The following is a 102,150-nucleotide window of genomic DNA, read 5'->3' on the forward strand; positions in this document are numbered from 1 at the left end:
GTAGCGGGACGGGTCGTCCGCCGATTCCACGGCCATCTCGGCGGTCATCTTGGCGCTGCCGAGGTCGTAGAGGACGACTACGCCGGTGCCCGAGTCGGCGTCCGCCAAGGCCTCCACCACCGAGCCGTAGTCGGTGCCGAGGCCGCCCTCCTCCGTGCCGCCGACGGGCAGCACGGACACGTCCGGCGCCATCTGGCCGGCCAGTTCGGCCACGCCGTTGGCCAGCATGTCGCTGTGGGAGACGATCACCAGTCCCACTCGGGACGCCGCCGCCGTCATGCCTTGGCCGCCGCGTCCGCGAAAGCCCGCAGCAGCAACGACGTCGACCGCGCGCCCGGATCCAGGTGGCCCGCGCTGCGCTCGCCCAGGTACGACGCGCGGCCCTTGCGCGCCACCATCGGCACCGTCGACTCCGCGCCCTCCGCGGCCGCGTCGGCCGCCGCCGACAGGACCGCGGCGACCTCGCCGTCGACCGACGCCGCCGCGGCCACGGCCGGGGTCAGGGCGTCGACCATCGTCTTGTCGCCCACCACTGCCTTGCCGCGCGCCACCACGCCGTCCAGCGCGGCCCGCAGCGCGCTTGCCACGGCGTCGCTGTCGAGCTCCTCCAGGTCGCCCACCGCGGCCGACGCGCGCAGGAAAGCAGTGCCGTACAAGGGGCCCGCCGCGCCGCCCACCGTCGAGATCAACGTGGTGGCGACCAGCTTCAGCACCTTGCCGGGAGAAGAGGGCTCTTCAGTGTCCAAACGGGACAGCAACGCGGTGAAGCCGCGCCTCAGGTTCTCGCCGTGGTCGCCGTCGCCGATCGCCTGGTCGAGGCGCACCAGCTCGTCGCGGTGCTCCTTCACCACCTCGGCGGCCGCCCTCAGCGCCGCCACGACGTCCGCCGCCGTGCACCCCACCTCAGACTCCCCACCGCAGTGCGGGCGTGTGCACCGGCGCGTCCCACAGCTCGATCATCTCGTCGTCCAGCTTCAGCAACGTGAGACTCATGCCCTGCATCTCCAGACTGGTGATGTACGGGCCGACGAGCCTGCGTTCCACCGTGATCCCCCGATCGGCCAGCAGCTGTTCCGCGATGCCGTGCGCCAAGTACAGCTCGATCAACGGCGTTCCGCCCATCGAGTTCGTGAAGAGCAGCACCCGGTCCCCTGAGGCGAAAGGCAGGTCTTCGAGAACAGGTTCGAGCAGCGCCGAAACCATCTCGGACGCGGACCCCGCCCGCACCCGCTGACGGCCCGGCTCGCCGTGGATGCCGATGCCGATCTCCATCTCGTCGTCGGCCAGCTCGAAGCTCGGTGTACCCGCGTGCGGGACCGTGCACGCGGTCAGCGCGAGCCCCATCGATCGCACCGAGCCGATCACCCGTGACGCCAGCGCCTCGCACGCCGCCAGATCGTCGCCGCGTTCGGCCGCCGCGCCCACGATCTTCTCCAGCAGCACGGTGCCGCCGACGCCGCGCCGCCCGGCCGTGTACAGCGAGTCCTTCACCGCCACGTCGTCGTCGATCACCACGCTGCGCACCTCGGACTCCGCCATCTCGCCCGCGGTCTCGAAGTTCAGCACGTCGCCCGTGTAGTTCTTCACGATCAGCAGCGCGCCCGCGCCGCCGTCGGTGCGCGCGACCGCGTCCAGCACCTGGTCGGGTGTCGGCGACGTGAACACCGCACCGGGACAGGCCGCGTCGAGCATCCCGCGCCCGACGAAGCCGCCGTGCAACGGTTCGTGGCCGGACCCGCCACCCGAGATGATCGCGACCTTGCCCCGCACCGGGGCGTCCGCGCGCACGACCACGGCCGGGTCGTAGTGCACGGTCAGCAGATCGGAATGGGCGGCCTGCATGCCCCGCAGCGCGTCCCGCACCACGGTTTCCGGATCATTGATGATCTTCTTCATCGAAGCGCCCTTTCGATCGGCGGTGACCGTGTTCCTTCTTACTCCGGGGGTCTGACACTCGGTACGGGCAAACGACCCCGGTACCGTTAGCCTGCCCTAAGAAGTGCAGGTCAACATCACTGCCAGTAGCGGAGGAACCACGTCGTGTCGAAGAGAGCAGCGCTGCTCGCCGCAGTCGCCCTGGTGCTCGCAGCCTGCGGTCAGAGCACCCCCGACAAGCCGACTGTCGCCCAGGGCGGCCAGGACTTCGGCAAGGCGTACGAGCTGAGCAACGGGTTCGGCACGACCGCGAAGCCCGGCGAGTTCCCCCGCACGATCAAGCACGCGATGGGCGAGACCAAGCTCGAGAAGAAACCCGAACGGGTGATCGTGCTCGACACCGGCGAGCTCGACAACGTCGTCGCCCTCGGCATCAAGCCCGTCGGCATCGCGTTCACCGACGGCTCGCCGACCATGCCGTCCTACATCGGCGACAAGGGCGGCAAGCCGGAGAACGTCGGCACGATCAACAACCTCAACCTCGAGGCGATCACCAAGCTCAACCCCGACCTGATCCTGGGCTCGCAGCTGCGCGCGGAAGCCCAGTACCCGAAGCTGAGCGCGATCGCCCCGACGGTCTTCTCGGTGCGCCCCGGCTACGTGTGGAAGGAGAACTTCCTCCTCAACGCCGCCGCGCTCGACCGCCAGGCCGACGCCGCGAAGATGCTCGAGGACTACACGAAGAAGGCCACCGACGTCGGCAACGCCGTCGAGAAGAAGCTCGGCGTCCGCCCGACCGTCACGGCGCTGCGCTTCATGCCGGGCAAGATCCGCCTCTACGCCAAGAAGTCGTTCATCGGCACGATCCTGATCGACGCCAAGATCCCGCAGCCGACCCCGTCCCAGGTCGACGACCTGGCTGCCGAGGTCAGCGCGGAGCAGATCGGCAAGGCCGACGGCGACTTCATCATCTACTCCACCTACGGCGACCCGGCCAAGACCGCGCAGGGCTCGGTGACCGGTGGTCCGCTGTGGAGCGGCCTGAACGCGGTCAAGTCAGGCAAGGCCAAGCCGGTCCTCGACGAGACCTACTTCCTCGGCCTCGGCGTGCTCGCCGCGAACGTGGTGCTGGACGACCTGCAGAACCAGCTCGGCGCATAGACGTCAGCCTCGCGCGGGTGCTCAGCGTCCGAAGAGCATCCGCGCGAGCCGCAGCATCTGCTTGCCCGCCATCGAGGACCGGTCGAACGTCGCCATGTTGAGCAGCGACTTGAACCGCTCCTTCGTCACGGCCTTGGCGTAGACGAACTCGCGCAGCCCGTCCTCGCCGTGGATGCGCCCGAACCCGGAGTCGCCGACGCCGCCGAACGGCAGCCCGGGAATCGCCGCGTAGGTCAGCACCGAGTTGATCGACACCATGCCGACCCGCAGCTCCGCCGCCAGCTCCTCGCCCCGCGCCTTCGAGAACACCGCGGCACCCAGCCCGTACTTGGACTGGTTCGCGAGCCGCACGCCTTCCAGCGCGTTCGGCACCCGGTTGATCACCACGACCGGCCCGAAGGTCTCCTCGGTGATCGCCAGCGAGTCCTCCGGCACGTCGGTGAGCACCACGGGCTCGACGTACGGCGGCCTGATCGACTCCGCACCACCCACCAGCGCCTTGCCGCCGCGGTCCAGCGCGTCCCGCACGTGCTCGCGGATGATCTCCACCTGGGCCGGCATCGTGATCGGCCCGAGGTTCGCGGTCGGTTCCCCGCCCGGCTTGAGCTTCTCGGCCCGCTTCACCACGACCGCGATGAACTCGTCCGCGACGTCCTCTGCCACGTAGACGCGCTCCACGCCCGCGCACGTCTGGCCGGCGTTCGACACCGCGCCCCAGATCGCGGCCTCGGCGGCGGCGGTCAGGTCGGCGTCCGAGTCGACGATCAACGCGTCCTTGCCGCCGCACTCGACCAGCACGGGCGTCAGCGTCGAGGCGCACGCGGCCATGACCTTCTTGCCGGTTCGCGTGGAACCGGTGAACGCGATCTTGTCGACACCGGACGCGCACAGCGCCGCGCCCGTCTCACCGAAGCCGGTGACGACCTGGAACACCGGGTACTCCGGCACCGCCTCGGCGAACGTCGACGCGAGGAACGTGCCGACGCCGGGTGTGAACTCCGAGGGCTTGAACACCACGGCGTTGCCAGCGGCGAGCGCGTACGAGATCGAGCCCATCGGGGTGTGCGCGGGGTAGTTCCACGGCCCGATGACGCCGATGACGCCCAACGGCCGGTACTCGAGCGTCGCGGTGTGGTTGAACATCAGCATGCCCGAGGACACCCGGCGCCTGCCCAGCACGCGGCCCGCGTGCCGCGCCGCCCAGTGCAGGTGGTCCATCACGAGCGCGATCTCGACGCGGGAGTCGTCGGCGGGTTTGCCGGTCTCCGCGCTGATCAGCGAGATGAACTCGTCGGCGCGCTGCGACAGCACTCTGCGCCACGCGTCGAGCTTGGTCTTGCGACCCTCGAAACCGAGACCGGACCACCACGCGGCGGCCTCGCGCGCCGAGGACACGGCCTCCTCGACCTCGGCGGCCGTGTGGATCGGGTGATGCGCGACGACCTCGCCCGTGCGCGGGTCCAGTGAGGCGAACCGCCGCTGCTCGCCATCGGCCGACAGCACGCTGTCCGAAGCGGTCTGCGTCATTGGGACCCTCCCGGGGTACTCGCCAGTAACCTCGACACTAACGCGTACTTGAAGAACTTTCAGCCCCCGCCTGGTCCCGTCACGCGCTGGGCAGGCCGGGAAGCACCGCCTTGACGAACGCCTGCGCCGCCTGGCAACGATCCAGTTCCTTGTCCTTCGAGGCTCCCACACTGAACTCCGCGATCTCACCCGCGTCGCTGGAGTCCTTCGTGCGGACCAGGACCAACTCGCACGTGGGGAACGCGCCGTCCTTCAGCGCCTGGTAGCCCTTCACCCCGCCGCCGAGATCGACCTCGGTGGACTTGGGGTCGAACTTGCCGTCCTTCGGGACGCGCGCGGTCTTGAACTCGAGCTGCATCTGCGCGCTCTGCCCCGTCCACGAGCACTGGTGCAGACCGAAGGCGAACATCCGCGGCGAGGCGCCGACGACCGGCGCGAGCGTGGCCTTGTCGACGACCGTGCACGGGTCGAGCTCGACCGGCGACCCCTTCGGCGGGTTGTACTTCTGCGGGTTGCCGCGCAGCTTGCGGACGACTCCCTCGAGCACCTTGCGGCCCGGCTCGCACGGGTCTGCCACCCCCTGGTCACCCGAGCCCGTGCTCACCTGGACCCGCACGGCCTGCGCCGGGTTCTCCTGCGTCACGGCGCTGACGAAGCACGACGAGGTCAGCTTCTGCTCGCCGCTCTTGAGCCCCGCGACCTGCCTGGTGGCGTTCTTGACCTCCGTGGAGGTCAGCGAGTAGCCGATCTCCACCGTGAGGTTGAGGGTCTTGCCCGCCTTGTCCTTCATGTAGTTCGAGCAGCGCGTGTAGTTGCTGCTCGTGTACTTCGACGGCGTGCCGAGCGACTGCAGCAGTTCCTTCTCCATCAGCGCGCAGGGGAAGACCAGCCGCAACCGTTCCGCGGCGAACGCGGGATCGACCGGCTTGCCCGGCTGCGCGGACGGCTTGACGGACGGATCGGTCGAGCTCGCGTCCGCTACCGCCTGCACGGTGCGGCGCGGCGAGTTGGTCTTGGCGAGACCGGGACCGCTCGAGCAGCCGGCCATCAGCAGAGCAGCGGCGGCGACCACGGCCGTGGCACGAAAACGGAGCACGACGTGCACGGTAGCGACCTTCGCGGGCGCCCGTGGGCAGTACCCCGAGTTACTCCGTGGCACATGTCACGCAGCGCTACGGGAACGATTCAGAAGATCAACGCGATGTACCTGGTGAAGACCCCGAGAGAAGGAGAGACGTGCGTAACCGAATTCGCCGCGCATTCAACTGGCTCGACGCGTGGACGATCGAGGCCTTCAACCCTGTTTTCCCCGGCCGTCCCCAGTCGTAGTCAGCTCTTGTCCGTTTTCGCGAACTGAGGCCGCAGCGTCGCCCACGCGGCGAACACCGCCGCCAGCACCACCATGGCGACGCCGGCCCACAGGTTGATGTTGACTCCTTCGGCCTTCCTCAGGTCGTCCTCGGACGTGAAGCCGAGACCGACGACGACCAGTACAACGCCGTACAGGCCGAAGAGGAAAGCGATGATCAGTCGCAGGTCGAACAACCTCATGACGGCCTCCCTCAGCCGAAGATGACGTAGAGCACGGTCGTCAGCGCCAGCACTCCGCCGCCGAGCAGGGCGGGCGAGCGGTACCAGCCCGCGTCCTCGCCGGTGGTGGCGTGCGAACGGTCCTCCTTCGGCGTCAGGCTGTAGACCAGCCCGACCAGCTCACTGTCCGGCTTCGGCCGCGTGACGAGACTGACCGCGACGCTGACGACGACGTCCACCGCGAACGCGAGACCCGCGCCGAGGAAGCTCGCGCCCTGCCCCGGCAGCTCCAGCCACTTGACGCCGAACGACGGCTCCGAGATCGCGTAGACGAACATCGCGGTGAACGTGCCCGCGATCAGCCCCACCCAGCCCGCGGTCGGCGTCATCCGCTTCCAGAACATGCCGACGATGAACGTCGCGAACAGCGGCGCGTTGAAGAACGAGAACAGCGCCTGGATGTAGTCCATGATGTTGGACCCGCCGAGCGCCGCCGCGATGAACGCCGTGCCGATCGCGAGCACACATGCACCGACCGTGGCCAGCCGTCCGACGCGCAGGTAGTACTCGTCCGGCCGGTCCTTCTTGATGTAGTCCTGCCACAGGTCGTAGGTGAAGACCGTGTTGAACGAGCTTACGTTCGCCGCCACACCGGCCATGAAGCTCGCGAGCAGACCCGTGATCGCGATGCCGAGGATGCCGTTGGGCAGCAGGTCTCGCATCAGCAACGGCAGCACGTTGTTGTACGCCACGCCGCTGCTCGTGTCGCCGGCCTTGAGCTGCGCCATCTCCGGCACGATCACCGCGGCGATGATGCCGGGAATGATGATGACCGCGGGGATGAGCGCCTTCGGGTACGCGCCGATGATGGGCGTGCGCTTGGCCGCCGACATCGACTTGGCGCTCATCGCGCGCTGCACCTCGGCGAAGTTCGTCGTCCAGTAGCCGAACGACAACACGAACCCGAGACCGAACACGAGCCCGATGACGCTCCACACGGGATTGTCGATGCCGGTGAGTTCCGTGGCGGGCCACGCGCTGAGCTGTTCCTGATCGGTGACCTTCTGCACCAGCCCCTGCCAGCCACCGACCTTGATCAGGCCGATGATGGTGATCGGCGCCAGCGCGGCCACGATGACGAAGAACTGCAGGACCTCGTTGTAGATGGCGGCACTCAGCCCACCCAGCGTCGTGTAGGCGAGCACGACCAGCGCCGCGACGACGATCGACACCGGCAACGGCCACCCGAGCAGCGCGTCGATGATCACCGCGAGCGCGAACAGGTTGATGCCCGCGATGAGGATCTGCGCGACAGCGAAGCTGATGGCGTTGACGAGGTGGGCGGGCTTGCCGAACCGCCTGCGCATGAACTCGGGAACGCTGCGCACCTTGGAGCCGTAGTAGAACGGCATCATCACCAGACCGAGGAACACCATCGCGGGGATGGCACCGATCCAGTAGTAGTGCACGGTCGCCATGCCGTACTGCGCGCCGTTGGCCGTCATGCCCATCAGCTCGAGCGCGCCGAGGTTCGCACTGATGAACGCGAGACCGGTGACCCACGCGGGCAACGACCGGCCGGACAGCAGGAAGTCGAGGCTCGAGTTCACGGATCGTCGCGCCATCACGCCGATGCCGAGCACCACCGCGAAGTAGATGACGAGCAACGCGTAGTCGATCGGTCCCGCGTCAAGCCGCAGGTCCGCCTCGGCCAACACTCGCACGGCCCACCTCCCAAAACTTCCAACAAAGTCGAACACAACCGACCAGGAGGGGACATTACTCCAGGTGCGCGACTTCTTACCCCGTGTGCGTGATCACGAAACCACGAGCCGTAATGGGGTGCTCACTGAAGTGGGAATACCGGGAAACTCAGGTGCGCGTGCAAATCCGGCAGGCGAGACTGATCACGTGACCGAACAGCAATGGCTGTGCCCCGGCTGCGGGCAGATCGTCCACAGCAAGATGGGCAAAGCCGGCGACCCGTGCATCGGATGCGAGACGGAACTCTTCTTCACGGCACAGTCACCCGAGACGCGCGCCGAGATCGACAACGCCGTCGCGAGCCTGCCGAACATCTGGGCGATCAAGCGGATCCGCGAGCTCACCGGTTGCGACCTGTCCATGGCGATCTTCGTCCATTCCGATCGCCAGCGGGCAGGACAGGACGCAACCTCCGGCTGATCAGAACAGCCGGAACTGATCGGACCGAAATCCCAGGTCGGCAGCTACCTGCGGCGGTACACGCAAAACCCGCTCTCACCTGCACAGATGACTCATCAGCGTTAATCGTCGTTATGCATCCCTAAGCGGTGCCATGTGCCCCCACTGTGCCCCCGCCGTAACTCTGGCATCGCTTAGGGCTTGCTTTCCAGCATCACTAGGCGCATGCTTTGCAGCATGACCGATGAGGACAAGGTGCGAGCGAACCGGCTGCGACGGGCCGCCGCACGGCAGGGACTCCAGCTCATCAAGTCGAGGCGACGCGACCCCCGTGCGCTCGACTACGGCGGCTGGATGATCACCGAAATCAGCACGAACACGGTCGTTGCTGGCGCCACCCCTCGTGAGTTCTCGATGAGCCTGGATGACGTCGAGGCGTACCTAACGAGGGAGTAACTCTCCCCAAAAAGCAAAGCGGCCCCCGGCGGTGCTACCAACACCAACCGAGGGCCTTGATCGGACGCTGGAGGTCCGACCCATGCAAAACCGTACCGCCGCCAACGCATCTCTCGCTGCTGTTCGCAACCGTCCCTGCCCTTCGTTCTGCGCCAGGCCTGGTCACCGCTACAAGGCGGACCGGCGCGTGCCGTGGGATCTCGACCGCACCCATTCCATCGCGTTCCCCCTCAACGGGCGCAGGCCGCTCATCCAGGTGACGTCGTACGACGAGTACGCCGTGGGGTCCATGCGCGGGCCGGACGTCCCTGACGAGGACTACGTGGGCACACCGTCCATCTTCTGTGACCAGAGGTTCTACCTCGATGGTGCCGGGGCGAAAGAGGCGCGACGCGTCGCCGACAGGGCTCAGGCCCTCGCCGACCAGCTCCGCGCTGCTGCCGATCGCCTCGACGAGATCAAGGGCGGTGGCCGGTGAACTACCTCAAGCCCGTCCAGGTGTCACCGTCTGGCTGCAAGCCCGCTGACGAGCAGGCGCAGGACCTCCTACAAGCCCTTCGCGGTGTCGAGCTCGGAGACTATGACCGGCGCATCGTGCAGTGGCTCGCCGGTTGGGACGCTGCAGTGGTGGAGACCGTCGTCAGCCTGATCTACCGGGCGCGGCAGGCTGGTCCGATCCCTGAGGGCTGAGCAAAATGGCCGAAGGGGCGAGCCGAGTAGTCGTCGGCTCGCCCCTTCGTGTGTTCTGACCAGAACTGGCCCCCTTCAAGGGGGGCAGTACGACTGAACCCCTTAAGGGGATTCAGTCAGGTTCAGGCGTCGAACTGGCCCGCCTTCACCGCAGTCATGAACGCGACGGCAGCGCCCCCTTCAAGCATGAGGACACCCCCGTCCGGGTTCTTGCTGTCGCGGACAGCGCGGACGCCAGAGACGACCTCCACACACTGTCCGCCGTTACCACCTGAGCGGCTGGCCTTGCGCCACACCGCTCCAGTCAGGTCCGGGATCATGGCCCGTCCCCTCCTCCTGTTGCTGTCACAGTTCCGACGCCAGCGTATCCACGAGGTCTGCGGACTGCTTCGGGGATAGCGCGCTGGTCAGAAGCGTCCGGAACACCAGTTCGTAGCTCGCCACACGACCGGCGTCGTCCACGAATAGCGCGTCCGTCACGTTCTCCAGATAGACGAGGTTCCCGTTCGGTCGGGTGAGGACCGTGAACGGGAATCCGGTGGCCGCGTGTGCTCCGGCGGAGAACGGCACGACCTGGATGGTCACGTGCGGCATTGTGGACAGTCGGCGCAGGTGGGCGAGCTGCTCCCGCATGACATCGGGACCACCGACAACCCTGCGGATGGCGCCCTCGTTCAGGACCAGCCACAGCCGAGGCGGGTTCTCACGAGTCAGCCGCTCCTGTCGTGCCATGCGAGCTTGGACAAGGCGGTCGACGTCGCCTGGACGATGCAGCGGGTTAGCCACGGTGACAGCCCGTGCGTACGCGGGTGTCTGTGCCAGGCCGTGGATCAGCTCAGGGTCGTACGACTGCAGCTCGGTGGCGGTCTCTTCCATGTGGAAGAACTTCCGGAAGCGGTCCGGGATCACCGACCCGTAGGGCGTCCGCGGCCGACGTCGCTGCGCTTCTCTGCCGAGTTGTTCGAGTTCGGCGCGCTCATCTCCGGTGACCTCAAGCCGATCGAGCAGCAACCGAAGCTCGGGAAGCCGGACGCCGACGTCTCCGCGCTCAATCCGGCCGATCTTCGACTCGGAGCATTCGAGCACTTCCGCCAGGTCTGCTTTGGACAGCTTGGCGTCATCCCGAAGCTTCGCCAGTGCTTGCCCGAGCTGCTCCTTGTAGGTCGTCGGACTCTGCTCACCCATGCGCGCCTCTCCATTCGTGACGCGCTCAGTGTGCCTGACGAACCAGCTTGTGCAGTTCGCCCGATCAGTCGACTGTGAAACCTGCACGTGCAGGTTTATGGTCTAAGTGCCCGTGCGGCTCTGCCAACCGGGCGGCCTGGCTCCGTGCCGCTGTCACAGTTCCCGAGACACGCACGGAGTCAGGTCGGAGGAAGGCGAGCTCCACGCCGAAGGGGGTGACGATGACCAGCGGCATACAAGGCCTTCGCAGGCTCGAGGTGCGAGACGAGCACGGCGTGCCTTGCGGCCTCCTGATTGGCTACACCGAGAGTCACCAACTGGTCATCAGCATTGCCCCCGGCTCCGGTGCCCCGCCCACGGTGGCGATCGTCCCTCATGACGAGTCGGTGAAGGTCTTCGAGTTGATGCGCGGCGCCCTACGGGGTGAGCTGCCATGACCGCAGTCAACATCGCCTGCCTGCTCGTCGGACTCGGCTTCCTCGCCTGGGCTTCCACCTTCGGCGTGTGGGGTCTGCTCAACGACCACTCCACGCCCACCAAGACCCCGGTCGGCGGATTTCCCTCGCCTCGCATCGAGCCGCCGACCGGGTCCCAAGCAGCCGGACACTCCCCTGACCCCCGACCAGGGAGCGTCCGGCGTCGCCCCACGGTGCCGCTCAGTGATCCGAGCGACCTGAGCGGCACCGTGGCCCAAGGGTGGAGGCTGAGATGAACGGAAGCGCCAGGACTCTCGTCCGATCCGTTCAGTGCGACAACCCAGAGTGCCGCAAGGTCATCATGCGGATCTGGATGTACCAGGGTCGGCGGCAGTGCGAGAACGTGTCGTGTCCGTGCGACAACGCCCACGAGGAAGCACTCAAGAAGCTCTACGTCGGCAGGCGTGTCAGGTAACAACCGACATGATCAAGGCGAGGCAGGGGACATGAACGCAGTCGACACACGACGGATGCTCGCCATCATCGCGCCTCTGCTGATCCTGGCCGGCATCGTCGTCCTGAACATCGAGAGTGTGCCCCCAGCGTTCGGCTGGCCCTTCGCCCTAATGTTCTTCGCGATCGGCATCGGCCTGGGCGCTGGCGTGATCGTCAGCAAGGCCCGGGAGACCAGCGAGCAGATCCACCACGACCAAGCCAAGTAAGCGTTCCCGTGTTCCTCACACCCAGGGTGCGGAACGAGGAACACCCTGGCGGTATCCCCGTCCCCCCGCTCCGTGGCCGACCCACCCCAGGCAAAGCGGAATTGCGCCCGGACAGGTTTTCCACTTTGCCGTCCCGGTTGCTCAGCATCAAGCGTCCACTAGCGACGTTTCGCAGCCGTTTGCAACGGTGGCTGGTACGGGGGTTTGGGAGTTTTGTCAGCGCGCAAACGCGCCTTGCCCGGGGCGCCCACGTCAGAGGGCGGGCCCCGGGGTCACCCCCTACCCCTCACCGCCGTGAACACGGGCGCCGACGTGAGCAGCCTTTTTGGGGACGCCCCCAAGAAGGTCACCCCTCTATAGAAGTTGTGAACCCCTCGCACCCCCGACAGGCCTTGCTCGGGGCGGCTAAAGGGTGGCGCCGAGGAGGGACACCCCGTGGTGGCCTAGTGCGGTGGCACCTCAGGTCTCCCGGCTCCTGTGGTGCCACCGCGGTTAGGCGCTGGTGGGTCATCGCGTCGCGAGTGAGACTCAGCTCGCCACCATCACCCCCGGCTTGCTTCAGCCCCCGACATCTCGAGTACGGGCTGACTCGGGTGGTGTTGACGCCATGCTCTATGCGCCGACTGCCAGCACGGACGAGACGGGCACGGTCCAGACGACCGGGCCGGCTGCCGTGACGGTCCACGTCCGACCAGCGGCGGCGGTCATGGTGCCTTGCAGGTCAGTGCCGTTGCTGAGCTTGAGCGTCACGCTCTGGCCCACGCGTGATGCAGCGCGGTTGATCAGTTCTCGGTCTTCTTCGAGTTCGAACTGCGAACGCATCTCAACTACTCCTGTCGGTCGGTCTCGGTCGTGTGGCGGTCACGCCACTTCGGGTCCGTCGCTGCTCTGCTGAGCGGTCGCGTGGCGGTTCAGCCAGGACTGTGCGGCCGTCCGGGCCGCGGGGTCGCCGAAGCGCTTGAGGGCCATGACACGGCCTCGGTTCGACGGCGTCGGGGGAAGCTGTTCGATCTCGTCGGGGGTGTACTGGCGGTCCATGTCGTGCCCTCTCGGTCAGTTGTCGTAGGTGGTGGCCATGAAGTTCTGGCGGGGCCGTGTTGCGGTGTCGACCTGGTGGGCGCGGATCATGCGACTGTCGGGCTCGGGTGAGGCGTAGTTGCCGACGCCGTGCTTCTCAACGCGGGCCTGTCGCTGCTCGACGACCTCCATGCGCGCATTCACGTAGGCCTCTGTGGCCTGCCTGAGAGTGGGCATCCAGATCTTGAGGCCGGAGTCGAGCAGCATGACCAAACGCTCTCGACTGTCCGGCCACGTGAAGGCGCGGCTGACCTCACCGTTTGAACGAACCTCGTCCATCCAGTCGGGGTTGATACGGTTGTAGTCGTCGATCTCGCCGCCGCGCTCCAGAATCTCGTCCAGATGGACGCGGCGCAGCTGTGGCATCGAGAGGTCTCCCAGTTCGACACTGGGCTTTCTGTTCTGCTCTCCGCCGCAGATGTTCACGCAGAGTTGACGCTGTGCCCTGCGAAGCGCGGCGTACTGCTCGCCGTACTCCCCGAGGCGCGCCCAGGCCTCCATCGGCGATTGGCCGCCATCGAGGACATCTTGAGCGGTCCTTGCCCCCTTGAGCCAGGGCAGGGATTGGCGGGCCCCTTCGATCAGTTCCTCGAGTGGCGCGACGAGGTAGCTGAGCGCTTTTGCGCTGCCGGTCATGATCGCGCTGTCCCTCTCCCCCTTCAGTTGCTCCAGGGCAGATTCGGTGATCGCCTTCTCGGCCTGCTGCATCTCCACAAGCCGAGTCGCGTTGTAGGCCCTTTCGGCGAGGTCTCGCGGCCAGGGATCACCGGAGGTGGCGAGGGCCTTGATCTCTGCCGTCAGCGCGTTCCGGCCAGCGATTACGCCGTCGTGGGGTGCGATGGCGAGGTGCCGGACTCGGTCGACCAGGCGATCGATCGCCTTGTCGAGCTCCGTGATTCCGGGGATGGTCGCGAGTGCTTCACTCAAGTAGTCGCGCATGGGTTGTCCTGTCGTTGTTGTGTTGGGTTATGCCCTGCCGCCGCGGTACCGCACTTCGCGGGCTTCGGCGTCCATCGCGGAACTGATCCGTGCGTCGATCAACGTGCCGAACCCGTCGCTGTCCACGCGGAGTCGTCCCGTGATGGCGAGTCCGTCCAGGGTCATGGACTGGACACTGGGCGTAGGTGCAGCGGCAAAGCCGCCCTGTGCGTACCGGCGGATTAGCGCGAAGCCCATCCGCTGCGCCGTCTCGTCCAGCAAGGCCACCGAGCGAGACGACCGGTTGATCGGGATATACGCCTCGTCGTCTATGAGCCGGTCACCCGTGATCCTGAGCATCCGGGGAGGGAAGATCTGCGGGACACCCGCCTGGAACAGCTTCGCAGCGGCGAGTCCGCCCTGTGCGAACCTCTGCGCCGGGATGATGTTTCCCAGGGCGTTCAGTGCGGCGCCGTACTGGCCCCGCACCGAAATCGGGGCGCCGACCGCGTCGACGCGAACGATGATCCTCCGGTTGGAGTTGTCGGCGATGTAGCTGTCCAGCTGAGACTGTGCGGTGGCCGTGTTGGCCCTGATTTCGACCTTGCCATCGGGCAGGGTCCGGACAGTGAAACCGAGGTCCTCCAGCTTCTTCTTCGCCTCGTCACTCAACGACCTCACAGTGATCGGCTTGTCCGCGGGAACCTTGTCCGCCAAGGCCTTTACCGCGATCAGCTCGGTCTTGGTCGTGTCCGATCCGGGAGTCGATACGATCATCTTGACGTTCTTGGGGATGAGACCTGCTTTGTCCGCCAAGACCTCGGCTTCCTTGGCGCTGATGCCCATCGCGCCTGCGGCGCCGATGAACGCGTCCCGCGCTTCCTGCATGGCCGCACGTGCCTTCGCGGTCGCGGCGGGAACATCGTCGCCCTGTGCGATTGCCATGTCGAACGTGCGTGCCGCGACTTCAGCCGTGTTGTCACTGAGGTCGCGCAGCATGTCCCGCAGGCGGCGCCCGTTCTCTGTGGTCAAGTTCAGGCCACCCTGGGCGTTGAGCAATTCCTTGCCCCAGCCCTTCGCCTTAACGGCAGCGTCCTGTGTCTCATCTCCGGTCAGCTTGAACGTCTCGTTGATGCGGGACAGTGACTCCTGGACACGTGACTGCGCTGCCTCCAGGCTGATCTCTCCGCCCGACAGTGCGTCCAGTGCGGACTTCAGGCTGCGAACCCGATCCTCCGCGCTTGCGGTGTTGCTCCCAAACTCCTTGATCGCCTGACTGAGCGCGCGCCCAGACGAGGTCGCGTCTGTGAAGTGTGCCGTCCCGTTCTTGATCGCAGCGTCCAGTTCCTTGCTGTCACGTTCCGCCTCACCGAATCCACGGGCAAGGCGGTTGATCTCGTCCAGAAGGTCCTTGGCGGCCTGGCCCTGCCCCGTGAGAACAGGAACAGTCGCCCCCTTGCCTGTGGCGACAAAGGAAGTGCTGGCCTTGATCACACCCTCAAGCTGTGCCCGCAACCCGTCCAAGGCGGATCCCTGATTCAGGGTCGCGTCGGTGATGTCGTCCAGGGTGATTCCGAACTGCCGGGCGCTGTCAACCACCTTCGTCTCGGTGTCGGCGATCTTCTCGTCCTGGAGGGCCTTCGCCTGTGATGCCCGGACGTTGGCATCGATCACACCGTTCGACTCCCGCAGAGCCTGGGCGAGGTTGTCGACGAACGACGCGTGACGGCGTGCAGCCTCCGCCGCTTTCTCTTGGGTTCCAGCAAGGAGCGAGAGACCGACGGACACAGCGCCGATCGCGAGACCGAACGGACCACCCAGTGCGGAAACGAGACCGCCCGCCGCCGACTTCAACCCTGTCCCGGCAGCGGATGCGATTCCTGCGGCAGTGCCGAACCGCTCCGCGCCTGCAGAGGCCTCCTGGAACGCTGAGCGCATCGCGCTGAGCGCGGGAGTCCGCTCGACCAGGGTCCCCATTGCTGCGCTCATGGTGCTGATGGGCTGGCCAGCGGCAGCTGCACCAGCGCGGACCGCCCCAACCTGATCGGTGAAGGACCGTGCTGCCGCCACGGCCGGAACGGTGGAGGTCCGGTAGGCGGCCATCGCTGCGGAAAGCTTGCCGACGTCCTGACCGCTCGCCGCCGCAAGTCCCTGCTGGACTCGCATCTCTCCGGCGAACTGGCGGAGACCGCTCAGCGCCGTCGTGTCACCGAGTGCTCGCTGCGCCACCCGGAAGGCCACCAACGCCACCACGGCGGACTGCACCGGTCCGGGAAGTTCCCCGAAGCCCCTAACCAGACCGCCGATCAGAGATCCGACCGGAACCAGGATTGTGGACGCCAAGCGCAGCGCGTCGGTAGCGACACCGATTCCGGCACCAAGCGCCGACACGGCTCCATCGCCTTCGGCCGACGCCTCAGCAACGGCGCCGATCCCGACCGCAACGGGCTTCGCAGCGTCCACCACATTGCCGAGCGCGGCCGTGAAGTCCTGCGACGCCTTGATGCCCGTGTTGAACAACTCGTTGAGCGGTCCAGCCGCGCCCTTGGCGAGCGGCGACACGAGGTCTGTCACGGCACTCTGGACGACCTTCGCTCGATCACCGATGGCGTCGGCAAGCTTCGGGCCGAACAGTTCGCCGGTCGCCACAGCAGTCTCGATGCCCTGGACGATTTCATCGTTCCAGCCCTCGATGTGCTCCGCCGCGGACCGGACCGCATCCTCAAGAGGGCCGTCGATCGCCTCGAAGATGCCGATTCCAGTGGTCTCGAGCTGACTCTTCAGACCCTCCCACGCACCACCAAGACCCTTGGTCTGTGCCGCCGCCACATCCGCCGCACCACCCGCTCGAGTGACCGACGTGGCCATGTCGTCGAATGCCTTCGCGCCCGTGGACGCAAGGGCGGACGCGACAGTCATGCCTTCGTTGCCGAACGCGGTGGCTGCTGCTTCGGTGAAGGTGGCCTCAGTCAGGCGCCCCTTCGCCGCCGCCAATTGTTCGGTGATCGCACGGAGGCCGACGAACTTGCCGGAGGCATCAAAGGCCTTGATTCCCAGGGTGTTCAGGGCTTCAGCGGCAGGCTTTGACGGCGCCGCCAGGGAGGCGATCATGCCTCGCAGCGACGTACCCGCCTGCTCACCCCGAATGCCCTGGGTGGCGATGAGGCCGATCGCCGTGGCCACGGAATCGATGTCCGCGCCCACGGTCTTCGCGACCGGACCGACGAACTTCAAGGCCGCAGCAATATCGACGACCTCGCCGGACGCGGCGTTGGCCGTGTTGGCGAGAACATCCGCGACATGCCCAGCCTCGGACGCGGCCAAACCGAACTGGTTGAGCGCATCCGACTGGATCTCAGCCGCTCGAGCAGCGTCGATCTGGGCAGCCGCCGCCAACTGCAGGGTGCCCTTGGCCGCGGTCATCGCCTGGTCGACCGACAAGCCACCCTTGGCGAGCTCGGTCATCGCCGCGGCAGCATCAGCCGCGGACGTGGCCGGCAGGGTCATGTCCGCGCCCAGCTGCTTGGCCAGGTTGCCCACCTGAGTCATCTGCAGACCCGTGGCCTGGGTGACAGACTGCAGCGTGTTAAGTTGGCTTGAGTAGTCGACGCCAAGGCGGAGGACTTCCTTCAGGCCAACTGCCGCGACTGCTGTACCACCAGCGATCGCTACGCCCAGTCCCTTGCCGAACGCGGATGCGATGCCCGTAGCAGGCTTCAGGCCCGCCATGAGCTTGCTAGGGAACTCCCGTGTATTCGGGACAACATCGATCTCGATCTTCCCCCCCGGCACTACGACCGACCTCCTGCGGTCGAAGCGGGGGCTTCAGCGTGATTCGTTCGCATCCCTGCCTTTCCTGGGTGCCTTGTCCAACAAGGAAACGTGCAACTGCCGGGCATCGCTTCGTCCTCTCATGCTTTGCCCGGCAGGAGTGGAACGGTCAACCTAAAGCTTGGTGTAGCTATTGTCCTGCTTCGTCCACCTTGGACGGTAGGTGTGTGGCGATCTCCTTGAACGCCACCGTGATGTCAGTACCCGTCTCCTTGAGCAGTAGCTCGGCCGTTGGGGCGAGGAGATCCTCAAGGCACAGGCGAAGCGCGGCGGCGAGGACCATGCTCGTCTCCTCTGGCGGAAGGTTTCCGACAGCCTCGCCCAGCTCTGCCCTCAGGCAGTCCCGGTCGAGGCACAGCGCGCCGACGGTGAACGCCAGGCGCTGCGCCTGAAGCTCGACCGCGGCCGTGTCGACGACGCCGACCGGAAGCCCGGTCTCGTCGACAGTCGGGAGGACCCCGTAGTCTTCGCGGGGCATCACTCGCCGCCCGAGTTCTCGCCGTTTGCGATGTTTCGCAGCATGGTCCGTAGATCGAGACCCATCCTGTCCGTCACAACGAGCGTGGGGGCGAGGATCTGCTTCACCAGGATGGCGAGCGCTGAGCCCGCGACGTAGCCGAACTCGTCGACTCCCACCCGCGTGATGGTGTCGGACACCACCTGGTCTACGGCGTCCACGTCGGCACACGCCGCGGCCATCTCGAACGCCAGGCGCACGCCGGCAGTCTCGATCCGGTCCATGTCCACCATGCCGAGCGGAGACCCGTCGTCGTCAACCAGCATGTACACGTCGTCGCTCATGCCGCCGCCTCGTTCGCCAGGACACCGCGCCACACGCGAAGTACGCCTTGGTGTCGTGACGGCCGATTGCTGATCGCGTAGCCGACGACATGAATTAGGCCTGCTTGCGAGGCGCGCCGGAACAGCGCGGGCACTAGGTAGGGGCTCGCCAGCGTGCGCGTGTCCTCGTCGAGCGCGGCGGTCACCGTGTCGGCGGTGAACGCCTCGCCGGTGGCGATCAGGTCGTCGATGACCTTCTGGATGACGCTTCGGTGGCCGCGGTGTGGGGCCTCGTCGCTGGCGACGACAGCTTCGATCGCCTCGTCGGTGTTCATGCGGGGGTTCCTTCCCAAACGCCGCCGAGGATGTCCTTCTGGCCGATGCGGACGACGTTCTGATCGGTTTGAGGGTCGTGTTCCTCGTTCCTGGCACCAGGGGTGGGGAACGGGGAACGGTCTTCTTCTGCTGGCGTTCCTTGTTCCTCGGGAACACACTTGGTGTTCCGGGAACGCCATACGCGGAGTGCGTCGGTTGCACGTTGACTGGACCAGCGCGTGCGGGCTTTCACGTCCCTGACGCTGGTGGGTGGCGGATCGAGCTGGTCGAGCGTTGCCAGATCGGCCGGGCTTACTCCATCGAGCTTGGCCGCGTCCCCTACCTGCGGGGCACGGATCGACCACTCGATGCGTCCGCCACTGCTGTCCATCCGGAACAGGCCGGCTACCGGTTCGGCGCGACCTTCCGCTGGCGGACAGTGGCGACGTAGACCGCCATGACGGTCCTTGTTGACCGCGATGTACGCAGAGCCAGCGCGACCAGGAGCGGCCTGTTCATTGATCGTGACCCGAAGGGACACGCCGCCGATCGCTCTGCGCTTAGCTGCGGTACCAGTCGGCCCGTTGCCGTGACTCTCAGGGTTTTTGGACAAGTGGTCGATCACTACAACTGCCGCACCTGCCATCGCCAAGGGCTTCAAAACCAGGGCGTGGGCGATGGTGAAGTCGTCAGGGCTGTTACTGCTCAGCCGCAACAAGGGAAGCAACTCGCCGATCGAATCGACGCCCGCGAAGTGCGGTCGCCACGCCTTCGCATCGGCAACCACAGCAACGAGGTGCGCTCTGTCCTCGGGTTCCACGAACCTGAACCGGTGAGGGTCAACCAGGATCGACTCGTCGACACCCATGTCCATGAGACGAAAGACCACGGCGTGCACGCCGTTGTGGTCAAGGTCCACGAACAGCACGTTGAAGCCATCCATCAGGGCTTCCGCACACCCAGCCAGGAGGATCCAGGTCTTCAGCGACTCAGGAAGCCCGTAGAGGGTATTGACCTGTCCTGGGTAGAACAGCGCGTGTCCATCGCTACGGCGCAGGAAGGACGGCGTAGGAGGATCCGGGAGTCCGCCAGCCAAGAGGGTTGCAACGTCTGCGTAGAGAGGCGTTCCGTGTTCCTCGCCCCCTGTGTCAGGAACGGGGAACGTGGCGCTGGCGGTTGCCGCACCGCCCTCTCGCACTGGAGAGTTGGCCTCGAGTACCTCGTTTGCCCACGCCTCGTCAAACACCTGACGACCGTTGCTTTCCTCACTCACGCGACCCCCTCGGCAGGTTCCGAGGAGCCAGTTCGCACCCAGCGCGCCACGGCTGCAGGGTCGATCGTTCGTCCGGTGGTGTAGGTGGTCCGGCGCCGCTGGAGCTCTTCCCAGCTTCTGCAGGTTCCCCAATCCCGTGAGGCTGCGAACGCCCTCGCAAACACCTTCATGTCGAGCTGCTGCAGCAGCTGATCCCAGTCAGCCCGATGTGCGATCGCTTTCGGCGTGTGCTGCTCGCAAAACCACACGGCGGCATGGGCAACCGCTGCACGCTTCGTGTCTTCGTCTGCCAAGGCCCAGGCCTTGGTGCCTGGCAACGGGACTGGACCTACAGCAGCCTTCAGGATGGGTTCGGCCCAGGAGCGAACGAGGTCCGGGTTGATTACCTCTACCAAGGTGGAGGTGTAACCTTGAGACTTGTCGTCGGTGGTGGTGACGAGGGTTCGAGCGGCGGTGTCCTCCTGGCCGGGGATGCCGCCGTTTTCTTGTGTCGTCACGCCGCCCGACCCCCTCCAACCGCATTCTCGGCAAGCCACGCGTCCACATCGGACTTCCTGTAGCGGACGTGCCGGCCAACGCGGGAGTACTTGGGGCCGCCACCGCGAGTGTTCCAGGCGTAGACGGTGTTGAGCGGAACGTTGACGTACTCCCCCACCTCCGCCGGGGACATCAGGGCTTCCATGTCGACTCCCTATTTGGAGAAAACTTCTCTAACTCGCTCTCTGATCGACAGTGAACAACAACTTGCGTCCTTTTGCAACATGGGGCAAAGTTCTCTATATGGGGAAGCGAAGCATCGAGCGTGGCCCGGTCGCCCAGCGCGTGGCGGAGAACATCCGGGATCTACGGCGAAGTCGAGACATGACGCTGCAGGAGCTGTCTGACCGGTTGGCCGAGGTTGGTCGGCCGGTCGTGGTGTCTGGAGTCGGGAAGATGGAGCAAACGAAAGCGGAGGGCGCGCGACGGGTCGACGTGGACGACCTGGTCGCGCTGGCGCTGGCGCTCGATGTCAGTCCGCTTCGCCTGCTTCTCACTGCCACCGCGGCACCGGATGAGCTCACTGAGCTGTCGCAGGACGTCAGGGTGAGTGAGCGCGTGGCGTGGTTGTGGGGTCGCGGAGAAGCGTCCCTCTGGCTAGTCGCGCCGAAGCCGGACCCCACCGTCGCCACCGGAGCCGAGTGGTACCGCAGGGACAAGGAGTTCCCGAAGGTCAACAGGCCCGATGTGCAGAAGCCTGACCCGCGGAAACTGATTGCCCACGGCGGCGAGCTTCAGGCGCTGTGGCGATCTGTCCGGAAGCTCGCCGACGAGATGGATTGCTCTTGGCGTGAGGTCCTCGAGGTGCTTCCTGACGCAGGCGATATGACCTTGGAGGGTGACGATGGCGAGCGTTGAGGACCGGTGGTACCGGGACAAGCGTGACGATGAGGGCAACGTCATCGTTGATGCGAACGGCAACCCTGAGAAGGAGCCCACCGAACGCCACGGCATCGGCAAGCGATGGCTCGTCAGGTGGCGCGATCCGGACAAGAAGCCCCGGAAACTGTCCTTCGACAAAAAGGTGCAGGCGAACGCACACAAGGCGCAGGTCGAGGCGGACATGTCCCGCGGGACGTACATCGACCCCACTGCAGGTGCGGTCACGTTCGGCACCTACGCCGCGGAATGGCTGGCACGGCAGACGACGGATCCGCTGACAGTCGAGAACGTCACGGACCGGCTACGCCGATACGTGGAGGGCACCGCGCTCCACAAGACGCCCCTCAACCGGGTGAGACCTGGCGTCGTGCAGTCGTGGATCAGTGGCCTGCCGGAGAACCTCGATGGCAGCACCAAGGGAACCGTGTTCGCCCACGTCTCCGCGATCCTCAACGCAGCGGTCGCCGATGAGTTGATCGGTCGAAACCCCTGCAAGTCGTCCAGCGTCCGCCGGCCGAAGGGCGACGCGAAGGAGATCGAGCCTTGGTCTGCCGAGTGGGTCGAGGGTCTACACGCGGCCCTTCCGGAGAACTACCGGATCCTCGCCACCCTGGGCGCCGGACTGGGGTTACGGCAGGGCGAGATGTTCGGCCTCAGCCCGGATGACGTCGACTTCCTCCGCGGCTGGGTCACCGTGCAGCGACAGGTGAAGCTGGTCGGATCCAAGCAGGTGTTCAGCCTGCCGAAGGGCCGCAAGACCAGGAAGATCCCGCTGCCCTCGACCGTGCGGGAGGAGCTCGCCGCCCATCTCGCCGCACGTCCCGCCAAGGACGTGACGCTGCCGTGGGAGACCTCGACCGGCAAGCCGACGACCGTGCGCCTGATCGTGACGACACGGCAGTCAGGGGCCTGCCGGCGGACCACCTTCAACTCCGAGACGTGGAAGCCTGCGCTGGCGAAGGCGAAGATCCCGACCGACGACCGGGAGAACGGGTGCCACGCGCTGCGGCACTTCTTCGCGGCAACGCTCCTCGATGCCGGCGAGAACATCAAGGCGGTGTCCCGATGGCTGGGGCACTCCTCGGGAGCGTTCACCTTGCGCTACTACGGGCACTTGATGCCGAGTTCGGAGGAGCGCACACGGTCCGCCGTGGACGCAGTGCTGTCGAGGTGGTGTGCCCCGGTTGTGCCCCAAGGTGAGGCTCAACCGGTGTGACCAGCGGTTATTCTCAGAACAGCCGGAACTCGTCCGGCTCGATCCCGCGCAACGCGTCGTAGTCCAGCACCACGCAGCGAATCCCGCGGTCCTCGGCCAGCGTCCGCGCCTGCGGCTTGATCTGCTGCGCCGCGAACACGCCCTGCACCGGCGCGAGCAACGGGTCGCGGTTCAGCAGCTCCAGGTACCGGGTCAGCTGCTCCACACCGTCGATCTCACCCCGCCGCTTGATCTCCACGGCGACCGAGACCCCGGAGGCGTCGCGGCACATCAGGTCGACGGGCCCGATGGCGGTCGGGTACTCGCGGCGCACCAGCGTCCAGCCCTCGCCGAGGGTCGTGACGTGTTCGGCGAGCAGCTTCTGCAGGTCCGCCTCGACGCCGTCCTTCTGCAGGCCGGGTTCGGGGCCGAGCTCGTGCTTGGAGTCGTGCATCACCTCTTCGAGGGTGATGATCAGCTTCTCCCCCGCCTTGTTCTGCACGGTCCAGATGTCCGGGTCCTCGATCAGCCAGCAGGGCGGGCTCATCCAGTTCAACGGCTTGTAGGCGCGGTCGTCGGAGTGGATCGACACCGAGCCGTCAGCCTTGATCAGCAGCAGTCGCTGAGCCATCGGCAGATGGGCGGTGAGTCGTCCTACGTAGTCGACCTGGCAGCGAGCGATGACGAGACGCACCGCGACAGGCTACGGGGTGTGTCCACCAACGGGTCGTTAGGTACGGTCCGTGGCGTGGAGAGCCTTGGCAGCCGTCAGGTGTACGCAAACCCGTGGATGACCGTTCGCGAGGACGATGTCCGTCGCGCGGATGGCACGAACGGCATCTACGGCGTGGTGGAAAAGCCCGACTTCGCCCTGATCATCCCGCTCGACGGCGAACGCCTGCGGCTCGTCGAGCAGTTCCGCTACCCCATCGGACTGCGGCGCTGGGAGTTCCCCCAGGGCACGGCCCCGGACCGGCAGGACTCGGACCCGCTCGAGCTCGCCACCCGCGAACTGCGCGAGGAGACCGGCCTGCGCGCGGGCAGGATGATCGAGCTCGGCCTGCTGGACGTGGCGCCGGGCATGTCGTCGCAGCGCGGGCGGGTGTTCCTCGCCACCGAGCTGACCGAGGGCTTCCACGAGCGGGAGCACGAGGAGCAGGACATGCGCTCGGCGTGGTTCCCGCGCGCCGACTTCGAGACGATGATCGCGAAGAGCGAGATCACCGACGCCCAGTCGATCGCCGCCTACACGCTCCTCCTGCTGCACGAGCACTCGCAGCCCTAGTTCCGACAGGCCTGAAACGCCGCGCGATACGCGTTCGGTGAGGTCCCGGCGATCCGCTTGAACCTGTCGCGGAACGCCGTGGCCGAGCCGAACCCGACCCTGCTCGCGATCAGCTCCACCGAGTCCCTGGTCGTCTCCAGCAGGTGCTGCGCCTGCCGCACCCGCGCGCGGTGCAACCACTGCAACGGCGTCGTCCCGGTCTGCTCGCGGAACCGCCGGTTCAACGTCCGCGTGCTCATGCCGGCCTGCCGCGCGAGGTCGTCGAGCGTCAGCTCACGCGCGGCGTTGGCCTGCATCCACAACAACAACGGTTCGAGCTCCCCACCCTGTGGCGCCACCGGTGGCGTCACGATGAACTGCGCCTGCCCGCCTTCTCGTTCCAGCGGCATCACGGCGTACCGCGCCGCATCGGCCGCCACCGCCGACCCGTGGTCACGCCGGATCATGTGCAGACACAGGTCCAGCCCGGCCGCGGCACCCGCCGACGTCAGGAACTGCCCGTTGTCCACGTAGAGCACGTCCGGGTCGACCTCGAGAGCCGGGAACCGCGCCGCCAGCTCCGCGGCACCGAGCCAGTGCGTGGTCACCCGCAACCCGTCCAGCAGACCGGTGGCCGCGAACACGAACGCCCCCGTGCAGATCGACGCGATCCGCGCGCCTCTCGCCGCGGCCTGCCGCAGCGCCTCGACCAACCGCTCGGGCACGACGAGGCCGGGGTCGTGCCCAGGCAGCACGATGGTGTCCACTTCGGACAACAACTCCAAGCCGTACGGCACTTTCAGCTCGAAACAGCCCGCGTCGACAGTCCTCTTCGGACCGCAAACCCGGACCCGGTACCGGCCCGTCCAGTTGAACGCGTCGACCGGCGTCGCGAAGTCGAACGGGACAACGCTGTCCATCGCCACCACTGCCACCTCGTGCACGTCCACCACGGTAGCTGGCGAGAATCCGTTGGAACATGGCATTCCAGCCAGTTCCCGCAGCCGCCGCCCGCTCCTACCGTCGTGATCATGAGCAAGCTGTTCCTCTCGCTCCACGTCCTGGCCGCCATCGTCGCCATCGGCCCGGTGACGGTCGCCGCCAGCATGTTCCCCAAAGCCGTGCGAACCAACGGCAACCCCGAGCTCCTGCACCGCATCTGCCGCGTCTACGCCCTCATCGGCATCTCGGTACCGGTCTTCGGGTTCGCGACGGCCGGCGTGATGGGCGTGACCGGCCACCCCTGGGTGATCGTCTCGATCGCACTCACCACCGCCGCCGCGTTCGTGCTGACCCTCAAAATCCTGCCCGGCCAGGAGAAGGCGTTGAAGACCAACGACATCAAGCACCTCGCGATGTACACGGGAGTCTTCAACGTGCTCTGGGCCGTGGTCACCGTGCTGATGATCCTCCGGCCGGGCTCGACGACCGGCGCCTAGCGTTGCGCGACCGGCCGCACCACGATCTCGTTGACGTCCACGGAGTCGGGCTGCGAGATCGCGTACGCGATGGCGTCACCGATCGCCGACGCGGGGATCGCCACCTTGCGGAAGTCCTCCATCATCGACGCCGAGAACTCCTCGGTGATGGTGTCCGCCAGCTCGGACTCCGTGACACCGGGCGAGATCACGGTGACGCGCAGGTTCTCGCTCTCCTGGCGCAGGCCCTCGGACAGCGCCCACACCGCGTACTTCGTCGCGCAGTACACAGCAGCGGTGGGCATGACCATGTGCGCGGCGACCGAGGCAACGTTCACGACGTGCCCGCTGTCGGTGAACCGGGGCAGCACCGCACCGATGCCGTTCAGCACACCCTTGATGTTCACGTCCACCATGCGGTCCCACTCGTCGACCTTGAGCGAACTCATGAGGGACAACGGCATCACCCCCGCGTTGTTCACCAACACGTCGACCCGCCCGTACCGCTCGACGGCCGCATCCACAAAGGACTGGAAGGACTCCCGCGAGGTCACGTCCAACGGCGCGTAGGCACCACCGATCTCGGCGGCCAACGCCTCCAGTCGATCGACCCGACGCGCCCCGAGGAACACCTGATGCCCGGCCGCGGCCAGCACACGGGCCGTCGCCTCACCGATACCGCTGGAAGCTCCACTGATCAACACAACTTTGTTCATGGCCACAACGATGGCCAGCGCAGACGACGCCGGCCAGGACACCTTCTGCCTAGGTGTGGCACACCCAGGCAGAAGCCACCCACTGCGCATAACCTCGACCACATGCTCGGCGAGTTCCTGAAAGCCCACCGCGCCCGCGTCAACCCCGAGGACGCGGGCCTGCCCAGCCACACCCAGCGCAAGGTGAAGGGCCTCCGACGAGAAGAGGTCGCCGTCCTGGCAGGGGTGAGCGCCGACTACTACGCGCGCCTCGAACAGGGCCGCGAGACCAACCCGTCAGCCCAGGTCCTGGACGCCCTGAGCCGCGCCCTCAGGCTCGACACCGACGCACGCGCTCACCTGCACCGCCTCGCGGGCGTCGTCGCCGACGAAGGCCACGAGACGCAGGTCGTGAGCCCGGAACTGCGGCAGCTCATCAGCGGCATGCACGACATGCCGGCGTTCGTGATGAACTCGCTGCTCGACATCCTCGCCACGAACGCCCTGGCCGACGCCCTCTACGAGCCGTTCACGCCGGCCGACAACGCCGCCAGGATGACGTTCCTCGACCCGGCCGCCACGAGCTTCTACCCGCGCTGGCACTGGGTCGCCCAGAGCACCGTCGCCCACCTGCGGAAGACAGCCGACCCGAAATCCCAGCGCCTCAAGCAGATGGTGACCGAGCTCAACCAGCACCCGGTCTTCAAGGAGCTGTGGGAACAGCACGACGTGCGCGGCAAGACCCAGGACGCCAAGGACTTCGTGCACCCGGCGGTGGGCCCGCTCACCCTCAACTTCCACTCGTTCGACGTGCGCGAGGCACCCGGCCAGTTCCTCGTGATCTACCAGGCGGAACCGGGCCCGAACGCCGACGCCCTGAAGCTCCTCGCGACCAGCCGGGCCACCCTGCGTGCCGCTTCCGCGGAAACGACGCCGCTGTGGCTGTCGGCGCGAAGCTGAGAATCCCGGTCCTCCGCCAGGAGAACCGGGATTCTGCCGCACCTACAGCCGCACCTTGCCGTCGGCATGGCCGGTGGGGATGGCGAACCACTCGTGCCAGCCGCCGTTGAACTGGGCCCTCGGCGACCAGAACGTCGAGATCACCTGACCGCTCGGTGCCGCGGTGAAGATCTGCGGCTGCCCGTTGATCGTGGTCACGGAGACCGCCGCACCACGGCCGGCGTTGCCGTCCGCGAAGCCGGTCGGGATGGCGAACCACTCGTGCCAGCCGCCGTTGCTCGGGATGTCGGGGGACCAGAACGTCGACATCACGTGACCGTCGGCGCCGACGGTGAAGAGCTGCGAACCGCCGGCCGTCACGGTCGAACCCGGTGCGGTCACGCCGTCGGCGTGGCCCGTCGGGATCGCGAACCACTCGTGCCAGCCACCGTTCGTCGTGATGCTCGCCGACCAGAACGTCGACATCACCCGACGATCAGGAGCGGTCGTGAACAGCTGCGCCTGGCCGTTGATCGTGGTCACCGAGACCGTGGAACCGGCGGCGGTCGTGCCGTCCGCGTAGCCGGTCGGAATGGCGAACCAGGCGTGCCAGCCACCGTTCGTCGTGACGTTCGGCGACCAGAACGTCGACATCACGTGGCCGTCCGCGCCGGTGGTGAAGAGCTGGGTGCCGCCGGCGGTCACCACCGAACCAGGGGCGGTCACCCCGTCGGCGTGACCGGTGGGAATCGCGAACCACTCGTGCCAGCCACCGTTCGTCGTGATGCTGCCCGACCAGAACGTCGAGATCACGTGCCGGTCCGGGGCGGTCGCGAAGAGCTGCACCTGGCCGTTGATGGTCGTGACGGACACGGTTGAGCCGCTCCCGACCCTGCCGTCGGCGTAACCGGTCGGAATGGCGAACCACTCGCGCCAGCCGCCGTTGGTGGGGATGCCGCTGTTCCAGAACGTGGAGATCACCCGCCCGTCGGGAGCCGTGGTGAAGAGCTGCGTCTGGCCGTTGAGCGTCGTCACGGACACCGTGGCGCCGGGCGCAGCCGTGCCGTCCGCGTAGCCGGTGGGGATGGCGAACCAGGCGTGCCAGCCACCGTTCGTGGTGATGTCCGGCGACCAGAACGTCGACATGACGTGACCGTCGGCGCCGATGCCGAAGAGCTGGGTCCCGCCAGCGGTCACCACCGAGCGCAGACCGGCCGTGGCGGGCGGAGCTCCCCACAGCAGGTCGGCGATCTTCACCGCGTCGTTCGCCTCGACGCCGTACTTGTACCGGAGGCTCGAGTGCGGTCGCTGCACGTCCGCGGCCACGTCGCCGATCGGTGCCGTGTTCCAGGAACCGTTGGGGTAGAACTGTTGCATCACGTCCAGGAACTTGTTCGTCGCCTTCACCGGGTTGGTGCGGTCGGCGAAGCTGCCCCAGCTGTCGCGCTGCTGGAACAGCCCGACCGAGTCGAGGTCGCCGCCGTCGACGTTCCTGATGGTGGACTCGACGATGACGGTGGACATGGCGATCGCGGCGGCCCGCTGGTTCAGCCCCCGGTCCTTGACCGCCTGCACCACGGCTCTCGCACAGGACGCGTGGTAGGCGGTCATGTTGTTGCGCATGGTGTTGGTCAGCTGCGGGTTGAGCGCCGCGGCGTTCTGCTGGTCCTGTTGGGACGGTCCTCCGCTCACGCAGGGCAGGGTGTTGACGGAGGCGTTGACGCTCTGGGCGGAGAGTTCGGAGGAGTCGTCGACCGGAGCGGCCGACACGGGTGAGATCGCCAGGAGAATCCCGCTGAGAGCAGCGACAACGGCGACCATCGTGCTGGTTGCACGCATGGCAGAGCCTGCTTTCGAGTGAGAAGGGGCGCGCCGGTCGAGAACCGGCGCGCCCGAGCGGGAATCAGATCCGGACGCGGCCGTTGGAGTGGCCGGTGGGAATCGCGAACCAGTCGTGCCAGCCGCCGTTGGTCGTGATGCTGCCCGACCAGAAGGTGGAGATGACCTGGCCGTCCGGCGCCGCGGTGAAGAGCTGCACCTGGCCGTTGAGCGTCGTCACGGAGACCCCGGAACCCGTGGCGGACTTGCCGTTCGCGTACCCGGTGGGGATGGCGAACCACTCGCGCCAGCCGCCGTTGGTCGGGACGCTCGCGGACCAGAACGTGGAGATCACCTGGCCGTCCGGCGCGGTGGTGAAGAGCTGCGTCTGGCCGTTGAGGGTGGTGACACTGATCCGGGAGTTGGGTGCGGTGGTGCCGTCCGCGTAACCCGTCGGGATGGCGAACCAGGCGTGCCAGCCACCGTTCGTCGTGATGTTCGGCGACCAGTACGTCGACATCACGTGGCCGTCGGCACCCGTGGTGAACAGCTGGGGGCCGCCCGCGGTGATGGTGGCGTTCGGTGCGGTGACGCCGTCGGCGTGGCCCGTTGGGATCACGAACCAGTCGTGCCAGCCACCGTTCGTCGTGATGCTGGGCGACCAGAACGTCGAGATCACGTGCCGGTCCGGAGCCGTGGTGAACAGCTGCGTCTGACCGTTGATCGTGGTCACCGAGACCGTGGAGTTCGGCGCCGTCGTCCCGTCCGCGTAACCCGTCGGGATCGCGAACCACGAGTGCCAGCCACCGTTGTCGGTGATGTTCCCCGACCAGAACGTCGACATGACGTGGCCGTCGGCAGCGGTGGTGAAGAGCTGGGTGCCGCCGGCCGTCACGACCGCACCGGGAGCGGTCACCCCGTTGGCGTGCCCGGTGGGGATCACGAACCAGTCGTGCCAGCCACCGTTCGTCGTGATGCTCGGTGACCAGAACGTCGAGATCACGTGCCGGTCCGGAGCGGTCGTGAACAGCTGCGTCTGACCGTTGATCGTGGTCACCGAGACCGTGGAGTTCGGCGCCGTCGTCCCGTCCGCGTAACCCGTCGGGATCGCGAACCACGAGTGCCAGCCACCGTTGTCCGTGATGTTCCCCGACCAGAACGTCGACATGACGTGGCCGTCAGCACCGATGCCGAAGATCTGGCTGCCACCCGCCGCCGTCACGATCGAACGCATGCCGGCGGGCGCCTGCGGCGCGTCGTCGACGACGTTGTTCGCACGCAGTCCCCGGAAGTTGCCGTTCAGCAGCTTGGTCCGGGTGTACTGGCTGGCGATGGAACCCGGATCGGGACCCTCGATGCCCGTGTACGAGGTCTCCTCGTACACGTTGGCGACGGTGTGACTGGCGTCGGTCCAGCTGACGAACAGGACGATGTGGTTGTAGAAGTCGTCGATCGCGTCGCCGGGCTTGAGCTCGTCCAGGCTGTTCAGCCAGGTGCCGAAGTTCGGCAGCGATTGGGTTGTGTACGAGTTGTTGAGGCCCCACGCCATCGAGACGAAGCCGGAGCAGTCGGTGCGGTAGTTGCCGTACTGGTTCTCGTGGTACTTGAGCTGCGAGTACTTCACGTTCGCGTCGACCCAGCTGCGGGCTCGGGTGAGGACCTCGCTGCGGGTCAGCGTCGCGCTGGCCGTGATGTCTTCCTGCGTGACGGTCATGGACGCCGTGGCGGGCGTCTGGGCCTTCTCGGGCTTCTCCGGTGCCGCCGTCGCGGGCGGCGCCAGCAGCGTCGCCCCGAGTGCCGACACGAGGGCCGCGGCGACGGCTAATCCTCTTGATCTGCGCAGAGCTGTGCTCAGTGAACTCATTTCACTCCCCCAGGCTGATGGTTTGCCTTGCTGGGGAAGACTGTGATCCGTTCACCTGCAAAATCTCTGCAACGGGCTCTGCAGTCGACCTGCAGACGGCTTGCAGGCGGTCTGCAGGGCCGTCGTGCTAGTAGTGGTGTGGCTCGGAATGTTGCCGGGGGAATTTGCGTCAGAAGCCGACGTTCCGACTCGCACCACCAGCAGAGCGTCGCGGCTTGGTTGTGCTGCGTTGAGTCGGGCAGGGGCTGGGCGGTCTGGTGCTCGTCTCCGAAAGCCAGGATGGTCGCGTTCTCATGCACGTCGCTGCCGAGATGGCGGTAGAGAAATGCTGACGCAAACGTTTGCTGATCACCCCAGCTGCTGCCAACCGTGCAGTTGGCAGCCAGGAGAGCGCTGCGACGCGCTACTAGTCAGGCCAGACGGGCGACCGCTTCTCCAGGAACGACGCTCGCCCCTCTTTGGCTGACGGGGACTGCGAAGTCTCGGCCATGACGGCCATCGCGATCTCGTAGGCGTCCGCCTCTGGCCGGTCCAGCTGCGCGTAGAGCGCGAGCTTGCCCGCGGTCTTCGACGCCCGACTGCCCCGCGTGGCCCGCGCCAGCAGTTCGTCCACGGCGGCATCCAGCTCGTCGGCAGGCACAGCCTTGTTGATCAGACCCCACTCCACGGCCGTCGCGGCGTCCACGACGTCACCGGTGAGCGCCATCTCCATCAACCGCTTGCGCCCGATCGACCGCGCCACCGGCACCGCAGGCGTGTGGCAGAACCACCCGGCTTTCCCACCGGGCAGGGCGAAACCGGCGTCCAGCGAGGCCACCGCGAGGTCACACGACGCCACCAGCTGACACCCGGCCGCGGTCGCGAGCCCCTGCACCCGCGCGATCACCACCTGCGGCACGGACTGCATGGTCTTCATCAGCATCGTGCACAGCTCCAGCAGCAGCCGCACACCCTCCTTGTCACGGGCGTGCACGTCCGCGAAGTCGTGCCCAGCCGAGAAAACCGGCCCTTCGGCGGCGAGCACGATGCCGGCCGCGTCCGAAGTGCCCGCCTCGCGGAACGCCTCCAGCAGCTCGGTCAAATGCTCAGCGGACAGCGCGTTGCGCTTCGCCGCACGGTTCATCGTGATCCGGACTACCGAGCCTTCACGCGCAACGTCGACCATGCCGCGAATCTAGGCCTCTAAGCCAAAGACCGCACCTCTCGGATCACGGTCACGATCTCGTCCATGATCTCGGTCAGCTCGTAGTCCTTCGGCGTGAACACCCGCGCCACACCCCGGTCGCGCAGCTTCGCGGCGTCGTCCGGCGGGATGATGCCGCCGACGATCACGGGGATGTCCCCGGCACCGGCGGCACGGAGGCCGTCGACGACCGCGGGCACGACCTCGAGGTGCGAGCCGGACAGGATCGACAGGCCGACGACGTGCACGTCCTCCTGCACGGCCGCGGACACGATCTGCGCCGGCGTGAGGCGGATGCCCTGGTAGACGACCTCGAAGCCGACGTCGCGGGCGCGCACGGCGACCTGCTCGGCGCCGTTGGAGTGGCCGTCGAGGCCCGGCTTGCCGACCAGCATGCGCAGGCGCTCACCGATCTCCTCGCCGGTCGCGCGGACGCGGTCGCGCACACGGGCGATCTCGGAGCCGGCCTCGCCCGAGGCCGAAGCGCCGGAAACGCCTGTGGGGGCACGGTATTCGCCGAACGTCTCGCGCAAAGCCTGCGACCATTCACCTGTCGTCACGCCGGCGCGCGCACAGGCCAGCGTCACCTCGACGAGGTTCTGGTCGGTCTTCGCGGCCTCGCGCAACGCGTCCAAAGCCTCCGCGACAGCAGCGTTGTCGCGGTTGGCACGCCACTGCTGGATCGCCTCGACGGCGTGCATCTCGACGACCGGGTCGATGGTCTCGATCGCGTTGGCGCCCTCAGCCTGCAGCGGTGACGGCTCGGTGGTGTCGAACTTGTTGACACCGACGACGATTTCCTCGCCCGACTCGACGCGGCGGCGGCGGTCGGCCAGCGACGACACCAGTTGCGACTTCATGTAGCCGGACTCGACGGCCGCGACGGCGCCGCCCATCGCCTGCACGCGGTCGATCTCCTCGCGGGCGCCGCGCAGGATCTCGTTCACCTTCGCCTCGATCACCGGCGAGCCGTCGAAGATGTCCTCGTACTCCAGCAAATCCGTCTCGTAGGCAAGGACCTGCTGCATGCGCAGGGCCCACTGCTGGTCCCACGGGCGTGGCAGGCCCAAAGCCTCGTTCCACGCGGGGAGCTGGATCGCGCGGGCACGAGCGTTGCGGGACAGGGAAACCGCGAGCATCTCCAGCACGATGCGCTGGACGTTGTTCTCCGGCTGCGCTTCCGTGAGTCCCAGCGAGTTGACCTGCACGCCGTAGCGGAACCGGCGGTGCTTCGGGTTCTCGACGCCGTAGCGTTCCAGCGTGATCTCGTCCCACAGCTGGGCGAACGCGCGCATCTTGCACATCTCTTCGATGAACCGCACACCGGCGTTCACGAAGAAGGAGATGCGGGCGACGACGTCACCGAACTTCTCCTGCGGCACCTGACCGGAGTCGCGCACGGAGTCGAGAACCGCGATCGCCGTGCACATCGCGTACGCGACCTCCTGCGCCGGCGTCGCGCCGACCTCCTGGAGGTGGTAGCTGCAGATGTTGATCGGGTTCCACTTCGGCACGTTCGACACGGTCCACGCGACCATGTCGGTGATCAGCCGCAGCGACGGTCCCGGCGGGAACACGTAGGTGCCGCGGGACAGGTACTCCTTGATGATGTCGTTCTGCGTGGTGCCGGCGAGCGCTGACGGGTCCGCGCCCTGCTCCTCCGCCACGGTGACGTACAGCGCGAGCAGCCACATGGCCGTCGCGTTGATCGTCATCGACGTGTTGGCGTCGCCGAGCGGGATCTGGTCGAAGAGCTGCCGCATGTCGCCGATGTGGCTGATCGGCACACCGACCTTGCCGACCTCGCCCTTCGCGAGCTCGTCGTCGGGGTCGTAGCCGGTCTGCGTCGGCAGGTCGAACGCCACCGACAGGCCGGTCTGCCCCTTGGCCAGGTTCCGGCGGTAGAGCGCGTTGGACGCCGCGGCCGAGGAGTGACCCGCGTACGTGCGCATCACCCAGGGGCGGTCGCGTTCACGGTCAGCTGGGTACGGCACAGCAACCTCCAAACAGCGTCGTTCTCCGGAGCGTACTGGTCAGTAACCACTGCCGCGCGTGCGATTGCTCACTGAATCGTGACCACAAGAGGATGATGAAGGCGTGACGGCGATCTACCAGTCAGTGGTCGTGTTCGGCGTGATCGGACTGCTGGCTCTGGCGTTGAGGTACTTCGTGGGCAACGACAGACGGCCCGTACCGGATCTGGACGGCACGGACTTCGGGTTGCTGAGCGAGGTCGCGCTCGTACCCACGGAGGAAGCCGCGAACGTGCTGGTGCGGAAGCTGAAGGCGAACGGGGTGCGGGCCACGCGTTCGCGAAACGCCCCTTACCGGGTGATGGTGTTCCCGGCGGACGTCGCGAACGCGCGGCTGGTGCTCAGGAGCTGACGCGCTCCACGTCAGCGCCCAGCTTGCGGAGGTTTTCCACGAACCCAGGGTAACCGCGCTCGATGTGGAAGATCTCGTAGACCTCGGTGGCCCCGTCCGCGCACAGACCGGCGAGCACGAGGCCCGCACCAGCGCGAATGTCCGAAGCCCACACCGGTGCGCTGGACAGCTGCTCGACTCCGCGGATCACGGCGTGGTGACCGTCCGTGCGCGCGTCGGCCCCGAGCCTGATCATCTCGTCGATGAACCGGAAGCGCGCCTCGAACAGGTTCTCGGTGATCATCGAGGTGCCCTCGGCGACCGCGGACAGCGCGATTGCGAACGGCTGGTTGTCCGTGGCGAAACCGGGGTACGGCAGCGTCACGAAGTCGACGGCCTTAGGACGGCCGTCCATGACGACGCGGAAGCCCTCGTCCTTGCCCTCGTAGACGGTCACCTCGGCGCCCGCCATGCGCAGCTTCTCGAGCACCAGGTCGAGGTGGTGCGGGTTCACGCCGCGCACCCGCACGTCGCCGCGCGTCATGGCGGCGGCGAAGCCCCACGTGGCACCGACGATCCGGTCGCCGATCACGCGGTGCTCGGTCGGCTCGAGCTCCTTGACGCCGTGGACGGTGAGCGTGGACGTGCCCGCACCCTCGATCCTGGCGCCCATCTGGGTCAGCATCAGGCAGAGGTCGACGATCTCCGGCTCGCGCGCGGCGTTGTCGATGACCGTCGTGCCGTTGGCCAGAACGGCCGCCATCAGGATGTTCTCGGTGGCGCCCATGCTCGGGAAGTCGAGCCAGATCTGCGCGCCGTGCAGCCCCTCGGCCTCGGCGACGATGCAGCCGTGCTCGATCCACGTCTTGGCGCCGAGCTTCTCCAGACCGCTCTGGTGCATGTCGAGCGGCCGCGAGCCGATCGCGTCACCACCCGGCAGCGCGACGACCGCGCGCTTGCAGCGGCCGACCAGCGGCCCCAGCACGCAGATCGACGCCCGCAGCTTGCCCATCGCCTCGGAGTCGGCGTGGTAGCTGAGCTCCGCAGGGGTCGTGATCCTCGCCACGTCACCTTCGAGCTCGACCTCGCACCCGAGGCTGCGCAGCGCGTCGGCCATCAGCGGAACGTCGAGGATGTCCGGGCAGTTGGTGAGAGTCGTTGTGCCCTCGGCGAGCAGAGCAGCGGCCATCAGCTTGAGGACGCTGTTCTTCGCGCCGACGACATCAACCTCGCCGACCAGACGTGCGCCACCGTGTACCCGGAAATGCTCGCTCACGCGGCAATCCTACGTACCTGCCCGAAGCACTAGTCACTCAGCATGCGCTGCAACAGATCCCTCAGTTGACGACGATCAGCGGTGCCCAGCGAGGCGAGCGGCTCGGCGGCGAACTGCAGTGCGGCCTGAAACTCCCGCGCCAGCCGCCGCCCTTCCTCCGTCGCGACGATGTACTTCACCCGCCGGTCCTGCTCACCGGGCCGCCGCTCGACCAGCCCGCGCGCCTGCAGCCGGTCGATGATCCCGGTGACGTTGGACCGCTCCGACCCGAGCTTGTCGGCGATCCAGTGCATCGGCTGCGGTTCGTCCAGCGCCACCAGCACCTTCGCCTGCACGGACGTCAGCTCCTGCGCGGCCGCCGCCTGCTCGTACTCCTTCTTGTAGCGCTCGACGATCCGGGCGATGAGCGACACGACCTCCGAGCTGACCTTGTCCATGACGGGATCATAGTTGACGTCATGAACTATTTCGAGGCATAGTAGTTCATGTCAATAACTATTATGGACATGAACTGAGGAGCCCACCATGGTCGTTCTCGTCACCGGCACGTCGTCCGGCATCGGCCTCGCCATCGCCGTCCAGGCAGCTGAGGCCGGCCACCAGGTGGTGGCCACCATGCGCGACACCTCCCGTGCGGACGCCCTGCGCGCCGCGGCCCCGGACATCGACATCCGGCAGCTCGACGTGACCGACAGCGACTCCATCACCGCCGCGGTCGACGGCGTGATCCGCGACTACGGCCGCCTCGACGCCGTGGTCAACAACGCCGGCGCCGGCCACGTGGGCACCGTCGAGACCGACTCGGTCGGCAACTTCCGCAAGGTCATGGAGACCAACTTCTTCGGCGTCGTCCAGGTCAGCAAGGCCGCGATGCCCCACCTCCGCGCCTCGCGAGGCCGTCTGATCACCGTCACGAGCATCGGCGGCGTGGTCGGTCAGCCGTTCAACGAGGCCTACTGCGCGGCCAAGTTCGCGGTCGAGGGCATGATGGAGAGCCTCGCGCCCATCGCCGCCGCCCACGGCGTCTCCGTCACCGTCGTCGAGCCAGGCGCGGTCGCGAGCGAGTTCGTCACCAACGTGGGCGTGGACGTCGACAAGATCTTCGACGCGGTCGGGCCGTACGCGCCCCAGATGAAGAGCTACCTCGCCCGCACGGGCACGGCCTTCTCCAGCGCGCAGACGTCCGACGAGGCCGCCGCCGTCGTGCTGACCACCCTCGCCGGCGAGCGCACGCCGTTCCGCGTGCAGACCTCGGAGCGGGCGGAACAGGTCGTCGGCCTGAAGCTGGCCGACCTGGACGGCTCGGCCGTGCAGGCGATGACCAGGGCGTGGATCTCCTAGTGCCGCACTAAAGTGCCGTTCATGGCGGTGCATCTCACGAAGATCTACACGCGGGTCGGCGACGACGGCACGACCGGACTAGGCGACTTCTCCCGCGTGCCCAAGACCTCGCCTCGCATCGAGGCGTACGCGGACGTCGACGAGACCAACGCGGCTCTCGGTGTCGCTCTCGCGCTCGGTCAGCTCGCAGAGGACGTCCATGACGTCGTGCGCAAGGTGCAGAACGACCTCTTCGACGTCGGAGCGGACCTGTGCACGCCGATCGTGCCGGACCCCAAGTACCCGCCGCTGCGCATCACCCAGGCCTACGTCGACCGCCTGGAGGGGTACTGCGACACGTTCAACGAGCGGCTGGGCAAGCTCGACTCGTTCATCCTGAACGGCGGCACGCCCGGCGCGGCCCTGCTGCACCAGGCGCGCACGATCGCGCGCAGGGCCGAGCGCCGTGCGTGGGCGTTGATCGAGGCCGACGCCGAGCAGACGAACGTGCTCACGGCGAAGTACCTGAACCGGCTCTCCGACCTGCTCTTCATCCTGGCCCGCGTGGCGAACCCGGACGGCGACGTGCTCTGGCAGCCCGGAGGCAATGCCTAGGAAGCCCAGGGAATGCTGCGGCCCGGAGGCGCTGACTCCAACCAGGACAGGAATCCTGTCAGCGCGTCCGGGCCCATCGCGATCTCGATCTCCCCCGAACCGACCCGGCACCGCAGCACCGTCGCACCGGCCGGCATGGCGTACGCCTCCGGCCCAGTCGGCTCGCGGCGTGCGTCGATCTCGAGCCCGTCTCTGGAAATCAGCTGGTTCGGACCGGACCCGAGCGAGAGCACGCGGAACCAGGCGAACTTGTCGCCCCGGTAGTGCCCCACGCCCAGATGCCAGCCACGGCCGCGATCGTCGAACTGGCTGCGCAGGGCGACGTGCACGCCACCCTCACGAAGCAACCGGATACGTCGCCAGGCGAAGTAGGCGATGACGACCGCCACCCCAAGAAGGATCAGTCCGGCAATCTCGGTGATCCCCACGGCTGCGCCCTCGCGCCCGGTCTCAGGCCGACTGTTCCACGGCCCGCACGCGCGCTGCCGCACGTGCGCGCTCGGCGTCATCGGCGTCCTGCAGTGCCGACCGCGCCGCGTCCACGTCGATCTCGCCCGCGAGCTCGGCGTCCTCGGCGAGAATCGAGACGCCGGTGCCGGTCACGGAGAGGAAGCCACCATGCACGGCGGCGGTGACGAGGCCACCGTCCGTCGTGCGGACACGCACCACACCACCCTCTACGAGCTGACCGAGAACGGGCTCGTGACCGGGCAGGATGCCGATCTCGCCCTCGGTGGTCTGCGCCGATACAGAAGTGGCCTTGCCGGACCACAGGCGGCGTTCAACGGCGACCAGTTCAACGGTCATCTCGGCCACGCGTATCTCCCTCGTCGTCTGGAGTCGAACTGAGTCTAAACGGTCGCCTGACAACCTTGCCGCCCCGCCCGGTGTCAGTACCCACGACAACCGCCGAAGGGGGGACATGCAGGACTTCGAGGACTTCGTGGCGTTGCGTTCGCAGGCATTGCTGCGCACCGCTTACCTGCTGTGCGGCGGTGACAGAGACGCCGCCGAGGACATTCTGCAGGACGTCCTGATGAGCATGTACGGCAAGTGGCGGCGCATCAGGACCTCTCCGGAGGCCTATGCGCGCACCGCGCTGGCCAACGCCGCGGCCAACCGCTGGCGACGGCGTTCCCGCAAGCCGGAGGCACCGCTGGAACTGGGGGCGGTGCCTACGTCGCGCGGGCACGAACAGCAGGTCGTGGACGCGGACAGCGTAGTGCGCGCGTTGGCCGAGCTGCCGAAGAAGATGCGCGCGGTCCTGGTGCTGCGGTTCTTCGACGACCTCAGCGAGGCCGAGACCGCCCGCACGCTCGGTTGCGGCATCGGCACGGTGAAGAGCCAGACCTCGCGCGGGCTCGCCCGCATGCGGGAGCTGATGGGTGAGCAGGTGCTGACGTGGAACTGAAGGAAGCGCTCGAGGCCGCGACGGCAGACCTGGACGTGCGGCCGGGATTCGTGGGGGACGTGATGGCCGGTGCGCGACGACGACACACGCGCAAACTGCTCGCAATCACTGCGGCGGTCGCCTTGCTCGCAGGCGTGACAACGGGCGTGATGCTGACCCGCTCGTCCACCGAACCGTTCACGGCCGGGGACGCGCGCCTCACCGCGGCGACGACCGGTGATCTGGCAGACCGCGGCGACGTCATCGAACAGGCGCTCAGCGTGTGGAACGGGAAGCGTCCGGTACCCGTGACGGACGTCTCATCGGACGCGCACGTGTTCTGGACGGCGAACACACCGGACGGCCCTGCCGCGCTGATCGCGCAGTCGGTCCGGGTGAAGGCGTCGGCTGAACCACAGACCCTCGTGGGCCTGGTGCACGGGGCCGACGTGGTCGACCAGGAGGTCGTCTACCGGGGCGCGCGCGAGCAGGGCATCTACCGCATCGGCGACGGCGAGGCGACGTACGTGGTGCTGGGCCTCGGGGAGCGGGTCTTCTGGTCGGCGAACCCGACGCGTGGACCGGACCTCAGGTACTCGCGCGCGTGGCAGGAGGCCGAACTCCACGGCGGGGTGGCCGTCGTGCGCGCCAAGCCCGAGGAAACACCGGTCTTCCTGCGCACGACCATCGTGCCCGCCGCCGACGACTTCACGCGCGTCGGTGAACGAATCGCTCCCCGCCAGGAGATCGAGCAGGCGCCGCCGCGCACCGGCCTCGGCTGGTCGAGCGTCATGTGGGCGACGTCCAGGCAGGAACCCGGCAAGCCGGGACAGAGCCAGGACAAGCTGGTCTCCGAGGACCTCCGCAGACGCGGCTACATGGACTACGGCCATCCGTTGGTGCTGTGGGAGGTGCGCGCCTGGCTCCCGGACGGCCGGTACGCCGTGGTCACGGAGACGAACGGGGAGCTGATCGGGGCTCTCTACCAGGCGGACGGCACGTTCGACCGCGTGGTGCCCGGCGGCCCCGCGGTGAGAGGCAGACCGGTGCCGGTGCGGCTCGTGTTGCCGGACGGTCAGGGCACGATCATCGCCGACCGCAACGCGTTGCTGGGGCCGGAGGAGCGGGAGGGCGCGTGGCTGGCACCTCCCGGCACCACCCAGGTGACCATCTGGCGCTCAGGCGACCAGGAGGTCGTGCCGCTTTAGTGGTACGACTCGGAACGTTGGCGAGGTAAGTCACGCTCAGCAGGGCACGGTCGCGCTCTCATGCACGTCGCTGCCGAGATGGCGGTAGAGAAATGCCGACGCAAACGTTTGCTGATCACCCCGACTGCTGCCAACCGCGCAGTCGGCAGCCATGAGAGCGCGATCTTCATGATCGAAGCGCGGCTGGGCCTGCCAGCATCACTCTCACATCCCAAGAGATAGCTGCGACACGCAGCTAGCCACCGTGCCAGGACCGCCAGAGCGTCGCGTACGTGCCGTCTCTGGCGACCAGGTCGTCGTGGGACCCCAGCTCCACGACGCGGCCCGCGTCGACGACCGCGATCCGGTCGGCGTCCCGCGCGGTCTGCAGCCGGTGCGCGATCGCGATCACCGTGCGACTCTCCCGCACGGCCGCGATCGCACGCTCGGCGTGCCTGGCCGTGGCCGGGTCCAGCGACGATGTCGCCTCGTCCAGCACCAGCGTGTGCGGATCGGCGACCTCCACCCGTGCGAGCGCGAGTTGTTGTGCCTGCGCGGGATCCAGCTCCGCGCCGCCCGCGCCCAGCATGGTGTCCAGCCCGTCCGGCAGCTCGTCGAACCACCGCGCGTCCACGGTCCGCAGCGCTTCGACCAGCCGCTCGTCCGGCGCGTCCTGGGCGGCCATCGCCAGGTTCTCCCTCAGCGTCCCGATGAACACGTGATGTTCTTGCGTCACAAGCACAATCTGCTGCTCACCCGCAGCCACGAGATCCGCGACCGGCACTCCGCCCACGAGCACCGAACCCTCCGCGGGCCGGTCAACCCCCGCGATCAGCCTGCCCAGCGTCGACTTGCCCGCACCGGACACACCCACGATCGCGAGCCGTTCTCCCGGCTGCACAACGAGATCCACACCGTGCAGAACCTCATGGCCGTCCACATAGGAGTAACGAACACCGCGCACCTCGATGCGATCGTCGGCAGGCGTCTCCACCTCCGGCGGAGGTTCCGCGTTGGCCCCGATCCCCTCGATCCGCGCGAACGACGCGCCGCCGCGCTGCAGGAACTCGACCCACATCAGAATGCGGTCCATCGGTTCGACGAGCCGCCACGCCCACAGCGCGCCCGTGACGACGGCTTCGATGCCGACACCGTCGGCCGCGTACGCCAAACCGCCCGCCAGCAGCACCAGCACGGTCGGCAGGGTGTTCACGAAGGAGCCAATGGGAAACAGGACGTTCCGCAGCCGCAACGTCCGCATCCGCGCCCAGTACAGGCGATCGATGGTGTCGTCGGCAGCGGCCACCATCCGGTCGCGCAGCCCGTAGGTCTCGATCGTCCGGCTGCCCTCGCCGACGGCAGCGGAAATCTCCGCCACGTCACCGTTCGCCTCGCTCTCCGCGAGGTACGCGGCGCGCGCACGGGCCAGGTACCAGCGAGTCACCCACGCGACGAACGGCAGCCCGACGAACGCCACCAGCCCGAGCAGTGGGTCCAGCAGGAACATCGCCACGAACACCACGACGATGTGCACGACTCCGGTGAACACCTCGGGCACGCTGTCCCGCAACGCCTGCCCGACCGTGCCGACGTCGCTCGTGACCCGCGTGAGCAGGTCGCCGGTGCTCAGCCGGTCCACGACCCGTGCCGGCAGGGCCAGCGTCCGCGTCACGGCCTCTTCCCGCAGCGAGGCAAGGAACCGCTCGCCGAGGCGTGCCGTCTGCAGGTTGCTGTACCGCACCAGCAACAGGTGCGCCACGGCCGCGCCGAGCACCCCGAGCGCCATCAGGTCCACAGTGGACAGGGTCAGTCCACCGCTCCCCACCCCGCCCACGATCTTGCCGAGCAGATACGGCCCGACGAGACCGGACAACGCCGACAGCACCGTGAGCGCGAGAACGACGACCAGCGCCCGCCGTTCGTCGCGCAGCAACCGCACGGCCGCCCGCCGCACCTCACGCCGGTCCGCGATGGGCAACCGGTTCATCGGCTTTCCTCCAGGTGCACGGTCTGGTCCGCCTGCCCGATCCACAACGGCGACGACGACACGACCACGGTGGTCCGCCCGAGCCGCGCTTGTTTCACGCGCCGCGCGACGGCCGCCTCGGTGACCGCGTCGAGCGCCGACGTGGGCTCGACGAGCACCAGCAGGTCCGGTTCGCTGAGCAACGCCCGCACGAGCCTGAGCCGCTGTCGCTGACCGCCGGAAACGTTGCGCCCCTTGGACTCCAGGTGCGAGTCGAGCCCGTCCGGCAACGCCTCCACGACATCGCCGGCGGCCGCCGCCCAGATGGCCTGATCCAGTTCGTCGTCGTCGTGTTCGGCCACCGACACCGCCTCGCGCAACGGACCGGCGAACAGATAGTCGTCGTTGTCCGCAACGACTCCCGGCAGCCGATCCACCGCTTCCCGTGCCAGCGCGGCGTTGGCGGAGACCACCACGGTCAATGCCCCGCTCTTCACGTCCAGCACAGGCGCGTCGTCACTGCTCTCGTCCGGCCGCAGCCGCAGAATCCCGATCACCCGCCCCGCCGACACCAACGCCCGCGGAATGGCGTCCGCACCCTCCATGAAGAAGCTGACCGGCACGATCAACGTCGTGACGTACAGGTAGACCGCGAGCATCTCCTCGACCGAGATCGCGCCGGCCACCGCCATCCGCGCCACGATCCACGTGACCACCGCCAGGAACAGCGCAGGCAACCCCCACGTCAACGCCTGCACCCAACTCAGCCACGCCGCCACCCGATAGCCGTCACGCAACACCTCACTCGACTTGGCCTCAAAGCGTCGCGCGAACGCCGGCTTGCCGCCGATCCCGGACAACACCCGCAACCCGGCCACGATGTCCCCTGCCCGCGAGCTCAACTCCCCGAGGCTGCGCCGATAACCGGCCTCCACGGCGTGCAGCCGCCGCATCACGGGCCCGGTGACCGCCGCCAGCACCGGCACACCGAGCAACACAACCACCGCGAGAAGCACCGAAATCCGCACCAGCAACACAGCCGTGGCCACATAGGCGATCACGGCCCCCACGCCAGGCCCAGTGCTCGTGAGCGCATGCGCGATCCGCGCGGTGTCACCGTTCTGCAGATACGTCAGCTCACCCGTGGACAACTTCCGCCGCACCACACCGCCAAGCCGCGTGACGCGCCGAACCACAACCTGCGCCGTCCTGAGCGCGGCGTCGGTACGAACCAACGTCATCGTGCGATGCCGAGCCAGCCCGACAAGAGCCAGCACCCCAGCCACCACAACCAACGACAGGCTCCACCACACCAGCCCCGCACGATCCTCAGCCCGAAGCGCCTTGACCGCCTGCGAAATGAGATAGGGCGGCACAATCAGCCCGCACATCCACAACGACCCCCACCACGCCCCGGCAAGCACCCGCCAGCGCTGCATCCTCACCAGCCACCACAGGTACCGCCAGGGCGATCGGGTGTCAGGGGTGCCCGGATCGTCGTAAGGCGCGTGTCGGGACATGACCCGACTGTGCCATCACGCGCCGTGCGGCACGACCGTTTTAGCGCGCGCCAACAGCGGCGGCGACCACCCAAGGCACCCCGCTGGAAGGCGGCCCGCCCGCATTGGCGACACCTCCGCTGGAACCGGCACACCAACGCAAACCGAACCACCACAAGCCCAAAAAGCCCAAAGGGCCGTCCCTCCACATAGGAGAGACGGCCCTGAGAGAAGCCAGACCTAGCTCAGTTACCAGCCAGCTTCTTGGCGTTGGCCTCGACGTCGTCCAACCCGCCGCAGGAGAAGAACGCCTGCTCGGGGTAGTGGTCGAACTCGCCCTTGCAGACGCGGTCGAACGCCTCGACGGTCTCCTTGATCGGAACGAACGACCCCTTCTGACCGGTGAACTTCTCCGCGACGAAGAAGTTCTGGCCGAGGAAGCGCTCGAGACGACGCGCACGACCGACGAGGACCTTGTCCTCCTCGGACAGCTCGTCCATACCGAGGATGGCGATGATGTCCTGCAGCTCCTTGTACTTCTGCAGGATCCGCTTCACCTCCTGGGCCACCCGGTAGTGCTCGTCGCCCACGATCGACGGCTCGAGGATTCGAGACGACGACGACAGCGGGTCGACGGCCGGGTAGATGCCCTTCTGGGAGATCGGACGGGAAAGCTCCGTCGTCGCGTCCAGGTGGGCGAAGGTGGTCGCCGGAGCGGGGTCGGTGTAGTCGTCCGCGGGCACGTAGATGGCCTGCAGCGAGGTGATCGACTTACCGCGCGTCGAGGTGATGCGCTCCTGGAGCTCACCCATCTCGTCGGCCAGCGTCGGCTGGTAACCCACGGCGGAAGGCATGCGGCCCAGCAGGGTCGACACCTCGGAACCAGCCTGGGTGAAGCGGAAGATGTTGTCGATGAAGAGCAGCACGTCCTGGTTCTGCACGTCGCGGAAGTACTCCGCCATCGTCAGAGCGGACAGGGCGACGCGCATACGCGTGCCCGGCGGCTCGTCCATCTGACCGAAGACGAGGGCGGTGTCCTGAAGGACCTCCATCTCCTCCATCTCCAGCAGCAGGTCGGTGCCCTCACGGGTGCGCTCACCGACGCCGGCGAAGACCGAGGTACCGGAGAACTCGCGCGCGATACGCGTGATCATCTCCTGGATCAGAACGGTCTTGCCGACACCCGCGCCGCCGAACAGGCCGATCTTGCCGCCCTTGACGTACGGGGTGAGCAGGTCGATGACCTTGATGCCGGTCTCGAGGATCTCGGTCTTGCCCTCGAGCTGGTCGAACGACGGAGCCTTGCGGTGGATGCCCCACTGCTCGCCGTCGCGGCCGAGGCCCGGCTGGTCGAGGCAGTCACCGAGGGCGTTGAAGACGTGGCCCTTGACGACGTCGCCGACCGGCACCGAGATCGCGGCGCCGGTGTCGGTCACGGTGGCACCGCGAACCAGACCGTCGGTCGGCTGCATCGAGATGGTGCGGACGAGGTTGTCGCCGAGGTGCTGCGCGACCTCGAGGGTCAGCGTCTTGGCGACGGCCTCGAACGTGATCTCCACGTTCAGGGCGTTGAACAGCTCCGGCACGGCGTCGCGCGGGAACTCCACGTCGACGACCGCACCGATCACCCGGACCACACGGCCGGTGCGGGTGGTGGTGGCAGTAGCACTCATGTCACTCATCACTTCCTGCGCCACCGGTAAGCGCGGCAGCGCCACCGACGATCTCGCTGATCTCCTGGGTGATCTGGGCCTGACGGGCCGAGTTCGCCGCCCGGCTGAGGTTCCGGACCAGCTCCGTCGCGTTGTCCGTCGCGGCCTTCATGGCCGTACGACGGGCAGCCGACTCCGAAGCCGCCGCCTCCAGCATGGCGGAGAACAGCCGAGTCTTCACGTACTTGGGCAGCATGGCACCCAGCAACGCCTCGGCGCTCGGCTCGAAGTCGTACACCGCGCGCGGGCCCTTGGGGGCCTCACCCGTGTACTCGACCTCCATCGGCGCGATCCGCCTGGCGGCCGGCGTCTGGCTGAGCATGGACTTGAACTCGGTGTACACGACGTGGATCTCGTCCACGCCCTGCGCGCCGTTCTCCGTGCCCTCCAGGAACGCCTGCACCAGCGCGTCACCGGCCTCGACGGCGTTGACGTAGTGCGGGGTCTGCGAGAACCCGCTCCACGCGGCCGTGATCTCGCGGCGGCGGAACTGGTAGTAGCCCTGGCCCTTGCGGCCGGTCACGTACAGCACCGGCTCCTTGCCCTCGGACCGGAGCAGCTGCAGCAGCTGCTCGGCGGCCTTGAGGACGTTGGCGTTGTAACCGCCGCACATGCCCTTGTCGCTCGTGATCACCAGCACCGCGGCGCGCTTCGGGTTCTGGCGCTCCGTCAGCAGCGGGTGGTCGAGGTTCGCCGAGGCCTCGGCCAACGCGGAGAGCACGTTCGTGATCTCGTCCGCGTACGGCCGGGAGGCCGCGACCCTGGTCTGCGCCTTCGCGAGGCGAGACGTCGCGATGAGCTCGTAGGCCTTCGTGATCTTCTTGGTCGAGTTGACCGTTCGGATCCGCTGGCGGAGCTCCCGAATCTGTGCGCCCATGGCTCAGATCACTTCTTGGCCGGCTCGGGCTTGTGCAGCTTCACCGACTCCTGCGCGACCTTGTCGGCGTCCATGGCCTTCTCCGGGGCCTCGTTCACGATCGTCGTGCCGTCCGAAGCGGTGAACTGCTTCTTGAACTCGGCGATCGCGGCGACCACGCGGCTCTGCGCGTCGTCGGAGAAGACCTTGGTCTCGACGATGCCGCCGAGCACGTCCGCGTGGTTGCGGCGCAGCGAGTCCTTGAACTCGGCGACGAACCGGCGGATGTCGCCGACGGGGACGTCGTCCAGGTGACCCTTGGTCGCGGCGAAGATCTCGACGACCTGCTCCTCGACGGGCACCGGGGAGTACTGACCCTGCTTGAGCAGCTCGACCAGACGGGCACCGCGGTCCAGCTGGGCGCGCGAGGCGGCGTCGAGGTCGGACGCGAACGCGGAGAAGGCCTCAAGCTCGCGGAACTGCGACAGGTCGAGACGCAGCGAGCCCGCGACCGCCTTCATCGCCTTGATCTGCGCGGCACCACCGACGCGGGACACGGAGATACCCACGTTGACGGCCGGGCGGACACCGGCGTTGAACAGGTCGGACTCGAGGAAGCACTGACCGTCGGTGATCGAGATGACGTTGGTCGGGATGTACGCCGACACGTCGTTCGCCTTGGTCTCGATGATCGGGAGACCCGTCATCGAGCCGCCGCCCATCTCGTCCGACAGCTTCGCGCAACGCTCGAGGAGACGCGAGTGCAAGTAGAAGACGTCGCCGGGGTACGCCTCGCGGCCCGGCGGGCGGCGCAGCAGCAGCGAGATCGCGCGGTACGCCTCGGCCTGCTTGGTCAGGTCGTCGAAGATGATCAGGACGTGCTTGCCCTGGTACATCCAGTGCTGGCCGATGGCGGAGCCGGTGTACGGCGCCAGCCACTTGAAGCCGGCGGAGTCGGAGGCTGGGGCGGCGACGATCGTCGTGTACTCGAGCGCGCCCGCCTCCTCCAGCGCGGCCTTGACACCCGCGATGGTGGAGCCCTTCTGGCCGATGGCGACGTAGACGCAGCGGACCTGCTGCTTGGGGTCGCCCGACTCCCAGGCCTTCTTCTGGTTGATGATCGTGTCGATGCAGACCGCGGTCTTGCCGGTCTTGCGGTCACCGATGATCAGCTGACGCTGACCGCGACCGATCGGGGTCATCGCGTCGATGGCCTTGATGCCGGTCTGCATCGGCTCGGACACCGGCTGACGCTGCAGCACGGTGGCCGCCTGCAGCTCCAGGGCGCGGTTGTCGTCGGCGACGATGTCACCGAGGCCGTCGATCGGCTGGCCCAGCGGGTTGACGACGCGGCCGAGGAAGCCGTCGCCGACCGGCACCGACAGAACCTTGCCCGTGCGGCGGACCTCCTGGCCTTCTTCGATCTTGTCGAAGTCACCGAGGATGACCGCACCGATCTCGCGGACCTCGAGGTTCAGGGCGACGCCGAGGACGCCACCGGGGAACTCGAGCAGCTCGTTGGTCATCGTGCCCGGAAGGCCCTCGACGATGGCGATGCCGTCGTAGGTCTCGGAGACGACACCAACCTCTTCCCGGCTGACCTCCGGGGAGTAGCTCGAGACGTACTTCTCGATCGCACTGCGGATCTCGTCCGACGAGATCGTCAGCTCCGCCATGTCGTTCCTGCTCTCACTTCTTCGTTCTTGGGAAAGGGCTCGGGGGCTAGCTGGCGAGATTGCGGCGCAGTGCCGCCAACCGGCCGGCGATGCTTCCGTCGATGATCTCGTCGCCGATCTTGATCGTGAGGCCGCCGGCCAGGGCCGGGTCGACCTCGACGTGCAGCGCGATCGGGCGCGAGTAGATCGTGGTCAGCGTCGCGGTCAAGCGGTCGATCTGCTCCGCGGTCAGCTCCACCGCGGACCGGACGTGCGCGACGGAACGCTGACGGCGCTTGGCCGCCAGGTCGGCGAGCTCGGAGAGCCCGTCCGCGACGCGCATCCCGCGCGGGTGGCGAACCAGCTGGTCCACCAGCGTCTTGGTGACCGGGCTGACCTTTCCCTCGATCAGGGAGTCGACCAGCGCGACCTTGCCATCCACGGACCCGGCCGGGTCGGCGAGCAGGAGCTCGAGCTCGTGCGAGCCGGCGACGATGCGGCCGAGCCGGAACAGCTCGTCCTCCGTCGAGTCGAGCTGGCCTTCGCGCTCGGCACGCACCAGCAGCGCGGTACGGGCGAGCGACTCGACACCGTCGACGAGCTCACGCGGGCTGGACCAGCGCGCGGTCACGACGGCGACCAGCACCTGCAGAGTTCCGTCGCTCACCTTGCCTGCGAACAGGCCGCGGACGAGCTGCTCGCGACCCGCGGGCTCCGACGAGGCGTCCGCGAGCGCGCGACGCAGCGCCGGCTGCTCGATCAGCAGGCCGAGCACGGCGAAGAGCTCCTCGCCGAGCTTGGCGAGGTCGTCCGAAGCCAGAATCGAATCATTCTGGGTGGCGTCGGCCAGCTCCAGCAGCCGCAGTTCCGCGGCTGCCAGAGCTTCACGACTTGCGGCATGCAACGTCATCGGCAGCCTCTACTTGTTGGCGGGCGCCGCGACGGCGTCCAGCTCGTTGAGGAAGCGGTCGACGGTGCCGCGGCGGCGGGCCTCGTCCTCGAGGGACTCGCCCACGACCTTGCTCGCCAGCTCGACGGCGGTGCGGCCGAGGTCGGCACGCAGCTCGGCGACGATCTGAGCGCGCTGCGCGTCCAGCTGGTGCTGGCCCTGCGCGACGATGCGGGCGGACTCGGCCTGCGCCTGCTCGCGCAGCTCCTCGATGATCTGCAGGCCCTCGGCCCGCGCGTCGTCGCGGATGCGCGCGGCCTCGGCGCGAGCCTCTGCCAGCTGCTCCTTGTACTGCTCGAGCGTGCGCTGAGCCTCGGCCTGGGCCTGCTCCGCCTTCTCGATGCCGCCCTCGATCTTGGCCGTCCGCTCCGCGTACAGCGCCTCGAACCTCGGCGACACGAACTTCTTGATGACGAAGAAGAGGAGCAGGAACGCGACGAGACCGAGAATGACCTCAGCGAGCTGCGGAACGACGGGGTTGTGTCCCTCCGCGGCCAGGATCAGGGTGCGGTTCACGACGTCTCCTAACGCGATGAAGGGTTAGGTCAGGCGCCGGCGGTCGCGATGAAGTACACGACGAAGCCGATCAGCGCGAGGACCTCGACGATGGCGAAGGTGGTCCACGCGAGACCGAGCAGGACGCCACGGGCCTCGGGCTGGCGGGCGGTGCCGCTGATCACCGAGGAGAAGATCAGACCCACGCCGATGCCCGGGCCGATCGCCGCGAGGCCGTAGCCGATGGCGGCAAGACCGGGGTTGATGTTCCCGTTGAAGGCGGTCTGGGCGATCTGGAGAGCGCTCACTGTTGCTGTTCCCTTTCCAACTCGGTCCGCGAGTGTTCGCGGATCGGAGGCTTTGTGCTGTTACTCAGTGCTCTTCTGCCAGCGCCATGCCGATGTAGCTGGCAGACAGCAGCGCGAAGATGTAGGCCTGCAGGCACATGATCAGTGCCTCCAGGAAGGTCAGCGCGAGGGCGAAGGCGAAGGACACCGGCGCCACGATGACGGTCAGACCGCCGTTAAGCAGCAGGAACTCACCAGCCAGGGTGAACACCAGCAGCAGCAGGTGACCCGCGAACATGGCGGCGAAAACTCGGATCGCCAGCGTGAGCGGGTTCAGGATGAACTTCTGGAAGAACTCGATCGGGATCAGCAGCGGGAGCACGAACCACGGCGCGCCCGGCGGAACCGTCTGGTGCTTCAAGTAGCCCACAAAGCCGTGCCGCTTAAACCCGACGAAGTGGTACACCGGGTAAACGACGAGCAACGAAACGGCGAGCGGGAAGCCGATGTGCGACATCGTGGGGAACTGGACGAGCGGGATGAGCCCGAACAGGTTGTTCACCAGGACGAAGCAGAAGATCGTGAGGATCAGCGGGATGAACGGCTTGAAGTCCTTGGCGCCGATCTGCTCCCTGGCGATGTTGTTGCGCCCGAAGTCGTAAACCGACTCGGCGGCGAACTGGAACTTGCCGGGGATCAGCTTCATGTTGCGGCTGGCCGCGAGGAAGAAGGCGCCGATGATCACGATCGACAGCACCAGCAGGACCATCGGCTTCGTGACACCGGGGACGATGTCGGGGAGGAAGAAGTCCGCAACTCCTGGGGCGACGAACTTGTCACCCTCAGCCAGCACCATCGTGGTCACTGTGTTCCTTCCGGTTCTCCCGGCCGGCGTTCACTCCGCCGGGGGAATCGTCACGATCTGGACTTAACGTACCTTACGGTTCGCAAGCGACTACCAGAGGCACCCCTGCGATCGGGTGTCCCTGGTCTGTGCGGACCATATCAGCAGGTCTCAGGGGCCATCCGAGGCGGGCACCACCATCTGGCTGCGGCTCCGCTTGGAAGCTCTGGCCTCCAGGAACGAAGTCACCAACACCGTCGCCACCAGGGTGATTCCGAGTGCCTTGGGTTCAAGCCACGGCTGGTTCCGCAACAAGATCACCGCGAGTAGCAGCACGATCAACTTGCCCATGAATCCGCCGAGTGCGGCGACCATCACGAACATGGGATCGAGCGCCGCGGTTTTGCGCATCAACAACAGCGTCGCGAGGCTCGAAGCGATGGCAATCGCACCACCGATCAATGATCCGAAGAGACCAGCGGTCCCCCAGATCACAGTTGACACGACGACGCCGAGGACAAACGTGCCGAGCGCGGCCCACGCGGCCGCGCGGAACATTTCCCCGGCGAGCCGCTGGACGGTCAGCTCGTGCGTGACGGCCCTGGCTGCATCGTTGGTGCCGCTCATGTCCCGAAGTCTAGGAAGTCCCTCGTGAACGCTTGCATCCGCCCCGGCGTTAACGGCAGTTAAGCGGGCCCAAACAAGATGAACGCCGTTTACGGCTTGCGCGGGTCCCGCAGCCTCGGGATCACCGAAACCACGAACGTCACGATCAACCCGATGACGAAGCAGGTGCCCACGATGATCGGATCGAACAACGTCAGCGCCACCGCACCGAACGCGAGCACACCGGCCCACAAGTAGATGAGCAGCACCGCGCGCCGTTGCGAGTGGCCGATCTCCAGCAACCGGTGGTGCAAGTGCATCTTGTCCGGCGAGAACGGGCTTTCCCCTCGCCGCGTACGGCGGATGATCGCCATCAGCAGGTCGAGCAGTGGCACGAAGAGCACGGCGGCGACGACGATCAGCGGCGAGAGCAGACCGAGCAGGTCGGCGGCGCTGCCCGTGGCCTGGTTGATCTTCCCGGACGCGCTGGTCGTGGCGGCGGCGAGCATGAGGCCGATGAGCATCGAGCCCGAGTCGCCCATGAAGATGCGCGCGGGGTTGAAGTTGTGCGGCAGGAAGCCCAGGCACGCCCCGGCGAGCGCGGCGGCGATCAGCGCGGGCGGGTAGGCCTCGACGGCGCCCTGCCGTTCGACGAGCAGACCGATCGAGAACGCACACGTGGCCGCGGCAGCGATGAGCCCGATGCCGGCGGCCAGCCCGTCGAGCCCGTCGACGAAGTTCATCGCGTTGATCATCGTGACCGCGAGCAGCACCGTGAGCAGCGCGCCCTGGTTCTGGTCGAGACTGATGGTCGCGCCACCGTCCCACGGCACCCACGCGATCATCCACTGCAGACCGAACAACACCAGGATGCCCGCCGCCGTCACCTGACCGGCGAGCTTCGTCAGCGAGTCGAGCTCGAACCTGTCGTCGATCGCACCCACGAGCACGATGACGCCACCCGCGACGATGACCCCCCACGGGTCGTTGGAGAAGTCGAACGCGGCCCGCAGCACCGGCAGTTGATGCGCCACGAACATGCCGCACAGCACGCCGCCGTAGATGGCGACACCACCCATGCGAGGCATCGGCTGCACGTGCACGTCACGCTGCCGCGGATAAGCCACCGCCCCGAGCCGGAACGCCATGGCGCGCACCAGACCCACGAGCAGGAACGTCACCACGGCAGCAATCAACGCGACGAGCAGGTACTCGCGCACAGGCAGGACGAACGAGGATGCGGGCCCCACGGGCCTACCAATCAATCGGGAGCAGTTCGGGGTGCACGCCACGGTACCCGCGGCGACATGATCAATTCTGGCAGCAGCCGCTCACCGCGCGACTTCGACCTCGATCCCGAGCACCTCGTTGATCTCTTCCCTGCTCACCGCACCCTCGCGCAGGATCAGCGCGTCGGCCCCGGTGAGGTCCACGATGGTCGAGGCGACGTTCTCCCCGCTCAACCCGCCGTCGAGGTAGACAGGCACCGAGTCCCCGAGCTGGTCCCGAGCCTCCTGCGCACTGGAAGCAGGCGCAAAACCGGACTTGTTGGCGCTGGAAACGGCCATCGGCCCGACATCGCGGAGCAGTTCGAGAGCCACCGGATGCAACGGCATCCGCAACATCACCGTGCCCCTTGTCTGCCCCAGATCCCACGCCAAACTGGGCGCGTGCGGCAACACGATGCTCAACCCGCCAGGCCAAAACGCCTCGATGAGCGCCCTCGCCTGCCGCGGCACGCTGAGCACCAGCCCGTCGATCGTGGTCCAGGACCCGACCAACACGGGCACGGGCATGTCGGGCCCACGCCCCTTGGCCTCGAGAAGACTCCGAACAGCCTCAGCGTCGAACGCGTCGCAGCCGATGCCGTAAACGGTGTCGGTGGGCAGGACGACAAGGCGCCCGCTCCGCACCGCACCGGCCGCGGCGGCAAGACCCGCCGCGCGATTGCTCGGCTCGCTGCAGTCGTAGACCGTGCTCACCTCGCCGAGCCTAGCCAGCCACCCCGGCAGGGTGATGTGAGACCCGCCTTAGTCACTCTGCGTCCACCCATCCGCTGACCCGATCGGTTTTGCCCGTGGGGCAACCCTTCCCGTCCGTGTTCGGCGCTGGCTTTCTCGACGCGCGCTTTGCCCCACCGTCCGAGTTAATAGTTCGGGCGCCTTGACCGGATTCCATACGACATTCATTCACCAAAGCGGGCGAACCCGCCACACCGAATGGCCACAGTTCACTACATCCAGATCGACTGGGTACTCGACTTCCAGCTTGGCGACGTGAACGTCGCCCTGCAAAGCGACCACGGAGGGGCCTCGTACGTCCAGCCTCCCGTGGAAGGGCTACGCGTCGAACTGCTGCCGGCGGCGAAGCACATCGCCGAGCAGGGCGTGAAGAAGGAGGCGACGCATGGTGCCGGACCAGCCCAGCACCATGCGTCGTCCGATCGGCTTTGCCGGTGGGGCAACACCTTTCCTTGCAGACGTGCTGCCGGCTTCCTTGAACTCATGCTCTGCCCACATCCCGTGACCGCCGTGTTCGGCACGTTCGAGCCACCCGATCGGTTGGACGCCATCTGCCGGTTGTGCCTCAACGCGTGGTCCACCGACACCATGCCGATGGAGCTGTTGGAACGGCTGGTCGTGCACATCAGTGCCGGGAACTTCCGCCGTGTGGGCTGAGCCTTCGACCACAGGAGGCCTCATGCCGGAAGAAGACCTCATCAAACTCGGTGAGGAGATCATCGAACTATCGACGGCCTGGCCAGGTACCGGCCTGGAGAAGGTCGGCGAGTTCGCCCGTGACCTCGGCAACGCCCTTCCGGGGTCCGATGAGGACAGCTGATGCGGTGGTCCATGTTTCTCACATCCCATGCTTTGGCCGTATGCACAGAGGGGCTGTTCCTGTTGGTGTCGAACTGACCCGATCGGGTTTGCCGGTGCGGCAATCCACCTTTTGTGTCGGTACGACCCGGCACCATCCGGGGGCATGAACCTCACCGTGCGCGCCGAGGAACTGGGAGACGAGCTGCGCCGCCTCCGTGAGGCCGCAGGCTTCTCGCTGGAACGCGCCGGCGAACTCATCGACGCCTCCGCCACCAAGATGAGCCGCATCGAGAACGGCCTCCGCGAGGGCTCCACAGAGGACGTCGCCGCCCTGCTCGCCATCTACGGCTGCGTCGGTCCACGCCGAACCGAGCTGTTGAAGCTCGTGAAAGAGGTGGACCGGCGCGGCTGGTGGCAACGCAAGCCGACGTTCAACGAACGCGTCGGCACCCTCGTCAACCTGGAGAAGAAGGCCGAGCTCATAGTCAACTTCGAGTGCACGAACGTCCCCGGCCTCCTCCAACTCCCGGAGTACACCGACGCGCTGCTGCGCGAGTGCGAGTTGGTACCTACCGACGAAGTCGAGCATCGGGTGAGGGCCCGTGCACTTCGCCACTCGATCCTGCTGGGCCCGAAACCAACTCGCCTTCTCGTCCTCATCGACGAACAAGTGCTGACCCGGATGATTGGCAGTCCTGCTGTGATGCAACGCCAGCTCAACCATCTGGCCGAGGCGGCGGCACGCGCGAACATCTCGTTGCAAGTGCTCCCCAACTCCGGCGCGCACGCTGGCGTCAACGGTGCGTTCATGCTGCTCAAGAGGGCGAATGGACACAAGATCGTCTATCTAGAGAACCTCACGTCCAGCCTGATCCTCGAAGAGTCTGAGGAGATCAACGCCTACGAAAAAGCCATTCGGCTTCTGGTCCGACGCGCGTTGCCTGCGGAAGAATCACTACAGGTGATCACCGAGCTGGCGCGTCGATGGGAACAGGGTGAACTGGCGTAAGAGCAGCTACAGCGGCAGCGAGCCGAATTGCGTCGAGGTGGCCTTGACCACCACCCACGCAGGTGTACGAGACTCCAAGCATCCCTCTGGACCTGCGCTTTCGTTCTCACTTAGCGCCTTCAAAGCGTTCCTGACCAGGGCCAAGTTTTAGCCCAAACAGGGCTAAGTAGTTCAACGCATCCTCCGAACGGGCGCACCACGGTAAGGTCATGAGCCGACCACAGAGCGCAATCGGGGAGGGTCGAGCTTCTGTGTCAGAGGAACTCCAGACAAGCGGCAAGGTCGGGGCGCTGTCGGGCGGCTCGTGGAGTGGCATCTTCGGGGGCGGTCTCGGCGCCATCGTCAGCGCGGCCAAGGCTGTCTCGGTCGCAGTAGAGACCCAGCAGCTGTCCGTCGATCCGCACCTGGTCGACGCCATGATCAAAAAGCTGAACGAGATGAAGGAGACGCTCTCCACCATCACGGCGAGGTCAAAGGACCTCAGCATGGATCCCCAGCTCGGTGACGGGTACGCCCAGCAGGTGAGCCAGGCCAACATGAAATTTGGTCGAGACGCCGCCCAGCAGATCACCGAAATCGGCAAGGCGATCGACTCACTGAAGGCCCAGATCGAGAAGAGCCGCGCCTCCTACCACAACGTCGACCAGGCCGGCGCTGACTCGATGAAGAAACTCAATGGGAAGTCATGAAGCGCATCCTCATCGCCACCTTGATCGGGTTCTCCGTACTCGCGGCCGGCTGCAACGGCACGACGGGCAACCCCACCCCTACCCCCACCACAGGCGGTACCACGCCGACGAGCAACGCCGACTCCACGTCTGGCCTGAAGTCGATCAGGCCATGCGACCTGCTGACCGACACCGAAGCGACCAGCCTTGGATACAAAACCCCAGGCGAGCCAGCCAAGGTCGCGGCCTCGGACGGATGTGAGTGGCACGTACCGAACAACGGACTCCTGCGTGCAGGTATCCGCACCAACGCGGGCATCAAGGATCTGACCCTGGACGGCGACAAGATCACCGATATCAAGGTCGGGAAGTTCGCCGCGAAGAAGGAGGAAGCAGGCAACGGATCCAAAGCCACCTGCACCATCGTGATCGGAGTGACCGAGAAGTCGTCTGTGTCGGTCATCTCAACCTTGGATGTCTCCTCCGAGGACACCGCAGCCTCCTGCGAGCGCGCGTCGAAGGCTGCTGACCTGATCGCACCGAAGCTGTCGTAACGACGCCCGAGGGGGGATTCTCATGGCGCCCATCAAGAACAACGTTCCGACGCCGAACGCGAACTACCCTAGTCAAAAGCACGAAGAGATGCAGCGCCAGGTCAACGACAAGTACAACCCAGACTCCGCCACGCAGGTGGCTGATACCTGGAAGTCGTTCGGCACCACCTTCAAGGATCTGGCGACCGACTTCCAGATCCTGATCAATGGGTCGCAGAGCGCGTGGACGGGGCGGGCAGCCGAGGGCGTTCGCACAGCGCTGAGCAAGATCGGCACGTTCGTGGACCAGACCGGCGAGGGGTTCAACCGCACCGGTACCGCCATCGAGCAGCAGCGCGAAGCTTCTGTTCAGGCGAACAAGAGCATGCCCAAGCCGGTCGACTTCAACCCGTTGAAGATCGCCGGTGACTGGTTCACGAACAAGGGCGGCTTCGTCAGCCCCATCATGATGGCGGGCGCTCCCATCGAGATGATCTCCACGTACAACAAGCAGCAGGGCGCCAAAGAAGAAGCCGTGCAGGTCATGCAGACGCGTGACAACACGATGATGTCCGCGGCGATGTCCATGCCCACCATGGAATCCACGCCGCAGGTCACGCAGGACCAGGGCGTCACGCAGACGAGCAGCACCACGAGCACGAGCAGCCTGAGCAACAACACCGGATACCGGCCCCCAGGCACCACCGGCATGCCGGGCATGCCGCCGCCCGGCACGAACAACGGCACGACGAACCCGTCGTGGGTCGCGCCGCCGACGAAGGACCCGAACCTGCCGCCCGGCCAGAACCCGAACCAGCCACCCGGCGGCGATCGGAACCGGCCGCCCGGCATCCCGAACCCCGGCCCGTTCCCGCCGGGACGGATGCCACCCGGCGGCACGCCTGGACGGACTCCCGGTGGCGGCCCCGGCGGGCGCCCTGGCTTGCCAGGCGGTGGTCGTGGCATAGCGGGCGGCGGCACCGGTGGCGGTCGTGGCATGGGTCCTGGCGGCATGGGAGGACCTGGCGTCGCGGGTCGTGGCGCGGGCAGCTTCGGGCCGTCCAACCCAGGCGGTGGCGCGGGTGTCATGGGCGCCGGTGGTCCCGGCAGCGGAGGTGCCGGGGCTGCGGGTCGTGGCGGTGCCGCGGGCGCGGCCGGTATGGGTGGCGGCGCCGGCGCGGGTGCCGGCAAGGGCGGCGAGGAGGACAAGGAACACAAGTCGAACTACCTCGTGCCCACTGACGAGTTCTTCGACGACGATCGCATGGTCGCGCCGCCGGTGATCGGCGGATGAGGCAGATCGCCCAGCTCTCCCTGCCCGCGTTCGAGGTTCTCTGGGAGGACCTGCGGGCGGGGAGCATTCCCTACCCCTTCGACGTCAGCCACCACGGCGAGACGTTGGACGAGCGCGCCCGCATCAAGGCCGCGGTACACGCAGACCTCGAACGCAGGGGGCTGGCCCGGCACGGCAGGCCGGAGCCGGACCTCGAGGACGCGCTGAACCTCTTGGCGCGCCCGGAACTTCGCGTCATCGCCCTCTGCATGCCTGACATGAACCAGGAGAAGCTGGTGCGGGCGAGCGTCGTGGCGCGCGGCGGCTACGCGGTGCTGGTGACCCAGGACGACGCAGGCATCACGCTGAACCTGGTGCAGCCCAACGAAATCGCCACCAGCCTGGCGAATGCCATGCCACCGGGACGCCCCGGCCCCGGCAAGCTCGTGACGGTGCCGGGCGAGGCGTTCGAGCAACAGCAACCCCAGCAAGGCTTCCGCCAGTCGGTGCGCACGACGGAGAACGAGGACGTCCGCATCGCCAAGCAGATGCTGACCGGCCCGGCCATCGGCAACGGCCACTTCCTCGTTCAGCTGCAACAGGGTCGCTCCAAAAAGGACTTCCCGCCGGTCACCTGGATCGACACGAGCCAGGGCCGCTACGCCAACGTCCAGATCCGCAGCGGCTGGTTCACGATCAGTCCCGCGGACAACATGGGCCTGGCCCGCCACCTGGGACAGGTGCTCGCCATGACGAGCGAGCGATGAACCCCGAACAGATGATCGCGGACCTGGAGTCCAAAGCGCAGCAGCTCCAGCAACGCTCGCAGCAGATGCAGGAGCAGATCCAACACGCCAGCAGCACCGTCACCTCCCCCAACGAGGCGGTGACGGTCCGTGTGGCACCCAACGGCGCGCTGCAGCACATCGAGTTCTCACCCACCGCCATGCGCCTGACCCACGTCCAACTCAGCCAGCTCGTGATGCAAACCGTGCAGAAGGCCCAGGTCCAGGCGGCCGAGCAGGTGGCGTCCATTGTGGAGCCCGAGTTCGGCGGCACCGAGGCGATGGACTTCCTCCGCAGCTTCATCCCGCAGCAGGAGGAAGAGGAACCGCCGGCACCCCAGGAAGACGGCCAGGTCATGCGCGAGGTCTCGTGGAACGGCCCGGCGCAGAAGCCCGCGCCACCGCGTCCGCGCCCCACACAGGGCGACGACGAAGACGGCTTCGGGAGCGTACTCCGATGACCGGCCCCGGCTTCCGCGTCGATGCGAGCGAGCTCCACAAGTTCGCCAGCGGTCAGCGGTCCAGACAGGACGCACTGGAGGCCGCAGCCGACAAGTCCGCGGCGGTTGACCTCGGCGGTGACACGTTCGGCCAGCTGCTGTCGTTCTTCGCCGCAGGCGCACAGCAGTTCGCGACCGAGGCGACCGCCGCCATCAGGGAATTGGCGGCCGCAGCTGGCAACGCGTCCGAAGACACCATCGCTACCGCCAGGACGTACGAGTCGCACGAGGATGCCAACCGCGACAGGTTCGGAGGCCCCCGATGATCTGGACTGGTGTCAACGAGGACCCGACGCATACCGACAACTACGCGGGTGCCGGTCCGGTCGAGTCGTTGGCCCAGACCATCGACTCCGCGAAGCGCCTCGGAGAAGGCGATTTCGCCGAGTTCGGCATGAACGCGGCAGCGCTTGGCCTCGACGTGCTGGGCGCGATCATGGACCCGCTGGGTGCTCTGGCGACAGCGGGTATCGGCTGGTTGATTGAACACGTCAGCTTCCTCCGCGAGCCACTCGACTGGCTGGCAGGCAACGGCGACAAGATCAAGGCTGCGGTGGCGACCTGGAACCGGGTGGCGACCGATCTCCACGGCATCGGCGAACGGCAGGACAAGGCGGTCAAGAGCGAGCTGCCGTGCTGGGAACAGGGCACCGCTGCCGAGAAGTTCCGGCAGAGCCAGGGCGAGCTGGCCCTGGAGATCGAGGCAGTGTCGAAGTCGAGCTTCTTCGTTGCCTCGGAGATCGCCAAGGCGGGCACGATCACGGCAGCGGTACGCGGCATGATCCGCGACCTCATCGCCCTGTTCATCTGGGAAGTGATCCGCAACGCCGCCATCGCACTCGCGTCCTCGGTGGTGTCGCTGGGCAGCTCGATCGCGGCCTTCTCGGCGTGGGCGGTCGGGCGCGGTGCCGTGGTACTCGGCAAGATCACCCAGCAGATGGCGAAGCTGGTCAAGCTCGTCACGCGGATCATGGGCCGCCTCAAGGGCCTGTTCGGTCAGCTCGGCGACGTGCTCAAGCGCCTCGGCAGGTTCGGCAAGGGCGGAGGTGGCAGCGTGCCGCACGCTCCGCGCACGCCATCGACCCGCGGAGACGGCCTGGCGGACGCGGGCAAGCGCCTGGAGGACTGGGGCAACACCCGTCCGAGCCTCAGCGACGTCGGCGACAAGATCAAGCAGACGGGCCGGGAGTTCAAAGAGGGCTACGGAGACGCGGGCAACGTCTGGAAGAACAAGTACGAGGAGAAGATGCCACAGCCGCGTCAGTCGATCCAGGACGCAGTCGGCGCCTACACGCCCTACAAGCCGCACACACGTCCAGACGGCACAGTGACGCCGCACTCGGTGCCGAGCATCACGGATGGTGGCTGGGTCACCAAGGCCACAGCTGACCATCTCCGTGAATGGTCGAAGTACGACGAACTGAACAACGAGGGCATCACGACGGTCGAGAAGCCGAAGTTCCCGCGATGGCAGGGGTCGCTGAACGAATGATCGAAGTCAGACCTCCTTCACAGCCGAAGAAACTCCTCCTCGCGGGCGTGAGCATGGTTTTGTTCATGGCCGCCGTGTTCATGAGCCACGCCGGCGGACCCTGGTTGATCCTGTTGGTCGCCGTCAGCGTCGCCACCTTCATCGTCTATCTCGGGGCGCTGGCCGGCTACCGTCCAAAGGGTGAGAAGTGGGCGATCGTGCCGACGATGCTGATCTTGTTCGCGAGCTTCGTCCTCACCTACATAGGTAGCCATTCGCTGTGGCTCACGGCATTTGGCGAGACGGTGCACTGCAAGGTCATCGACATCGAGACTCACAAGAGCGGGAAAGGCTCCACTCTCAGCAACAACCTCGACTGCAACGGCCGGAAGTCGGACCACGTCCCCTCGTGGTCCAACTACGTCCAGAAGCCCGGCACCGAGATGGACATCGTCGTCGACAAGAAGGGCTTTGTCGGCAGCCTCGAGCCAGACGAGGTCACACCAGGGCACAACCTGCTTCTCCTCGGTGTCGTGCTGCTGAACGCCGCGCTCATGCTGCTTGTCGCAAGGCTCCCTGTCCGGCAAAAGGTGACTGAGAGCTGATAACACGCGGTCACGCGCGAGGCGGCGGTTCCTCGAGCGCGTGACCGCGTGCCCTCCCCGTGCGCCAACATAGGGCCGTTTGGCCCCAAGGTGACCGAACGTCGTGTTATTGGCCAGGATTTGGCAACTCCTCCCACCCTTCGACGACGCACAGGCCGCTGCGCAGCGCGATGAGCCCCTCGCGGAACACCGCCATCACCCGGCGCATGGGCACCTCCGCCGCCTCGCTGCGGCGTGTGCTCTCCAGCAGCGCTTCGACGCCGCCCATGAGGTCGCCCAACCCTGGCACCGCGGCGGTCTCGCCGGCCGCGCGCAGGGCCCGGTCCACCTCGAACGCTCGCCTTTCGAACTGACGCCCTGCGTCCCGCAACCGAGCCGCGTCAGGAGCCAGCAGCGGCGCCTCGCCACCAAGCAGAGACTGGTACGCCCGCACCACCGCGGACACAGCGGTGGTCATGTCGGCGACATCGCCGGTGAACCGTTCGAGTTCGGCCGCGACGTCCACCTCACGGGCGGCAGGAGCCTCGACCAGGCGGCGCTCTGCTTCCTCGACGCGGTCCACCAGTTCGCCGGCGAGGCCGAGCATCGTTCGTCGCCAGGCCGGTGAGGAGGGGCCTTCGAGCCACGCTTCGCGGACACTGCGGTGCTGGCGCTCCACGATGATCTGCACGGCGAGGTCGGGGTTCTCCTCCGTCAGGTGGCCGTCGCCGAGCAGCACCACCGGCAGCAGCAGGCCGCGCACGCCTTCGACGAAGGCCTGGTTGTAGAAGACGAAGAGTTCCTCTCGGCAGTACGGGCGGTCGAAGTAGCGGCGGGTCAGGACGGGCAGGAGCACGGTGGCGCTGCGCACGGCGGCCCTGATGGCCGGCTGGGCACCCTCGCCCCAGCCGATCGAGGTGCGGTCCAGGAAGATCTCCAGGTCTCGGCCGCGGTCGGAGTAGGCGTACTGGCGCAGCGACTGCGTGAAGGGGGCCACGAAGTCCATGACGACATCGTCCTGGCGGGCGTAGCTCAGGAAGCAGCGGATCGGCGGGGCGTCCAGGGATGTCATCGGCCCACCCGCGCCAGGAGCGGGGACACTTCGTCGGCCAGCAGGACCCAGCGCTGTTTGCGTTGGCGGACAACGAGTGCGTAGAGCAAACCGGCTCCAGCCACGGCACCGGCCACCACGAGCGCGATCGAGCCGATGGCGCCGCCAACGAGCACCATCAGTGCACAAAGGACGATCAACAGGATCAGTGCGGGCATGCCACGCGTGTGCCAGATCCACTCGCGGGCAGCGTCCACTTCGCGGCGCAGGTCCTCGGCGAACGTGGCGAGCTCGGCCGGCGGGTCGAGCTCGAGCATTCTGGTGACGATCCGGTCGCAGCCGTCGACCTGGGCGCGTTCGACCATCACCAGCCTGCCGTCGTGGGTCACGCTTCGCAGGGAGAGCGATCGCAGAGCCAGCGCCACCGCCAGGTACTCCGCGGCGTCCGGCACGGCGGCCATCTCCTCGATGCGCTCGTCGGTCACGCCATCGGCGGAAATGATGGCGAGCAGTTCGTGGGCCTTCGAGCGGGGGTCGCCGGAGCTGAGCAAGCGCTCGATTTGCCCCGCGAGCGCTTCGTGGCACTCATTTGGCGCATTGACATTCACTCGAATCACCCGACTTCTCCCAAGAATCGGCCACGAGCGGTTATTCTGCCAGAACGCGGAGGATGCCCACATGGAAAAACTCAGCTCGCGTTCGCTCGCACTGGCTCTCGCAACGGGATACCTCGTTGTTTCGGTACTGATCGGTGCCGCGATGGTGGCCGCACAGAAAGAGGAGCCGCGAGCGCTGAACGACCCGACATACGACTACACCACCACGACCAAGAGGACGACGGCGACCACCACCACCCAACCTGTCAGAAGAACGACCACGACCACCACCCGCGCTATCGACTACCAGCGCGTGTCCGGCGCATATGAGCTGGTCACGGCCATACCCGAAGGCTGGAGCACGCGAACCGGCGATGTGTCGACGGTGCAGGTCGCCCGCAGCGCGGCCATGCCGGGCTTCGAGATGCGCTTCGGTGGCGCGCCTCCGGACGACCCGTCGAAATCCATGCTGGGTCGCATCACCGCCGCTCACCAGGCCAAGCTCGGCAAGAACTCGTACGAGGTGGAGGAACTGACCGACACGAAGTTCCACGGTTACCCGAGCGTGGTGTGGAGCTACACGACGACTCCGAACGGCACACGTCAGTACTGCACGGGAGTCTGGTGGGAAGCGGGCGGCATCGAATATGTCTTATTCGTTGTCTCACCTCCGTCCGAGCGAACGCAGGCGGAAAGTCTGCTCAATTTGATGACAACTCACGCGAAACCATGACAGAAAGTGGACAGGACAATGTCATCTCCCGCGACGACTCCGGGAGTCGATTCTCCGAGGTTGCGCGACGACACGACCCGCTTCCTCTGTGGAGCCGCGCACCGCGACGAGCACTTCGCGGACGCGGCCATTCGCGAGTACCTCGTGGAGAAGACCCGGTCGATTCCGCGGTCGCCCGGCGTCAACACGGGCGCGGTGCTGCGCGAGGCCGTGGCCGGGCGCATGCGGCGCAAGATGCGCGACGGCGTACTGCTGGTGCTGTCGCTCGTGCTGCTGCTCACCGCGAGCGCGACCTTTCTCGGCCCCTGGCTGCTGGTCGCGGTGCCGCTGGCGTTCGCGGGCGCCGGGTTCCGCTTCCGGCCAGTGGTGCGGCAGCTCGCGGCGCCCACGGGGCGCGGGCCGCTCATCGTCGGAGCCATCGGCGGCGCCATCGCGCTGGGCATCGTGATGGCCAAGCTCGGATCGGAGTTCGAACGCGCCAGGTACAGCAGCAGCGACGACGCCGAGACGGTGGTCGCGTTCATCACCATCGCGCTGATCTTCGGCGTGTTGCTGGCCGACCGGATCGTCGTGTGGCTGCTGGTCACGAAGAGCTTCCGCCGCAACAGGTTCCGCACCACCCCCGGCGAGGACCTGTGGCAGAACGAGTGGAAGTTCCGGCAGCTCGGACACCCGACCTACGCCGACGCGCTGGCGCTGTACCCGGTCGAGGAGGCCGAGCAACCGGACTCGGATGAGGCACGGGTGATCGTGTACCGGGGCTACCGCCCGTTCGTCGGCGCGGGGACGATGTTCGAACCCTGGTCGATGGCCTTCCCGCTGAAGCCGGTGGACGATGACACCAAGCCCGCGACGATGCCGGGGTTCACCCTGCCCGAGATCTACCGGCACGTCACGACCGACCTGCTGAAGACCGGCCGGTCGCCGTCGCTCTCGCCCAGTCACCGGCTCCGTGAGCTCACCACCACCGACCGCGTCGTCGTTTCCGCGGTCGAGCTGATCGACCATCTCGGCGACGAAGACACCGCGATCGTGTTGCCGGACAAGGACAAGGCGCCGGTACGGATCGTCGAATCGTCCGTTGTGGACGATCTGGTGAACCGGCCACGGGAGTGGATGCGCTACTTCCGCGCCTTCCAGGTGGAGACCTGGGACCGCGATGTCGTGGTGACCGCGCACCTCACGTTCGGGCTCGACGACGAGATGCTCTACGTCGAGTGGACCCCCGGCGTGCTGCACCCGATCGAGGCGAAGCACCGCGAGATCGACAAGTGGCCGGCCCAGTCACTGCGACCACTCGGCGAAGCACTGGCGGATCTGCTGAAGTTCCCGGCGACCCTGCCGAAGCGCTTCTCCAACGCCGTCATGTGGATGGCACCGATCGACCAGCCCGCGGGTACGTACATGCCCGACAAGTACGGCGCACGGATCAGCCTGCGGGAGCTCGCCGCGGAGGAGGAGGTCGACAACTACTTCCAGCTCACCGACGTCGAGCGGTACATCAAGGTGCTCGAGTCACGGCTGCTCCGCGCGATCGGTGAGTTCCTGGAGAGCAAGGGCATCTCGGTCACCGAGTTCATGGAACAGGCCATGCAGGTGACGAACAACAACGTGCACATCACCGGCCCGGTCATCGCCAGCAACATCGCGACGGTCGGCAAGGCGCGGACAGGCGACGTCAAGGTCAGCAAGGGCAAGTCATGAGCGACAAGAACTTCGAGATCCAGGGACCGGTGATCGGCAGCAACGTCGGCACCAGCGGAAAAGCACGCGCCGGTGACGTCCACATCGGACACATCAAGGACGTCTCCGCCGTGCTTCGGCTGCTCGACGAGCTGCGCGAGGACCTCAACGAGGCCAAGGCGCCCACGTCGACCATCGAGGCCGTCGACGACCTGCGGATCGAGGCGCGCAAACCCAGGCCCAGCAAGGACGTCACGGCACACCTGATGGACAAACTGGCCGACCGCGGCCTCGGCGAGCAGATGAAGGAGCTGGCGAAGGCCTTCGACGCGTTGTTCTGACGCCCGCGGCAACGGTGCCAGGCGGTCGAGGTGGCCACGTTTTCGTGCGACCGCCTCGATCGTCCGCACCAGCTCCGCCTCACGTCCAGCCGCCACCGCGGCACGTACCAGCCCGAACAGCTCGGTCGAGAAAGCACCGAACCGGTATCAGCCGACCTTGCGTGCCGTCGCGAAACGGGGCCGCCCGGCCAGATCGGTGTGGTCCGCCACGTCCGTGAGCACGCGGCGCGCCGACAGCAGTGCGGGCACGGACTCCCCCTGCGTGTCGTCGTGCTCGATGCCGACGGCACCGCCCGGCTTGAGCCAGCGCGCCGCGGCGGAGATGACGTGCCGGATCACGTCCAGGCCGTCGGCGCCGGAGAACACCGCGTGGTGCGGATCGTGCACGCCGACTTCGGGCTGCACCTCGGTTCCCTCTGGCACGTAAGGCGGATTGCACACCACGAGGTCCACCTGACCGTCCAGATCGGACAGCAGCATCGGGTTCGTGGCATCGCCCGAGTGCAGGTGGATCGGTGTGTCTCCGGCCGCCGTTCGCGCGTCGGCGTTGCGGCGGGTCCACGCGAGCGCCTGCGGGTCGATCTCCACCGCGTGCACGACCGCGTCCGGGCGCGCGGCGGCGATCGACAGGGCCAGCGCGCCTGTTCCGGTGCACAGATCCACTACCACGGGTGAGGAAACGCCCACGAGGGCCTTCAGGCCCCACTCCATCAGCAGCTCGGTTTCCGGGCGCGGCACGAACACGCCAGGGCCGACCTCGACCGTGATGGCGCCCATGGGTGCCCAGCCGAGGATGTGCTGCAACGGAATTCGCGAGGCCCGGACCCGAACCAGCTTGTACAGCTGGTCGACCACCGGCGGATCGACCAGCGGGATGAGCGGCAGCCGGCTCCGTTCCACGCCGAGCACGTGCGCGGCCAGGTACTCCGCGTCGACGCGCGGACTGTCCACGCCCGCCTCGGCGAGGATCTTGGCCGCCTCGGAGATGGCGAGGCGGAGCGGCTGCCGGTTCATCATCAGCAAGAAGTTATCTCAGAAGTTGATCATGTGCCCGGCCAGGCCGTGCACCGCTTCCTTGACGGCCTCGGACAGCGTCGGGTGCGCGTGGACGTTGCGCGCGACCTCGTGCACCGTGAGGTCCCACTGCTGCGCCAGCGTGAGCTCGGGCAGCAGCTCGGTGGCCTCCGGGCCGATGATGTGGCCGCCGAGCAGCTCACCGTGCGTCTTGTCGCTGATCAGCTTCACGAAGCCGCCGGGCTCGGCGAGGCCGTGCGCCTTGCCGTTGGCGGTGAACGGGAACTTCGCGACCTGGACGTCGAAGCCCTTCTCGCGGGCCTGCGCCTCGGTGTAGCCGAACGACGCGATCTGCGGCTGGCAGAACGTCGCCCGCGGGATCATCACGTAGTCGAGCTCCATCGTCTCGGCACCCGCGATGGTCTCCGCGGCGATGATGCCCATGGACTCGGCGGTGTGCGCGAGCATCAGCTTCGCGGTGACGTCACCGATGGCGAAGATGTGCGGCACGGACGTGCGGCCGCGGCCGTCGATGTCGATCGCGCCGCGGTCGGTCAGCTTCACGCCGGTGTTCTCCAGGCCGTAGCCCTCGACGCGCGGCACGAAACCGATGGCCTGCATGACCTTGTCGGCTTCCAGGACTTCCTGGGTGCCGTTCTTCGTCACGGTGACGCGGACCTTGGGGCCGGACTCGTCGATCGACTCGACACGGGTACCGACGCGGACGTCGACGCCGAGCTTCTTGTAGCGCTTGAGAAGCTCGGCGGAGACCTCTTCGTCCTCGAGCGGCACCATCCGGTCGAGGAACTCGACGATGGTGACCTTCACGCCGTAGTTGTGCATGACGTAGGCGAACTCGACGCCGATCGCGCCCGCACCGGCGATGATGATCGACTCGGGCAGGTCCTCGGTCATGATCTGCTCTTCGTAGGTCACGACGCGGTCGGACTTCTGCGTGTTCGGCAGCATCCTGGTCGTCGCGCCCACCGCGATGATCGCGTGGCCGAACGTGATCGTCTCGCCGTTCACGGTCAGCGTGTGGTCGTCGGTGAAGTTGGCCCACCCGTTGTACTCGGTGATGCCGTTCTTCTTCATGAGGAAGTGCACGCCCTTGACGCGCCCGTCCGCGACCTTGCGGCTGCGCTGCCAGGCAGCGCTGTAGTCGAAGCTGACGGTGCCGTCGACCTTGATGCCGAACGTCTTCTGCTCGTGCGTGAAGATGTGCGCGAGCTCGGCGTTGCGCAGGAGAGCCTTCGACGGGATGCAGCCCACGTTCAGGCAGACGCCGCCCCAGTACTTCTCCTCGACAACGGCGGTCTTCAGCCCGAGCTGAGCCGCCCGGATCGCGGCGACGTACCCGCCGGGACCCGCACCCACGACGACGACATCAAAGTGTGCGCTCATAAGCACACACCCTAGGTCCCGAGCTGCTCCTGCAAGAACTCAACCGTCCGTTTCCAGGCGTTCGCCTGGGCATGCGCTGTGGCGTGCGGAACACCACCACCCGAGAAGGTGACACCGGGCCCCGGATAGGTCACGTCGGTCGCCGGACGGTACGGCGGCCCTGCGATCAGGTGTCCTGCCTCGGGATACACGACGTGCTCGTACGGGAACGGGTGCTCGTGATCCTTCAGCCGGCGCATCGCGACCTCGCTCAGCTCGGTCGACGGCCACCCGTCGTCGTGCCCGGACGAGATGAGCAACACACCACCGACGATGTTCTCCACGCGGATCTCGGTGTCCTCGGGGATGCCGTCGGAAGTGTCGAACGCGAGCCGCAACGGCACCGGTTCGTCGTTGACGATCTTCGACCGCAGCTCGCCGCTGACGTAGTACGGCAGGTACGGCAGCGGCTGGCCCTTGTACGTCCAGGACGCCGCCTCGTAGGAGAGTTTCTGCAGCAGGTTGGCGCCCGGTCCGATGCCCTGGGTCACGACGCCGCTGCCCACCACGCTCACCACGGCCCTGACCTGCGGGTACATCGAACCCACGAGCAACGCGAGCTCACCGCCGCGCGACCCGCCGACGATGCCGATCTCGCCGCACCGTTCGGCGAGGTGGTCGATCGCGGTGCCGAAGTACTCGAGCGGGATGTCGACGAGGTGCTCGGGCAGGCCCTTCATCCCGAAGTAGCCGAGCGCGAACGTGACGAACCCGTGCGCGGCCAGGAGCGCCGCGTCCGTCTCGTGAATGCCGCCCTCCGAGCCGCTGAGCACGATCACGCCCGGCAGCTCGCCTCCGTCGGCCTCAGGGGCGAAGAGAGTGCCCACCAGACCGTTCTCCCGGACCTCGAGCCGCTCGACGCCCTCGGGAACGGTCAGCCGCCGCAACGCGACCTCGCCGGCGCCCTCGACGGACAGACACATCGGACCCGGTTTGCCGCCGGTGTGTTCGAGCGACCAGAACAGGCCCATCGGATCGACACCGTGATAGGTGCCGTCGCGAGGGGCGTGCCGGGTGAGGTCCACGACGCCGCGTTCGTCAGCGATGAAGACACCGTGGGACGCACGGTCTCCTGTGGACAGTTGAACGGTGACCTCGTCGCCGGGCGGAAGGCCCACGACGATGATGTCGACCGGCTGGTCGAGGGGTGCGGTCTGCGGATTCACCAGGATCTCGGCCACAACGCGCCCCTCTCACGTCGGTTTACCCGCCTGCGAGCCGTTCTGCCCGGTCGGCGGCGGCCAGCGCGTCCACCACCGCGTCCAGGTCACCGTCGAGCACCTGGTCCAGGTTATGTGCTTTGTACCCAACCCGGTGATCGGAAATTCGTGATTCGGGGAAGTTGTAGGTCCTCACCCGTTCGCTGCGGTCGACGGTGCGGATCTGGCTACGCCGCGCGTCCGACTGCTCCTGCGCCTTCTGCTCCTCGGCGAGCACGGCGAGGCGGGACTGCAGGACCTGCATGGCGCGGGCCTTGTTCTGCAGCTGGCTGCGCTCGTTCTGGCACGAGACGACGATGCCCGTCGGCAGGTGCGTGATGCGGACCGCGGAGTCGGTGGTGTTGACCGACTGCCCGCCCTTGCCCGACGAGCGGTAGACGTCGATGCGCAGGTCGTTCTCGTTGATCTCGACCTCGGCCGTCTCCTCGGCCTCCGGGAACACGAGGACACCGGCCGCGGACGTGTGGATGCGCCCCTGCGACTCCGTGACGGGCACGCGCTGCACCCGGTGCACGCCGCCCTCCCACTTCAGCCGGCTCCAGACACCCTCCGGTGTCGGGCTCTTGGCCTTGATGGCGATCGTGACGTCCTTGAAGCCGCCCAGGTCGGAGTCGGTGCCGTCGAGCATCTCGACCTTCCAGCCCTGACGCTCGGCGTAACGCGTGTACATCCGCAGCAGGTCGCCGGCGAACAGCGCGGACTCCTCGCCGCCCTCACCGGACTTGATCTCCAGCAGCACATCGTCGCTGTCGTGCGGGTCGCGCGGCAGCAGGAGCTCGGTGAGCTTCTCCTCCAGCTTCGGGAGCTGCTCCTCGAGCTGCTTGGCCTCGTCGGCGAACGCCGAGTCCTCACTCGCCAGCTCCTTCGCGGCCTCGAGGTCGCTGCGAACCTGCTCGATCTCGCGAGCCGCCTTCACGATCGGGCCGAGCTGGGCGTACCGCTTGCCGAGCTTGCGCGCCCCGGCCTGGTCAGCGTGCACGCTGGGGTCGGCGAGCTTCTTCTCGAGCTCGTCGTACTCGGCGAGCAGGCTGTCCAGCGACTGCGACACTTCTTCGGCTCCCTCTTCGTGGGTCTCTGCAGACGGCAACGGCGCCTGACCTCGGCTCGTTTGCCGAGGTCAGGCGCCGTGAACGCAGCTACTTGTTGCGCTTGCCGTAACGCGCCTCGAAGCGCGCGACGCGGCCACCGGTGTCCAGGATCTTCTGCTTGCCCGTGTAGAACGGGTGGCAGTTCGAGCAGACCTCGACGTGCACGGAGCCGGAGGTCTTGGTGCTCCGGGTGGTGAAGGTGTTGCCGCAGCCGCAGGTGACCTCGGTGGTCACGTACTCCGGGTGGATTCCAGTCTTCAAGATCTTGTCCCTTTCAAGGATGGCCGCCGGGTCCCTGTTGCTGATGACGGGTGAACCGGAGCCGGACTCGACCGTTTAGTTTGCCAGACCCTTCAACACGTGCAAAAACGCGGTTGTTCCCGACGCCTCCAGGTGTCAGAAGTCACAACCGTTTAACCTCCGTGATACGCCGTTCGGCGCAAGGTGTGGCCGTTCGGCCACATACGGCTCCGTGTTGTTGGTGAGCTTCCATCAGACTGTGTGCCGTGTTCTGCACCGCCGAACGGCCGATCAGCCCGCGCCTGTGGCTGGCTGTGCCGTTCCTGTTCTCCGCCGCCGTGTTCGGCCTGATGGGGTCGGCAGGGCTGATCACCGCTTCCTGGACGACCGTGCCGTTGTCGCCGGTGGTGTCCGGGGCCGGGGTGGCGGTGGCGGCTGCCGTGTCCGGAGGGGTCCGGTGGCGGCGGCCCTGGCAGCGGGTGTGGGTGCGGTGGCCGTATCTGGCCTCGGTGCTGGTCTTCGGGGTGCTGGTGGGCGCGGTGGAGGTGCCCGCGCTGGCCACGGCCGTGGTCGGGTTGCCGGTGCTGCTCGGGCTGGTGTTCCAGTGCCTGATGCAGAACGACGAGAGTCTGCGCGCCTCCGACTGCCGCTGAACCGTCAGCTCGGCATTCGAGTGAACGGACAAGAAAAGACCCCCGCTGACCAGCAGCGGGGGTCTTTTCACGTGAAACTCACGCGGGCGATCAGTCCTGCTCGGCACCCGGCGTCGTCTTCGCCACCTGCATCAGGAACTCGATGTTGGTGCGGGACTTCCGCAGGCGGTCGAGCAGCAGGTCGATGGCCTGCTGGCCGTCCAGAGCGTGCAGCACGCGGCGGAGCTTGTGCGTGACCGCCATCTCGTCCGGCGAGAGCAGCAGCTCTTCCTTGCGGGTACCCGACGAGTCGACGTCCACAGCCGGGAACGTCCGCTTGTCAGCGATCTTCCGGTCGAGCTTGAGCTCGGCGTTGCCGGTGCCCTTGAACTCCTCGAAGATCACCGAGTCACCGGCGGAGCCGGTCTCGACCAGCGCCGTCGCGATGACGGTCAGCGAGCCGCCGCCCTCGATGTTGCGGGCCGCGCCGAGGAAGCGCTTCGGCGGGTACAGCGCCGTCGAGTCGACACCACCGGACAGGATGCGGCCGGAGGCCGGGGCTGCCAGGTTGTAGGCGCGGCCCAGGCGGGTGATCGAGTCGAGCAGCACGACCACGTCGTGGCCCATCTCCACCAGCCTCTTCGCACGCTCGATGGCGAGCTCGGAGATGGTGGTGTGGTCCGACGGCGGGCGGTCGAAGGTCGAGGCGATGACCTCGCCCTTCACCGAGCGCTGCATGTCGGTGACCTCTTCCGGACGCTCGTCGACGAGGACGACCATCAGGTGGCACTCGGGGTTGTTCGTCGTGATCGCGTTGGCGATCGACTGCAGCACCGAGGTCTTGCCGGCCTTCGGCGGCGACACGATCAGGGCGCGCTGGCCCTTGCCGATCGGCATCACCAGGTCGATGACGCGGGTGGTGAGGATGTGCGGCTCGGTCTCCAGGCGCAGGCGCTCGTTCGGGTAGAGCGGCGTCAGCTTGGTGAAGTCCGGGCGGTTGCGCGCCTCGTCCGGGTCCAGGCCGTTGATCTTGTCGACGCGGACCAGCGGGTTGAACTTCTGGCGCTGCTGCTCGCCCTCGCGCGGCTGGCGGACGGCGCCGGTGATGGCGTCGCCGCGGCGCAGGCCGTACTTGCGGACGAGCGAGAGCGAGACGTAGACGTCGTTCGAGCCGGCCAGGTAGCCCGACGTGCGGACGAACGCGTAGTTCTCCAGCACGTCCAGGATGCCCGCGACCGGGAGCAGGACGTCGTCCTCGCGCACCTCGGTCTCGCGGTCACCGCGCTCGCCACCCTCGCCACGGCCACCGCGGCGGCGACGGTCGCGGAACCGGCCGCGACGGCCGCCCTCGTCGTCGCCGTCCTGCTGCTGGCCGCCCTGACGGTCACGGTCGCGGTCGCGGTTGCGGTCACGACCACCGCGGTCGCCGCGGTCCTGCCGGTCACCGCGATCCTGCCGGTCACCGCGATCCTGCCGGTCACCGCGCTCGCCACGGTCCTGGCGGTCGCCACGATCACCGCGGTCGGAACGCTCACCACGGTCGGGACGCTCCTGGCGCTCGCTGGAACGCTCGGTGCGCTCCGGACGCTCGGTGCGCTCCGGACGCTCGGCACGCTGCTCGGACTGCTGGCCCTCGCCCGCCTCGGCGTTCCCGCCACCACGGCCGGAGCGACGACGGCGGTTGCCTCGGCGGCCACCGTCCTCCGACGGCGCACCGGTCTCGGCAGGCGCGGCAGCGGGAGCGGCGGCAGCGGCGGCAGCGGGCTTCTCCGCTACCTCGAGCTGCTGCTGAACAGGCTTTTCGGCGGCCGCGGGCTTCTCGGCTGCGGGAGCCTTCGCCGCTTTCGCGGGCTTCTCCGCTTTGGCAGGGGCGCCGGAGCCCTGCTTCTCCTTGATGGCCGCGATCAGGTCGCCCTTGCGCAGGCCAGCGGTTCCGGTGATGCCCATTTGGCCCGCGAGCTCACGCAGCTCCGCGAGCACCATGCCGGACAGACCCGCGCGGCGGCGCGGCGTCGTGCCGTTCGAAGGGGTGGACAGAGCGGTCTCCTCGGCTCCAGAACCAGAAGCAGCTGCGACGTCGCTGCTCAGCAAATCGGTGTTGCTCACACATGTCCTTCCTGACCAGGCCCCGCCTCCTACGCGGCCCAGCGGACCCGTCTTCCCGCTTCAACTGGGGAACGACGGTCAGTCCGATGCAGACGGAAGCACACACCGCTTCCGGCAAGCACGGGACTTTTCTCAGGTCACACGGCGATCGGGTGCCTCTTTTGCGTCCGCCCCGCCCGCACGGCACAGAGCCGGAACACAAAAGGATTGCGACCCGGAACGAGTGTCCGGGCGCGACACCGGCGCCCGTGCGCGCGGTGACTGATCGCCCCCGAGGGTAGACGCCGGTCTCCCCCTATGCAACAACCGGGGTCGGGTGTGTCAGTCCAATGGACGAACGCGCACGCCAGAGGTGTCGACGTCGAGTCTCCGCACGTCGAAGCCGTGCACGTCGACCTCGGCCGGGAGGTCTCCGAACGCGATCACGGTGGGTCCCGCTCCGGACACGCAGGCGGGAACACCGAGCTTGCGAAGATCGTTGATCACCCGAACGGTGTCGGGCCACGCGGGCTCGCGGTAGTTCTGGTGGAGGCGATCCTCAGTCGCAGCAAGGAGAACCGACGGATCCGACGTCAGCGCGTGCACCGCCAGGGCGGCTCGTCCCGCGGCGTGCGCGGCGTCCGCGTGCGGCACCTCGGCCGGAAGCAGGCCACGCGTCGTCTTGGTGGACGACTCCTGCGATGGAATGAGGACGACCGGGCGCACCCGTGCGTCGGGCTCCATCCGGACGGCGCGGAATCGCTCTCCTTCAGCCCACGCAACGACAACACCGCCGTACAAAGAGGCAGCGGCGTTGTCCGCGTGGCCCTCGAACTCAGCAGCGATTTGCAACGCGTCCGTGTCCAACTCGCGACCCGTCAGGGTGAATCCGGCTGCGACACCCGCCACGATCGCGGCGGCCGAAGAGCCGAGCCCCCGCGCGTGCGGAATGACGTTGTGGCACTTCAGGGCGAGCCCACCGGTGTAGCCGGCCGCGCGGACGGCCCGCACGACGAGATGGCTCTCGTCGAGCGGGACGTCACCTGATCCAGCGCCCTCCACCGTGATCGACAGACCCTCGGCGACGGCGACCTCGATCTCGTCGTGCAGCCCGAGCGCCATCCCCAGCGCGTCGAACCCCGAACCGAGGTTCGCGGTCGACGCGGGGACGGTGACGAGAAACCTCACGCGAGCTCCAGGGCGTGCGCCACGGCGCCGGGGTCGACCGGGACCGGCTCGACCTCGGTGACGCCGAGCAGCGCGGTGTCCGGGTCCTTCAGACCGTGGCCGGTGACGGTGCAGACGACGGTGGAGCCCTTGGGCAGCCTGCCGTCCTCCGCCGTCTTCAGCAGACCGGCGATGGACGCGGCCGACGCGGGCTCGACGAAGATGCCCTCGCTTCCCGCGAGCAACCGGTACGCGGCCAGGATCTGGTCGTCGGTGACCGCGTCGATCAGGCCGCCGGACTCGTCACGGGCCGTGATGGCACCGGTCCACGACGCCGGGCTGCCGACCCGGATCGCGGTCGCGATGGTCTCCGGGTTCGGCACCGGCACACCGCTGACCAACGGCGCTGCGCCCGCGGCCTGGAAGCCGTACATCTTGGGCAGACCCCGCTCGTACGCTTTGTAACCCTGCCAGTACGCGGTGATGTTGCCCGCGTTGCCGACCGGCAGGCAGTGGTAGTCCGGCGCCTGCCCGAGCACGTCGCAGATCTCCCACGCCGCGGTCCGCTGACCGATCAACCGCACCGGGTTGACGGAGTTCACCAGCGTCACCGGGTACTCGGCCGCCGTCTTGGACGCGAGCTCCAGGCAGTCGTCGAAGTTGCCGTCGATCTGCAGGATCTTCGCGCCGTGCATGACGGCCTGCGCGAGCTTGCCCATCGCGATCTTGCCGCTCGGCACCAGCACCGCGGCGGTGAGTCCCGCCTTCGCGGCGTACGCGGCGGCCGACGCCGACGTGTTGCCGGTGGAGGCGCAGATGACCGCCTTGATCCCGGACGCGAGCGCGTAGGTCATGGCGACCGTCATGCCGCGGTCCTTGAACGAGCCGGTCGGGTTCGCGCCCTCGACCTTCACGTAGACCTCGGAGCCGGCGAGCGCGGACAGGCGCTTCGCGTGCACGAGCGGCGTGCCGCCCTCGTGCAGCGTGACGATCTCCGCGCCCTCCGGGATCTCGATCCGATAGCGGTACGCGTGGATGAGTCCGGGCCAGCCCGGCTTCACGGCGCCGCTCATTCTTCGCCCTCCACCCTCATCACACTGACGACGTCCCGCACCACGGGGAGGCCACCGATTTTGTCCACAGTGGACCGCAGCGCGGCGTCGGTCGCCGCGTGCGTGACGATCACCAGGCTGGCGTCCTCGGTGCGGCCTTCCTGGCGCACCGCGGCGATGCTGACGTCGTGCTCGGCGAACACCGCGGCGACCTGCGAGAGGACACCGGGCTTGTCCGCCACGTCGAGGCTGATGTGGTAGCGCGTGGGCGTGTTTCCCATGGGCTGCACGGGAAGCGCGGCGTAGGCCGACTCGCGCGGACCACGTCCGCTCGCGACCTTGTTGCGCGCCACGGCGACCAGGTCGCCGAGCACCGCGCTCGCGGTCGGGGCGCCACCGGCACCCTGCCCGTAGAACATCATCTCCCCCGCCGCGTCGGCCTCGACGAACACGGCGTTGAACGCACCGTTGACCGAAGCCAGCGGATGCGTCCTGGGGATCATGGCCGGGTGCACGCGAACGGCGACCGATTCCTGACCGGACGGGGACACCTCGCGCTCGCAGATCGCGAGCAGCTTCACCGTGCGGCCGAGGCCCTTCGCCGCCGCGATGTCCGCCGCGGACACCGAACGGATGCCCTCGCGGTACACGTCCGCCGCCGTCACTCGCGTGTGGAACGCAAGGGACGCAAGGATCGCGGCCTTCGACGCGGCGTCGAACCCGTCGACGTCCGCGGTCGGGTCGGCCTCGGCGTAACCGAGCCGCGAGGCCTCCTCGAGCGTCTCGCCGTAGCCGGCGCCCGTGGCGTCCATCGCGGACAGGATGAAGTTCGTCGTGCCGTTCACGATGCCCATGACGCGTGTGATCCGGTCTCCCGCAAGGGATTCCCGCAACGGGCGCAGCAACGGGATCGCGCCGGCGACGGCGGCCTCGAAGTACAGGTCGGCGCCGGACGAGTCGGCGGCCTCGAACAGGTCGGAACCGTGCTCGGCCAGCAGCGCCTTGTTCGCGGTGACGACGGACTTGCCCGCCTTCAACGCGTCCAGCAGCAGTCCGCGCGTCGGCTCGATGCCGCCGATGACCTCGACGACCACGTCCACGTCGTCCGACGCGACGAGCGCGGCGGCGTCCGTGGTGAGCAGGTGCTCCGGCACTTCACGATGTTTGTTCGGCCTGCGCACGGCGATGCCCGCGAGCTCAACCGGCGCGCCGATGCGCTGGGTGAGGTCCTCGGCCTGGTCCGTCAGCAGCCGGACTACCTCCGTGCCCACCGTGCCGCAACCCAGCAAGGCGACCCGAATCGGTTTCACGGCTTTCATACCTCCAGACGGAACAGATCGTCCTCGGTCTCCCGGCGCAGCAGCAGCCGCGCCTCTCCACCGGTCACCGCGGCGAGCGCGGGCCGTGGAAGTCGGTTGTACCCGCTCGCCATCGAGTAGCAGTAGGCCCCCGTCGCAGCGACCGCCACGAGGTCGCCCGGCGCGAGGTCGTCGGGCAGCCAGCAGTCGCGCACGACGATGTCGCCGGACTCGCAGTGCTTGCCCACGACGCGGCACAGCACGGCCCGCGACTCGGGCTCCGCGGCACGGGACACGAGTTTGCAGTCGTAGACCGCGTCGTAGAGAGCCGTGCGGATGTTGTCGCTCATGCCGCCGTCGACGCTGACGTACCGGCGCCGCGCGCCACCGTCGAGCTCGACGTCCTTGATGGTGCCGACCTCGTACACGGTGACAGTGCCGGGGCCCACGATCGCACGGCCCGGCTCCACCGCGATGCGAGGCATCTCCAGGCCGTTGTGCTCGCACTCCTTCTGCACGATGTTGTGCAGCTGCCGCGCGAGCTCCGCGGGCGGGGGCGGGTCGTCGTCCGGCGTGTACGCGATGCCGAGACCACCACCGAGGTCGACAACCGTCAGCGAGTCGATCTCGCCGTGCTCCTTGCGGATGTCCGCGAGCAGGCCGATGACGCGCCGGGCGGCGACCTCGAAGCCCGACGCGTCGAAGATCTGCGAGCCGATGTGGCTGTGCAGGCCGACGAGCTTGAGGCCACTGGCCTTCAGCACGCGGCGCACCGCCTCGGCCGCGTCGCCGGAGGACAGCGAGAAGCCGAACTTCTGGTCCTCGTGCGCGGTCGCGATGAACTCGTGCGTGTGCGCCTCGACGCCGACCGTCACGCGGATCAGCACCGGCTGGACCACACCGCGTTCGCGCGCGATCTGGTCGAGACGCGCGATCTCGTGGTACGAGTCGAGCACGATCCCGCCGACGCCGGCCTCGACGGCCGCGGTCAGCTCGGCGACGCTCTTGTTGTTGCCGTGCAACGCAATGCGCTCGGCGGGGAAGTTCGCTTTGAGAGCGATCGCGAGCTCGCCGCCGCTGCAGACGTCGATCGAGAGGCCCTCTTCCGCGACCCACTTCGCGACCTGCACACTCAGGAACGCCTTGGAGGCGTAGTGCACGAGCGTCGGGTCGCCGAACGCCTCGGCGTGCTCGCGGCAGCGTGCGCGGAAGTCCTGCTCGTCCATGACGAACAGCGGGGTGCCGTACTGCTCGGCGAGCCCGCGCACGTCGACGCCGGCCAGCTCCACTACGCCGTCGGCGTTGCGGGAAGCGTTGCGCGGCCACACGTGCGGCGGCAGGTGGTCGAGCTGTTCGGACGTCGTGGGGCGGTCGCCGGCGGTGTTGCCGGGGACGAGAACGTCGGCGTGCCGGGGTCCGGCCGGGTGCGCGCGCATCACATGCGCTCCGGGGCGGTCACGCCGAGCAGGCCGAGGCCCGCGGCGAAGACCCGCCTGGTCGCGTTGACGAGCTGAAGCCTGACCTGGTGCAACGGAGTTGTCTCCTCATCACCGCGTGGAAGCACGCGGCAGTCCTGCTGGAAGCGGTGGTACGTGCCCGCGAGCTCTTCGAGGTAGCGAGCCACGCGGTGGGGCTCCCGCAGTTCGGCGGCGGTGGCCACCACGCGCGGGAACTCGCCGATCGTGCGGATGAGGTCGCCTTCGCGCTCGTGGGTGAGCAGCGCGAAGTCCCCACCTGGGGTGATGCCGAGGTCGGCGGCGTTGCGGAGGATCGACGACGTGCGCGCGTGCGCGTACTGCACGTAGTAGACCGGGTTGTCGTTGCTGTGCTTGCGCAGCAGGTCGAGGTCGATGTCGAGGCTGGAGTCGACGGACGAGCGGATCATCGCGTACCGGGCCGCGTCCACGCCGACCGCGTCGACCAGGTCCTCCATGGTGATCACGGTGCCCGCGCGCTTGCTCATCCGCACCGGCTGGCCACCGCTCACGAGGTTCACGAGCTGGCCGATCAGCACCTCGACGCTGTCCGGGTCGCCGCCCAGCACGGCCGCGGCCGCCTTGAGACGCGCGGTGTAGCCGTGGTGGTCCGCGCCGAGCATGTAGATGAAGCGGTCGAAGCCCCGGCTCTGCTTGTCCGCGAGGTAGGCGATGTCACCGGCGATGTAGGCCGGGTTGCCGTCTCCCTTGATGACGACGCGGTCCTTGTCGTCGCCGTAGTCGGTCGAGCGCAGCCACCAGGCGTCGTCCTTCTCGTACAGCGAGCCGTTCGCCTTGAGCTTCGCCACGGTGTCCGCGACCGCGCCGCTCTGGTGCAGCGTGAGCTCGGAGAAGAAGACGTCGAAGTGGGTGCCGAAGTCGTCCAGGCTGCGCTTGATCTCGTCGATCATCAGCTCGAGGCCGACGCGGCGCACGGTCGCGGGGTCGCCGAGCGCACCCGGCTCGCGGCGCAGCACCTCGGCCGCGATCTCGCCCACGTAGGTGCCCGCGTAGCCGTCCTCGGGGACGGGCTCGCCCTTCGCGGCGGCGATCAGCGAACTGACGAACCTGTCGATCTGCGCGCCCGCGTCGTTGATGTAGTACTCACGCGTGATCTCGGCGCCGCGGGCCTGCAGAACGCGGCCGATCGCGTCGCCGACCGCCGCCCAGCGCGCGCCGCCCAGGTGGATGGGACCGGTCGGGTTCGCGGAGACGAACTCCAGGTTGATCTTCTGGCCCTGGAGCTCGCTGCCCGTGCCGTAGCCGTCCTTCAGCGCGTCCTCGACGATGGCGCCCTGGGCCTCGGTGGCGATGGTGAGGTTGATGAAGCCCGGCCCGGCCACGTCGGCCTTGGCGATGGCTTCGTGGCTCCGCAGGGCCTCGGCGAGCCACGTGGCGAACTCGCGCGGCGCGACACCGACCTTCTTGGCGAGCTGGAGCGCGATGTTCGTGGCGTAGTCGCCGTGCTCGGGGTTCCTGGGTCGCTCGACCGTCACCTGCTCGGGGAGCGCGGTGGCGTCCAGACCTCGGTCAGCCAGCAACTGGGCAACCGCGGTCCCGACGAGATCGGCAAGCGCTTCAGGGGTCACGACGCATGAGTCTAGAGAAGCGTTGTCGCAGGTCTCGACCGGGTTACCGGGTCTCGGAGGGTGAGACGGCAAGTGTTAACGCCCACGTGGTATCGCTACGCGCTGACAGCGACCAGACACCAAGTCCCTACACTGGCGCCGGTTGACCAGGACGACAACTGAGGCGGACATGGTAAGCGGCAAGAAGACGAAGGCCACACGCAGCAGCGTGGCGGCCGCCCGTTCCTCCGTGGTGGCGAGCAAGCCGAAGCCGTGGGGCACGATCATCGCGGTGATCGCCGTTCTCGGCCTGGCCGGTGGCGTGTTCGGATATGCGTACTCGCAGATCCACGCGAACAACGTCAAAGAGGCCGCCCTGGCCAAGTGGAAGCCCTCCGACACGAACAAGGACCCGTCGACGCAGCTCGCGGGCATCGTGATCAAGGAGTACAAGGGCTCCCGCCACGTCGAGCCGACCCAGCGCGTCGCCTACGACCAGACCCCCGCGTTCGGCGGCCCGCACGACTCGCAGTGGGCCGACTGCACCGGCGTCGTCTACGACAAGGCCGTCCGCACCGAGAACATGGTCCACGGCCTCGAGCACGGCGCCGTCTGGATCGCGTACAACCCCGACCAGGTCAAGGACGACGCGCTCAACAAGCTCAAGGCCAAGGCCGAGGGCCAGCAGTACACGATGCTGTCGCCGTTCCCCGGTCTCGACAAGCCGATCTCGCTGCAGTCGTGGGGCCACCAGCTGAAGGTGGACAACGCCGACGACGAGCGCATCGACCAGTTCATCTCCTCGCTGCGCCGCAACCCGAACACCTACCCCGAGGTCGGCGCGTCCTGCGAGAACTCGCAGTTCCTGGCCAACCCGGCCCCGTTCGTCGCCGAGAAGCCGGGCGCGGACGCCGTGCCGATGGACGGTGGCAAGGACGAGTCCAAGACCGAAGGTCAGCAGCCGAACATGAGCACTCCTCCGCCGTCGGGCTCCGCCTCGACGCCGCCGTCCAGCTGATGACCTCACCGGAAGCGACCGAGACCGAGCGTCCCTCCGGGGTCGCTCGGACCCTCGTCATCACCGCGGCCGTGCTCGCCGTGCTCCTGCTGGGCGCGGCGATCGGCCTGCTCGTGAAGCTCCCCGGCTCGACCACGTCCGCGGCACCGGCCTCCGGTTCCGTGGACGTCGGCTTCTGCCAGGACATGTCGGTGCACCACCTGCAGGGCATCCAGATGGCCAACATCGCCCGCGACCGCACCACCGACCCCGACGTCCGGCAGCTCGCCTTCGACATCGCCTCCACCCAGCTCGAACAGGTGGGGCGCATGAAGGGGTGGCTGATGATGTGGAACGAGCACGAGCAGTCGCCCAACGGCGTCTACATGTCGTGGATGAACGACGCGGGCATCCACGGCCACGGCGCCACGACCGCCGAACCGGGCAAGCCGCTCATGCCCGGCATGGCCACCACCGACGAGCTCACGAAGCTGCGCGGCCTCTCCGGCCGCGACCTCGAGGTGTACTTCCTCCAGCTGATGATCCGCCACCACACGGGTGGCGCACCGATGGCCGAGTTCGCGGCCCATCGGGCAGGGCAGCCGTTCGTGCGGACGCTCGCCGACAACATGCTGAAGTCGCAGACGTCCGAGCTCGACGTCATGAAGGACCTGCTGGCGAAGCGCGGAGCCGCCCCGCTGCCGTAGCCCGCTCGTGCTCGCTGAAGGGGGCCTTCCTCCACGTCAGGTGGAGGAAGGCCCCCTTCAGCGCTTTCACCCGCCGTAACGATGGACATCCGGCTACCGCCGAGTAACGTGGGTCACACCCCTACTCGGAGGTAACCATGACCGTCGACGAGCGCGCGGCCAGGCAGGTCGCCGAACAAGCACGGGAAACCCGCTGGCAGCGACCGAGCTTCGGCAAGGAGCTCTTCCTCGGTCACTTCCGCATCGATCTCATCCACCCGCATCCGAGTGGCACTGCCGAGGACCGCGAGCGCGGTGAGGCGTTCCTGGAGAAGCTCCGCAAGTTCACCGAGTCCCACATCGACAACAGGGTCATCGAGCGGGACGCCCAGATCCCCGACGACGTGCTGAAGGGCCTCAAGGACCTCGGCGCGTTCGGCATGAAGATCAAGCCGGAGTACGGCGGCATCGGCCTGACCCAGGTCTACTACAACAAGGCCCTGATGCTGGTGGGAAGCGCCAGCCCCGCCATCGGCGCCATGCTGTCGGCCCACCAGTCCATCGGTGTCCCCCAACCCATCGCGATGTTCGGCAGCCCGGAGCAGAAGGCCGAGTTCCTGCCGCGGTGCGCGAAGGGTGAGATCACGGCGTTCCTCCTCACCGAACCGGACGTCGGCAGCGACCCCGCGCGCCTCGGCACCATCGCGACGCCCGACGGCGACGACTACGTCCTCAACGGCGTGAAGCTGTGGACCACCAACGGTGTCGTGGCCGACCTGCTCGTCGTCATGGCGTTGGTGCCGGACCGCGGCATCTCCGCGTTCGTCGTCGAGGCGGACGCCGAGGGCATCACGGTGGAGAACCGCAACGCGTTCATGGGCCTGCGGGGCCTGGAGAACGGCGTGACCAGGTTCCACAACGTCCGTGTGCCCAAGAAGAACCTCATCGGCAAGGAGGGCGCGGGCCTCAAGATCGCTCTGGCCACCCTCAACACCGGCCGCCTCAGCCTCCCCGCACTCTGCGCGGGCAGTGCCAAGTGGTGCCTGAAGATCGCCCGCGAGTGGAGCACCGCACGCACCCAGTGGGGCCTGCCGGTCGGCAGGCACGAGGCCATCGCCGGCAAGATCGCCTACATCGCGGCGACGGCGTACGCGCTGGAGGCCGTGCTGGACCTCAGTTCCGAACTGGCGGACGCCGGCAGCCACGACATCCGCATCGAGGCCGCGCTGGCCAAGCTCTACGCGTCCGAGAAGGCGTGGCTGGTCGCGGACGAGCTCGTCCAGATCCGCGGCGGCCGCGGCTACGAGACGGCAGAGTCGCAGGCGGCACGCGGAGAACGCGGCATCGCGGCCGAGCAGGTGCTGCGCGACCTGCGCATCAACCGCATCTTCGAGGGCTCCACCGAGATCATGCACCTGCTGATCGCGCGCGAGGCCGTCGACGCGCACCTGTCGGTCGCCGGCGACATCATCGACCCCGACGCCGACCGTCAGGCGAAGATGAAGGCTGCGGCGAAAGCAGGCGGGTTCTACGCCAAATGGCTGCCCACGCTCGTCGTCGGCAAGGGCCAGAGTCCGGCCGGCTACACCGAGTTCGGGCCGCTCGCCAAGCACCTTCGGTTCGTCGAGCGGTCGGCGCGCAAGCTGGCGCGGCAGACGTTCTACGCCATGTCGCGGTGGCAGGGGAAAATGGAGCGCAAGCAGCGGTTCCTCAGCCGGATCGTGGACATCGGCGCAGAGCTCTTCGCGATCAGTGCCGTGTGCGTGCGGGCCGCGCAGGACAAGAATCCCAACGCCGAGGCGCTCGCGGACGCGTTCGCCAGGCAGGCGCGGATCCGGGTCGACGAGCTGTTCGAGAAGCTCTGGAAGAACACCGACGACAGCGACCAGGTGCTGGCCAGGCAGGTCCTGGACGGCAACTACACGTGGCTGGAGGAGGGCGTGCTGGACGCGTCCATTCCCGGTCGGTGGATCGCGGACTCGACGCACCGCGAGTCCACGGTCGCGAACGTGCACCGTCCGACACCCAGGTGAATCCGTTACTGCACTGGGCAGGCTGATGGTGCGGGCGCGGCACCTGCCCAGTGCACGGTCGGTAGGGGGCTACGTCCCCCGCATCCCCCTACCGACTCCCCTTGCAACGGAAGGACACAACACCCTCCAGGTGGAGGTGTCGGTAACGCTAAGCCACAAAGTGGGGTCAACAGTTACGACAATTGAGTGAACTACCAGGTAGGGGTCACTCAACTACTCTCAGAGAGTAACTTCGAAGACCAATTCGCGGGCGGCTTCGAGGCCCATCGCGATGGCTCCGGAGAGCACCGCGCCGTCACCGAGCGAACCCGCCACGATCCGGGGTGCCAGCGGCGTCATCGTGCGCAGCGCGGCTTCCAGCGGCGCGAGCAGCAAGTCGACGTTCGACCCGACGCCACCACCCAGGACGACCAGTTCGGGATCGATCACCGCGGTGACCGAGGCGACGAGGAACGCCAGCCGTTCCGCCTCGATTCGCACCACATCGAGGGCCCGTGCGTCGCCGGATCGCGCGGCAGCGAACACCTCACGAGCCGATCGCGCCGACAGTCCATGTTCACGGGCGAGCGCCACAACGGATTCCGCCGCGGTCGCCTCTTCGAACTGTCCACGTTGGACGTCCGAAGCGGACTGTCCGAACGGCAGGAACCCGACCTCGCCCGCCGCGCCGTGCGCACCGCGGAACAGCACGCCGTCGACGCAGATCCCCATGCCGACACCCGTGCCGACGGTCGCGCACACGAACACACGAACGTCCTTGGCGGCCCCGTAGACGTGCTCCCCCAACGCAGCCAGGTTCGCGTCGTTCTCCACGACGACCACCGGCCCGAGCGACGATTCCAGCCCGTCCAGCACGCCCGCCGACTCCCAGCCGGGCAGGTTGGGCGCGTGCCGCACGACCCGTGAGCGTTGATCGATCACGCCGGGACTGCCGATCACCTTCACCACGACATCCGTGAGAGCGATCCCAGCATCGGCCACCGTGCGCGAAGCCAGCTCGGTCACCGTACGCACCAACGCCGACGCCGACCGACTGCGGTTGCGCTCGTCGACGCGGGCCACCACGGAGCCGCCCAGATCGGCCACGGCCGCCCGGATCCGCTCCCGCCCGATGTCGACGCCCAGCACGTAACCGGCGGCCGGGTTCGGCTCGTAGACCACGGCGGAACGACCGGGACCGGCTGTCGTGCGACCGATGGGGCGCACCAGGTTGTGACGTTCCAGATCGACCAGCGCCTGTCCGACGGTCGGCTTGGACAACCCGGTGTCTTTCGCGATCTGCGGCCGTGTGGCAGCACCCAGACGGCGCAACCGGTGGAGCACAGCGCGTTGGTTGAGCACGCGCATGCCCGCTGGTGTACCCACCTCTGGCGGCTTGCGGTCGGTCACTTGCCGAGTCTAGATCTTGAGCGGTGGACCACGCGCGCGACCGGCGAGAGGACAAGTTCGAAGACAGTTTCCGTCCGATCTCTTGACAACGATGTCACCTGTAGAAACGCTCCCTCGCGAATGGGGCAGGCAAGGCGGCGGAAGGGTTGCAATGAGGCAACTGGGGAAAAGACGGGCAACAACTCTGTTGAGCGTTGCGATCACTGCGACACTGGTGTGCGGCGTCACCAGCGGCAACGCGGCCGCGGCACCAGAGGAGTCAGGCGTGGGCTTTTCGTCGTCCTTTGAGGACGGTCAACCGCAACCGTCGTGGGTCAGCACCGTCGAGACCGACCCGGCGGGCAACCCGAAGTCCGCGGGCGTGGTCGGCTCCAACGGCACGAGCCTCCCCGGCAACGTCGCCGAGAAGGCCGCCGTGGCGGCCAACGGGGAGAACGCCCCCAACGAGGGCGTAGACAAAATCAACGACGGCAACATCAACACCAAGTGGCTGGTCTTCGCTTCCACCGGCTGGGTGACGTTCGACTTCGGTGCGAGCCCGCAGACCATCAAGAAGTACTCGGTCTCGTCGGCCAACGACGAGCCTGAGCGCGACCCGAAGGACTGGACGCTGCAGGGCTCGAACGACGGCACCAACTGGACCGTCGTCGACACCCGCACCGGGGAGAGCTTCGCCGAGCGGTTCCAGACCAAGGTCTACGACGTCGCCTCGCCGGCGTCGTACCGGCGCTACAAGCTCGACGTCACGGCGAACCACGGCACGGACATCGTGCAGATCTCCGAGATCGAGCTCTCCGACGGCTCCACGAACCCGCCGGCGCCGAACATGCGCAGCCTCGTCGGCAGCGGTCCCACGAACGGCTACACCGCCAAGTCGCGGGTCGGCTGGACCGGCCAGAAGGCGTTCCGCACCCAGGGCAGGCACACGACCGAAGGCCGGGCCTACAGCTACAACAAGGTCTTCGACGTCGACGTCAAGGTCGGGCCGCAGACCGAGCTGTCGTACATGATCTTCCCGGACTGGGTGAACGACAACCTGAACTACCCGAGCACGTACTCGTCGGTGGACCTCGCGTTCTCCGACGGCACATACCTGAGCGACCTCAAGGCGGTCGACCAGCACGGCGCGGTGCTGTCGCCGCAGGGCCAGGGTGCGGGCAAGTTCCTGTACACCAACCAGTGGAACAAGGTGGCGTCCACGATCGGCGCGGTCGCGGCCGGCAAGACGATCAAGCGGGTCCTCGTCGCCTACGACGGTCCCAAGGGCCCGACCGAGTTCGGCGCCTGGTTCGACGACATCCGCGTCGGCGACGTCGTGAAGACGCAGTACGCGAAGCCTTCCGACTACGTGCTGACCACGCGCGGCACCAACTCGAACGGTTCGTTCTCGCGGGGCAACAACTTCCCGGCGACCGCGGTGCCGCACGGCTTCAACTTCTGGACCCCGATGACCAACGCGGGCTCGCAGAGCTGGCTGTACGAGTACCAGCAGCGCAACAACGCGCAGAACCTGCCGACGCTGCAGGCGTTCACCGCGTCCCACGAGCCGAGCCCGTGGATGGGTGACCGCCAGACGTTCCAGGTCATGCCGTCGGACAAGGCGCCGACGCAGGACCGCGCGCTGCGGTCGTTGCCGTTCAAGCACGACAACGAGATCGCGAAGGCGCACTACTACGGTGTGACCTTCGAGAACGGCATGAAGACCGAGATCGCGCCGACCGACCACGCGGCGGTGTTCCGGTTCACGTTCCCCGACTCCAGTGAGAAGAACCTGGTGTTCGACAACGTGAACAACCAGGGTGGCCTCACGCTGGACGCCGCGAACGGTGTCGTCACGGGGTTCTCGGACGTACGGATCGGTTCGGCGGGCACGACCCGGTTGTTCGTCTACGCGAAGGCCGACAAGCCGGTGACGGCGAGCGGCAAGCTCTCCGGGTTCGGCAGGGACAACGTCGGCGGCTACTTCTCGTTCGGCGACAAGACCGTCGAGCTGCGGATCGCCACGTCGTTGATCTCGGTCGACCAGGCGAAGTCGAACCTGGAACAGGAGATCAAGCCGGCGGACACCTTCGACGCCGTGCGTGACCGCGCGCAGGCCGCGTGGGACAAGATCCTCGGCATCCTCTCCGTGGAGGGCGCCTCCGAGGAGCAGCTGATCACGCTGTACTCCAACATGTACCGGCTCTACCTGTACCCGAACTCGGGTTACGAGAAGGTCGGCGACAAGATGCAGTACGCGTCCCCGGTGTCGCCGCCGGCCGGTGCGAACACGCCGACGCACACCGGCGCGAAGATCGTCGACGGCAAGATCTACGTCAACAACGGCTTCTGGGACACCTACCGCACGACCTGGCCCGCCTACTCGTTGTTCACCCCGTCCAAGGCGGGCGAGATGGCGGAGGGCTTCGTCCAGCAGTACAAGGACGGCGGCTGGATCTCGCGCTGGTCCTCCCCCGGCTACGCCGACCTGATGACCGGAACGAGCTCCGACGTGGCGTTCGCCGACGCGTACCTGAAGGGCGTGTCGAACTTCGACATCAAGGCCGCGTACGACGCCGCCGTGAAGAACGCCTCCGTGGTGCCGCCGAACAGCGCCGTGGGCCGCAAGGGCATGGACCGGTCGGTGTTCCTCGGCTACACCGGCCACGACCAGATGGAGACGGAGGCCTGGTCCTGGGCGATCGAGGGCTACCTCAACGACTTCGGCATCGCGTCGATGGCGAAGGCGCTGCACGAGAAGACGGGCGAGAAGCGGTACGCGGAGGAGTACGAGTACTTCCTCAACCGCGCCCAGAACTACGTGCTGACGTTCGACAAGAGGATCGGCTTCTTCCAGGGCCGCAACGTCGACGGCTCGTGGCGCGTCGAGGACCCGGCGAAGTACAACCCGCAGGACTGGCGCTACGACTACACCGAGACGAACGGCTGGAACATGGCGTTCACGGTGCCGCACGACGGACAGGGCCTCGCGAACCTGTACGGCGGGCGGGACAAGCTGGCCGCCAAGCTCGACCAGTTCTTCTCGTTGCCGGAGACCGCGAAGTTCCCCGGCGGCTACGGCGGCGTGATCCACGAGATGGTCGAGGCGCGGGACGTCCGGATGGGTCAGTACGGCCACTCCAACCAGCCGTCGCACCACATCGCCTACATGTACAACTACGCGGGCAAGCCGTCGGGCACCCAGGAGAAGGTGCGGGAGATCCTGTCGCGCCTGTACATCGGCTCCCAGCAGGGCCAGGGCTACGCCGGTGACGAGGACAACGGCGAGATGTCGGCGTGGTTCCTGTTCTCGTCGCTGGGCTTCTACCCGCTGCAGATGGGCAAGCCGGCCTACGCGATCGGCTCGCCGCTGTTCACCAAGGCCACCGTGGCGCTGGAGAACGGCAAGAAGCTGGTGATCAACGCGCCGAAGAACAGCGCGAAGAACATCTACGTGCAGGGCGTGAAGGTCAACGGCAAGACGTGGAACAAGACGTCCCTGCCGCACGACGTCCTCGCGGCCGGCGCCACGATCGACTTCGACATGGGCCCGGCGCCGTCCGCGTGGGGCACGGGCACCGGCGACGTGCCGGACTCGATCACCACGGGCAACGCGGTTCCGACGCCGCTGCGCGACGTCTCGTCCGGTGTGTCCGTCGGCGCCCTGGTGGACAACAACTCCGCGACCTCCGCGGTGGTCCGCTCGTTCGACTTCAAGGCGGCCGACGCCAAGGAGAAGGCGGAGTTCTACACGCTGACCAACGCGAAGTCGGGCAAGTCCCCGTCGTCGTGGGAGCTCAAGGCCTCCTACGACGGCAAGACGTGGGCGACGGTCGACAAGCGCTCCGGCGAGAACTTCCAGTGGCAGCAATACACCCGGTCGTTCAAGATCGCGTCACCGGGCCGCTACAACTTCTACCGCCTGGAGTTCTCCGAGGACGTCGCGCTGGCGGAGTTCGAGCTGATGTCGAAGCCGCTGCCCGCCTGCACCTCGACGGTGACCGGCACGGTCGACGGAGGCCTGGAGGTCAAGGGCGTGACCTGTGTGGACGGTGCGGAGCTCAACGGCCCCGTCACGGTCGCGCGCGGCGCCACGCTGCTGATGTTCGGCGGCGAGATCAAGGGCCCGCTGTCGGCGACGGACGCGTCCTCCGTGGTGCTCGTCGGCGTGAAGGTCGGCGGCCCGGTGTCGGCGCACGGCACCACCACCGAAGTCGCGCTCGAGAACAGCTCGATCGGTGGCCCTGTGTCACTGACGTCGAACAAGACCAGGTCGGTGGTGGCGTTCTCGACCGTCGGCGGCCCGTTGTCCTGCACGGGCAACACCCCGGAGCCGTCGAACAACGGCTTCCAGAACGAAGTGAAGGGGCCGAAGGCAGGACAGTGCACCGGTCTGTAACGAGTAACTGATCTCGTTTGAGCCGGAAAGGCCGCGTTCCGTCACGGAGCGCGGCTTTTCTCGTTCACCTGAACGGATCTATCCCGTTCGGACATACTTCGATGAGATCTTGACAATTCATCGGCTGGTGGCGGGGGAGGCTGTTGTGGTGCCGTTCGAGCGAGGCCGCGTCTGGGTGGCCGTGCCACAACCGCGAACCCCAGTTCCGTCACGAACGGGAGCGCCGTCCACTAAGGACGGATTCCGCGACCTCCCGGCCTCACCAAGAAAGCTCCCGGCACCGCTGCGCTGACGAGCCACCCTCGACCTGCAACGTCGCGTGCTCGATGTGGTACTTGGTCGCCAGCAACGACTGCGCCGCCTTGAGCACCGTCTCGTGATCCGCGTCCTTCGCGGTCGTGAGGTGCGCCGAGGCCACCTCCATGCCACTGGTGAGCGTCCACACGTGCAGGTCGTGCGCCTCAGTCACCCCAGGCAACTGCGTGAGGGCCGCCCGCATCTCGTTGACGTCCAACCGCTCCGGCGCGTGCTGGAACAGGATGTGCAGCGCGTTCTTGGCCAGCCCGTACGTCCGCGGCAGCACCCACACACCGATCAGCACGCCCATGATCGGGTCCGCGTACTTCCAGCCCGTCGTCAGCATGACGAGGGCGGAGATCAACACGCCCATCGACCCGACGAGGTCCGCCAGCACCTCGAGATAAGCACCCTTGACGTTGATGCTGTCCTTGGCGCCCTCCCTGAGGACACCGAAGCTGACGAGGTTGGCCACCAGCCCGAGCGCCGCCGCGATGAGCACGGGCCACCCCGGCACCGCAGGCGGGTCCTGGAACCGCCCGACCGCCTCGTAGATCACGTACCCGGCGACCCCGAACAACAACACGGCGTTGGCGAGCGCAGCCAGCACCTCGGCCCGATAGAAGCCGAACGTCCGGTTCTTGCCGGCCTTGGCCCTGCGCGCCACCATGATCGCGGCCAGCGCCATGCCCACCCCGAGCACGTCCGTGAGCATGTGCGCGGCATCCGAGATCAGCGCGAGGGACGACGTCGCGAACCCCACGACGAACTCGACCACCATGAACACCGCACCGATGCCGAACGCGACCCACAGCTTGCCGGCGTGCTGCCCGCCGGCAGACGCCGATCCGTGCCCGTGCCCGTGACCCATGCCCGGAACATATAGCGATATGCGCATGAGTGCAATCCGCGCCTATTCCCTCACGTGGGGAAGGTGACTGACACCACCTTGGGTCGGTTGGTGGGGGTAGGTGTGAAACCCGGTCGCGCGAGTGCGCTAGGATCTTCCACGTAGCTACGGCCCCCGTAGCTCAGGGGATAGAGCACCGCCCTCCGGAGGCGGGTGCGCAGGTTCGAATCCTGCCGGGGGCACCACGATTGATCAGCACAAAGAGGCCCTTGACCAGCGGGAACGCGGTCAAGGGCCTTACTTGTGTGTCCAGCCGTTCATAGCCGTCTCCAGCCGATCACGACCGTTCACGCCAAGCGCCAAAAGTTCTGCAGGGCTACGAGCTGCCCAGACCAGCCTCGATGCGCCGCTTCACCGCGTCCTCCTCGCCGTCCAGGACCTTCGCGTAGATGCCGAGCAGCACCTCAACCAAATGACCAGCGATGAGCGTGACTCGAACCGCGGGGACACCGGCCCAGAGCATCGTCGAGACGCCGGCATGCCGGAGGTCGTGGGGCACGACCTCCAGCGGAGAGGCGAGCACCTCCGGCGAGAACCCGTCCTCACCGGCCCAACGCCAGTACCGCAGGATCGTGTACTTGGGCTTGCGATGCGGCGAGCCTGAACCTCGGACGAAGCGCAGTGATTGACGAGCATTGAAGAAGGCTCGGCGCCACTGTGCGCCTCAAGGGCCATCCGAACAGGATCGAGCCCCGTACTCGCAGGGCACCGGTGAGCAGATGATCATCTTCTCGATCATGAGCCCGATCCGATGCACTTGGCGTCAACTTCTGCTTCCGCTTAGCCAGAGCCCGTTCCTCGCGTTCGTGGCCCCTCTCGAAGGCATCTCCTCTCGAAGGCATCTTCGGCGCTGCACAGAAGACGGTCGATGCCGACCATCCACACGATGTGCTGGCCTTCGATGTAGCCCTCCTCGTCACGAGATGAAGCGCCCAGCGTGAAGCTTTCTGTTGTCCAGCACAGCGAACGGAGGGCCCAGCTGGCTGGCTCGACGAGGCCAGAGGTCGTCGGTCCCACGATGAGTGCTCCGCTTTCCGCGAGCCCCTGATGTGCCCACGCCGCCGAGCGAGCCAGCACGGCTGTGGTGGCTCGCCCAGCGGCAGTAGGGCGCAGGTGTTGAGTGTCGGTGAGAGCGATGAGTCCCGTGAAGCCAGCGTCCTTCTTCACTTCAAGCAGTGGGTGCAGGTCGTGGGACGCGTGGCCATGGAGCACAGGTGCGATGCGGTGGTGAAGATGGCGGGCGAACGCATGCTCACCGACGATCACCAACCGCCGCCCGCCAGGAACGGTCCGGTGCGGCGAGCCGCAAACCGGCTGTGCCGGCAGTGGACCAGGTGGACGGTGACCGGGTGCCTCTCGCTAGTGGCCCTCGGCTCGACGTTGTGGTTCGGGATCTGGCTGGGAACGCCCGCACCCCACCAGGCGTCCCCCGCGCCGACGACGACTCGACCGGTGGTGGTGCCGGAAGCCCCGGCCACCACACGACAGCCGCCAGGTGTCGCGAAGCCGGTCGCCCCACCGGCCCCGAACCGGGTCGTCTACGGGTTCGTGCAGGTCGGAGACTCCTACTACCCGCAGGAGCCGTGCTCGGCCGCCGACCAGACCAGCCTCAACTGGCAATGTGCCCAGATCAACGATGCGCCGCGCAACGGGTCAAGCCGACGCTTGTCGCGGTAGTCGTCCCCTTGGCCCGGCAGCAGCACTTCGACCAGGTGTCGCTGAGGATCGAGGCGGTCGAACGGGAAGCCGACTGGGGCGAGGCAGCGGTGGTCCCGGTCAGGTGATCGGCGCGTGGGCGGCCGGGACAGGGCAGCCGCCCACGCAACAGCTCAAGCACTCGTTCGGGAACGAATCAGTTTGCTTTCAAAAGAACAAGTGAGTTCATTTGTTATGACGCAATGAGTACAGACCGAGCCTCAGGCGTGAAGCGCCTGCGAGGTGACAGCAGGCGAACCATAAATGATACCGCCCCAGTCTGGCAGCAACGACGCGAACGCCAGGGCGACACCCAGCGTGGCTACTACTGCGAGTTTTCTCATGGCGAGGGACGGTACACCCCATGGGGAATCAACCAGCCATTGGGGTCAGGGCAAGCACACGAACCGTGACAGCGCAGGACTACTCGAACCGTCAATCACTCTGTCGAAGGAACCCCATCGTGTCGGCTACGCAGAGATAGATCGGACTCGCGCGGCGTAGCCGTTCCCTCGATGCGGGGATCCGGAATGGACCACCGGGCCTCGCGGTGCGCCTGGACGTGCGCCAACAGGAGGTCGTCCTCCTGACCTGGAGCGCCTCGGAGCAGGTCAGCGGCTTGCCTCCAGCAATCCGCCGCTGCAGTGAGATCGTCGGCAATCGCGCGGACGTGGCCGAGCACGTGCCACGCACGAGCTTGCGAATGAGCGTGCCGGCAAAGTCCGGTCGCTTTTTCCGCCGCGTCGGCCGACTGCACGAAAGAGCCGAGATCGTAGAGAGCTTCGGACATCACGAGAAGCGCTTCGCCCATACCCGACTTGTCACCGCTGCGAGTATGAGCTTCGAGTGCACGTTCACTGCAGGACAGCGCCTTGTTACTCTCGCCGTGCTCGTGGTACATCTTGGCCAATTCAGTCAACGTCGTTCCCTGGCCGCGCACATCGCCCACTTCTTCTCGAATCACCAGTGCCTGTTCGTGATAGTCGAGTGCAACCTCGTCCAATTCCATCTGGTGATGCGCATTGGCCAGTTGATCCAAAGCACACGCCTCAATGATCCGCTCGCCCATTCCCCGAAGGAGGTCGAGCACCTTCTCGTAGATCGCGATGGCGATGCGGGTCTGGCCGGCCTTGAGGTGTACGCTGCCCAGGTTCTGCCTGCTCAGCGCACTCAGTTCCCGATGTCCGAGTTCGTCCGCCAACACCGCGGCAGCAGACAGCATCTGCCGCGCTTCGTCGTACCGACCGAGCCAATGCAGCACGACACCGAGGTTGTTGAGCGTGCCGCACTCCCCCTCCCGGTGACCCAGTTCACGAGCCGAGGACAACGCGATTTCATGACTGAGCCTCAGGTCCTCGTAAAACCCGAAGCGATCGTATGATTCATTCATGTTCGCCGCCAGCCGCCAGGCGTGATCATGAAAACCATGTCTTGCGGCATGCGACACAACAGCAGCTAGATTGGTCTGCTCTCGAGCGAACCAATCCAGGGCGGAACTCACGGTGTCGAACTTCACGGCGCCGTGCCAGGAAATTCCATTCAGCATGGGAACCCGGGTCCGCTCGGGAGTCACGCGCTGCGCCGCATTCCAGGTCGACGCGAGATACCAATCAAGTAGGCGATTGAGTACCAATTCCCGCTGATCAGGAGTTTCCTCCAGGCGCGCCAGATCGACGGCGTAACCGAAGAGGAGATCGTGGAGCCTGAAGCGGCTGGCTGAGATCTGCCGGACCAGGTTCGCCTTCACCAGCAGCCGAAGGTGCTCGACGACCACGGACTCGTGCTCGCCGAGGACCGCGCCCACTGCCGAGATGTCGAACTCCGGGCCGGGGTGCAGGCCCAGGCGGCGGAAGCTCAGCGCGACCTCGGTTGGCAAGGCGCGGTACGACCAGCTGAACGCGCAGGACAACGTCGTGCACTCGTCGTCGCTGTCCGCGGAGTCCAGCAGGCCGAGACCTTCCTGCCGGCGCAACTCGTCCGCCAGCTCCAGCAGCGTGAGGTAGGGCCGGTCGACGGCGAGCTGAGCGATGATCCGCAGGCAGAGCGGAAGGCCCTGGGCAAGCCGCACCAGTTCGGCCAAGCCGTCGTCCTCGCCGGAACGGCCTCTGCCGTCGAGTTCGGCCAGCAGCAGGGCGGTGGACTCCTCTTGCGTCAGCGGCGGCACCTCCACCGTCCGCACGCCCTCGCGGATCGTGAGTCCCTTGAGCTCGATCCGGCTGGTCACGAGACAGCAGCAGTCGGCCGCCGCGGCGAGGATCGGGCGGACCTGGGCGGCGTCGCGGGCGTTGTCGAGGATCAGCACGATATTCTTGCCGCTCAACGACCTCCTGAGCCGGACACGTCGTTCGTCAACGGTCAGCCGGTCGAGCGGCACCCCCAGCGACGCCAGCAGGATGGCTATGGCGTCGTCCGGCGCCATAGGTGCGGTGGGTCCGTGTCCGCTCAGGTTGACGAACAGCTGGCCGTCCGGGAACCGGGACTTCCGATGGTGCGCCCATCGGGTCGCGAGACTCGTCTTGCCCGCGGCCGGCATGCCGTGCAGTGCGACGACCTGCCCTTGGCCTGCGGCGAGGAGGGCGTCCAGTCGAACGAGGAGGTTCTTGCGGCCGACGAAGTTGGGGATGTCCCTCTCGAGCTGCCGCGGCGGTTCCGGGTCGATCTTGCTCACGATCGCCGTGCCCGCCTGCTTCCTCAGCACGGCCCGGTAGAGCTCGCGCATTTCCGGGCCCGGCTCGGCGCCGACCGCATATTCCAGCCGGGAGCAGAACTCGCTGTAGAACTCGAGCGCTTTCGAGTACTTGCCCATCCCGTCGAGCGATCGCATGTAGTGGCGGGCGAACATCTCCTCGGTGTCGTGCTCGTCGACCAAACGGCCGACTGCGCTCATCACTTCGCTGTATTCGCCCAGCTGCAGCTGACTGTCGAACAACACGTAGTAGGCAGGTAGCCGATCGAATTGCTCCATCTGGGCACGGCAGTGATCCGACCAGGTTCCACTCAGATCCGCAAGCGGCTTGCCGTGCCACAATTCGAGCGCTTCCTGCACCAGAGTTTTAGCCAAAAAGTGGTCATCGCTCGCGGACGCCTGTCTAGCTTTTGTCACCAAATTCCGGAAGCGGTGCAGATCGACCAGCATCGGATCGAGATCAAGGCGGTAAGCAGCACCTTCCTTGCGCAGCTGACCACCGGAGCCCGACTCGGCGAGAACCTTGCGCAGCCTGCTCACGATGGGATGCAGCCGTCCTTTTGAGACTCGCAGGGTCTCGCCGCGCCACAGTTCATCGATGATCAGGTCTATCGGCACGGGACGTCCGACTTCATGGAGCAGCAAGGCCAAAACACCGCGCTGTTGCGCCTTGCCGAGGTGAATACTCCCGTCACCTGTCAGCAAGGACGTCGTCCCCAAGATCTTGAATTCCACCAGCGTCTCACCCCTCGCTGGTCCCACTTGCACGCCCAGGATGACCAGTGTGCACTTCGCACTTGAATTCCAGCAGGCCGAATGTTCCCAATTGCTCCAAATCAGTGAGGCCAGGACCGGCATTCGGAGGGGCAAGTTCACGGCAAGCGGATGGGCAAGCGCCATCCGCATCCTTGGTGCCAACGGGGCTCATTGCTGGACCGAGGGGAAGATTCATGACGCGTGCTGAGTGGTTGCAGGTGCCAGTCGGGCTGGACGCTGCCCGGTGGGTGACGCGGCCTGGTCTGTTGAACGTGCTGGTCGTCGTGCACACGGTCACCAGCGGTCAGCGGCTGCTGGAGGTGATCGAACTGGTCGAACGGGACACCCGGATCCAAGTCACCTTCGCCCAAGCACCGGACGTTTTCAGCAACGGTGTCGACGACTTCCTCCGCGGCACCGGAGGTCTGGTCCTGTCGTGGGAACAGGTGATCCGGGAACGGTTCGACCTCGCGGTCGCCGCCGGGTACGGCGGCCTGCAGCACGTGCACGCGCCGCTGCTCGTCCTGCCGCACGGAGCCGCTTACGGCAAGACCCAGGCGGGTACCGTCTACGGCCTGGACGCGCAACGGCTGATCCACAACGGCCGGGTCCTGCCCGACGCCATCGTGCTGTCGCACCAGGATCAGCTGGCGGTGCTCCGCGACCAGTGTCCGGCTGCCGTCGACGCCGCTGTCGTCGCCGGCGATCCCGGCTACGACCGGATGGTCGCGAGCCTGCCGCACCGCGACCGCTACCGCACCGACCTGGGCGTCCGGGCGGAACAGCACCTCGTCGTGATCGCGTCGACCTGGGGAGGGCAGTCCCTGTTCGGGAAGTGCCCGGACCTGTTCGGACGCCTGCTCGACGAACTGCCGTCGCGGTACCGCGTCGCCGCGCTGATGCATCCGGCCGTGTGGTTCGGCCACGCACCACGCCAGATCAGGTCGTGGCTCGCCGACTGCATGGACGCCGGACTCGTCGTGATCGGTCCGCACGTCGACTGGCGGGCTGCCGTCGTGGCCGCCGACATCGTCATCGGCGACCACGGCTCGGTCCCCGTGTACGCCTCGGCGATCGGCACACCGGTCGTGCTGGTGGATCCCGGGCCGCAGGCCGTCACGACAAGCGGATCGCCGCAGGACCTCTTGCGGCACAACGCCGTCATCTACGACCACAGCTCCTCCCTGTCCGGCATGTTCGAAGAAGCGCACGCACGATCCGAGCTGTTGCAGGACGCGATCGTGGATAGCCTGACCTCGTGCCCCGGCCGTTCAACGACCCTGATCAGGGAAGCCATGTACCGGCTCCTGGGCGTTCCGCTGCGAGGAAAGCACCGTGCGCCGGCACCGGTGACGACCACGCCCGAGGAGTGCCGGTGCTGACGGCGACGGCCGAAGACGGCAGGACGCTGGACCTCTCCGTCGACGGACCGCTGGTGGACTGCCTTTCGCCGGACGAGCTCGCCGCGTCTGTGACGATCTCGCTGCACACCTGGTTCACCACCGGCCTCGACCTGAACCTGCTCGTCCGCAACGGCCTGCCGGTGTGGTGCGCGGAGCACCGCGCCGCCAGAGCGGAACACCCGTGCGGGCGGCTACTCGTCGTCGCCTGCCCATGAACGAAGTCGATCGGACACGGTGCTCGCCCTGGAGGATCCCAATGAGGTGAGGAGGTGGACCGCCTGCCGCAGGTGATCCACCGCCGTGGCGTCGTCACCACGATGGTGCGCGACTTCCGCGATCACCTCGTGGGAATGGGCGAGCCCTTCGTGCGATCCGACGTCCCGCATCATGGCCAGCGCCTCTTCGGCCACCTCGCCCGCACGCACGAAGTCCTGCGTGCGACAGTGCACCCACGCCTGCGCCACGAACACCCGTGCCTTGTTGTACGAGTCCGGCTCAGGCAGCCGGTCGAAGACGACCGCCGCCTCGGCCAGGTGCACCAGAGCCTCGGCATCGCGGCCAAGGCGGCTCAGCGCCGTACCGAGATGGATCAAGCTCAATGCGAGACCTCGGTCCGCGTCCAACGCGCGGTTCAGCTCCACGAGTTCCGCGAACTCCGCGGCTGCGTCCGACACGCGATCGGTTTCCGCATAGAGCAACGCCAATCCCTCGCGCGCATCGGCGACGCCGCGCTGATCACCGCCGGCCGCCGCGATCGCCAGCGAAGCGCGCAGGTTCCGCTCTGCCTCGCCGTGCCTGCCGAGCGTCGTGCAGACACGACCGAGCCGCTTCAGCATGTCGGCCTCGGCGAACGCGTTCCCCCACCGGCGGGCGGCCTCGACACCGCGCAGGTCGATCTCGATCCGGTCGTGATAGTGCTTGCGGTGCAACAACAACGGCCACAACACATCGGAGAGGTGCCAGGCGAGGTCCGGCCACCCGGCCAGACTCGCCTGACCGGCGGTGATGAGGTTGTGGCGCTCAAGTTCGAGCCAGCACAGGGCTTCGTCGCGATCGGCGAACCGCGGTACCTCGGTCGGTTCGACGCTGAACACGTAGTCCAGCCGGCGCCGGTGCGGCGTCACGACCCGGTCGGCCACCATCGCACCGGCCAGATACCACTCCAGCACCTGCCTCAGTGCGGCGTCGCTGTCCTCCCGGCTGTCCTGTTCGGCGGACTGTTGTCTGGCATGGAGTTTCACCAAGTCGTGGAACCGGTAACGATCCTCCGCGACCTCTTCGAGCAGGCTGCTGTCGACCAGTTCCTCGATGAGGCGCGTGACCGTGGAAAGCCGCTCACCGAGCACCGACGCCGCCACGGCCGGACCGAACGTCTGGCCCGGATGCAGCGCGAGTCTCCGGTAAACGACGGCAGTGCGCTCGTCCAGTGCTCGGTAGGACAGGTCGAACGTCGTCTGGACGGACAGCTCCTGCGACGGTGACAGCATCGCCAGGCGCAGCTGCTCGTCCGCCAGCTCAGAGACGACACGTCCCACGGACCACTTCGGCCGCGCGACGAGGCGTGCCGCGACGACCCGGACCGCGATCGGCAGCCCGCCGCACAGGTCGACCAGAGCCTCCGCGCGATCCTGTTCCTCCGCGATCCGGTTGCCGCCCAACGTCTTCGCCAGCAACGTCACCGCCGACGCCGCCGCCAGCGGGCGGATGTCCAGCAGCCGTCCGCCGTCAACGACCAGATCGGTCAGGCGTGTCCGGCTCGTCACCACGACAGCGCTGGACGACGAGTTCGGCAGCAACGGCCGCACCTGCGCAGCCGCGAGCGCGTTGTCGAGCAACACCAGGAGCGACTTGCCGGCTGTCAGCGAGCGGTACAGCGCGGCCTGCTCGGCCAGGTCGGCCGGAACGCGCTGCGGTGCGACTCCGAGACTGCGCAGGAAGAGGCCGAGTGCCTCCTCCGAACTCACCGGGGTCTCGCCGCCGAACCCGCCGAGGTCCACGTAGATCTGCCCGTCCGGGAAGCGGTCGTGCATCCGGTGGGCCCACTGGAGCGCGAGGGCGGTCTTGCCGATGCCGCCCGGTCCGGCGAGCACGGCGAGCATCCGTTCTCCCGGTACGAGCATTCTGTCGAGCTCGGCCAGGTCGGACGCGCGATCGGTGAAATGGGCCGGCGCCGGGAGCAGCTGCTGCGGGATGGGCACCGCAGGGTCCCCGTCCGAGTGGATGTGGATGTCACCGTGCACGGCCCCCGCCTGCACGACGCCGCCCTGAACCGAGCCTGACATCTCGTTTTGCACGTCCGCGTCCATGGCACCCCCGCTGTGCACTCGCATCTGCGCAACATGACGACCGTACGGCGTTTTGCACTCGAAGCTGTTCAAAACCACCCGTGACGACCAACACGACCGCCTGCCCACGATGATCGTCCGCCGAAGCGCCGTTGCGATCTGCGTCACCACTCGACCGTCCCGGACACCTGGCCGGTGTAAGGCAGGCGGACGATTGGTGCAGCCTCGAGATTCGCTCGCGCCCGGTCAGGGCAGGTGGGCCCAGTCGAGTTCCTGGCGCAGGGCCCACCTGGTGCGGTGGGCGTCGCGCACCGCGGCCATGTGGTCGCAGAAGGCACCGTCGCGGTCGCAGCGGGCGAACAGGCCCCTGGCCTCGGCCAGCAGACGGGCCGCCGCCTGGTAGGAGTCACGGTTGCGGAGCTCGATCGCCCGGTCGGCGGCGCGAAGCAGGATCGGGATGGCGTCGGCCGGGTGGCTCGCGGCACGGGCGCGTGCGAGGCGGAGCCACAGACCCTCCGAGCAACCGCCGTCGACAGCGGCCTGCCAGGCGGCATCGATCTCGTCATCGGCCAGCAGGATCTCCACCAGCGTCGAGCGGCCCGGTGACCAGGATCCCGTGGCTGGCGGTGCCTCGGCGAGGAAAGCGAGCGCGCGTTCCCGCCAGGGCGGAAAGCCTTCGGCGGTGGCTTGGCGCAGTGCGCGGAAGGACTCCAGACTCGGGCGGTCGGTGAAGCTGGCCCACAACATCTCGCCCGCCAGGTCACGCCGGCCAGCGCGCAGGTGGATGTCGGCAGCCAGATCGCGCAGGCGGAAGTCGGGGTCGAAGTTGGCCAGGCCGCGTTCCAGCCAGGTCAGCGCCTCGTCGTCACGGTCGTCAGCGCACAGCCGCTCGGCGATGCGTAGCACGTCGTAGGCGCTGGTCACATCCCGCGCCAGCACCTCGATCAGTCCATCGGCCCCATCCGACGACTCCGCCAGGTTCTCCATGAGGTGGCTGATGACGAAGCGGCGGGCGCTGTAGTCGTTCGGCTTCTTCGGCGGCAACTTCCGCCAGGCCTGCTCGACAAGTTCCCGATACCGTGCCAAGCCCGCTGAGCCGAGCACTTCCTCGTACGCGGGCAACACGTCGAGGAACATCTCGTAGCCGCTGCTCACCGCGCACGTGACCAGACGCTCGGCCAGCTCCACCGGGTCCGGTGAGCCCGCCTCGCACGCCGCCAGATGGATTTCCTCCGCGCGGGCGATCGCTTCGGACAGCCCACCGTCGGAGTCGTCCACCCGCTCGGCGGAGGACTCCAGCAGCTCCAGCGCGTATTCGGCGAGGGTGATCGCGGCATCGGGAAACCCGGCGTCAATCAGTAGTTCGACTTCGTCCAGAGCGTCAGCCACGTGCATGAAGTAGCCGTACGCTCCTGCGTAGTCGATGAAGTCAGGGATGTCGATGGCGCGTTCCAGGCGGTCTCTGATGTCCCGGTCGTCGAACGCGTTCTCCTGCCCGGCCGCGACGGCGAGCCGAGCTCGCAGCACTCGATCCGATTTCGCGACCGTCATCAGCTGCTCGATCAGCCACTCCTGGTCACAACCACGCAAGAACAACCGCAACCGCTTGTCCGACAACGGTTTTGAACGCGGCTCCCCCACCTCTCCACCTTGCTCAAGCCAGGCCAGCGAGGCGGCCACGCAATGCTTGCAGAACACGCCGTCAGCTCCGTACGGGCAGGAGCAATGGCCGCGCAAACCCTTCGGCGTGACATCAAGCCGCACGCGATAAGTCCGAGTGCCGTCCACTGTGGCGTTCACGGTCGACCCGTCCACCGTGACCCGCCGAACCTGGCCAGCCGCGAAATACCGCTCACCTCGCTCGAACGACCTCGCGTCAGCCAGCTTCCGCACCGTACTCACGCTCATTTCCACGGCCGGTCATCCTGCCAGGCACCGCAACAGCGACGGTCACATGCGGGCCACGCCCTCGCTGAAGCGCGACAGCAACCGCCACCCGTTTTTGGTGAATCCTTTCCACCAAGTGCCGTGGGAAGCGGATTAGGCGGTGAGATGGTCTCCAGCCTCCGAAAGGCACCTCCCCGATGACCTCGCTCTCCCCCTCGCACCTGGACGTGATTGAACGGCGATTCCTCGCGATGACCGCCGACCCGCAGCCACTGACCCTCGACTGCGCGGCACTCGGCTGCGGCCTGCCCGACGAAGAGCTGTCCCTGGACCGCGTGCGCATTTTGCTCCTCAAGCGACAGACGAGCTGGGTGAGCAAGGACGCCGTGTGGCACGAACTCGTCCGAAGGGCACACGCGACACCCGAACCGTGGACCACCATCGCTGCCGCGATGATGATGCCCGGCCTCAAGCACATCGCCGGGAAACTGAGCTCCCGCTTCTGCGGTGACCGCAACGACCTGGACTCCGAAATCCTCGAAGGCTTCCTCCAAGCACTCGACCTCGCAGACGCCCGCTCACCGAAGATCTTCGGACAGCTCTACTGGGCAGCTTTCCGACGCGGCCACGAAGCCTGCAACAGCGAAAGGCGGCGAGCGATGTCCCGCTCCGACCTCACCGACACCGCAATCGACGCACGCACAGCCGGCGGACACCCGGACCTCGTCCTCGCAGGAGCCATACTGTCCGGTGTCGTCACACCCCACGAAGCCGACCTCGTCTCCGATGTGCTCCTCGACCACGGAGACCGGTCAACTGCGGCCAAGCGGCGCGGGATGCGCCGCCACCAGGTGGCGGCGCAGCTCAACACTGCCTCCCGCCACCTCGTCGACTACCTCCTCGGCGGCCCCCTTCGTCCAGCGGTATGACCGCACACATCGCGCTGCGTGCACCGAACTGGCAGGTGCACGCAGCATGCAGAACCACAGACCGAGAAGTCGACTGGATCGACGCCGAGCCGGAAAGCGCGGCCGCAGCGGACTGCGAAGCGATCTGTCGCCTATGCCCAGTCCGCCTCACCTGTGCCATCACGGCACTCACCAAGGACGAGAGCTACGGCGTGTGGGGCGGCATGGACCAAGTCGACCGCGAAGCGCTCAGACATGCTGATACTCAGATCGCAGCATGAACACAACTCCCGACCACAGGCAGCGGACCCGCCGCCAGCAGCAACATGAAGCCGTGGACGTCGTCTTCGAGATCAACCTCGTTGACAGCGCCGAAGCTGACGCATCGGACTGCAACAGGCGGCGGTCATCCGCGACGTAGTGCTGTGGCACCACCGAAACATCAGCAGCGCGCCACCGCACACGAGCGCTACCGGCACTACTACGACATGAAACTGGCCTGCACGACCAAGCATCCAACCTGAAACCGCTGGTCAGCCCTGTTCCCATCCTTTGGTACTCCCGCCGGGGGCACCAAAGACGAAGGCGATTCGTGTTCGCGGAAAGCGCGAACCGGGTCGCCTTCGGGCGTTTTCTGGGGGCCGAGCCCCCAGACCCAGCCGGGGGCAGACCCCCGGACGGGACTGTAAAACGAGCGGTGTAACTCCCGATCATGGAAGTGCACCTGATGACCGACATGATGTCCGGCGTGGAGAACGCCGAGGACTCGAAGCC

The 102,150-nt window shown here is 67.2% G+C and carries 103 protein-coding genes, 1 tRNA gene and 1 pseudogene (1 of these 105 only partly in view); 43 read left to right on the top strand and 62 right to left on the bottom strand.

Going from position 1 to position 102,150, the window contains the following annotated elements:
* The 3 genes in view from dhaM to dhaK are tightly spaced (at most 1 nt apart) and all read right to left on the bottom strand, a layout consistent with a single transcriptional unit that may run on beyond the window.
* Positions 1–279, bottom strand: partial view of a dihydroxyacetone kinase phosphoryl donor subunit DhaM gene (gene dhaM, locus JOD27_RS20805; RefSeq protein ID WP_204763878.1) — the start only. It extends 423 nt beyond the left edge of the window; the window shows 279 of its 702 coding nt (coding positions 1–279); its start codon is at positions 277–279; its stop codon lies off the left edge, out of view.
* Positions 276–902 carry a dihydroxyacetone kinase subunit DhaL gene (gene dhaL, locus JOD27_RS20810; RefSeq protein ID WP_204763879.1) on the bottom strand — a complete coding sequence of 209 codons (627 nt, stop codon included), beginning with the start codon at positions 900–902 and terminating at the stop codon, positions 276–278. Before dhaL ends, dhaM begins: the two co-directional genes overlap by 4 nt.
* A 1-nt stretch (position 903) precedes the next feature.
* Positions 904–1,896: a dihydroxyacetone kinase subunit DhaK gene (gene dhaK, locus JOD27_RS20815; protein WP_204763880.1), complete on the bottom strand. Its 993-nt coding sequence runs from the start codon at positions 1,894–1,896 to the stop codon at positions 904–906.
* 144 nt (positions 1,897–2,040) lie between these two features.
* Here dhaK and JOD27_RS20820 point away from each other — a divergent pair, with 144 nt between their 5' ends.
* Positions 2,041–3,036, top strand: a complete 996-nt coding sequence (locus JOD27_RS20820; protein ID WP_204763881.1) for an ABC transporter substrate-binding protein — start codon at positions 2,041–2,043, stop codon at positions 3,034–3,036.
* A gap of 21 nt (positions 3,037–3,057) precedes the next feature.
* Here JOD27_RS20820 and JOD27_RS20825 read toward each other — a convergent pair whose 3' ends face one another.
* The 4 genes from JOD27_RS20825 to JOD27_RS20840 all read right to left on the bottom strand — a co-directional run bounded on the left by JOD27_RS20825 (position 3,058) and on the right by JOD27_RS20840 (position 7,817).
* Positions 3,058–4,563 carry an aldehyde dehydrogenase family protein gene (locus JOD27_RS20825; protein ID WP_204763882.1) on the bottom strand — a complete coding sequence of 502 codons (1,506 nt, stop codon included), beginning with the start codon at positions 4,561–4,563 and terminating at the stop codon, positions 3,058–3,060.
* 79 nt (positions 4,564–4,642) lie between these two features.
* The gene (locus tag JOD27_RS20830) at positions 4,643–5,659 is read right to left on the bottom strand and encodes a hypothetical protein (RefSeq protein WP_204763883.1); all 1,017 of its coding nucleotides are present in this window, start codon (positions 5,657–5,659) and stop codon (positions 4,643–4,645) included.
* 233 nt (positions 5,660–5,892) lie between these two features.
* Complete coding sequence (locus JOD27_RS20835; RefSeq protein ID WP_204763884.1) at positions 5,893–6,114, bottom strand: hypothetical protein; 222 nt, start codon at positions 6,112–6,114, stop codon at positions 5,893–5,895.
* An 11-nt stretch (positions 6,115–6,125) separates the two neighbouring features.
* Complete coding sequence (locus JOD27_RS20840) at positions 6,126–7,817, bottom strand: sodium:solute symporter family protein (protein WP_204763885.1); 1,692 nt, start codon at positions 7,815–7,817, stop codon at positions 6,126–6,128.
* Between the two features lie 64 nt (positions 7,818–7,881).
* Here JOD27_RS20840 and JOD27_RS20845 point away from each other — a divergent pair, with 64 nt between their 5' ends.
* The 4 genes from JOD27_RS20845 to JOD27_RS20860 all read left to right on the top strand — a co-directional run bounded on the left by JOD27_RS20845 (position 7,882) and on the right by JOD27_RS20860 (position 9,402).
* The gene (locus JOD27_RS20845; RefSeq protein ID WP_204763886.1) at positions 7,882–8,277 is read left to right on the top strand and encodes a hypothetical protein; all 396 of its coding nucleotides are present in this window, start codon (positions 7,882–7,884) and stop codon (positions 8,275–8,277) included.
* Positions 8,278–8,493: 216 nt separating this feature from the next.
* Entirely contained in the window at positions 8,494–8,712 is a 219-nt protein-coding gene (locus tag JOD27_RS20850) for a hypothetical protein (protein WP_204763887.1), read from the top strand.
* An 82-nt stretch (positions 8,713–8,794) separates the two neighbouring features.
* Complete coding sequence (locus JOD27_RS20855; RefSeq protein ID WP_204763888.1) at positions 8,795–9,190, top strand: hypothetical protein; 396 nt, start codon at positions 8,795–8,797, stop codon at positions 9,188–9,190.
* Positions 9,187–9,402, top strand: a complete 216-nt coding sequence (locus tag JOD27_RS20860) for a hypothetical protein (protein WP_204763889.1) — start codon at positions 9,187–9,189, stop codon at positions 9,400–9,402. Before JOD27_RS20855 ends, JOD27_RS20860 begins: the two co-directional genes overlap by 4 nt.
* Before the next feature lie 122 nt (positions 9,403–9,524).
* Here the strand turns inward: JOD27_RS20860 and JOD27_RS20865 are convergent, their stop codons facing one another.
* Positions 9,525–9,722 (bottom strand): DUF397 domain-containing protein, encoded by a 198-nt coding sequence (locus JOD27_RS20865; protein WP_204763890.1) that lies wholly within the window; start codon positions 9,720–9,722, stop codon positions 9,525–9,527.
* Between the two features lie 25 nt (positions 9,723–9,747).
* Positions 9,748–10,587 (bottom strand): helix-turn-helix domain-containing protein, encoded by an 840-nt coding sequence (locus tag JOD27_RS20870; RefSeq protein WP_204763891.1) that lies wholly within the window; start codon positions 10,585–10,587, stop codon positions 9,748–9,750.
* 433 nt (positions 10,588–11,020) lie between these two features.
* On the opposite strand from JOD27_RS20870, the gene JOD27_RS20875 reads away from it, so the two are divergent.
* Together JOD27_RS20875 and JOD27_RS20880 are read left to right on the top strand one after the other, a co-directional pair.
* Entirely contained in the window at positions 11,021–11,299 is a 279-nt protein-coding gene (locus JOD27_RS20875; RefSeq protein WP_204763892.1) for a hypothetical protein, read from the top strand.
* Between the two features lie 210 nt (positions 11,300–11,509).
* A complete protein-coding gene (locus JOD27_RS20880) occupies positions 11,510–11,725 on the top strand; it encodes a hypothetical protein (protein ID WP_204763893.1) in 216 nt (71 codons plus the stop codon).
* A gap of 612 nt (positions 11,726–12,337) precedes the next feature.
* On the opposite strand, the gene JOD27_RS20885 is transcribed toward JOD27_RS20880, so the two are convergent.
* From JOD27_RS20885 to JOD27_RS20930, 10 genes are all read right to left on the bottom strand, one after another.
* Entirely contained in the window at positions 12,338–12,547 is a 210-nt protein-coding gene (locus tag JOD27_RS20885; RefSeq protein ID WP_204763894.1) for a hypothetical protein, read from the bottom strand.
* Between the two features lie 39 nt (positions 12,548–12,586).
* The gene (locus tag JOD27_RS20890; protein WP_204763895.1) at positions 12,587–12,763 is read right to left on the bottom strand and encodes a hypothetical protein; all 177 of its coding nucleotides are present in this window, start codon (positions 12,761–12,763) and stop codon (positions 12,587–12,589) included.
* 15 nt (positions 12,764–12,778) lie between these two features.
* Positions 12,779–13,741 (bottom strand): hypothetical protein, encoded by a 963-nt coding sequence (locus tag JOD27_RS20895; RefSeq protein WP_204763896.1) that lies wholly within the window; start codon positions 13,739–13,741, stop codon positions 12,779–12,781.
* A gap of 27 nt (positions 13,742–13,768) precedes the next feature.
* The gene (locus JOD27_RS20900) at positions 13,769–17,449 is read right to left on the bottom strand and encodes a phage tail tape measure protein (RefSeq protein ID WP_204763897.1); all 3,681 of its coding nucleotides are present in this window, start codon (positions 17,447–17,449) and stop codon (positions 13,769–13,771) included.
* Between the two features lie 232 nt (positions 17,450–17,681).
* Positions 17,682–18,029 (bottom strand): hypothetical protein, encoded by a 348-nt coding sequence (locus JOD27_RS20905; RefSeq protein WP_204763898.1) that lies wholly within the window; start codon positions 18,027–18,029, stop codon positions 17,682–17,684.
* Complete coding sequence (locus JOD27_RS20910; protein ID WP_204763899.1) at positions 18,029–18,352, bottom strand: hypothetical protein; 324 nt, start codon at positions 18,350–18,352, stop codon at positions 18,029–18,031. The genes JOD27_RS20905 and JOD27_RS20910 overlap by 1 nt, the downstream gene beginning before the upstream one ends.
* Entirely contained in the window at positions 18,349–18,666 is a 318-nt protein-coding gene (locus tag JOD27_RS20915; protein WP_204763900.1) for a hypothetical protein, read from the bottom strand. The genes JOD27_RS20910 and JOD27_RS20915 overlap by 4 nt, the downstream gene beginning before the upstream one ends.
* Positions 18,663–19,919: an AAA family ATPase gene (locus JOD27_RS20920; RefSeq protein WP_204763901.1), complete on the bottom strand. Its 1,257-nt coding sequence runs from the start codon at positions 19,917–19,919 to the stop codon at positions 18,663–18,665. The genes JOD27_RS20915 and JOD27_RS20920 overlap by 4 nt, the downstream gene beginning before the upstream one ends.
* The gene (locus JOD27_RS20925; protein WP_204763902.1) at positions 19,916–20,416 is read right to left on the bottom strand and encodes a hypothetical protein; all 501 of its coding nucleotides are present in this window, start codon (positions 20,414–20,416) and stop codon (positions 19,916–19,918) included. The genes JOD27_RS20920 and JOD27_RS20925 overlap by 4 nt, the downstream gene beginning before the upstream one ends.
* The gene (locus JOD27_RS20930; protein ID WP_204763903.1) at positions 20,413–20,601 is read right to left on the bottom strand and encodes a helix-turn-helix domain-containing protein; all 189 of its coding nucleotides are present in this window, start codon (positions 20,599–20,601) and stop codon (positions 20,413–20,415) included. The genes JOD27_RS20925 and JOD27_RS20930 overlap by 4 nt, the downstream gene beginning before the upstream one ends.
* Before the next feature lie 98 nt (positions 20,602–20,699).
* Here JOD27_RS20930 and JOD27_RS20935 point away from each other — a divergent pair, with 98 nt between their 5' ends.
* Together JOD27_RS20935 and JOD27_RS20940 are read left to right on the top strand one after the other, a co-directional pair.
* Positions 20,700–21,314, top strand: a complete 615-nt coding sequence (locus JOD27_RS20935; protein ID WP_204763904.1) for a helix-turn-helix domain-containing protein — start codon at positions 20,700–20,702, stop codon at positions 21,312–21,314.
* Positions 21,301–22,554 carry a tyrosine-type recombinase/integrase gene (locus JOD27_RS20940; RefSeq protein WP_204763905.1) on the top strand — a complete coding sequence of 418 codons (1,254 nt, stop codon included), beginning with the start codon at positions 21,301–21,303 and terminating at the stop codon, positions 22,552–22,554. The genes JOD27_RS20935 and JOD27_RS20940 overlap by 14 nt, the downstream gene beginning before the upstream one ends.
* A gap of 13 nt (positions 22,555–22,567) precedes the next feature.
* On the opposite strand, the gene nucS is transcribed toward JOD27_RS20940, so the two are convergent.
* Positions 22,568–23,227, bottom strand: a complete 660-nt coding sequence (gene nucS / locus JOD27_RS20945; RefSeq protein WP_204763906.1) for an endonuclease NucS — start codon at positions 23,225–23,227, stop codon at positions 22,568–22,570.
* A 54-nt stretch (positions 23,228–23,281) separates the two neighbouring features.
* On the opposite strand from nucS, the gene JOD27_RS20950 reads away from it, so the two are divergent.
* On the top strand, positions 23,282–23,818 hold the full coding sequence (locus JOD27_RS20950; RefSeq protein WP_204763907.1) for an NUDIX domain-containing protein: 537 nt from the start codon (positions 23,282–23,284) through the stop codon (positions 23,816–23,818).
* On the opposite strand, the gene JOD27_RS20955 is transcribed toward JOD27_RS20950, so the two are convergent.
* A complete protein-coding gene (locus JOD27_RS20955; RefSeq protein WP_204763908.1) occupies positions 23,815–24,741 on the bottom strand; it encodes a helix-turn-helix domain-containing protein in 927 nt (308 codons plus the stop codon). The genes JOD27_RS20950 and JOD27_RS20955 overlap by 4 nt on opposite strands.
* Positions 24,742–24,828: 87 nt before the next feature.
* Here JOD27_RS20955 and JOD27_RS20960 point away from each other — a divergent pair, with 87 nt between their 5' ends.
* Positions 24,829–25,236 (top strand): hypothetical protein, encoded by a 408-nt coding sequence (locus JOD27_RS20960; protein ID WP_204763909.1) that lies wholly within the window; start codon positions 24,829–24,831, stop codon positions 25,234–25,236.
* Here the strand turns inward: JOD27_RS20960 and JOD27_RS20965 are convergent.
* Positions 25,233–25,931: an SDR family oxidoreductase gene (locus JOD27_RS20965; RefSeq protein WP_204763910.1), complete on the bottom strand. Its 699-nt coding sequence runs from the start codon at positions 25,929–25,931 to the stop codon at positions 25,233–25,235. The two genes, JOD27_RS20960 and JOD27_RS20965, sit on opposite strands and share 4 nt — an antisense overlap.
* 102 nt (positions 25,932–26,033) lie before the next feature.
* Between JOD27_RS20965 and JOD27_RS20970 the strand changes: the two genes are divergently transcribed.
* Complete coding sequence (locus JOD27_RS20970; protein ID WP_204763911.1) at positions 26,034–26,870, top strand: helix-turn-helix transcriptional regulator; 837 nt, start codon at positions 26,034–26,036, stop codon at positions 26,868–26,870.
* Positions 26,871–26,912: 42 nt separating this feature from the next.
* On the opposite strand, the gene JOD27_RS20975 is transcribed toward JOD27_RS20970, so the two are convergent.
* From JOD27_RS20975 to JOD27_RS20990, 4 genes are all read right to left on the bottom strand, one after another.
* Positions 26,913–28,688, bottom strand: a complete 1,776-nt coding sequence (locus JOD27_RS20975) for a PLL family lectin (RefSeq protein WP_204763912.1) — start codon at positions 28,686–28,688, stop codon at positions 26,913–26,915.
* Between the two features lie 64 nt (positions 28,689–28,752).
* Positions 28,753–30,531 (bottom strand): PLL family lectin, encoded by a 1,779-nt coding sequence (locus JOD27_RS20980; RefSeq protein ID WP_204763913.1) that lies wholly within the window; start codon positions 30,529–30,531, stop codon positions 28,753–28,755.
* A gap of 406 nt (positions 30,532–30,937) precedes the next feature.
* Positions 30,938–31,696, bottom strand: a complete 759-nt coding sequence (locus JOD27_RS20985; protein WP_204763914.1) for an enoyl-CoA hydratase-related protein — start codon at positions 31,694–31,696, stop codon at positions 30,938–30,940.
* A 17-nt stretch (positions 31,697–31,713) separates the two neighbouring features.
* Positions 31,714–33,708: an ethylmalonyl-CoA mutase gene (locus JOD27_RS20990; RefSeq protein WP_204763915.1), complete on the bottom strand. Its 1,995-nt coding sequence runs from the start codon at positions 33,706–33,708 to the stop codon at positions 31,714–31,716.
* 103 nt (positions 33,709–33,811) lie between these two features.
* Between JOD27_RS20990 and JOD27_RS20995 the strand changes: the two genes are divergently transcribed.
* Positions 33,812–34,099, top strand: coding sequence for a hypothetical protein (locus JOD27_RS20995; RefSeq protein WP_204763916.1), 288 nt, complete (start codon positions 33,812–33,814; stop codon positions 34,097–34,099).
* Here JOD27_RS20995 and murA read toward each other — a convergent pair.
* Together murA and JOD27_RS21005 are read right to left on the bottom strand one after the other, a co-directional pair.
* A complete protein-coding gene (murA, locus tag JOD27_RS21000) occupies positions 34,089–35,354 on the bottom strand; it encodes a UDP-N-acetylglucosamine 1-carboxyvinyltransferase (RefSeq protein ID WP_204763917.1) in 1,266 nt (421 codons plus the stop codon). The two genes, JOD27_RS20995 and murA, sit on opposite strands and share 11 nt — an antisense overlap.
* Positions 35,355–35,383: 29 nt before the next feature.
* Entirely contained in the window at positions 35,384–35,791 is a 408-nt protein-coding gene (locus JOD27_RS21005) for a MarR family winged helix-turn-helix transcriptional regulator (protein ID WP_204763918.1), read from the bottom strand.
* A gap of 88 nt (positions 35,792–35,879) precedes the next feature.
* On the opposite strand from JOD27_RS21005, the gene JOD27_RS21010 reads away from it, so the two are divergent.
* Both JOD27_RS21010 and JOD27_RS21015 read left to right on the top strand, forming a co-directional pair.
* Complete coding sequence (locus tag JOD27_RS21010; protein WP_204763919.1) at positions 35,880–36,695, top strand: SDR family oxidoreductase; 816 nt, start codon at positions 35,880–35,882, stop codon at positions 36,693–36,695.
* Between the two features lie 21 nt (positions 36,696–36,716).
* Entirely contained in the window at positions 36,717–37,289 is a 573-nt protein-coding gene (locus JOD27_RS21015) for a cob(I)yrinic acid a,c-diamide adenosyltransferase (protein WP_204763920.1), read from the top strand.
* On the opposite strand, the gene JOD27_RS21020 is transcribed toward JOD27_RS21015, so the two are convergent.
* Positions 37,286–37,717, bottom strand: coding sequence for a DUF2550 domain-containing protein (locus JOD27_RS21020; protein ID WP_204763921.1), 432 nt, complete (start codon positions 37,715–37,717; stop codon positions 37,286–37,288). The genes JOD27_RS21015 and JOD27_RS21020 overlap by 4 nt on opposite strands.
* Positions 37,718–37,739: 22 nt before the next feature.
* Positions 37,740–38,105, bottom strand: a complete 366-nt coding sequence (locus JOD27_RS21025) for a F0F1 ATP synthase subunit epsilon (RefSeq protein ID WP_204763922.1) — start codon at positions 38,103–38,105, stop codon at positions 37,740–37,742.
* A 106-nt stretch (positions 38,106–38,211) separates the two neighbouring features.
* Here JOD27_RS21025 and JOD27_RS21030 point away from each other — a divergent pair, with 106 nt between their 5' ends.
* Together JOD27_RS21030 and JOD27_RS21035 are read left to right on the top strand one after the other, a co-directional pair.
* Positions 38,212–38,700, top strand: coding sequence for a SigE family RNA polymerase sigma factor (locus JOD27_RS21030; RefSeq protein WP_204763923.1), 489 nt, complete (start codon positions 38,212–38,214; stop codon positions 38,698–38,700).
* On the top strand, positions 38,691–39,887 hold the full coding sequence (locus JOD27_RS21035) for a hypothetical protein (protein WP_204763924.1): 1,197 nt from the start codon (positions 38,691–38,693) through the stop codon (positions 39,885–39,887). The genes JOD27_RS21030 and JOD27_RS21035 overlap by 10 nt, the downstream gene beginning before the upstream one ends.
* Before the next feature lie 235 nt (positions 39,888–40,122).
* On the opposite strand, the gene JOD27_RS21040 is transcribed toward JOD27_RS21035, so the two are convergent.
* The 12 genes from JOD27_RS21040 to JOD27_RS21095 form a co-directional block, all read right to left on the bottom strand.
* Positions 40,123–41,853, bottom strand: a complete 1,731-nt coding sequence (locus tag JOD27_RS21040) for an ABC transporter ATP-binding protein (RefSeq protein WP_204763925.1) — start codon at positions 41,851–41,853, stop codon at positions 40,123–40,125.
* Positions 41,850–43,352 carry an ABC transporter transmembrane domain-containing protein gene (locus JOD27_RS21045; RefSeq protein WP_204763926.1) on the bottom strand — a complete coding sequence of 501 codons (1,503 nt, stop codon included), beginning with the start codon at positions 43,350–43,352 and terminating at the stop codon, positions 41,850–41,852. Before JOD27_RS21045 ends, JOD27_RS21040 begins: the two co-directional genes overlap by 4 nt.
* A 224-nt stretch (positions 43,353–43,576) precedes the next feature.
* Positions 43,577–45,013, bottom strand: coding sequence for a F0F1 ATP synthase subunit beta (gene atpD / locus JOD27_RS21050; RefSeq protein WP_204763927.1), 1,437 nt, complete (start codon positions 45,011–45,013; stop codon positions 43,577–43,579).
* Positions 45,006–45,920: a F0F1 ATP synthase subunit gamma gene (locus JOD27_RS21055; protein ID WP_204763928.1), complete on the bottom strand. Its 915-nt coding sequence runs from the start codon at positions 45,918–45,920 to the stop codon at positions 45,006–45,008. The genes atpD and JOD27_RS21055 overlap by 8 nt, the downstream gene beginning before the upstream one ends.
* 8 nt (positions 45,921–45,928) lie before the next feature.
* Positions 45,929–47,575: a F0F1 ATP synthase subunit alpha gene (gene atpA, locus JOD27_RS21060; RefSeq protein WP_204763929.1), complete on the bottom strand. Its 1,647-nt coding sequence runs from the start codon at positions 47,573–47,575 to the stop codon at positions 45,929–45,931.
* 46 nt (positions 47,576–47,621) lie between these two features.
* Positions 47,622–48,470 carry a F0F1 ATP synthase subunit delta gene (locus tag JOD27_RS21065; protein ID WP_204764033.1) on the bottom strand — a complete coding sequence of 283 codons (849 nt, stop codon included), beginning with the start codon at positions 48,468–48,470 and terminating at the stop codon, positions 47,622–47,624.
* 3 nt (positions 48,471–48,473) lie between these two features.
* Positions 48,474–49,019 (bottom strand): F0F1 ATP synthase subunit B, encoded by a 546-nt coding sequence (locus JOD27_RS21070; protein ID WP_307830237.1) that lies wholly within the window; start codon positions 49,017–49,019, stop codon positions 48,474–48,476.
* A 29-nt stretch (positions 49,020–49,048) separates the two neighbouring features.
* A complete protein-coding gene (locus JOD27_RS21075; RefSeq protein WP_307830238.1) occupies positions 49,049–49,306 on the bottom strand; it encodes an ATP synthase subunit C-like protein in 258 nt (85 codons plus the stop codon).
* A 64-nt stretch (positions 49,307–49,370) separates the two neighbouring features.
* The gene (atpB, locus tag JOD27_RS21080; RefSeq protein ID WP_204763930.1) at positions 49,371–50,150 is read right to left on the bottom strand and encodes a F0F1 ATP synthase subunit A; all 780 of its coding nucleotides are present in this window, start codon (positions 50,148–50,150) and stop codon (positions 49,371–49,373) included.
* Between the two features lie 150 nt (positions 50,151–50,300).
* On the bottom strand, positions 50,301–50,756 hold the full coding sequence (locus tag JOD27_RS21085) for a Cg1360 family ATP-synthase-associated protein (protein WP_204763931.1): 456 nt from the start codon (positions 50,754–50,756) through the stop codon (positions 50,301–50,303).
* An 89-nt stretch (positions 50,757–50,845) separates the two neighbouring features.
* The gene (locus JOD27_RS21090) at positions 50,846–51,985 is read right to left on the bottom strand and encodes a glycosyltransferase family 4 protein (protein ID WP_204763932.1); all 1,140 of its coding nucleotides are present in this window, start codon (positions 51,983–51,985) and stop codon (positions 50,846–50,848) included.
* Between the two features lie 81 nt (positions 51,986–52,066).
* Positions 52,067–52,717, bottom strand: coding sequence for an L-threonylcarbamoyladenylate synthase (locus tag JOD27_RS21095; protein WP_204763933.1), 651 nt, complete (start codon positions 52,715–52,717; stop codon positions 52,067–52,069).
* 294 nt (positions 52,718–53,011) lie between these two features.
* On the opposite strand from JOD27_RS21095, the gene JOD27_RS21100 reads away from it, so the two are divergent.
* The 12 genes from JOD27_RS21100 to JOD27_RS21155 all read left to right on the top strand — a co-directional run bounded on the left by JOD27_RS21100 (position 53,012) and on the right by JOD27_RS21155 (position 60,401).
* On the top strand, positions 53,012–53,413 hold the full coding sequence (locus JOD27_RS21100; protein WP_204763934.1) for a type 1 periplasmic-binding domain-containing protein: 402 nt from the start codon (positions 53,012–53,014) through the stop codon (positions 53,411–53,413).
* A 22-nt stretch (positions 53,414–53,435) separates the two neighbouring features.
* A complete protein-coding gene (locus JOD27_RS21105; RefSeq protein ID WP_204763935.1) occupies positions 53,436–53,576 on the top strand; it encodes a hypothetical protein in 141 nt (46 codons plus the stop codon).
* A gap of 144 nt (positions 53,577–53,720) precedes the next feature.
* Entirely contained in the window at positions 53,721–54,566 is an 846-nt protein-coding gene (locus JOD27_RS21110; protein ID WP_204763936.1) for a helix-turn-helix domain-containing protein, read from the top strand.
* A gap of 37 nt (positions 54,567–54,603) precedes the next feature.
* Entirely contained in the window at positions 54,604–54,717 is a 114-nt protein-coding gene (locus JOD27_RS21115; protein WP_307830244.1) for a DUF397 domain-containing protein, read from the top strand.
* Between the two features lie 100 nt (positions 54,718–54,817).
* The gene (locus JOD27_RS21120; protein ID WP_204763938.1) at positions 54,818–55,255 is read left to right on the top strand and encodes a type VII secretion target; all 438 of its coding nucleotides are present in this window, start codon (positions 54,818–54,820) and stop codon (positions 55,253–55,255) included.
* Positions 55,252–55,788 (top strand): DUF3558 family protein, encoded by a 537-nt coding sequence (locus JOD27_RS21125; RefSeq protein WP_204763939.1) that lies wholly within the window; start codon positions 55,252–55,254, stop codon positions 55,786–55,788. The genes JOD27_RS21120 and JOD27_RS21125 overlap by 4 nt, the downstream gene beginning before the upstream one ends.
* Positions 55,789–55,876: 88 nt before the next feature.
* Positions 55,877–57,061, top strand: coding sequence for a WXG100 family type VII secretion target (locus JOD27_RS21130; protein ID WP_204763940.1), 1,185 nt, complete (start codon positions 55,877–55,879; stop codon positions 57,059–57,061).
* Positions 57,058–57,807 (top strand): ESX secretion-associated protein EspG, encoded by a 750-nt coding sequence (locus tag JOD27_RS21135; RefSeq protein ID WP_204763941.1) that lies wholly within the window; start codon positions 57,058–57,060, stop codon positions 57,805–57,807. The genes JOD27_RS21130 and JOD27_RS21135 overlap by 4 nt, the downstream gene beginning before the upstream one ends.
* Positions 57,804–58,286: a YbaB/EbfC family nucleoid-associated protein gene (locus tag JOD27_RS21140; RefSeq protein WP_204763942.1), complete on the top strand. Its 483-nt coding sequence runs from the start codon at positions 57,804–57,806 to the stop codon at positions 58,284–58,286. The genes JOD27_RS21135 and JOD27_RS21140 overlap by 4 nt, the downstream gene beginning before the upstream one ends.
* Positions 58,283–58,591, top strand: a complete 309-nt coding sequence (locus tag JOD27_RS21145; protein ID WP_204763943.1) for a type VII secretion target — start codon at positions 58,283–58,285, stop codon at positions 58,589–58,591. The genes JOD27_RS21140 and JOD27_RS21145 overlap by 4 nt, the downstream gene beginning before the upstream one ends.
* Positions 58,588–59,817 carry a hypothetical protein gene (locus JOD27_RS21150; RefSeq protein WP_204763944.1) on the top strand — a complete coding sequence of 410 codons (1,230 nt, stop codon included), beginning with the start codon at positions 58,588–58,590 and terminating at the stop codon, positions 59,815–59,817. Before JOD27_RS21145 ends, JOD27_RS21150 begins: the two co-directional genes overlap by 4 nt.
* Positions 59,814–60,401 carry a hypothetical protein gene (locus tag JOD27_RS21155; protein WP_204763945.1) on the top strand — a complete coding sequence of 196 codons (588 nt, stop codon included), beginning with the start codon at positions 59,814–59,816 and terminating at the stop codon, positions 60,399–60,401. Before JOD27_RS21150 ends, JOD27_RS21155 begins: the two co-directional genes overlap by 4 nt.
* Positions 60,402–60,507: 106 nt before the next feature.
* On the opposite strand, the gene JOD27_RS21160 is transcribed toward JOD27_RS21155, so the two are convergent.
* Both JOD27_RS21160 and JOD27_RS21165 read right to left on the bottom strand, forming a co-directional pair.
* A complete protein-coding gene (locus tag JOD27_RS21160) occupies positions 60,508–61,452 on the bottom strand; it encodes a toll/interleukin-1 receptor domain-containing protein (RefSeq protein WP_204763946.1) in 945 nt (314 codons plus the stop codon).
* Positions 61,449–62,111 (bottom strand): hypothetical protein, encoded by a 663-nt coding sequence (locus tag JOD27_RS21165; protein ID WP_204763947.1) that lies wholly within the window; start codon positions 62,109–62,111, stop codon positions 61,449–61,451. Before JOD27_RS21165 ends, JOD27_RS21160 begins: the two co-directional genes overlap by 4 nt.
* On the opposite strand from JOD27_RS21165, the gene JOD27_RS21170 reads away from it, so the two are divergent.
* Genes JOD27_RS21170 through JOD27_RS21180 form a run of 3 tightly spaced genes read left to right on the top strand, consistent with a single transcriptional unit; the run spans position 62,110 to position 64,784 of the window.
* On the top strand, positions 62,110–62,760 hold the full coding sequence (locus tag JOD27_RS21170; protein ID WP_204763948.1) for a hypothetical protein: 651 nt from the start codon (positions 62,110–62,112) through the stop codon (positions 62,758–62,760). The two genes, JOD27_RS21165 and JOD27_RS21170, sit on opposite strands and share 2 nt — an antisense overlap.
* Before the next feature lie 60 nt (positions 62,761–62,820).
* On the top strand, positions 62,821–64,464 hold the full coding sequence (locus JOD27_RS21175; protein WP_204763949.1) for an AbeC-like domain-containing protein: 1,644 nt from the start codon (positions 62,821–62,823) through the stop codon (positions 64,462–64,464).
* Positions 64,461–64,784, top strand: a complete 324-nt coding sequence (locus JOD27_RS21180; protein WP_204763950.1) for a hypothetical protein — start codon at positions 64,461–64,463, stop codon at positions 64,782–64,784. Before JOD27_RS21175 ends, JOD27_RS21180 begins: the two co-directional genes overlap by 4 nt.
* Before the next feature lie 147 nt (positions 64,785–64,931).
* On the opposite strand, the gene prmC is transcribed toward JOD27_RS21180, so the two are convergent.
* From prmC to rpmE, 5 genes are all read right to left on the bottom strand, one after another.
* Entirely contained in the window at positions 64,932–65,798 is an 867-nt protein-coding gene (gene prmC, locus JOD27_RS21185) for a peptide chain release factor N(5)-glutamine methyltransferase (protein WP_204764035.1), read from the bottom strand.
* 18 nt (positions 65,799–65,816) lie between these two features.
* Positions 65,817–67,202, bottom strand: coding sequence for a dihydrolipoyl dehydrogenase (lpdA, locus tag JOD27_RS21190; RefSeq protein WP_204763951.1), 1,386 nt, complete (start codon positions 67,200–67,202; stop codon positions 65,817–65,819).
* An 11-nt stretch (positions 67,203–67,213) separates the two neighbouring features.
* Positions 67,214–68,422, bottom strand: coding sequence for an acyl-CoA thioester hydrolase/BAAT C-terminal domain-containing protein (locus JOD27_RS21195; RefSeq protein WP_204763952.1), 1,209 nt, complete (start codon positions 68,420–68,422; stop codon positions 67,214–67,216).
* Positions 68,423–68,444: 22 nt separating this feature from the next.
* On the bottom strand, positions 68,445–69,509 hold the full coding sequence (gene prfA / locus JOD27_RS21200) for a peptide chain release factor 1 (protein ID WP_204763953.1): 1,065 nt from the start codon (positions 69,507–69,509) through the stop codon (positions 68,445–68,447).
* An 88-nt stretch (positions 69,510–69,597) separates the two neighbouring features.
* Positions 69,598–69,810 carry a 50S ribosomal protein L31 gene (gene rpmE, locus JOD27_RS21205; protein WP_030472471.1) on the bottom strand — a complete coding sequence of 71 codons (213 nt, stop codon included), beginning with the start codon at positions 69,808–69,810 and terminating at the stop codon, positions 69,598–69,600.
* 245 nt (positions 69,811–70,055) lie between these two features.
* Between rpmE and JOD27_RS21210 the strand changes: the two genes are divergently transcribed.
* Positions 70,056–70,442 (top strand): hypothetical protein, encoded by a 387-nt coding sequence (locus JOD27_RS21210; protein ID WP_204763954.1) that lies wholly within the window; start codon positions 70,056–70,058, stop codon positions 70,440–70,442.
* Positions 70,443–70,532: 90 nt separating this feature from the next.
* Here JOD27_RS21210 and rho read toward each other — a convergent pair whose 3' ends face one another.
* From rho to argS, 6 genes are all read right to left on the bottom strand, one after another.
* Positions 70,533–72,527 (bottom strand): transcription termination factor Rho, encoded by a 1,995-nt coding sequence (gene rho / locus JOD27_RS21215; protein ID WP_204763955.1) that lies wholly within the window; start codon positions 72,525–72,527, stop codon positions 70,533–70,535.
* Positions 72,528–72,848: 321 nt separating this feature from the next.
* Positions 72,849–73,694 carry a homoserine kinase gene (gene thrB / locus JOD27_RS21220; protein WP_307830239.1) on the bottom strand — a complete coding sequence of 282 codons (846 nt, stop codon included), beginning with the start codon at positions 73,692–73,694 and terminating at the stop codon, positions 72,849–72,851.
* The gene (thrC, locus tag JOD27_RS21225) at positions 73,691–74,746 is read right to left on the bottom strand and encodes a threonine synthase (protein ID WP_204763956.1); all 1,056 of its coding nucleotides are present in this window, start codon (positions 74,744–74,746) and stop codon (positions 73,691–73,693) included. The genes thrB and thrC overlap by 4 nt, the downstream gene beginning before the upstream one ends.
* Entirely contained in the window at positions 74,743–76,044 is a 1,302-nt protein-coding gene (locus JOD27_RS21230; RefSeq protein WP_204763957.1) for a homoserine dehydrogenase, read from the bottom strand. Before JOD27_RS21230 ends, thrC begins: the two co-directional genes overlap by 4 nt.
* Positions 76,041–77,459: a diaminopimelate decarboxylase gene (lysA, locus tag JOD27_RS21235; protein ID WP_204763958.1), complete on the bottom strand. Its 1,419-nt coding sequence runs from the start codon at positions 77,457–77,459 to the stop codon at positions 76,041–76,043. The genes JOD27_RS21230 and lysA overlap by 4 nt, the downstream gene beginning before the upstream one ends.
* Positions 77,459–79,087: an arginine--tRNA ligase gene (gene argS, locus JOD27_RS21240; RefSeq protein WP_204763959.1), complete on the bottom strand. Its 1,629-nt coding sequence runs from the start codon at positions 79,085–79,087 to the stop codon at positions 77,459–77,461. The genes lysA and argS overlap by 1 nt, the downstream gene beginning before the upstream one ends.
* A gap of 169 nt (positions 79,088–79,256) precedes the next feature.
* On the opposite strand from argS, the gene JOD27_RS21245 reads away from it, so the two are divergent.
* From JOD27_RS21245 to JOD27_RS21255, 3 genes are all read left to right on the top strand, one after another.
* Positions 79,257–80,084: a thioredoxin-like domain-containing protein gene (locus JOD27_RS21245; protein WP_204763960.1), complete on the top strand. Its 828-nt coding sequence runs from the start codon at positions 79,257–79,259 to the stop codon at positions 80,082–80,084.
* Complete coding sequence (locus JOD27_RS21250; protein WP_204763961.1) at positions 80,084–80,770, top strand: DUF305 domain-containing protein; 687 nt, start codon at positions 80,084–80,086, stop codon at positions 80,768–80,770. The genes JOD27_RS21245 and JOD27_RS21250 overlap by 1 nt, the downstream gene beginning before the upstream one ends.
* Before the next feature lie 137 nt (positions 80,771–80,907).
* Positions 80,908–82,782, top strand: a complete 1,875-nt coding sequence (locus JOD27_RS21255) for an acyl-CoA dehydrogenase family protein (RefSeq protein ID WP_204763962.1) — start codon at positions 80,908–80,910, stop codon at positions 82,780–82,782.
* Between the two features lie 219 nt (positions 82,783–83,001).
* On the opposite strand, the gene JOD27_RS21260 is transcribed toward JOD27_RS21255, so the two are convergent.
* Positions 83,002–84,171 carry an ROK family transcriptional regulator gene (locus JOD27_RS21260; protein WP_204763963.1) on the bottom strand — a complete coding sequence of 390 codons (1,170 nt, stop codon included), beginning with the start codon at positions 84,169–84,171 and terminating at the stop codon, positions 83,002–83,004.
* A 151-nt stretch (positions 84,172–84,322) separates the two neighbouring features.
* On the opposite strand from JOD27_RS21260, the gene JOD27_RS21265 reads away from it, so the two are divergent.
* Positions 84,323–88,549, top strand: coding sequence for a GH92 family glycosyl hydrolase (locus JOD27_RS21265; protein ID WP_204763964.1), 4,227 nt, complete (start codon positions 84,323–84,325; stop codon positions 88,547–88,549).
* 259 nt (positions 88,550–88,808) lie between these two features.
* Here the strand turns inward: JOD27_RS21265 and JOD27_RS21270 are convergent, their stop codons facing one another.
* Complete coding sequence (locus JOD27_RS21270) at positions 88,809–89,717, bottom strand: cation diffusion facilitator family transporter (RefSeq protein ID WP_204763965.1); 909 nt, start codon at positions 89,715–89,717, stop codon at positions 88,809–88,811.
* Between the two features lie 149 nt (positions 89,718–89,866).
* Here JOD27_RS21270 and JOD27_RS21275 point away from each other — a divergent pair.
* Positions 89,867–89,941, top strand: a tRNA-Arg gene (locus JOD27_RS21275).
* 131 nt (positions 89,942–90,072) lie between these two features.
* Here the strand turns inward: JOD27_RS21275 and JOD27_RS21280 are convergent.
* Positions 90,073–90,255, bottom strand: a complete 183-nt coding sequence (locus JOD27_RS21280; protein WP_204763966.1) for a site-specific integrase — start codon at positions 90,253–90,255, stop codon at positions 90,073–90,075.
* A gap of 689 nt (positions 90,256–90,944) precedes the next feature.
* Between JOD27_RS21280 and JOD27_RS21285 the strand changes: the two genes are divergently transcribed.
* On the top strand, positions 90,945–91,433 hold the full coding sequence (locus JOD27_RS21285; protein WP_204763967.1) for a hypothetical protein: 489 nt from the start codon (positions 90,945–90,947) through the stop codon (positions 91,431–91,433).
* A gap of 457 nt (positions 91,434–91,890) precedes the next feature.
* Here the strand turns inward: JOD27_RS21285 and JOD27_RS21290 are convergent, their stop codons facing one another.
* Positions 91,891–94,872, bottom strand: coding sequence for an AfsR/SARP family transcriptional regulator (locus JOD27_RS21290; RefSeq protein ID WP_204763968.1), 2,982 nt, complete (start codon positions 94,870–94,872; stop codon positions 91,891–91,893).
* A gap of 215 nt (positions 94,873–95,087) precedes the next feature.
* On the opposite strand from JOD27_RS21290, the gene JOD27_RS21295 reads away from it, so the two are divergent.
* Together JOD27_RS21295 and JOD27_RS21300 are read left to right on the top strand one after the other, a co-directional pair.
* The gene (locus JOD27_RS21295; protein WP_204763969.1) at positions 95,088–96,275 is read left to right on the top strand and encodes a hypothetical protein; all 1,188 of its coding nucleotides are present in this window, start codon (positions 95,088–95,090) and stop codon (positions 96,273–96,275) included.
* On the top strand, positions 96,269–96,511 hold the full coding sequence (locus tag JOD27_RS21300; protein ID WP_204763970.1) for a hypothetical protein: 243 nt from the start codon (positions 96,269–96,271) through the stop codon (positions 96,509–96,511). Before JOD27_RS21295 ends, JOD27_RS21300 begins: the two co-directional genes overlap by 7 nt.
* Here the strand turns inward: JOD27_RS21300 and JOD27_RS21305 are convergent.
* The 3 genes and pseudogenes from JOD27_RS21305 to JOD27_RS47180 form a co-directional block, all read right to left on the bottom strand.
* Positions 96,488–98,626 (bottom strand): tetratricopeptide repeat protein, encoded by a 2,139-nt coding sequence (locus JOD27_RS21305; protein WP_204763971.1) that lies wholly within the window; start codon positions 98,624–98,626, stop codon positions 96,488–96,490. The genes JOD27_RS21300 and JOD27_RS21305 overlap by 24 nt on opposite strands.
* A gap of 201 nt (positions 98,627–98,827) precedes the next feature.
* On the bottom strand, positions 98,828–100,222 hold the full coding sequence (locus tag JOD27_RS21310; RefSeq protein ID WP_239567721.1) for a DUF6880 family protein: 1,395 nt from the start codon (positions 100,220–100,222) through the stop codon (positions 98,828–98,830).
* Positions 100,223–100,255: 33 nt separating this feature from the next.
* A pseudogene (locus JOD27_RS47180) lies at positions 100,256–100,489 on the bottom strand (SWIM zinc finger family protein); the annotation flags it as partial.
* A 176-nt stretch (positions 100,490–100,665) separates the two neighbouring features.
* Here JOD27_RS47180 and JOD27_RS21315 point away from each other — a divergent pair.
* The gene (locus JOD27_RS21315; protein ID WP_204763973.1) at positions 100,666–101,397 is read left to right on the top strand and encodes a hypothetical protein; all 732 of its coding nucleotides are present in this window, start codon (positions 100,666–100,668) and stop codon (positions 101,395–101,397) included.
* The gene (locus JOD27_RS21320) at positions 101,394–101,657 is read left to right on the top strand and encodes a WhiB family transcriptional regulator (protein ID WP_204763974.1); all 264 of its coding nucleotides are present in this window, start codon (positions 101,394–101,396) and stop codon (positions 101,655–101,657) included. The genes JOD27_RS21315 and JOD27_RS21320 overlap by 4 nt, the downstream gene beginning before the upstream one ends.
* The last annotated feature ends 493 nt before the right edge of the window (positions 101,658–102,150 follow it).

It is taken from the genome of Lentzea nigeriaca (genome assembly GCF_016907955.1).
In the GTDB taxonomy this organism is placed as follows: Bacteria; Actinomycetota; Actinomycetes; order Mycobacteriales; family Pseudonocardiaceae; genus Lentzea; species Lentzea nigeriaca.

Bases quoted from the DNA above. Each gene is read 5' to 3' on its own strand.
- dhaK (WP_204763880.1), bottom strand. From the start codon at position 1,896: ATGAAGAAGATCATCAATGATCCGGAAACCGTGGTGCGGGACGCGCTG.
- JOD27_RS20825 (WP_204763882.1), bottom strand. From the start codon at position 4,563: ATGACGCAGACCGCTTCGGACAGCGTGCTGTCGGCCGATGGCGAGCAG.
- JOD27_RS20835 (WP_204763884.1), bottom strand. From the start codon at position 6,114: ATGAGGTTGTTCGACCTGCGACTGATCATCGCTTTCCTCTTCGGCCTG.
- JOD27_RS20850 (WP_204763887.1), top strand. From the start codon at position 8,494: ATGACCGATGAGGACAAGGTGCGAGCGAACCGGCTGCGACGGGCCGCC.
- JOD27_RS20855 (WP_204763888.1), top strand. From the start codon at position 8,795: ATGCAAAACCGTACCGCCGCCAACGCATCTCTCGCTGCTGTTCGCAAC.
- JOD27_RS20865 (WP_204763890.1), bottom strand. From the start codon at position 9,722: ATGATCCCGGACCTGACTGGAGCGGTGTGGCGCAAGGCCAGCCGCTCA.
- JOD27_RS20870 (WP_204763891.1), bottom strand. From the start codon at position 10,587: ATGGGTGAGCAGAGTCCGACGACCTACAAGGAGCAGCTCGGGCAAGCA.
- JOD27_RS20875 (WP_204763892.1), top strand. From the start codon at position 11,021: ATGACCGCAGTCAACATCGCCTGCCTGCTCGTCGGACTCGGCTTCCTC.
- JOD27_RS20880 (WP_204763893.1), top strand. From the start codon at position 11,510: ATGAACGCAGTCGACACACGACGGATGCTCGCCATCATCGCGCCTCTG.
- JOD27_RS20885 (WP_204763894.1), bottom strand. From the start codon at position 12,547: ATGCGTTCGCAGTTCGAACTCGAAGAAGACCGAGAACTGATCAACCGC.
- JOD27_RS20890 (WP_204763895.1), bottom strand. From the start codon at position 12,763: ATGGACCGCCAGTACACCCCCGACGAGATCGAACAGCTTCCCCCGACG.
- JOD27_RS20895 (WP_204763896.1), bottom strand. From the start codon at position 13,741: ATGCGCGACTACTTGAGTGAAGCACTCGCGACCATCCCCGGAATCACG.
- JOD27_RS20900 (WP_204763897.1), bottom strand. From the start codon at position 17,449: ATGGCGGGCCTGAAGCCTGCTACGGGCATCGCATCCGCGTTCGGCAAG.
- JOD27_RS20905 (WP_204763898.1), bottom strand. From the start codon at position 18,029: ATGCCCCGCGAAGACTACGGGGTCCTCCCGACTGTCGACGAGACCGGG.
- JOD27_RS20910 (WP_204763899.1), bottom strand. From the start codon at position 18,352: ATGAGCGACGACGTGTACATGCTGGTTGACGACGACGGGTCTCCGCTC.
- JOD27_RS20915 (WP_204763900.1), bottom strand. From the start codon at position 18,666: ATGAACACCGACGAGGCGATCGAAGCTGTCGTCGCCAGCGACGAGGCC.
- JOD27_RS20930 (WP_204763903.1), bottom strand. From the start codon at position 20,601: ATGGAAGCCCTGATGTCCCCGGCGGAGGTGGGGGAGTACGTCAACGTT.
- JOD27_RS20935 (WP_204763904.1), top strand. From the start codon at position 20,700: ATGGGGAAGCGAAGCATCGAGCGTGGCCCGGTCGCCCAGCGCGTGGCG.
- JOD27_RS20940 (WP_204763905.1), top strand. From the start codon at position 21,301: ATGGCGAGCGTTGAGGACCGGTGGTACCGGGACAAGCGTGACGATGAG.
- JOD27_RS20960 (WP_204763909.1), top strand. From the start codon at position 24,829: ATGAGCAAGCTGTTCCTCTCGCTCCACGTCCTGGCCGCCATCGTCGCC.
- JOD27_RS20965 (WP_204763910.1), bottom strand. From the start codon at position 25,931: ATGAACAAAGTTGTGTTGATCAGTGGAGCTTCCAGCGGTATCGGTGAG.
- JOD27_RS20970 (WP_204763911.1), top strand. From the start codon at position 26,034: ATGCTCGGCGAGTTCCTGAAAGCCCACCGCGCCCGCGTCAACCCCGAG.
- JOD27_RS20975 (WP_204763912.1), bottom strand. From the start codon at position 28,688: ATGCGTGCAACCAGCACGATGGTCGCCGTTGTCGCTGCTCTCAGCGGG.
- JOD27_RS20980 (WP_204763913.1), bottom strand. From the start codon at position 30,531: ATGAGTTCACTGAGCACAGCTCTGCGCAGATCAAGAGGATTAGCCGTC.
- JOD27_RS20985 (WP_204763914.1), bottom strand. From the start codon at position 31,696: ATGGTCGACGTTGCGCGTGAAGGCTCGGTAGTCCGGATCACGATGAAC.
- JOD27_RS21005 (WP_204763918.1), bottom strand. From the start codon at position 35,791: ATGGACAAGGTCAGCTCGGAGGTCGTGTCGCTCATCGCCCGGATCGTC.
- JOD27_RS21010 (WP_204763919.1), top strand. From the start codon at position 35,880: ATGGTCGTTCTCGTCACCGGCACGTCGTCCGGCATCGGCCTCGCCATC.
- JOD27_RS21015 (WP_204763920.1), top strand. From the start codon at position 36,717: ATGGCGGTGCATCTCACGAAGATCTACACGCGGGTCGGCGACGACGGC.
- JOD27_RS21030 (WP_204763923.1), top strand. From the start codon at position 38,212: ATGCAGGACTTCGAGGACTTCGTGGCGTTGCGTTCGCAGGCATTGCTG.
- JOD27_RS21040 (WP_204763925.1), bottom strand. From the start codon at position 41,853: ATGAACCGGTTGCCCATCGCGGACCGGCGTGAGGTGCGGCGGGCGGCC.
- JOD27_RS21045 (WP_204763926.1), bottom strand. From the start codon at position 43,352: ATGTCCCGACACGCGCCTTACGACGATCCGGGCACCCCTGACACCCGA.
- atpD (WP_204763927.1), bottom strand. From the start codon at position 45,013: ATGAGTGACATGAGTGCTACTGCCACCACCACCCGCACCGGCCGTGTG.
- JOD27_RS21055 (WP_204763928.1), bottom strand. From the start codon at position 45,920: ATGGGCGCACAGATTCGGGAGCTCCGCCAGCGGATCCGAACGGTCAAC.
- atpA (WP_204763929.1), bottom strand. From the start codon at position 47,575: ATGGCGGAGCTGACGATCTCGTCGGACGAGATCCGCAGTGCGATCGAG.
- JOD27_RS21085 (WP_204763931.1), bottom strand. From the start codon at position 50,756: ATGAGCGGCACCAACGATGCAGCCAGGGCCGTCACGCACGAGCTGACC.
- JOD27_RS21105 (WP_204763935.1), top strand. From the start codon at position 53,436: ATGCCGGAAGAAGACCTCATCAAACTCGGTGAGGAGATCATCGAACTA.
- JOD27_RS21110 (WP_204763936.1), top strand. From the start codon at position 53,721: ATGAACCTCACCGTGCGCGCCGAGGAACTGGGAGACGAGCTGCGCCGC.
- JOD27_RS21125 (WP_204763939.1), top strand. From the start codon at position 55,252: ATGAAGCGCATCCTCATCGCCACCTTGATCGGGTTCTCCGTACTCGCG.
- JOD27_RS21130 (WP_204763940.1), top strand. From the start codon at position 55,877: ATGCAGCGCCAGGTCAACGACAAGTACAACCCAGACTCCGCCACGCAG.
- JOD27_RS21135 (WP_204763941.1), top strand. From the start codon at position 57,058: ATGAGGCAGATCGCCCAGCTCTCCCTGCCCGCGTTCGAGGTTCTCTGG.
- JOD27_RS21140 (WP_204763942.1), top strand. From the start codon at position 57,804: ATGAACCCCGAACAGATGATCGCGGACCTGGAGTCCAAAGCGCAGCAG.
- JOD27_RS21145 (WP_204763943.1), top strand. From the start codon at position 58,283: ATGACCGGCCCCGGCTTCCGCGTCGATGCGAGCGAGCTCCACAAGTTC.
- JOD27_RS21150 (WP_204763944.1), top strand. From the start codon at position 58,588: ATGATCTGGACTGGTGTCAACGAGGACCCGACGCATACCGACAACTAC.
- JOD27_RS21155 (WP_204763945.1), top strand. From the start codon at position 59,814: ATGATCGAAGTCAGACCTCCTTCACAGCCGAAGAAACTCCTCCTCGCG.
- JOD27_RS21160 (WP_204763946.1), bottom strand. From the start codon at position 61,452: ATGACATCCCTGGACGCCCCGCCGATCCGCTGCTTCCTGAGCTACGCC.
- JOD27_RS21170 (WP_204763948.1), top strand. From the start codon at position 62,110: ATGGAAAAACTCAGCTCGCGTTCGCTCGCACTGGCTCTCGCAACGGGA.
- JOD27_RS21165 (WP_204763947.1), bottom strand. From the start codon at position 62,111: ATGTGGGCATCCTCCGCGTTCTGGCAGAATAACCGCTCGTGGCCGATT.
- JOD27_RS21180 (WP_204763950.1), top strand. From the start codon at position 64,461: ATGAGCGACAAGAACTTCGAGATCCAGGGACCGGTGATCGGCAGCAAC.
- prmC (WP_204764035.1), bottom strand. From the start codon at position 65,798: ATGAACCGGCAGCCGCTCCGCCTCGCCATCTCCGAGGCGGCCAAGATC.
- lpdA (WP_204763951.1), bottom strand. From the start codon at position 67,202: ATGAGCGCACACTTTGATGTCGTCGTCGTGGGTGCGGGTCCCGGCGGG.
- thrC (WP_204763956.1), bottom strand. From the start codon at position 74,746: ATGAGCGGCGCCGTGAAGCCGGGCTGGCCCGGACTCATCCACGCGTAC.
- JOD27_RS21230 (WP_204763957.1), bottom strand. From the start codon at position 76,044: ATGAAAGCCGTGAAACCGATTCGGGTCGCCTTGCTGGGTTGCGGCACG.
- lysA (WP_204763958.1), bottom strand. From the start codon at position 77,459: ATGCGCGCGCACCCGGCCGGACCCCGGCACGCCGACGTTCTCGTCCCC.
- JOD27_RS21245 (WP_204763960.1), top strand. From the start codon at position 79,257: ATGGTAAGCGGCAAGAAGACGAAGGCCACACGCAGCAGCGTGGCGGCC.
- JOD27_RS21250 (WP_204763961.1), top strand. From the start codon at position 80,084: ATGACCTCACCGGAAGCGACCGAGACCGAGCGTCCCTCCGGGGTCGCT.
- JOD27_RS21255 (WP_204763962.1), top strand. From the start codon at position 80,908: ATGACCGTCGACGAGCGCGCGGCCAGGCAGGTCGCCGAACAAGCACGG.
- JOD27_RS21265 (WP_204763964.1), top strand. From the start codon at position 84,323: ATGAGGCAACTGGGGAAAAGACGGGCAACAACTCTGTTGAGCGTTGCG.
- JOD27_RS21270 (WP_204763965.1), bottom strand. From the start codon at position 89,717: ATGGGTCACGGGCACGGGCACGGATCGGCGTCTGCCGGCGGGCAGCAC.
- JOD27_RS21295 (WP_204763969.1), top strand. From the start codon at position 95,088: ATGACGCGTGCTGAGTGGTTGCAGGTGCCAGTCGGGCTGGACGCTGCC.
- JOD27_RS21305 (WP_204763971.1), bottom strand. From the start codon at position 98,626: ATGCGAGTGCACAGCGGGGGTGCCATGGACGCGGACGTGCAAAACGAG.
- JOD27_RS21315 (WP_204763973.1), top strand. From the start codon at position 100,666: ATGACCTCGCTCTCCCCCTCGCACCTGGACGTGATTGAACGGCGATTC.
- JOD27_RS21320 (WP_204763974.1), top strand. From the start codon at position 101,394: ATGACCGCACACATCGCGCTGCGTGCACCGAACTGGCAGGTGCACGCA.